The 113,928-nt window shown below is 62.4% G+C and carries 111 protein-coding genes, 1 tRNA gene and 2 pseudogenes (2 of these 114 only partly in view); 40 read left to right on the top strand and 74 right to left on the bottom strand.

All coding sequences use genetic code 11. The annotated features are described in order from the left end of the window. Positions 1-312: the end of an RsmB/NOP family class I SAM-dependent RNA methyltransferase gene (locus tag AACW18_RS04580; protein ID WP_042652574.1), read on the top strand. 900 nt of this gene lie to the left of the window's left edge; the window shows 312 of its 1,212 coding nt (coding positions 901-1,212); the start codon falls outside the window, past its left edge; it ends in the stop codon at positions 310-312. A gap of 66 nt (positions 313-378) precedes the next feature. On the opposite strand, the gene AACW18_RS04575 is transcribed toward AACW18_RS04580, so the two are convergent. After that, positions 379-723, bottom strand: coding sequence for a Grx4 family monothiol glutaredoxin (locus AACW18_RS04575; protein WP_042652575.1), 345 nt, complete (start codon positions 721-723; stop codon positions 379-381). A gap of 286 nt (positions 724-1,009) precedes the next feature. Between AACW18_RS04575 and sodB the strand changes: the two genes are divergently transcribed. Then, positions 1,010-1,594 (top strand): superoxide dismutase [Fe], encoded by a 585-nt coding sequence (sodB, locus tag AACW18_RS04570; RefSeq protein WP_218290701.1) that lies wholly within the window; start codon positions 1,010-1,012, stop codon positions 1,592-1,594. Positions 1,595-1,698: 104 nt separating this feature from the next. Here the strand turns inward: sodB and AACW18_RS04565 are convergent, their stop codons facing one another. The 48 genes and pseudogenes from AACW18_RS04565 to AACW18_RS04330 all read right to left on the bottom strand — a co-directional run bounded on the left by AACW18_RS04565 (position 1,699) and on the right by AACW18_RS04330 (position 44,290). Further along, entirely contained in the window at positions 1,699-2,508 is an 810-nt protein-coding gene (locus tag AACW18_RS04565; RefSeq protein ID WP_042652577.1) for an MlaA family lipoprotein, read from the bottom strand. A 79-nt stretch (positions 2,509-2,587) separates the two neighbouring features. Next, complete coding sequence (gene ccmI / locus AACW18_RS04560) at positions 2,588-3,868, bottom strand: c-type cytochrome biogenesis protein CcmI (protein WP_218387943.1); 1,281 nt, start codon at positions 3,866-3,868, stop codon at positions 2,588-2,590. Beyond that, positions 3,865-4,344: a cytochrome c-type biogenesis protein gene (locus tag AACW18_RS04555; RefSeq protein WP_218290698.1), complete on the bottom strand. Its 480-nt coding sequence runs from the start codon at positions 4,342-4,344 to the stop codon at positions 3,865-3,867. Before AACW18_RS04555 ends, ccmI begins: the two co-directional genes overlap by 4 nt. A gap of 11 nt (positions 4,345-4,355) precedes the next feature. Further along, positions 4,356-4,886 (bottom strand): DsbE family thiol:disulfide interchange protein, encoded by a 531-nt coding sequence (locus AACW18_RS04550; protein ID WP_218290697.1) that lies wholly within the window; start codon positions 4,884-4,886, stop codon positions 4,356-4,358. Then, positions 4,883-6,838 carry a heme lyase CcmF/NrfE family subunit gene (locus tag AACW18_RS04545; RefSeq protein WP_218387942.1) on the bottom strand — a complete coding sequence of 652 codons (1,956 nt, stop codon included), beginning with the start codon at positions 6,836-6,838 and terminating at the stop codon, positions 4,883-4,885. Before AACW18_RS04545 ends, AACW18_RS04550 begins: the two co-directional genes overlap by 4 nt. 162 nt (positions 6,839-7,000) lie before the next feature. Next, positions 7,001-7,492, bottom strand: coding sequence for a cytochrome c maturation protein CcmE (gene ccmE / locus AACW18_RS04540; RefSeq protein ID WP_042652582.1), 492 nt, complete (start codon positions 7,490-7,492; stop codon positions 7,001-7,003). Further along, positions 7,489-7,695, bottom strand: coding sequence for a heme exporter protein CcmD (gene ccmD / locus AACW18_RS04535; protein ID WP_042652583.1), 207 nt, complete (start codon positions 7,693-7,695; stop codon positions 7,489-7,491). The genes ccmE and ccmD overlap by 4 nt, the downstream gene beginning before the upstream one ends. Before the next feature lie 2 nt (positions 7,696-7,697). Then, on the bottom strand, positions 7,698-8,438 hold the full coding sequence (locus tag AACW18_RS04530; protein ID WP_042652584.1) for a heme ABC transporter permease: 741 nt from the start codon (positions 8,436-8,438) through the stop codon (positions 7,698-7,700). Positions 8,439-8,601: 163 nt separating this feature from the next. Beyond that, the gene (gene ccmB / locus AACW18_RS04525) at positions 8,602-9,270 is read right to left on the bottom strand and encodes a heme exporter protein CcmB (RefSeq protein ID WP_042652843.1); all 669 of its coding nucleotides are present in this window, start codon (positions 9,268-9,270) and stop codon (positions 8,602-8,604) included. Between the two features lie 69 nt (positions 9,271-9,339). Further along, complete coding sequence (ccmA, locus tag AACW18_RS04520) at positions 9,340-9,975, bottom strand: cytochrome c biogenesis heme-transporting ATPase CcmA (RefSeq protein ID WP_218290693.1); 636 nt, start codon at positions 9,973-9,975, stop codon at positions 9,340-9,342. A 174-nt stretch (positions 9,976-10,149) separates the two neighbouring features. After that, the gene (locus AACW18_RS04515) at positions 10,150-10,536 is read right to left on the bottom strand and encodes a DUF2802 domain-containing protein (RefSeq protein ID WP_042652586.1); all 387 of its coding nucleotides are present in this window, start codon (positions 10,534-10,536) and stop codon (positions 10,150-10,152) included. A 94-nt stretch (positions 10,537-10,630) separates the two neighbouring features. Beyond that, a complete protein-coding gene (locus AACW18_RS04510; RefSeq protein ID WP_005333026.1) occupies positions 10,631-11,119 on the bottom strand; it encodes a chemotaxis protein CheW in 489 nt (162 codons plus the stop codon). A 69-nt stretch (positions 11,120-11,188) separates the two neighbouring features. Continuing rightward, the gene (locus AACW18_RS04505; RefSeq protein WP_218387941.1) at positions 11,189-12,064 is read right to left on the bottom strand and encodes a chemotaxis protein CheW; all 876 of its coding nucleotides are present in this window, start codon (positions 12,062-12,064) and stop codon (positions 11,189-11,191) included. Then, positions 12,061-12,855, bottom strand: a complete 795-nt coding sequence (locus AACW18_RS04500; protein ID WP_042652588.1) for a ParA family protein — start codon at positions 12,853-12,855, stop codon at positions 12,061-12,063. The genes AACW18_RS04505 and AACW18_RS04500 overlap by 4 nt, the downstream gene beginning before the upstream one ends. Before the next feature lie 4 nt (positions 12,856-12,859). Continuing rightward, a complete protein-coding gene (locus tag AACW18_RS04495) occupies positions 12,860-13,777 on the bottom strand; it encodes a flagellar motor protein MotB (protein ID WP_218387940.1) in 918 nt (305 codons plus the stop codon). Positions 13,778-13,779: 2 nt separating this feature from the next. Beyond that, entirely contained in the window at positions 13,780-14,517 is a 738-nt protein-coding gene (locus tag AACW18_RS04490) for a flagellar motor protein (RefSeq protein ID WP_042652590.1), read from the bottom strand. Between the two features lie 2 nt (positions 14,518-14,519). Next, positions 14,520-15,632 carry a protein-glutamate methylesterase/protein-glutamine glutaminase gene (locus AACW18_RS04485; protein ID WP_218290689.1) on the bottom strand — a complete coding sequence of 371 codons (1,113 nt, stop codon included), beginning with the start codon at positions 15,630-15,632 and terminating at the stop codon, positions 14,520-14,522. A gap of 32 nt (positions 15,633-15,664) precedes the next feature. Further along, on the bottom strand, positions 15,665-17,776 hold the full coding sequence (locus tag AACW18_RS04480) for a chemotaxis protein CheA (RefSeq protein WP_218387939.1): 2,112 nt from the start codon (positions 17,774-17,776) through the stop codon (positions 15,665-15,667). Between the two features lie 11 nt (positions 17,777-17,787). Next, a complete protein-coding gene (locus AACW18_RS04475) occupies positions 17,788-18,528 on the bottom strand; it encodes a protein phosphatase CheZ (protein ID WP_042652593.1) in 741 nt (246 codons plus the stop codon). Between the two features lie 12 nt (positions 18,529-18,540). Further along, the gene (gene cheY, locus AACW18_RS04470; protein WP_425278782.1) at positions 18,541-18,912 is read right to left on the bottom strand and encodes a chemotaxis response regulator CheY; all 372 of its coding nucleotides are present in this window, start codon (positions 18,910-18,912) and stop codon (positions 18,541-18,543) included. Between the two features lie 123 nt (positions 18,913-19,035). Continuing rightward, entirely contained in the window at positions 19,036-19,755 is a 720-nt protein-coding gene (locus tag AACW18_RS04465; RefSeq protein WP_218290687.1) for an RNA polymerase sigma factor FliA, read from the bottom strand. Further along, entirely contained in the window at positions 19,748-20,632 is an 885-nt protein-coding gene (locus AACW18_RS04460) for a MinD/ParA family protein (protein WP_042652595.1), read from the bottom strand. The genes AACW18_RS04465 and AACW18_RS04460 overlap by 8 nt, the downstream gene beginning before the upstream one ends. Continuing rightward, positions 20,625-22,040, bottom strand: coding sequence for a flagellar biosynthesis protein FlhF (flhF, locus tag AACW18_RS04455; protein ID WP_218387938.1), 1,416 nt, complete (start codon positions 22,038-22,040; stop codon positions 20,625-20,627). The genes AACW18_RS04460 and flhF overlap by 8 nt, the downstream gene beginning before the upstream one ends. A 16-nt stretch (positions 22,041-22,056) precedes the next feature. Continuing rightward, on the bottom strand, positions 22,057-24,159 hold the full coding sequence (gene flhA, locus AACW18_RS04450) for a flagellar biosynthesis protein FlhA (protein ID WP_218290685.1): 2,103 nt from the start codon (positions 24,157-24,159) through the stop codon (positions 22,057-22,059). 276 nt (positions 24,160-24,435) lie between these two features. Next, positions 24,436-24,564, bottom strand: a pseudogene (locus AACW18_RS04445) (flagellar biosynthesis protein FlhB); the annotation flags it as partial. 60 nt (positions 24,565-24,624) lie between these two features. After that, positions 24,625-24,768: a hypothetical protein gene (locus tag AACW18_RS04440; RefSeq protein WP_256351757.1), complete on the bottom strand. Its 144-nt coding sequence runs from the start codon at positions 24,766-24,768 to the stop codon at positions 24,625-24,627. Positions 24,769-24,807: 39 nt separating this feature from the next. Beyond that, entirely contained in the window at positions 24,808-25,938 is a 1,131-nt protein-coding gene (gene flhB, locus AACW18_RS04435; RefSeq protein ID WP_042652598.1) for a flagellar biosynthesis protein FlhB, read from the bottom strand. Positions 25,939-26,036: 98 nt separating this feature from the next. After that, positions 26,037-26,834, bottom strand: a complete 798-nt coding sequence (gene fliR, locus AACW18_RS04430; protein ID WP_218290684.1) for a flagellar biosynthetic protein FliR — start codon at positions 26,832-26,834, stop codon at positions 26,037-26,039. A gap of 16 nt (positions 26,835-26,850) precedes the next feature. Then, positions 26,851-27,120, bottom strand: coding sequence for a flagellar biosynthesis protein FliQ (gene fliQ, locus AACW18_RS04425; RefSeq protein ID WP_042652600.1), 270 nt, complete (start codon positions 27,118-27,120; stop codon positions 26,851-26,853). Between the two features lie 18 nt (positions 27,121-27,138). After that, positions 27,139-27,894 (bottom strand): flagellar type III secretion system pore protein FliP, encoded by a 756-nt coding sequence (fliP, locus tag AACW18_RS04420; protein ID WP_042652601.1) that lies wholly within the window; start codon positions 27,892-27,894, stop codon positions 27,139-27,141. Continuing rightward, complete coding sequence (gene fliO, locus AACW18_RS04415) at positions 27,881-28,255, bottom strand: flagellar biosynthetic protein FliO (RefSeq protein ID WP_042652602.1); 375 nt, start codon at positions 28,253-28,255, stop codon at positions 27,881-27,883. Before fliO ends, fliP begins: the two co-directional genes overlap by 14 nt. A gap of 61 nt (positions 28,256-28,316) precedes the next feature. After that, positions 28,317-28,712, bottom strand: a complete 396-nt coding sequence (fliN, locus tag AACW18_RS04410) for a flagellar motor switch protein FliN (RefSeq protein WP_042650085.1) — start codon at positions 28,710-28,712, stop codon at positions 28,317-28,319. Between the two features lie 49 nt (positions 28,713-28,761). After that, on the bottom strand, positions 28,762-29,832 hold the full coding sequence (fliM, locus tag AACW18_RS04405) for a flagellar motor switch protein FliM (protein ID WP_218387937.1): 1,071 nt from the start codon (positions 29,830-29,832) through the stop codon (positions 28,762-28,764). A 10-nt stretch (positions 29,833-29,842) separates the two neighbouring features. Then, on the bottom strand, positions 29,843-30,352 hold the full coding sequence (gene fliL, locus AACW18_RS04400; protein WP_042652603.1) for a flagellar basal body-associated protein FliL: 510 nt from the start codon (positions 30,350-30,352) through the stop codon (positions 29,843-29,845). A gap of 57 nt (positions 30,353-30,409) precedes the next feature. Continuing rightward, positions 30,410-32,494 (bottom strand): flagellar hook-length control protein FliK, encoded by a 2,085-nt coding sequence (locus AACW18_RS04395; protein ID WP_218387936.1) that lies wholly within the window; start codon positions 32,492-32,494, stop codon positions 30,410-30,412. An 86-nt stretch (positions 32,495-32,580) separates the two neighbouring features. After that, complete coding sequence (gene fliJ / locus AACW18_RS04390; protein WP_218387935.1) at positions 32,581-33,021, bottom strand: flagellar export protein FliJ; 441 nt, start codon at positions 33,019-33,021, stop codon at positions 32,581-32,583. 23 nt (positions 33,022-33,044) lie between these two features. Continuing rightward, on the bottom strand, positions 33,045-34,376 hold the full coding sequence (fliI, locus tag AACW18_RS04385; protein WP_042652605.1) for a flagellar protein export ATPase FliI: 1,332 nt from the start codon (positions 34,374-34,376) through the stop codon (positions 33,045-33,047). Positions 34,377-34,493: 117 nt separating this feature from the next. After that, entirely contained in the window at positions 34,494-35,291 is a 798-nt protein-coding gene (gene fliH / locus AACW18_RS04380; protein ID WP_218387934.1) for a flagellar assembly protein FliH, read from the bottom strand. Positions 35,292-35,348: 57 nt separating this feature from the next. Continuing rightward, on the bottom strand, positions 35,349-36,410 hold the full coding sequence (gene fliG, locus AACW18_RS04375) for a flagellar motor switch protein FliG (RefSeq protein ID WP_042652607.1): 1,062 nt from the start codon (positions 36,408-36,410) through the stop codon (positions 35,349-35,351). Next, positions 36,403-38,112, bottom strand: coding sequence for a flagellar basal-body MS-ring/collar protein FliF (fliF, locus tag AACW18_RS04370; protein ID WP_218387933.1), 1,710 nt, complete (start codon positions 38,110-38,112; stop codon positions 36,403-36,405). The genes fliG and fliF overlap by 8 nt, the downstream gene beginning before the upstream one ends. Positions 38,113-38,165: 53 nt before the next feature. Then, positions 38,166-38,483, bottom strand: a complete 318-nt coding sequence (gene fliE, locus AACW18_RS04365) for a flagellar hook-basal body complex protein FliE (RefSeq protein WP_042652845.1) — start codon at positions 38,481-38,483, stop codon at positions 38,166-38,168. 275 nt (positions 38,484-38,758) lie between these two features. After that, positions 38,759-39,535 (bottom strand): lipid-binding SYLF domain-containing protein, encoded by a 777-nt coding sequence (locus tag AACW18_RS04360; RefSeq protein ID WP_218328450.1) that lies wholly within the window; start codon positions 39,533-39,535, stop codon positions 38,759-38,761. A gap of 102 nt (positions 39,536-39,637) precedes the next feature. Further along, on the bottom strand, positions 39,638-40,063 hold the full coding sequence (gene arsC / locus AACW18_RS04355; protein ID WP_218387932.1) for a glutaredoxin-dependent arsenate reductase: 426 nt from the start codon (positions 40,061-40,063) through the stop codon (positions 39,638-39,640). 49 nt (positions 40,064-40,112) lie between these two features. Further along, on the bottom strand, positions 40,113-41,177 hold the full coding sequence (gene arsB, locus AACW18_RS04350) for an ACR3 family arsenite efflux transporter (protein WP_218387931.1): 1,065 nt from the start codon (positions 41,175-41,177) through the stop codon (positions 40,113-40,115). A gap of 133 nt (positions 41,178-41,310) precedes the next feature. After that, positions 41,311-43,077 (bottom strand): arsenical pump-driving ATPase, encoded by a 1,767-nt coding sequence (arsA, locus tag AACW18_RS04345; protein WP_218387930.1) that lies wholly within the window; start codon positions 43,075-43,077, stop codon positions 41,311-41,313. 60 nt (positions 43,078-43,137) lie between these two features. After that, entirely contained in the window at positions 43,138-43,506 is a 369-nt protein-coding gene (arsD, locus tag AACW18_RS04340) for an arsenite efflux transporter metallochaperone ArsD (protein WP_103471264.1), read from the bottom strand. Between the two features lie 4 nt (positions 43,507-43,510). Beyond that, positions 43,511-43,879, bottom strand: coding sequence for an ArsR/SmtB family transcription factor (locus AACW18_RS04335; RefSeq protein WP_218388349.1), 369 nt, complete (start codon positions 43,877-43,879; stop codon positions 43,511-43,513). A gap of 99 nt (positions 43,880-43,978) precedes the next feature. Then, on the bottom strand, positions 43,979-44,290 hold the full coding sequence (locus AACW18_RS04330) for an ArsR/SmtB family transcription factor (RefSeq protein WP_218387929.1): 312 nt from the start codon (positions 44,288-44,290) through the stop codon (positions 43,979-43,981). A 113-nt stretch (positions 44,291-44,403) separates the two neighbouring features. On the opposite strand from AACW18_RS04330, the gene AACW18_RS04325 reads away from it, so the two are divergent. Both AACW18_RS04325 and rimO read left to right on the top strand, forming a co-directional pair. Next, on the top strand, positions 44,404-45,480 hold the full coding sequence (locus tag AACW18_RS04325; RefSeq protein WP_218387928.1) for a permease: 1,077 nt from the start codon (positions 44,404-44,406) through the stop codon (positions 45,478-45,480). 394 nt (positions 45,481-45,874) lie between these two features. Beyond that, entirely contained in the window at positions 45,875-47,203 is a 1,329-nt protein-coding gene (rimO, locus tag AACW18_RS04320; RefSeq protein WP_218328455.1) for a 30S ribosomal protein S12 methylthiotransferase RimO, read from the top strand. Here rimO and AACW18_RS04315 read toward each other — a convergent pair. Then, complete coding sequence (locus AACW18_RS04315) at positions 47,145-47,495, bottom strand: hypothetical protein (protein WP_218387927.1); 351 nt, start codon at positions 47,493-47,495, stop codon at positions 47,145-47,147. The genes rimO and AACW18_RS04315 overlap by 59 nt on opposite strands. Positions 47,496-47,790: 295 nt before the next feature. On the opposite strand from AACW18_RS04315, the gene AACW18_RS04310 reads away from it, so the two are divergent. The 10 genes from AACW18_RS04310 (at position 47,791) to AACW18_RS04265 (ending at position 60,398) form a co-directional block, all read left to right on the top strand. Continuing rightward, entirely contained in the window at positions 47,791-49,476 is a 1,686-nt protein-coding gene (locus AACW18_RS04310; RefSeq protein WP_042652617.1) for an ABC transporter substrate-binding protein, read from the top strand. A 117-nt stretch (positions 49,477-49,593) separates the two neighbouring features. Beyond that, positions 49,594-50,577, top strand: a complete 984-nt coding sequence (locus tag AACW18_RS04305; protein ID WP_042652618.1) for an ABC transporter permease — start codon at positions 49,594-49,596, stop codon at positions 50,575-50,577. A 1-nt stretch (position 50,578) separates the two neighbouring features. Further along, entirely contained in the window at positions 50,579-51,493 is a 915-nt protein-coding gene (locus tag AACW18_RS04300) for an ABC transporter permease (RefSeq protein WP_052445689.1), read from the top strand. Then, positions 51,490-52,512 carry an ABC transporter ATP-binding protein gene (locus tag AACW18_RS04295; protein WP_218387926.1) on the top strand — a complete coding sequence of 341 codons (1,023 nt, stop codon included), beginning with the start codon at positions 51,490-51,492 and terminating at the stop codon, positions 52,510-52,512. Before AACW18_RS04300 ends, AACW18_RS04295 begins: the two co-directional genes overlap by 4 nt. A gap of 11 nt (positions 52,513-52,523) precedes the next feature. Continuing rightward, on the top strand, positions 52,524-53,516 hold the full coding sequence (locus tag AACW18_RS04290; RefSeq protein WP_218328459.1) for an ABC transporter ATP-binding protein: 993 nt from the start codon (positions 52,524-52,526) through the stop codon (positions 53,514-53,516). 100 nt (positions 53,517-53,616) lie between these two features. Continuing rightward, positions 53,617-55,356, top strand: a complete 1,740-nt coding sequence (locus tag AACW18_RS04285) for a glycoside hydrolase family 9 protein (protein WP_218387925.1) — start codon at positions 53,617-53,619, stop codon at positions 55,354-55,356. A gap of 114 nt (positions 55,357-55,470) precedes the next feature. Continuing rightward, on the top strand, positions 55,471-56,343 hold the full coding sequence (locus AACW18_RS04280) for a BadF/BadG/BcrA/BcrD ATPase family protein (protein ID WP_218387924.1): 873 nt from the start codon (positions 55,471-55,473) through the stop codon (positions 56,341-56,343). Then, the gene (locus tag AACW18_RS04275) at positions 56,328-58,196 is read left to right on the top strand and encodes a beta-N-acetylhexosaminidase (RefSeq protein WP_218387923.1); all 1,869 of its coding nucleotides are present in this window, start codon (positions 56,328-56,330) and stop codon (positions 58,194-58,196) included. Before AACW18_RS04280 ends, AACW18_RS04275 begins: the two co-directional genes overlap by 16 nt. A 206-nt stretch (positions 58,197-58,402) precedes the next feature. Continuing rightward, on the top strand, positions 58,403-59,956 hold the full coding sequence (locus tag AACW18_RS04270; protein WP_218387922.1) for a methyl-accepting chemotaxis protein: 1,554 nt from the start codon (positions 58,403-58,405) through the stop codon (positions 59,954-59,956). A gap of 85 nt (positions 59,957-60,041) precedes the next feature. Further along, positions 60,042-60,398 (top strand): MGMT family protein, encoded by a 357-nt coding sequence (locus tag AACW18_RS04265; RefSeq protein ID WP_042652625.1) that lies wholly within the window; start codon positions 60,042-60,044, stop codon positions 60,396-60,398. Here AACW18_RS04265 and AACW18_RS04260 read toward each other — a convergent pair. Together AACW18_RS04260 and topA are read right to left on the bottom strand one after the other, a co-directional pair. Continuing rightward, positions 60,395-60,568 (bottom strand): hypothetical protein, encoded by a 174-nt coding sequence (locus AACW18_RS04260; protein ID WP_170175994.1) that lies wholly within the window; start codon positions 60,566-60,568, stop codon positions 60,395-60,397. The genes AACW18_RS04265 and AACW18_RS04260 overlap by 4 nt on opposite strands. 114 nt (positions 60,569-60,682) lie before the next feature. Then, the gene (gene topA / locus AACW18_RS04255; RefSeq protein ID WP_218290662.1) at positions 60,683-63,304 is read right to left on the bottom strand and encodes a type I DNA topoisomerase; all 2,622 of its coding nucleotides are present in this window, start codon (positions 63,302-63,304) and stop codon (positions 60,683-60,685) included. 361 nt (positions 63,305-63,665) lie between these two features. Here topA and astB point away from each other — a divergent pair, with 361 nt between their 5' ends. Then, the gene (gene astB, locus AACW18_RS04250; protein ID WP_218387921.1) at positions 63,666-65,003 is read left to right on the top strand and encodes an N-succinylarginine dihydrolase; all 1,338 of its coding nucleotides are present in this window, start codon (positions 63,666-63,668) and stop codon (positions 65,001-65,003) included. A 63-nt stretch (positions 65,004-65,066) separates the two neighbouring features. On the opposite strand, the gene sohB is transcribed toward astB, so the two are convergent. Beyond that, positions 65,067-66,074: a protease SohB gene (gene sohB, locus AACW18_RS04245; protein WP_218387920.1), complete on the bottom strand. Its 1,008-nt coding sequence runs from the start codon at positions 66,072-66,074 to the stop codon at positions 65,067-65,069. 222 nt (positions 66,075-66,296) lie between these two features. Here sohB and AACW18_RS04240 point away from each other — a divergent pair, with 222 nt between their 5' ends. Together AACW18_RS04240 and AACW18_RS04235 are read left to right on the top strand one after the other, a co-directional pair. Continuing rightward, positions 66,297-67,067: a YciK family oxidoreductase gene (locus AACW18_RS04240; RefSeq protein WP_218387919.1), complete on the top strand. Its 771-nt coding sequence runs from the start codon at positions 66,297-66,299 to the stop codon at positions 67,065-67,067. Positions 67,068-67,155: 88 nt separating this feature from the next. Then, positions 67,156-68,040: a LysR family transcriptional regulator gene (locus AACW18_RS04235; RefSeq protein WP_218290659.1), complete on the top strand. Its 885-nt coding sequence runs from the start codon at positions 67,156-67,158 to the stop codon at positions 68,038-68,040. A gap of 129 nt (positions 68,041-68,169) precedes the next feature. Here the strand turns inward: AACW18_RS04235 and AACW18_RS04230 are convergent, their stop codons facing one another. Next, positions 68,170-69,342, bottom strand: a complete 1,173-nt coding sequence (locus tag AACW18_RS04230) for an MFS transporter (protein ID WP_042652631.1) — start codon at positions 69,340-69,342, stop codon at positions 68,170-68,172. Positions 69,343-69,504: 162 nt separating this feature from the next. On the opposite strand from AACW18_RS04230, the gene AACW18_RS04225 reads away from it, so the two are divergent. Both AACW18_RS04225 and AACW18_RS04220 read left to right on the top strand, forming a co-directional pair. Further along, positions 69,505-70,647 (top strand): MalY/PatB family protein, encoded by a 1,143-nt coding sequence (locus AACW18_RS04225; protein WP_218387918.1) that lies wholly within the window; start codon positions 69,505-69,507, stop codon positions 70,645-70,647. Positions 70,648-70,804: 157 nt separating this feature from the next. Next, positions 70,805-72,103: a TAXI family TRAP transporter solute-binding subunit gene (locus tag AACW18_RS04220; RefSeq protein ID WP_218387917.1), complete on the top strand. Its 1,299-nt coding sequence runs from the start codon at positions 70,805-70,807 to the stop codon at positions 72,101-72,103. A 75-nt stretch (positions 72,104-72,178) separates the two neighbouring features. On the opposite strand, the gene AACW18_RS04215 is transcribed toward AACW18_RS04220, so the two are convergent. Then, positions 72,179-73,108 carry a LysR family transcriptional regulator gene (locus AACW18_RS04215; RefSeq protein ID WP_218328473.1) on the bottom strand — a complete coding sequence of 310 codons (930 nt, stop codon included), beginning with the start codon at positions 73,106-73,108 and terminating at the stop codon, positions 72,179-72,181. 170 nt (positions 73,109-73,278) lie between these two features. Here AACW18_RS04215 and AACW18_RS04210 point away from each other — a divergent pair, with 170 nt between their 5' ends. Both AACW18_RS04210 and ygjK read left to right on the top strand, forming a co-directional pair. Next, a complete protein-coding gene (locus AACW18_RS04210; protein ID WP_042652635.1) occupies positions 73,279-74,535 on the top strand; it encodes an adenylosuccinate synthetase in 1,257 nt (418 codons plus the stop codon). A gap of 476 nt (positions 74,536-75,011) precedes the next feature. Beyond that, entirely contained in the window at positions 75,012-77,492 is a 2,481-nt protein-coding gene (gene ygjK / locus AACW18_RS04205; protein WP_218387916.1) for an alpha-glucosidase, read from the top strand. A gap of 79 nt (positions 77,493-77,571) precedes the next feature. On the opposite strand, the gene tyrS is transcribed toward ygjK, so the two are convergent. After that, the gene (gene tyrS, locus AACW18_RS04200) at positions 77,572-78,771 is read right to left on the bottom strand and encodes a tyrosine--tRNA ligase (protein ID WP_218387915.1); all 1,200 of its coding nucleotides are present in this window, start codon (positions 78,769-78,771) and stop codon (positions 77,572-77,574) included. Positions 78,772-78,884: 113 nt separating this feature from the next. Between tyrS and AACW18_RS04195 the strand changes: the two genes are divergently transcribed. From AACW18_RS04195 to AACW18_RS04185, 3 genes are all read left to right on the top strand, one after another. Next, positions 78,885-80,192, top strand: coding sequence for a peptidoglycan DD-metalloendopeptidase family protein (locus AACW18_RS04195; RefSeq protein WP_218387914.1), 1,308 nt, complete (start codon positions 78,885-78,887; stop codon positions 80,190-80,192). A gap of 76 nt (positions 80,193-80,268) precedes the next feature. After that, positions 80,269-81,417: an anhydro-N-acetylmuramic acid kinase gene (locus tag AACW18_RS04190; protein WP_218387913.1), complete on the top strand. Its 1,149-nt coding sequence runs from the start codon at positions 80,269-80,271 to the stop codon at positions 81,415-81,417. An 864-nt stretch (positions 81,418-82,281) separates the two neighbouring features. After that, entirely contained in the window at positions 82,282-83,547 is a 1,266-nt protein-coding gene (locus AACW18_RS04185) for a RidA family protein (protein WP_218387912.1), read from the top strand. Between the two features lie 178 nt (positions 83,548-83,725). Here the strand turns inward: AACW18_RS04185 and AACW18_RS04180 are convergent, their stop codons facing one another. From AACW18_RS04180 to AACW18_RS04160, 5 genes are all read right to left on the bottom strand, one after another. Continuing rightward, entirely contained in the window at positions 83,726-84,091 is a 366-nt protein-coding gene (locus AACW18_RS04180; RefSeq protein ID WP_339381459.1) for a nuclear transport factor 2 family protein, read from the bottom strand. 67 nt (positions 84,092-84,158) lie between these two features. Then, complete coding sequence (locus AACW18_RS04175) at positions 84,159-84,515, bottom strand: hypothetical protein (protein WP_339381458.1); 357 nt, start codon at positions 84,513-84,515, stop codon at positions 84,159-84,161. 397 nt (positions 84,516-84,912) lie between these two features. Next, positions 84,913-85,659, bottom strand: a complete 747-nt coding sequence (locus AACW18_RS04170) for a hypothetical protein (protein ID WP_232018908.1) — start codon at positions 85,657-85,659, stop codon at positions 84,913-84,915. 360 nt (positions 85,660-86,019) lie between these two features. Then, positions 86,020-86,757 (bottom strand): cold-shock protein, encoded by a 738-nt coding sequence (locus tag AACW18_RS04165; RefSeq protein WP_170175993.1) that lies wholly within the window; start codon positions 86,755-86,757, stop codon positions 86,020-86,022. A 107-nt stretch (positions 86,758-86,864) separates the two neighbouring features. After that, positions 86,865-87,038, bottom strand: coding sequence for a hypothetical protein (locus AACW18_RS04160; RefSeq protein WP_170175985.1), 174 nt, complete (start codon positions 87,036-87,038; stop codon positions 86,865-86,867). Between AACW18_RS04160 and AACW18_RS04155 the strand changes: the two are divergent. Next, a pseudogene (locus tag AACW18_RS04155) lies at positions 86,979-87,239 on the top strand (RidA family protein); the annotation flags it as partial. The gene AACW18_RS04160 and the pseudogene AACW18_RS04155 sit on opposite strands and share 60 nt — an antisense overlap. A gap of 78 nt (positions 87,240-87,317) precedes the next feature. Here AACW18_RS04155 and AACW18_RS04150 read toward each other — a convergent pair. Continuing rightward, positions 87,318-87,608, bottom strand: a complete 291-nt coding sequence (locus AACW18_RS04150) for a hypothetical protein (protein WP_084228301.1) — start codon at positions 87,606-87,608, stop codon at positions 87,318-87,320. Between the two features lie 306 nt (positions 87,609-87,914). Continuing rightward, entirely contained in the window at positions 87,915-89,906 is a 1,992-nt protein-coding gene (gene tkt / locus AACW18_RS04145; RefSeq protein ID WP_218387909.1) for a transketolase, read from the bottom strand. 341 nt (positions 89,907-90,247) lie between these two features. On the opposite strand from tkt, the gene metK reads away from it, so the two are divergent. The 7 genes from metK (at position 90,248) to ruvX (ending at position 95,775) form a co-directional block, all read left to right on the top strand. Further along, a complete protein-coding gene (gene metK / locus AACW18_RS04140; RefSeq protein WP_042652646.1) occupies positions 90,248-91,399 on the top strand; it encodes a methionine adenosyltransferase in 1,152 nt (383 codons plus the stop codon). Positions 91,400-91,504: 105 nt separating this feature from the next. Continuing rightward, complete coding sequence (locus AACW18_RS04135; RefSeq protein WP_042652647.1) at positions 91,505-92,029, top strand: SprT family zinc-dependent metalloprotease; 525 nt, start codon at positions 91,505-91,507, stop codon at positions 92,027-92,029. Between the two features lie 72 nt (positions 92,030-92,101). Then, positions 92,102-92,800 (top strand): endonuclease, encoded by a 699-nt coding sequence (locus tag AACW18_RS04130; RefSeq protein ID WP_218290642.1) that lies wholly within the window; start codon positions 92,102-92,104, stop codon positions 92,798-92,800. A gap of 65 nt (positions 92,801-92,865) precedes the next feature. After that, positions 92,866-93,597, top strand: a complete 732-nt coding sequence (rsmE, locus tag AACW18_RS04125) for a 16S rRNA (uracil(1498)-N(3))-methyltransferase (protein ID WP_218387908.1) — start codon at positions 92,866-92,868, stop codon at positions 93,595-93,597. A 51-nt stretch (positions 93,598-93,648) separates the two neighbouring features. Continuing rightward, a complete protein-coding gene (gene gshB / locus AACW18_RS04120; RefSeq protein ID WP_218387907.1) occupies positions 93,649-94,599 on the top strand; it encodes a glutathione synthase in 951 nt (316 codons plus the stop codon). 143 nt (positions 94,600-94,742) lie between these two features. Further along, positions 94,743-95,297, top strand: coding sequence for a YqgE/AlgH family protein (locus AACW18_RS04115; RefSeq protein ID WP_042652651.1), 555 nt, complete (start codon positions 94,743-94,745; stop codon positions 95,295-95,297). A 58-nt stretch (positions 95,298-95,355) separates the two neighbouring features. Continuing rightward, positions 95,356-95,775, top strand: coding sequence for a Holliday junction resolvase RuvX (gene ruvX, locus AACW18_RS04110; protein ID WP_218290640.1), 420 nt, complete (start codon positions 95,356-95,358; stop codon positions 95,773-95,775). Positions 95,776-95,844: 69 nt separating this feature from the next. Here ruvX and ampC read toward each other — a convergent pair whose 3' ends face one another. Further along, positions 95,845-97,011 carry an FOX/MOX family class C beta-lactamase gene (gene ampC / locus AACW18_RS04105; RefSeq protein WP_218387906.1) on the bottom strand — a complete coding sequence of 389 codons (1,167 nt, stop codon included), beginning with the start codon at positions 97,009-97,011 and terminating at the stop codon, positions 95,845-95,847. 261 nt (positions 97,012-97,272) lie between these two features. Further along, positions 97,273-98,712 (bottom strand): alanine/glycine:cation symporter family protein, encoded by a 1,440-nt coding sequence (locus tag AACW18_RS04100; RefSeq protein WP_042652655.1) that lies wholly within the window; start codon positions 98,710-98,712, stop codon positions 97,273-97,275. 725 nt (positions 98,713-99,437) lie between these two features. Between AACW18_RS04100 and tal the strand changes: the two genes are divergently transcribed. Both tal and AACW18_RS04090 read left to right on the top strand, forming a co-directional pair. Beyond that, entirely contained in the window at positions 99,438-100,388 is a 951-nt protein-coding gene (tal, locus tag AACW18_RS04095) for a transaldolase (RefSeq protein ID WP_218290638.1), read from the top strand. A 156-nt stretch (positions 100,389-100,544) separates the two neighbouring features. Next, a complete protein-coding gene (locus tag AACW18_RS04090; protein ID WP_042652657.1) occupies positions 100,545-100,724 on the top strand; it encodes a DUF3545 family protein in 180 nt (59 codons plus the stop codon). 145 nt (positions 100,725-100,869) lie between these two features. On the opposite strand, the gene AACW18_RS04085 is transcribed toward AACW18_RS04090, so the two are convergent. Both AACW18_RS04085 and ung read right to left on the bottom strand, forming a co-directional pair. Beyond that, positions 100,870-101,418, bottom strand: coding sequence for a hemerythrin domain-containing protein (locus AACW18_RS04085; RefSeq protein ID WP_042652658.1), 549 nt, complete (start codon positions 101,416-101,418; stop codon positions 100,870-100,872). Positions 101,419-101,633: 215 nt separating this feature from the next. Further along, positions 101,634-102,302: a uracil-DNA glycosylase gene (ung, locus tag AACW18_RS04080; RefSeq protein WP_218387905.1), complete on the bottom strand. Its 669-nt coding sequence runs from the start codon at positions 102,300-102,302 to the stop codon at positions 101,634-101,636. Between the two features lie 699 nt (positions 102,303-103,001). Here ung and grcA point away from each other — a divergent pair. Then, positions 103,002-103,382, top strand: coding sequence for an autonomous glycyl radical cofactor GrcA (grcA, locus tag AACW18_RS04075; protein WP_042652660.1), 381 nt, complete (start codon positions 103,002-103,004; stop codon positions 103,380-103,382). Positions 103,383-103,533: 151 nt separating this feature from the next. On the opposite strand, the gene AACW18_RS04070 is transcribed toward grcA, so the two are convergent. The 7 genes from AACW18_RS04070 to hemA all read right to left on the bottom strand — a co-directional run bounded on the left by AACW18_RS04070 (position 103,534) and on the right by hemA (position 110,515). Continuing rightward, the gene (locus AACW18_RS04070) at positions 103,534-104,811 is read right to left on the bottom strand and encodes a dicarboxylate/amino acid:cation symporter (RefSeq protein ID WP_218387904.1); all 1,278 of its coding nucleotides are present in this window, start codon (positions 104,809-104,811) and stop codon (positions 103,534-103,536) included. A gap of 303 nt (positions 104,812-105,114) precedes the next feature. After that, positions 105,115-105,969 (bottom strand): 3-deoxy-8-phosphooctulonate synthase, encoded by an 855-nt coding sequence (kdsA, locus tag AACW18_RS04065; protein ID WP_042652662.1) that lies wholly within the window; start codon positions 105,967-105,969, stop codon positions 105,115-105,117. Between the two features lie 11 nt (positions 105,970-105,980). Further along, positions 105,981-106,781 (bottom strand): SirB1 family protein, encoded by an 801-nt coding sequence (locus tag AACW18_RS04060; RefSeq protein ID WP_218387903.1) that lies wholly within the window; start codon positions 106,779-106,781, stop codon positions 105,981-105,983. 11 nt (positions 106,782-106,792) lie between these two features. Continuing rightward, positions 106,793-107,179, bottom strand: a complete 387-nt coding sequence (locus AACW18_RS04055; RefSeq protein WP_218290636.1) for a SirB2 family protein — start codon at positions 107,177-107,179, stop codon at positions 106,793-106,795. Between the two features lie 44 nt (positions 107,180-107,223). Beyond that, positions 107,224-108,060 (bottom strand): peptide chain release factor N(5)-glutamine methyltransferase, encoded by an 837-nt coding sequence (prmC, locus tag AACW18_RS04050; RefSeq protein WP_218290635.1) that lies wholly within the window; start codon positions 108,058-108,060, stop codon positions 107,224-107,226. 55 nt (positions 108,061-108,115) lie between these two features. Then, positions 108,116-109,204, bottom strand: coding sequence for a peptide chain release factor 1 (gene prfA / locus AACW18_RS04045; RefSeq protein WP_218290634.1), 1,089 nt, complete (start codon positions 109,202-109,204; stop codon positions 108,116-108,118). A 51-nt stretch (positions 109,205-109,255) separates the two neighbouring features. Further along, entirely contained in the window at positions 109,256-110,515 is a 1,260-nt protein-coding gene (gene hemA / locus AACW18_RS04040) for a glutamyl-tRNA reductase (RefSeq protein WP_218387902.1), read from the bottom strand. Between the two features lie 125 nt (positions 110,516-110,640). On the opposite strand from hemA, the gene lolB reads away from it, so the two are divergent. The 5 genes from lolB to AACW18_RS04015 form a co-directional block, all read left to right on the top strand. After that, positions 110,641-111,219: a lipoprotein insertase outer membrane protein LolB gene (gene lolB / locus AACW18_RS04035; protein ID WP_218387901.1), complete on the top strand. Its 579-nt coding sequence runs from the start codon at positions 110,641-110,643 to the stop codon at positions 111,217-111,219. 26 nt (positions 111,220-111,245) lie between these two features. Then, entirely contained in the window at positions 111,246-112,133 is an 888-nt protein-coding gene (gene ispE, locus AACW18_RS04030) for a 4-(cytidine 5'-diphospho)-2-C-methyl-D-erythritol kinase (RefSeq protein ID WP_218388348.1), read from the top strand. Further along, positions 112,113-112,187: transfer RNA gene (locus AACW18_RS04025), tRNA-Gln, on the top strand. Before ispE ends, AACW18_RS04025 begins: the two co-directional genes overlap by 21 nt. A gap of 273 nt (positions 112,188-112,460) precedes the next feature. Next, on the top strand, positions 112,461-113,408 hold the full coding sequence (locus AACW18_RS04020) for a ribose-phosphate pyrophosphokinase (RefSeq protein WP_042652671.1): 948 nt from the start codon (positions 112,461-112,463) through the stop codon (positions 113,406-113,408). A 93-nt stretch (positions 113,409-113,501) separates the two neighbouring features. After that, on the top strand, positions 113,502-113,928 hold the 5' end (the start) of the coding sequence (locus AACW18_RS04015; RefSeq protein ID WP_218387900.1) for a bifunctional metallophosphatase/5'-nucleotidase. The gene runs 1,559 nt beyond the window's last position; only the first 427 of its 1,986 coding nucleotides appear in the window; it begins with the start codon at positions 113,502-113,504; the stop codon falls past the right edge of the window.

The raw sequence follows: 113,928 nt of genomic DNA, 5'->3' as shown, positions 1-113,928 counted from the left end.
CTGGACGTGCCCTGCTCCGGCCTCGGCGTGCTCAAGCGCAATCCGGATGCCAAGTGGCGTGACACCGCCGAGCGGCTGCCGGTGCTGGTCGCCCTGCAAGAGGAGATACTGCAGCGCTACAGCCAGATGGTGAAGGTCGGTGGCCTGCTGGTCTATGCAACCTGCTCCATCCTGCCCCAGGAGAACCGCCAGCAGGTGGACAAGTTCCTGGCCGCCAACGACAACTACCGGCTGCGTGACGATCACACCGTCAGCCCGTCCGAGACCGGCTTCGACGGTTTCTACATGGCGCGCATCGAGCGCATCGGCTGAGATCACAAGCCGGAATAAAAAAGGGGGAGCCATTGGCTCCCCCTTTTGCATGATGCTGCTGCGACCTTATTCGGCGACGGCGTCATCCTGCTTGTGCTTGGCGGCCACTTCCTTGATCAGGGTCTGCAGCTCGCCGGCCTGGAACATCTCGATCATGATGTCGCAGCCGCCGACCAGCTCCCCTTCCACCCACAGCTGCGGGAAGGTGGGCCAGTTGGCAAACTTCGGCAACTCGGCGCGGATGTCCGGGTTTTGCAGGATGTCGACGTAAGCAAACGGCTCGCCGCAGGACATCATGGCCTGGGAAGCCTGGGCAGAGAAACCGCAGCTGGGTAGCTTGGGGGAACCCTTCATGTAAAGGATGATGGGATTGTCAGCCAGCTGCTGTTTGATCTTTTCAATAGTTTCCATAGATGCCTCACTAGAGCGATTTCGGCGGCCATTCTACTGCAATCCAGGCAGACCACAAACTGGCAAACCATGGGAAGTGCAAGATAGGGCGGGTCAACAGGCGGCAGCTTGATCCAAGTCATGGCGAGAATCAAGAGTTGTTAGCCCATCTTTGATACTGCTACAATCGACGGGCTTTGGGCCACAGGCCTTATCATTTCAAGAACAATTCTTTTCAAAATAGAAAAGAGTACGCAATGTCTTGCAACCGTCGCTGTCGCACGGTCCAGCCAATGGAGAGTAGAAAATGGCATTCGAACTTCCCGCTCTGCCCTATGCAATCAATGCTCTGGAACCGCACATCTCCCAGGAAACCCTGGAATACCACCATGGCAAGCACCACAACACCTACGTGGTCAACCTGAACAACCTGGTGCCGGGTACCGAGTTTGAAGGCAAGTCTCTGGAAGAGATCATCAAGACCTCCACTGGTGGCATCTTCAACAACGCCGCCCAGATCTGGAACCACACCTTCTACTGGCACAGCCTCTCCCCGAACGGCGGTGGCGAGCCCACTGGCGCCCTGGCCGATGCCATCAACAAGGCGTTCGGCTCCTTCGCCGAGTTCAAGGATGCGTTCACCAAGTCTGCCATCGGCAACTTCGGTTCCAGCTGGACTTGGTTGGTGAAGAAAGCCGACGGCTCCCTGGCCATCGTCAACACCTCCAACGCCGGCTGCCCGCTGACCGAAGCCGGGACCACCCCGCTGCTGACCGTCGACCTGTGGGAGCACGCCTACTACATCGATTTCCGCAACCTGCGGCCGAAGTACATGGAAACCTTCTGGACCCTGGTCAACTGGGAATTCGTGGCCAAGAACCTGGCTGCCTAATCAGCCCCTTCTTGCCAAAACGCCCCGCATCGCGGGGCGTTTTTTATGGCCGCAACACCATAAAAAGGCGCCCGCAGGCGCCTTTTTATGTTCACAACGAGTGATTACTGGTCGATTTCATCCAGATACTCATCCAGGTTGCTGTCGTCTTCCTGCTTCTTCTGCTGCTTCAGCTCAGGCTGGCGACCTGTCACCTTGCCATCGTTGTACTGCAGGTAGAAGTCCTTGGTGAGCGCGTAAGGATCGAGCGCGTTGTCGATGATCCGCTCCTGATCGATCAGCTTGGCACGGGTACCCAGCCCATCCAGCGCCCAGTGCACCACCCGCAACGGGAAGGTCAGCAGGGCATAGGGGAAGTAGATGGTATCGATGGTGTCCCCCACCAGCTCCCGGGTGGTGGTCGGGCCGTAGATCGGCACCATGATGTAGGCCCCATCCCCGATATCGGCCTTGCCGAGCACGGTGTCCATCTCCAGCATGTTGCGCTCGAGGCCGGCGTGCTTGGCCACGTCGAAGATCCCGAGCAGGCCTATGGTGGTGTTGAGGGTGAAGCGGCCCAGGTTGGTCCCCGCCCCCTTGAGATCACCGGTGATCAGGTGGTTGACCATGCTGCTCGGCTCGTCGAAGTTCTCCACCAGGTTGTCGATGCCATCCTTCATCCCCTGCGGCACATAGCGGGCATAGCCATGCACCACTGGGCGCGCCACATAGGGCTCCAGCACGTCATAGTTGACCGCCCACATGGCCCGGTTGGCGCCCTGGAAAGGATCGCGAGGATCGCTGGCCGTGCTGGTCGCCTCGGGACGGTTCGGGGTTTCTTCGAGATCCAGGCTCTCTGGGCCCGGCTTGGGAGGGCCACCCGCACAGCCCCCCAATAGCAGTGCCACTGCCAATGCTCCTGAACGCAGATACATATGAAAGTCCTAAGCTTTTTATTTTGAATCAGTCTGAATTATAGGCGGCCCGCCCCTCCAGGGGCGGGCCAAGGGAGTATTAGAGGGCGTGATCGATGCGGATGTCAATCGGCGCCGCAGGAATTGAGGTGGTGGGGACGGTTACTGAGACCCCTTCGAAGGCGCCTTCCTTGTTCATGACGTTGCCGCCACGGGAGAGGCGGGCCTTGAACTGCAGCTCGGGATAGCTGGCCAGTTTGCTGCCTTCCAGCATGGCATCGCCGTCACCCAGCGACAGGGTCAGCGGGAAACCGGGGCCGGGAATACGCTTGACCGCGATGGGCATGGGCGGGCCGTTGGGGATCACCGCAAACACGAACAGATGGGCATCCTCCGGCAACTGAATGCCGGGAGCCAGGGTGATGTGCAGCGGGAATTCCCCCTCCTTCACCGCCAGGACCTGGGCCTGCGTCTGGGCATTGCCCTGCTCGCCCTGAGCGGCCGGCGCGGCCGTCACCGCGATGCCGCGCTGGCGCAGCTGCTGCTCGGCATACTCGATGGAGCGCTCCACCATGGTACGGCGGGTCGAGCCCTGCTCCAGCAGCGGCAACATCGCCTGCCAGCGGCTCAGCGCGGTCTGGAAGTCCTCTTTCTGCAGTGCCATAAAGGCATAGACGGAGCGCGCCTCTATGTTGGCGGGATCCTGGGCGATGGCCGCCTGCAGCAGCTGATCCGCCTGCGCCTCCTCCCCCGTCATCATCAGTGCCTGGGCATAGGGCACCGCCACCATGGCCTTCTGCGGCGCCAGCTCATAGGCCCGCTCCAGCGCCTCGCGCGCCATCTCGGGGTCGTTGCCATCCAGGGTCAGGCGACCCAGCAGCAGCCAGCCACGATAGTCGTCCGGCTCATCCTTGAGGCGGGTGCGCAGGCCTAAGGTGAAGTCCAGCAGATCCTGCTCGGTCACCTCGGCATCGCGCTCCACCAGGATGCGGTTGCTCAGCTCCCCCAGACGGCTGCTGGCATCCTGCCAGCGCTGCACCTCTCGCCAGGCACCGAGCTGGTAGTAGAGGCCGAGACTCACCACCACCAGCACCAGCACCCCCGGGATCCAGACCAGACTCTTGCCGCCGCGGGCACTCTGCTCCACGTCGGGGATGTCGTCGAGCAGGCTGCGCTGCAGCTCCACCACCGACTCGGACTCCTCGGCCAGTATGCCCTGCTCACGCTCCTCACCGAGCTCCAGCAGGCGCTGGCGATAGAGTTGCTTGTTGAGCGCCGAGCGGCTGATGCTCTGGCTGCCCTCGCCGCGCCACAGCGGCAGGATCAGGGCCAGGCTCACCAGCACCAGCAGGGCCGCGATCAGTATCCAAAATGCGGTCATTGTTTCTCTTCCTCTTTGAGCAGGGCGGCCAGCCGGGCCTGCTCCTGTGCGCTCAGGGCGCCCTCGGTCTGTTTGGCGGCAAGGGGACGGCGGCGACTGCGCACCACCACAGTGGTGGCGCCGATGACGATGACCAGCAGCGGGCCTAGCCAGAGGATCAGGGTCGAGGCCATCATGGGCGGGTCATACAGGATGAAGTTGCCGTAGCGGGCCACCATGTAATCCACCACCTCCTGCTTGTCCCTGCCCTCGCGCACCATCTGGTAGGTCTTGTCGCGCAGATCCTTGGCCAGCCCCGCATTGGAGTCGGCGATGTCCTGGTTCTGACACTTGGGGCAACGCAGCTCCTTGGTCAGCTCGCGGAAGGTCTGCTCCTGGGCATCGCTGTCGAAGCTATAGACGTCGATGGCGGCCCGGGCCTGACCGGCACCGAACAGGCCCGCCAGCAGCAACAGAGACGCAATAAGCGTTTTCATCAGGGGCGCCCTCACTTCATGGCATCAAAGATGGGTTTGAGGGTCGAGGCCCAGACATCGGGGTTGATATCCCCCACATGGCGATAGCGGATGATGCCCTGGCTGTCGATGAAGAAGGTCTCGGGTGCGCCGTAGACCCCCAGATCCAGCCCCAGCATGCCATCGGGATCATAGAGGTTGATCTGATAGGGGTTGCCGAGCTCCGCCAACCACTTGATGGCCTTGTCGCGCTCGTCCTTGTAATTCATGCCAACGATATAGATGCCCTGCCCCGCCAGCTGCTTGAGGTAGGTGTGCTCGCCATAGCAGGTCGGGCACCAGGTGGCCCAGACGTTGAGCAGCATGGGGCGCCCCTTGAGGATGCTCCTGTCATGCTGCTTGTTGAGGTCATAGATATCCTGCAGGGTGAACACCGGCACCTCCTTGTCCACCATCACGGATTCGAGCTTGGTGGGGTCGGAATAGAGCCCCTTGAACAGGAACACGGCCCCCAGCAGGAAGATGATGAAGGGCAGCAGAAACAACCAGGTCTTCTTGCTCATGGCTTGGCCTCCTCTTCACGACGGCCGAAACGGTAGCGCTTGTCCAGCATCGCCAGCACGCCACCGATGGCCATGAAGACGCCGCCGAACCAGATCCAGCGCACGAACGGCTTGTAGTAGATCCGCACCGCCCAGGCGCCGTTGTCGAGCTGCTCGCCGAGCGCCGCATAGAGATCCCGGGTAATGCCGGCGTCGATGGCCGCCTCGGTCATCGGCATGCGGCTCACCTTGTACATCCGCTTCTCGGGCTTGAGCAGGGCGACTTGCTTGCCATCCTTGTGCACCTCCAACACCCCCTTGAAGCCATCGTAGTTGGGGCCGTTCTTTTCGCTGATCCCGGTGAACACGAATTCGTAATCGGCGAATTGCACCCGATCACCGGCCTGCATGCGCAGGTCCTTCTCGATGCTGTAGTTCTGGGTGCAGGCGATGCCGATGATGCTGACCGCCAGTCCCACGTGGCCCAGGATCATGGCCCAGTGGCTGTTGCCGAGCCGGCGCACCCCGGTGCTGAAGCTGTGCTTGTGGGTGGCGCGCACCCAGGTCTCCTGCACGCTGGTGATGATGATCCAGCTGCCAAGACCTATTCCGAGCGCGGCCCAGGGCTTGAACTCCCCGGCAAACAGCTGCGGCAGCCCGAAGGCGGCGATCAGACTCAGCCCCAGCGCCAGCACCACCTTGCCCTTGAGCTCACCGAGCTCCTGACGGCGCCAGCGGAACAGCGGGCCTACCCCCAGCAGCAGGGCGAACGGGATGATCAGCCAGCTGTAGATGTGGTTGAAGAAGGGGGTGCCGATGGAGATGCTGCCGAGCCCCAGCTCCTTGTGCACCAGCGGCAGCAGGGTGCCGAGCAGCACAGTCAACAGTCCGGCCACCAGCAGTATGTTGTTGCCGAGCAGCAGGGTCTCGCGGCTCCACAGCTCATGCTTGCCATGGCTCTTCACTTGGGAACCCTTGAAGGCGAACAGCAGCAAGGAGCTGCCGATCACCGCCAGCAGGAAACCCAGGATGAACAGGCCGCGGGTCGGATCCGAGGCGAAGGCATGCACCGACACCAGCACGCCGGAGCGCACCAGGAAGGTGCCGAGCAGGCTCAGGGAGAAGGCGGACAGCGCCAGCAGCACTGTCCAGGCCTTGAAGGTGGCACGCTTCTCGCTCACCGCCAGCGAGTGCAGCAGGGCCGTGCCCGCCAGCCAGGGCATGAAGGAGGCGTTTTCCACCGGATCCCAGAACCACCAGCCGCCCCAGCCGAGCTCGTAATAGGCCCACCAGGAGCCCAGCACTATGCCCAGCGTCAGGAAGACCCAGGCCGCCATGGTCCAGGGGCGGGACCAGCGCGCCCAGGTGGCGTCCAGCCGTCCCGTCATCAGGGAGGCGATGGCGAAGGCGAAGGCCACCGAGAAGCCCACATAGCCCATGTAGAGCATGGGGGGATGGAAGATGAGCCCAGGATCCTGCAGCAGCGGGTTGAGATCGCGGCCATCCACCGGGAAGTACGGCAGGGTGCGGGTGAAGGGATCCGAGGTGAACAGCACGAAGGCGGTGAAGCCGACCGAGATCAGCCCCAGCACGCCGAGCACCCGCGCCACCGCATCGAGCGGCAGGCTACGGCTGAACAGGGCCACCGCCGCTGTCCAGCCTCCCAGGGTCAGCACCCACAGCAGCAGGGAGCCCTCGTGGGCGCCCCACACTGCCGAGATGCGATAGGCGAGCGGCAGCAGGCTGTTGGAGTTGGTGGCCACATACTGCACCGTGAAGTCGTTGTCGACGAAGGCCCAGGTCAGGCAGAGGAACGACAGCAGCAGCAGCAGGAACTGGGTATAGGCCAGCGGGCGGGCCGCCGACATCATGCCGAGGCGACCCAGCTTGGCGCCGAGCAGCGGGTAGCTCCCCAGCAGCAGGGCGGTGGCAAACGCCAGGATCAGTGCGAATTGCCCCAGTTCAGGGATCATGGCTGACTTCCTTTCAATTGCGCCGCGACCAGAACCGGTGCACAGGCATGAGACGGTGAAAATTGCGCCAATACAGCAGGGATCATGAACGATCTCCTTTCGATGGCGCTGGCCCAGCAAGGGCAGGCTGCGGGGAAGAAGATGGCGCGAGCACTATCGGGATCATTGCTGGGCTCCCTTCAACTGCGCCTCGGTATATTCAGGTTTGAAATGCATGCCATTGGTGGCGTCGGCCACTTCCGGCGGCATGTAGTTCTCATCGTGCTTGGCCAGCACCTCAAACGCGGCCACGGTAGTGGCGTCCTTGAGGGTGCCCTGGGCCACTATGCCCTGCCCCTCGCGGAACAGGTCAGGCAGTATGCCATCGAATTCCACCGTCACCAGATGACCACCGTTGTCTATCAGCTTGAAGGCCACCTTGAGGCTCTGGGGATCCCGTTGCACCGACCCCGGCACCACCAGCCCGCCGATGCGCAGCCGCTGCCCCTCTTCCGGCTTGATCTTGTCCGGCCCCTTGCCTTCCACCAGCTCGCTCGGGGTGTAGAAGAGGTCGATGTTCTGGCTGAGGGCATAGAGCACCAGGCCGATCACGGCGGCGAGGCCGAGGCTTATCGCCAATATGATGGTGAGGCGTTTCTTGCGTCTCGGGGTCATAGGGTGTTCTCCATCTGCTGGGCCGCCTTGCGACGGGCCTCGCGCACCTGCTTGTTACGCATCTCGTCGAGCAGGCTGCGGGTTTTCAACCGGGTGGAAATGACGATGCCGACCAGGCAGAACCCGGTCAGACCGAAGGAGAGCCAGACATAGAAGGCGTAACCGCCCATCGCCATGAAGTCACTGAATGAGGCAAAGTGCATGCTTACTTCTCCTGTCTGGCGATGTCGGCGACCCAGGGGCGCTGCCACTCCCGCATCAGCAGCTCATTGCGGAACCGCATCAGGGTCAGGGCACCGAGGAAGGTGGCAAACGCCAGTATCATGATGAGCAGCGGCCACAGCATCTCGGCCGAGATGGAGGGCTTGTCAAACTTGGTGATGGAGGCGCCCTGGTGCAGGGTGTTCCACCACTCCACCGAGTAGTGAATGATGGGCAGGTTGATCACCCCCACCAGCGCCAGTATGCCGGCGGCGCGTCCCGCCACCACCTTGTCGCTGAAGGCGTTGTAGAGCGCGATGACGCCGAGGTAGAGGAACAGCAGGATCAGTTCCGAGGTGAGACGGGCATCCCAGACCCACCAGGTGCCCCACATGGGCTTGCCCCAGGCGGCACCGGTAAAGAGGGCGATGAAGGTGAACACGGCGCCCACAGGGGCGACGGCGGCCACCGTCATGTCGGCCATGCGCAGTTGCCACACCAGGCCGATGAAGGCCGCGACCGCCATGGTGGAGTAGGCCCCCATGGAGAGAATGGCGGCGGGCACATGGATATAGATGATCCTGAAGGAGTCCCCCTGCTGGTAATCCGCGGGGGCGAACGCCAGCCCCCAGACGGTGCCTATGATAAAGGCGAGCAGGCTGATCACCGCGAACCAGGGCAGCAGGGATCCCGCTAGCCGATAGGCGCGCTCGGGTTTGGCATAAGGGTGCAACCATTTCCACATAGCTCACAGACCTTTCAGTTATTAATTTTATAGTGGCGAGGCCTACCATACCCACTGCCGGGAAACATCATATCCCCCCAAAGCAATAAGCGGCCATCCCCTTGATCTATCTCAATTATATTTTCCATAAAAAGCCTCAAAAGAGGCTCTTTATGATAATTAATCAGTTGACGCTGACCCGCAGTGCCGCCGAGATCGCCAGGGGAGTCAGGGTCAGCGCCCCCACCAGCATGGCCCCCAGGATCGCCAGCTGGCCGGCATAGGGCAACCCCATGCTGGCTGCCTCGATGGCGGAGGTGGCGAAGATCAGCACCGGGATATAGAGCGGCAGCAGCAGCAGGCTGAGCAATACCCCCCCCTTGCGCAGGCCCGCCGTCAGCGCGACCCCGACCGCCCCGAGCAGGCTCAACACAGGGGTGCCGAGCGCCAGGGTGGCCACCACCGCCAGATAGGTCTTCAGGTCCAGTGACAGCAGGATGGCGAGCAGGGGGGAGACCAGCAGCAGAGGCAGGCCGGTCAGCAGCCAGTGAGCGACCACTTTCGCCAGCGCCAGCAGCCCGAGCGGATGGGGCATCAGCATCATCTGCTCCAGGGCGCCGTCACTGAAGTCATCGCGAAACAGCCGCTCAAGGGAGAGCATGGCCGCCAGCAGGGCCGCCACCCAGATGATGCCGGGGGCGATGCGGGCCAGCAGCTGGGGCTCCGGGCCTATCCCAAGCGGGAACAGGGTGATGACGATGAGGAAGAACCAGAGCGGGTTGAAGATGTCGGCACGCTGGCGCAGCGCCATCAGCAGCTCGCGCTGGATCAGGGTCAGCACGGCGCTCAGCATGGGCCACCTACCGCCATCGGCTGGATCAGGGGGCGCGGCATCGGAGGCCATTCGGTGCTCGGCATCGGGTTACTCCTGGCGCAAGGGGGTGAGGGAGAGCGTCTTCAGGCGCCCCTGCATCAGGGTCAAGTCCTGATGGGTGGTGAGGATCACCATGCCACCCCGATCCGCGTGGGCCAGAAACAGGCGCTCCAGCACCTTGACCCCCTGCTTGTCGATGGCGGTGAAGGGCTCGTCCAGGATCCACAGGGCCGGCCTGTCCGACAGCCAGAGCCGGGCCAGCGCCACCCGGCGCTGCTGACCGGCCGAGAGCTGGCCGGCGGGATAGTCCTCGAAACCGGCGAGGCCGACCTGGGCCAGCACCTGCCACAGATCCACGGCCGCGGCGGCCGTACCGTGCAATTTCTGATAGAAGTCGAGGTTTTCGAGGGGGGTCAGGGTCGCCTTGACGCCGGGCTGATGGCCCAGATAGAGCAGCCTGGCATGATAGTCATCGCGACAACGCCGGATATCTTCCCCGTTCCAGCACACCTCGCCGGCGAAGGGCTGGGACAGCCCGGTCAGCAGGCGCAACAGGCTGGTCTTGCCGACCCCGTTGGGGCCCTCAATCTGCACCAGATCGCCAGGCGCCACCGCGAAGGAGAGGTGTTCAAACAGGGTGCGATCTTCACGCACGCAGCTCAGATTGTTGGCTTGAAGCAGCATGAGGATTTAATCAGTCGAATGAGGCGGCCTGCATATTAACACAGGATCCGGGACCGTCTTTTCAAAGATGCCAATAATCGGCAGGATTTGTGGGGAAGATCGCGCCCTGGCGGGGGAAGATATGGCAGGGAAAACAGGGGAGTAGACGCCTCCCCCTCCGTCATGAACCAGGTGTCAGGAGCGTCCCTTGCGCAGGGAGATCAGCAGCTCGGCCTCGGCCTGCGGCAACTCGCACTCGCTCATGAGCTCGTCGAGACCGGCGCCGAGCTCCACCATCTTGGCGGCGCGGCTGTAGAGGCGGCGCTCCGGATCCTGCAGGGTCAGCTCCTGCTGGCGATCGTGGATCTGCTGCATGGCCCCTTCCGCCGACTGCAGGCGCTGGCCCATGCCGATGGCCCCGGTGTGCAGCTCCATCATCTGCCTGCGCAGACTCTCGAGCTGCTCCTGCAGCGTCTCTACCCTGGCCTCGGACTCTCGTCGGCTCCGGCGGTTGCCCAACAGCCCGACCAGGGCCAGCACCAGCGCCAACAAGGACAACCCCAAGGCTGCGAATTCAATCATCAAACTGTCACCTTCCTCATCACAGGGTCCCGCTCGGCGTCATTGCGCCGCGGGCATATCCGGGACCGCTGTTGTATCACTTTTTGACGCGCCGTTACAGGGAACCTATGTCGTCCCACTCTTCGTCCGAGAGCAGCTTGTTGAGGTCAACCAGGATCAGCAGCTGGCCGTCGCGGTTGCTCACCCCCTGGATGAACTTGGCACTCTCTTCGGTGCCCACCGCCGGGGCGGCATCGATCTCGGAGGAGCGCAGATAGACCACCTCGGCCACGCTGTCGACCATGATGCCGATCACCTGCTTCTCCGCCTCTATGATGACGATGCGTGAATTCTCGCTCACGTCCCCCGCCGGCAGACCAAAACGGGAACGGGTGTCGATGACGGTGACCACGTTGCCGCGCAGGTTGATGATGCCCAGCACATAGTCGGGCGCGCCCGGGACCGGGGCTATCTCGGTGTAGCGCAACACCTCCTGCACCTGCATCACGTTGATGCCATAGGTCTCGTTTTCCAGCTGGAAGGTCACCCACTGCAGCACTTCGTCTTCGGCCAGATTCTGTGCGATATTGCGCTTTTCTGTCATCTTCTTAATCCTTTTATGAACCCGTCAACGGGTAAAATTAGCAATAAAATCACGGCAGTGCCGATGTAATCAGCGACCTTCTATGTTCACGCCACGCCCCAGCAGCACCAGCAGCTCCCTGACGTGCAGCAGGGCACACATCTTCTCCTTGACCATGCCCGCCAGCCAGGGGCGCTTGCCCTCCTGATGACGCCATTTCACCTGATCCCGGCGCAGCAGCTCGGTGCCCTTCAGCTGATGGCAGGCCAGCCCCCAGGGGGACTCTCCCAGCATGATCAGGTACTTGTAATCGGTGACGTCCAGCGTCTTGTCCGGCATCACCCAGAGCGCCGTGTCCACCACGTTCATCTTCTGCTCCCGGGAGGTCATGATGCCGCGATACCAGGCCGGCTGACCAAACAGGGAGGTGACCTCCCCCAGCTGGTGAATGCCACCCAGCTCGGTCAGGGGCACCGCGAAGGTTACCCCGGCCACGTCGAAGAAGAGCGCCTGAAACTCGTTGCCGGTGTCCAGGTTCTCCCAAGTTGAGGGCTCGGGCACCGCCTCGATGGCCAAAGCCAGCGCCGGCTCGGTGAGCAGCAGGGTCGCCGGTTCGGCGGGCTCGGGCACCATCTCTGGCACCACCCAGTCGTTCAGCTCGGGCTCGCTCGCCTCGACCTCGATCTGCAGGGGCTCGACCTGGACTTCCTCATGACTGAGGACATCCATCTCGTCCTGTACCTGGCTCACCTGGGCCAGCAGCTCGCTCAGCTGCTCGAGCCGCGGGTCGGCCTCGAGATAGGGCGCAGCTATCACCTCGGGCTGTACGATGGGCTGAGCCTGGCGCAGCAGGGGCAGGTCCGCCGCCGGCGCCTCCTCATCCAGGCTCTCCCGCAGCAGGACGTCGTCCAGCAGCAGGGAGTGGAAGTAATCATCCATGGCCCTAACCTGGGTGCTGTCTCTCATGGCTTCACCTCCTGGCGCCGTTGACGCTCCTGGGCATCGAGATGGTTGAGCAGGGTCTCGTAGGCATAGGTGCCACGGCTGCCCGGCGCATAGATGGAGGGCGGAACGTGCAGCAGGCTGGCATCCCTGAACTTGGTGTCGATGGGGATGACGGCATTCCAGACCGCCTCGCCATACTGCTCCTTGATGGACTGCAGGGTCATCAGGGAGGCACGGGTACGTTTGTCAAACATGGTCGGGATGACGGTATAACGGAACTTGTCCCGCTTGGATCGCTGCATGATCTCGAAGGTCTTCATCATCCGCTCCAGCCCCTTGAGGGCCAAAAACTCGGTCTGCACCGGCACCAGGATCCGATCGCAGGCCGCCAGGGCGTTGACCATCATCACCCCCAGCACCGGCGGGCAATCGATCAACACATAGTCGTACTGATCCTGCACCCGCAGCAGGGCACGCTTGAGCACCAGCCCCATGCCCTCCCTGTTGCCCATCACCCGATCCAGGGTCGCCAGGGTGATGGAGGCGGGCAGCAGATGAATATTCTCGAACCGGGTCTTGAGCGTCATCCGGTTGACCAGATCGCTGCTCGGCTTGGCCGCCTGGAACAGCTCGTACAGGGTGCCGTCCAGCCGGTCCGAATCGAAATCGAAATAGGAGGTCAGGGAGGCGTGAGGGTCGGTGTCGATCAGCAGCACGCGCTGGCCACGCTGGGCCAGGATGCCCGCGAGGGAGACCACTGTGGTGGTTTTACCGACTCCACCTTTCTGATTGGCAACCGTCCAAACAATCAATGTATCAATCCTGTCTTGTTGTTATTCGTATGCCACCACCGGGCAGCGTCACTACCCTGACGTCCTCCGCCTCTGCCGCCTGTTGCGCGGCCGGGACAGATGGTTCCGTCACGGGTCTGACGGGAGCCGGTGGCGGCACCCAGGCGAACCTTGAGATGGCGACCACGACCTTGCGATTCTGTAACCGCCCCTGTTCACTGCCGTTATCGGCGAAGGGGGAATATTCCCCATAGGCCTCGTAGGCGAGTCGCTGGGGCGCTATCCCCTTGGTGACCAGGGCGCCGAGCACGGCCTCGGCCCGCGCGGCGGACAGTGCCCAATTGGAGCGAAAAATTTCATTGTTTATCTGCTGGTTATCCGTATAACCCCGCACCCTGATGTAGTTATCGACCGGTTTCAGAATACCTGAAAGCGTATCGAGCACCGGGGCTGCATTGGCCCCCAGGAAGGCGCTGCCGCTGTTGAACAGCAGCCCAGAACTCAGCTCCACCGTCAGCCAGTTGTCATCCTGCGCCAGCTTGACCACCCCGGCCTCGACCAGCGCGCCCATGGACTGCTGCAGTTGCAGATCGATGGTGGCGAGGGCCGTGCCATCCTGCTGGATGGGCACGCCGGAGATGGGGGCAAGGGAAGGCGACGGGGACGCAGTGCTCTCCAGCAGCGAGGGGGCGGCCGACACCGGCTGATTCAGCAGGGACTTGCCCTGCCCGTCCAGCAAGCCGTCGCTGCGCGGCACCACCTGCTGGTTGAACGCCTGGGTCATGCCATCAATGACGGCGCGATACTTCTCCTTGTTGACGATGGCCACGGAGTAGAGCACCACGAAGAGCGCGAAGATGAGCGTCATGTAATCGGCATAGGAAACCAGCCAGCGGTCGAGATGCTCTCGCCCTTGCAGATGCAAACGGTAACGCTTGCGCATGGCTATTCCCCTTTCAGATAGGCCTTCAACCGCCGTTCAACCTGCAGGCCATTCTCGCCATGGGCGATGGCCAGCAGCCCCTCCAGGGTCATCTCCTGATAGAGACCGTACTGGTAATGGAACGCCCGCAGGCGGTTGGCCACCGGCAGATAGAGCAGGTTGGCGAAGCCCACCCCGTAGATAGTCGCGACGAAGGCGATGGCGATGCCGGCGCCGAGCGTGTTCGGCTCATCCAGGTGAAACATGGCCTGGATGAGGCCGATCACGGCGCCTATGATGCCGATGGTGGGGCTGTAGCCCCCCATGGCCTCGAACACCCTGGCGGCGTGCTCGTTGCGCTCCTGCTCGATGTCGATGTCCGCCTCCAGCAGCATGCGGATGTCTTCGATGGAGACCCCGTCCACTATCATGCTGAGGCCCTGACGGGTGAAGGGATCGGCCTCGGCGTCGGCCTGGTCTTCCAGCGCCAGCAAGCCTTGCTGGCGGGCGAAGACGGCCCAGGTCTGCAGCCGCTCCGCCTGCTGACGCAGATCCCAGTGCGGGGGGAACAGCATCCAGCCGGCTTGCCTGAGCGCCGCCAGCAGGTATTTGCGGGGCGTCTGCAGGATCACCGCGCCCCAGGTGCCGCCCACCACTATGACGAAGGCCGGGCCGTCCAGCAGGGTCAGCAGGGTGCCGCCGTGCCACCACTGGGCAACGGCCACGGCCCCCAACGCCAGCAACAGACCGAGGATGCCCACGGTTAGCGGCCCAACTCGACCAGGATGCGCTGCGCCACCCGATCCAGCGGCAGCGACTCGCTCGCGATGCCGGCCTTGGCAACCGCCTGCGGCATGCCGTAGACGACGCAGGAAGCTTCATCCTGCGCCCAGATGGTGGACCCCTGCTCCTTGAGCAGACGAGCGCCATCCCGGCCGTCGGCGCCCATGCCGGTCAGCACTATGGCAAGCACCTTGTCGCCATAGATCTTGGCCGCCGAGGCGAAGGTGATGTCGACGCAGGGCTTGTAGTTGACCTTGTCATTGCCCTCTATGATGCGGATGCGTGCCCCAGGCCCGCGCCCTTCCAGCAGCATCTGCTTGCCGCCCGGCGCCAGGTAGGCCTGACCCGGTTTCACCACGTCGCCGTCCTCCGCCTCCTTGACCCCGATCAGGCACAGGCCGTTGAGACGGGCGGCGAAGGCCGCGGTAAAGGTCGCCGGCATGTGCTGGATCAGCAAGATGGGGTGAGGGAAATCCCCCGGCAGCTTGGTCAGCACGTTTTGCAGCGCCACTGGTCCGCCGGTGGAGGTGCCGATGGCCACCAGCTGATAGCTCTTGCCGCTGCGCTTGAAGCTCGCGGGGGCGCTCGGCGCGCGCACCGGCTCGGGCGCTCGCTCGCCGGGGCGAGCCGTGGTGCTACCCAGGACGGGCCGTACCACGGGCTCCGCCACCCTGGGCTTGGCCGCCATCAGGAAGCGCTTGCGGGCGATCTCCCTGACCCGCTGCTGCAACAGCCTGACCGCCTCGTCCTTGTCACGGGCGATGTCTTCGAACTTCTTGGGGAGAAAGTCGAGGGCACCGGCATCCAGCGCATCCAGGGTCGCCTTGGCGCCGTCGTGGGTCAGCGAGGAGAACATCAGTATGGGGGTGGGACACTTGGCCATGATCTCGCGCACGGCGCTGATGCCGTCGAGTACCGGCATCTCTATGTCCATGGTGATGACGTCGGGCCGCAACTGCAGCGCCTTGTCCACCGCCTCCCGTCCATTCTGGGCCGTGTCGATCACCGTCATCAGGGGATCCTGATTGATGATTTCGCTGACCCTGCGGCGGAAGAAGCTCGAATCGTCGACCACTAATACCTTGACTGCCATTGTTATTCTTCTAACTCCTCGGGTCGGAACGATCAGTGCCGGCGCGCATAGGCCTTGAGCAGGCTGGGTACATCCAGAATGAGGGCGATGCCGCCGTCGCTGGTGATGGTGGCGCCGGCCATGCCGGGGGTGCCCTGCAGCAGGTTGTCCAGTGGCTTGATCACCACCTCTTCCTGACCGATGAGGTTGTCCACGACGAAGCCCACCTGCTGGGTACCAATTTGAACTATGACCACGTGGCCGGTGTCCTGGCGCGCCGTCTTGCCGGCGCCGCGTACCAGCCACTTGTGCAGGTAGAACAGCGGGATCGCCTTGTCACGCACTATGATGGTGAGCTGGCCATCCACCACGTTGGCCTTCTTCAGGTCCAGATGGAAAATTTCGTTCACGCAACCGAGCGGCAGGGCGAAGGTCTGTGCCCCCACTTCCACCATCAGGGTCGGCAGTATGGCCAGGGTGAGCGGGACCTTGATCTCGAGGCGAGTGCCCTTGCCCCAGGTCGAATCGATGTGCACCGAGCCATTGAGGCTGACGATGCTGGTCTTCACCACGTCCATGCCGACGCCACGGCCCGAGATGTCGGAGATCTCCGACTTGGTGGAGAAACCGGGGGCGAAGATCAGGTTGTAGGCATCGTTGTCGCTCATGCGCGCCGCGCTGTCGGCATCGAGCACGCCGCGGCTGATGGCGATGGATTTCAGCTTCTCCGGATCCATGCCGGCGCCGTCATCCTCGATGCAGAGCAGGATGTGATCCCCCTGCTGGGAGGCGCTCAGAGTGATGGTGCCCTGGCGGGGCTTGCCCGCCTTCTCGCGCACATCCGGCATCTCGACGCCGTGATCGCAGGAGTTGCGCACCAGGTGCACCAGGGGATCGGCCAGGGCCTCGACCAGGTTCTTGTCGAGATCCGTCTCCTCCCCGACCATGATCAATTCGATGTCTTTCTTGAGGGTCCTGGCCAGATCGCGCACCACCCGGGGGAAGCGACCGAACACCTTCTTGATGGGCTGCATGCGGGTCTTCATGACCGCCCCCTGCAGATCCGCCGTCACCACGTCCAGGTTGGCCACCGCCTTGGACATCTCTTCGTCGTTGCTGGCGATGCCGAGGCTCACCAGGCGGTTGCGCACCAGCACCAGCTCACCCACCATGTTCATGATGACGTCCAGGGTCTTGGTATCCACCCGCACCGTGGTGTCGTTCTGCATCGCATTGCCGCTCTCGGCGGGAGCCGCCTGCTTGGCAGGAGCGGGGGCCGGGGCCGGTTTGGCCGGTGTTGGGGCTGGCTTGGCGGGCGCGGGGCTAGCCGCGACCGGCGCGCTGGGCTGGACCGGGGTCGGTGCAGGCGCAGCCGGAGGCGCCATGCTGTGTTGGGGCGCCTGACCACGGCCGTGTAGCTCATCGAGCAGGCGTTCGAACTCGTCATCGTCGATGAGCGCGTCCACCTCTTGCTGGACCGACTGCAGTGGGGCGAGATCCGGCGCACCACCGTGCTGACCCTGGCCGTGCAGCTGGTCGAGCAGCGCCTCGAACTCGTCGTCCGTGATGTCGCCGGAGCCGCTCAACACCGGCGCGGCGGAGACCGTCGGCGCCTTGCCGGCACCGTGCAGTTCGTCCAGCAGGCGCTCGAATTCATCGGCGGAAATTTCATCGATGGAGCCACCACCATTCACGGCGGCGGGGACGCTCACCGGCTCGGGGGCAGGCGGCGGGACTATGGCCGCAGCGGCGACGGTGCGCAGCTGCTCCTGCCCTTCGGGTTTGCACAGCTCGTGCAGGTCGTGCAGGAGATCGGCAGAGGCCGGGCTGGTCGGCTCCCGGTTCTGTACCTGGGCAAACATGACGTTGATGGCATCCAGCGCCTGTAAAATGACATCCATCAGTTCGGCGCTCAGGGTCCGCTTGCCGTTGCGCAGCAGGTCGAACAGGTTCTCGGCGCCGTGGCAGACATCCACCAGCTCGGTCAGGGAGAGGAAACCGGCTCCGCCCTTGACGGTGTGGAAGCCGCGGAAGATGGCATTCAACAGATTCTTGTCATCGGGTCGCTTTTCCAAGTCGACCAGTTGTTCAGACAACTGTTCCAATATTTCTGATGCTTCGACCAAAAAGTCTTGCAGTATGTCTTCATCAACTTCGAAGGCCATGCGTCACTCCATTAGAATCCCAGACTAGACAGCAGATCGTCCACATCATCCTGGCCATTGACCACATCAGACCTTGTCTCAGGGTTCATGATGGGACCTTCAGCCTCGATGCCGCTTGCCGGCAAGCTGCGCACCGAATGCTCGATGGCGGCCTCACCAAACATGGTCAGCATCTCTATCAACTTCGTTTCAACTTCCTGCACCAGCTTGATGACCTTGCGGATCATCTGGCCGGTCAAATCCTGAAAGTCCTGTGCCATCAGGATTTCCGTCAGCAGTTGTCGTAACTTATCGGCATCCGTCTCCGAAGCCTTAATAAAATCATTCAGTTGATGGCAGAGTGCCTTGAACTGGCCCAGCTCAAGATCCCGGCTCATCAAGGCATTCCAATTGGGCATCACCAGCTGGATGTTGTCATTGAGCCGATCGGCGATGGGGAGACTGGCCTCGACCGCATCCATGGTGCGATTGGCGGCCTTGTCCGTCATGTCGATGACATAGCTCAGACGCTCCCGAGCATCGGGGATCTCGTGGGTGGCCAGGTCGGGGATCCTGGGATCCAGCCGAAAGTCCTGTAAAGAGTCGTGCAGTTGGCGGGTAAGCTGGCCGACCCTGTCAAACAGGGCGGCGGCATTGGGGGCACACACATCGGCGAGGATGGTATCGGCCTGTTCAAATTCACCTTGCTCGAGGTGGGCAACCAGCATCCTTGCCTGCTCGAGCGAGATCATGGCACTCGTTTTGGCCGTCATCCCTGCCACTCCTTAGCCGATGCGTTCAAAGATTTTGTCGAGCTTCTCTTTGAGAGTGGCGGCGGTGAACGGCTTGACGATGTAGCCATTGACCCCGGCCTGAGCGGCTTCGATGATCTGCTCGCGCTTGGCTTCGGCAGTCACCATCAACACCGGCAGGTGCTTGAGTTTGTCATCGAGACGGATCGCCTTGAGCAGGTCGATGCCCTGCATGCCAGGCATGTTCCAGTCGGTGACCACAAACTGGAAGTCGCCATTCTTCAACATCGGCAGCGCCGTGTTGCCATCGTCTGCTTCATGGGTATTGTTATATCCCAGGTCACGCAGCAAGTTCTTGATAATCCGGCGCATCGTTGAAAAATCATCCACGATGAGGATTTTCATGTTCTTGTCCAAAATTCCCTCCTAAATAGCCGCAAAAACGGCTCACTTACATGATGCAGAATGCAGGTTTTATGCTGCGAATTATGCCTTAGAGTTGCGTTCCAGTGTAGCCAGTACAACCACTTATAAATTCCAATCTCGCAGGCGGGCACGCAATCTGTGCATGGCCTGACTGTGTATCTGGCTCACCCGAGACTCACTCACGCTCAACACTTCACCGATCTCGCGCAGGTTCAGCTCCTCGTCGTAATAGAGGGAGAGCACCAGCGCCTCGCGCTCGGGCAGGCGGGAGATATGCTCGGCCAAGGCGCCCTGGAAACGCTCGGCCGCCAGATCGTCGAAGCCGCCATGACCGCTGGCGTCATCGGGATGCCCTATCACATCCTCGCTGACCCCGAGATCCTCGATGCCGATGATCTTGCCGCAGGAGACATCCTGCAGCATGGCGTGGTATTCACCGAGGGAGACGCCCATCTGGGTCGCCACCTCGGTGTCCCTGGCATCGCGACCGTGCACCTGCTCCACGTTCTCGATGGCCTCGGCGATGGCGCGGCTGTTGCGGTGGACCGAGCGCGGCACCCAGTCGCCACGGCGGATCTCGTCGAGCATGGCCCCGCGGATGCGGATGCCGGCATAGGTTTCAAAGCTGGCGCCCTTGCTGCCGTCAAAATTGCGGGAGGCTTCGAGCAGCCCAATCATACCTGCCTGGATCAGGTCATCCAGCAAGACACTGCTTGGCAGGCGAGCCAATAAATGCTGGGCGATCCGTTTAACCAGCGGAGCATGACGCTCGACCAGCACATAGGAATCCTGATGACGCAAGTATGCTTGGGTTTTATTCACGGGAGTCTTCCTGTGCTATGACCGGCTTTTGCAATAAATTTTCCAGGAAAAATTCGAGATGACCCCCTGGCTGATGCGGGATGGGCCAGCTCGCTGCCTTGTTGGCCAGGGCGCGAAACGCCAGGGCCGCAGGTGACTTGGGGAAGGCCTCGACGATCAGCTTCTGCTTGCGCACGGCGGCGCGCAGGTTGGTGTCGTACGGCACGCAGGCCACCAGCTCCAGCGAGGTGTCGAGGAAACGGTCGGTGACCCGGGTCAGCTTGGCGAAGAGCTCCTGCCCCTCGCGCAAGGAGCGCACCATGTTGGCCACCACCTTGAAACGGAACACACCGTGATCCTTGGAGAGGATCTTGATGAGGGCGTAGGCATCGGTGATGGAGGTGGGCTCATCGCACACCACCACCATGATGTCCTGGGCCGCACGGGTGAAGCTCAGCACCATGTCGGAGATCCCCGCCGCCGTGTCCACCAGCAGCACGTCGACCTGGGTCTTCATCTCGCTGAAGGCACGGATGAGCTCGGCATGCTGCACCGGCGAGAGCTCGACCATGGACTGGGTCCCCGAGGTGGCCGGCACTATCATCATGCCGTAGGGCCCCTCGACTATGATGTCGTCTATGGTGCACTCCCCGGCCAGCACATGGGACAGGTTGCGATGCACCCGCAGCCCCAGCATGACGTCGACGTTGGCCAGGCCAAGGTCGGCATCCAGCACCAACACCCGTTTGCCCTGGGCGGCCATGGCTCCCGCCACGTTCAGGGTGACGTTGGTCTTGCCCACGCCCCCCTTGCCTCCGGACACGGCGATCACTTTAACTCGATTGTTTTGACGCATTTTGCGCAGACCACTCGCCTGATCCATATAGATGTTACTCATAAAACTCCGAATCTTCGGCCTCGCCAAAACCTGAACCCCAGAAGTAGGGATCTTCTGTTTCCCGCTCCAGCGAACCCATGGCGGCACCGACCAGCAGCGCCGCGTTGGCAACTTGAATATCTTCCGGCACCCGCTGTCCATCGGTGATGTAGCTGATGGGCAGCGCGTTCTGGATGCATACGTTGATCACTTCACCCAGGTTCAGGCTCTCGTCCAGCTTGGTCAGGATGCAGCCGGAAAGCGGGATGCGCCGGAAGTGATCCACCGCCTCCTGCATCACCCGGCGCTGGGACGTCGCCGACATGACCAGATAACTGCGAATGCGCACCTTGGCATTCTTGACCAGGGTGTCGAGCTGCTCGGTCAGGCGGATGTCCCGCTGACCCACCCCGGCGGTATCGATGAGCACCAGCCGGCGGTTGCGGAACTGATAGAGCGCGTTGGCCAGCTCTTCGGCGTCCCTCACCTGGCGCACCGGGCAGCCCATGATGCGACCATAGGTCTGCAACTGCTCGTGGGCCCCGATCCGGTAGTTGTCGGTGGTGATGAGGGCCACCTGCTCGGCGCCGTATTTCATGGCGAAGCGGGCCGCCAGCTTGGCGATGGTGGTGGTCTTGCCCACCCCGGTCGGGCCGAGCAGCGCCACGGCACCGCCCTGGCGCAGGATGTCGTCTTCGCTGATCTTGAGCTGGGCCGTCAGTACCTCGGCCAGCTGGGCCATGGCCTGATGAATGGGCATCTCCTCCGGGATCAGCCCGGCGAGCTGGTCGGCGAAGGCATCATCGAAGCCCATTTTCTTGAGTTCCTTGATGAGCAGCGCCCGCATCGGCTCGCGGCGCTCCACCTCCTGCCACATCAAGCCGGAGATCTGGTGCTCGAGCAGCTTGCGAATGCTGGCCATCTCCTTGCGCATCCCTTCCATCTCCTGATCCCGCTGGGCGGGTTGGGTAGGACGTGGGCCGGGCGCAGGACGAGCCTTGGGCTTGACGGGCTCGGGGGCGGCGCCCCACTGGCCCTGTTCGGCCAGGGTTCTGGGCGCCGTATTGGCCGACACCAGACCCGCTGACTGATTGCCACTCGCCGCCGGATTGGCCGGGTTGAGTTTCTGCTGGCGCGCCAGCAGGGCCGCCAGGGTGTCGGCATAGTATTCGTTCTGCTCCTTGGGCGGCGCAGGGCGTGTCATCTGCTTGCCCGCAGACGAGATATTGACGCTCTCATCGTTCAACTGACGGCGAACCGGCGCATCTTTGGGTCCAGGTACCTGGGACTGATAATCGACAGCGGCGACTATCTCCACCCCACCGGTGACCTTCTTGTTGGACATGATGACAGCATCCGGCCCGAGTGTCTCCTTGACCTCGGCCAGGGCCGTGCGCATGTCTTTGGCAAAAAACCGCTTAATCTTCACCCGTCATCTCCGCTAACTAGCCCTGTCCTACCGCACTGACGATGCGGATTTGCTTGTCATCAGGCACTTCCTGATAAGACAGAACGCGTAATCCAGGAATGGCATTCTTGACAAATTTCGCCAGGGTATTGCGCAATATCCCCGATGTCAGAAGCACGGCCGGCTGGCCTTCCAGTTCTTGTCGTTGAGTGGCTTCCACCAGCGAGCGCTGCATCCGCTCCGCCAGTCCCGGTTCGATACCGGCGCCATCTCCCCCACCTGCTTGCAAGGATTGATGCAATATACGTTCCAATTCTGGCGCCAGGGTGATCACCGGCAGCTCGGGATCGGGACCCGCGATCTCCTGCACTATCAATCGGCGCAGGGCGATGCGACAGGCGGCCGTCAGCACTTCCGGATCCGGGCTGCGCGGCGCATATTCCACGAGGGTCTGCAGAATAGTGCGCATATCGCGAATTGGCACGCCCTCATTGAGCAGATTTTGCAATACCTTGACCAGGTTGCCCATGCTGATCACCTCGGGCACCAGCCCCTCCACCAGCTTGCTCTGATGCTTCCCTATCATGTCCAACAGTTGCTGCACCTCGTCATGACCGAGCAGCAGGGCGGCATGGTTGGAGAGGATCTGGCTCAGGTGGGTGGCCACCACGGTGGCGGCATCCACCACGGTGTAACCCAGGGTCTGGGCGTGGGAGACCTGATCCTTGGCGACCCACACCGCCTCCAGCCCGAATGCGGGATCCTGGGTCGCGATGCCCTGGACCTGGCCGAACACCTGGCCCGGATTGATGGCCATCTCCTTGTCGTGGTAGACGGTGGCCTCGCCGGTACTCACTCCCATCAGCGTGATGCGGTACTGGTTGGGCGCGAGATCCAGGTTGTCGCGAATGTGCACGGCCGGCACCAGGAAGCCGAGCTCCTGGGAGAGCTTCTTGCGCACCCCCTTGATCCGGTTGAGCAGCTCGCCGCCCTGGCTCTTGTCCACCAGCGGGATGAGCTGATAACCCACCTCCAGCCCTATGATGTCCACCGGCATCACATCGTCCCAGCTGAGATCTTTCTGTTCATGGGGCTGATCCGAGCTCTGGGGCATCAGCTCGCCCTTGGCCACCTTGGCGGCGCGCTGTTTCTCGCGGCGCAGCAGCCACCAGGCCCCGACCGCCGCTATGGCCCCCAGGCTCAGGAACGCCAGGTGCGGCATGCCGGGCACGCTGCCCATCATCAGCAGGATGCCGGCGGAGATCACCAGCGCCTTGGGATTCTCGAACAGCTGGCCGAGCACCGCCGTGCCCATGTCCTGATCGGTATTCTGGCGGGTCACTATGATGGCGGCGGCGATGGAGAGCAGCAGGGAGGGGATCTGGGCCACCAGGCCATCACCGATGGCGAGCAGGGTGTAGATCTGGGCCGCCTCGCCGAAGCTGAGCTGGTGCTGCATCATGCCGATGATGAAGCCACCAATGATGTTGATGAAGAGGATCATGATGCCGGCGATGGCATCCCCCTTCACGAATTTGGAGGCACCGTCCATGGAGCCGTAGAAGTCGGCTTCCTGAGTCACGTCCTGGCGCCGCTTCTTGGCCTCTTCCTGATTGATGAGACCGGCGTTCAGGTCCGCATCGATGGCCATCTGCTTGCCGGGCATGGCGTCCAGAGTGAAGCGGGCGCTCACCTCGGAGATCCGGCCCGCCCCCTTGGTGACCACCACGAAGTTGATGATCACCAGGATCATGAAGACGATGATACCGACCGCATAGTTGCCGCCTATGACCACGTTGCCGAAGGCCTCGATCACATGGCCGGCCGCCGCGCTGCCGTTATGGCCTTCCAGCAGCACGACCCGGGTCGAGGCGACGTTCAGCGCCAGCCGCAGCAGGGTGGCGATCAGCAGCACGGTCGGGAAGGCGGCAAACTCCAGCGGCCGGCGGGTATAGACGGCCACCAGCAGCACCACGATGGAGAGGGCGATGTTGAAGGAGAACAGGATATCCAGCATCAGCGGCGGGATGGGCAGCACCACCATGCCGAGGGAGGCGAGCACCAGCAGCGGGGTCCCGACCCCCTTGCTGAGCAACCACCTGTACTCTGTTAAACGGCCCAATGCTGCCTTGAATCCCATCGTTATGCTCAACTATCAACTGCCAGTGCCTAGCTAAAGCAAACATCAAGCCAACAATTCAATGCATTGATACATAAGGTTTTTATTTTTAAGCTGTCAGAAGTCCGGCGGAGGGTATTCAGACAACCCTGGTCGGGACTGAAGAGAGCGGGGTCAGCCGTGGCAACAGGTTCCGGGTCGATCGAGATGGACCCGCGCTTGAACCAGGGTGGCAAAGCCAGCTTGAAACAGGTTCAGCCACTATCGACAAGCCGATGCGCCCGAGGAGCCGGGGCGTTATTTGCGGTACTCAGGCGGGATGGGCAGATCCTTGGCGACCGGGGTCGGACGCCGGCCACGGCCACGGCCACGGCGGAACTTCTTGAGCCGATAGACATAGGCCAGTGTTTGAACCAGGGCGGCAAAGCCAGTTTGAAACAGGGTCAATCAATATCGACAAGCCGATGCGCCCAGTGAATCGAGGTGTTATTTGCGGTACTCAGGCGGGATGGGCAGATCCTTGGCGACCGGGGTTGGACGCCGACCACGGCCACGGGGGAACTTCTTGAGCCGATAGACATAGGCCAGTGTTTGAACCAGGGCGGCAAAGCCAGTTTGAAACAGGGTCAATCAATATCGACAAGCCGATGCGCCCAGTGAATCGAGGTGTTATTTGCGGTACTCAGGCGGGATGGGCAGATCCTTGGCGACCGGGGTCGGACGCCGGCCACGGCCACGGCGGAACTTCTTGAGCTGATAGACATAGGCCAGCACCTGGGCCACGGCGGCGAACAGCCCCTCCGGGATCTCGTGACCGATCTCGGTGGAGTGATAGATGGCACGGGTGAGCGCCGGGGACGGCATGATGGGGATCTCGTATTCCCGCGCTATCTCCCGGATCTTCATCGCCACCTCGTCGACCCCCTTGGCCAGCACCTTGGGGGCGGCCCCGGGTTTGCCCGTGTCGTATTTCAGCGCCACCGAGTAGTGGCTCGGGTTGGTGATGATCACATCCGCCTTGGGCACATCCCCCATCATGCGACGCATCGCCATCTCCATCTGCAGGCGGCGGATCCGCCCCTTGACCTCGGGCTTGCCCTCGCTGTCCTTGAACTCGTCCTTGATCTCCTGCTTGGTCATCTTGAGCTGACGATTGTGGTTCCAGGTCTGGAAGGGCACATCGATGGCGACGATGGGGATGAGGGAGCAGCAGAGGATGATCAGCATCCACAGCAGCAGGTCCAGCGCGTCTATGATGCCGCCGGGGAAGCCCTCGAGGGAGAGGTTGAGCAGGTGGTTGAACTGACTCGACAGCATCCACCAGGCGAACAGGCTGATGAACACCACCTTGGCGATGGACTTGATGAGCTCCACCAGCGACTGCACCCCGAACATCCTCTTCAAACCACTCAAGGGGCTCAGCTTGCTCCATTTGGGCAGCATGGCCTCGGAGGAAAAATTCATTCCTCCCAGCAGGGTGTTGCCGACGAAGGCGGCGATGGTCACCAGCAGGAACAGCAGGCCGAGGGGCTGGATCAGCTCGGCCAGCAGGGTGGGCACCATGGCCCCCATGGCGTTGGGGTCGAAGGCCTGATCCCGCTCCAGGGTAAAGCCCATGGTGAGCACCTTGACCATGGCACCGGCCAGGCTCTCCTTGAGCATCAGCAAGCCAAACACGGTCGCCAGCAGCACGCTGGCGGTTCCCAGCTCCTTGGAACGTGCAATCTGCCCTTTTTCCCGGGCCTGTTGCAGTCGTTTGCCCGTGGGTTGTTCGGTACGTTCCTGATCGGTATCAGCCATGCAGACCTCCGACTGGCCGGAGGCGGTCGATCATCGCACCGATAACCTGAAACGGTGCCAACCCGCCGGGTTGCTCGGTGCCATTTGCCTGATCGGTATCAGCCATTCTGGCCACCGAAACACTGGGTGTTGATCAGTTCGCAGCTGGTCTCCTGCACCCGCTCCCAGATGGCGTCGAAGTGGCCCATGAAGCCGCCAATGGTGAGCCAGAGGATAAACAGACCCGACATCATGCTGACCGCGAAGCCGATGCTGAAGATGTTGAGCTGGGGCGCGGCCCGGGTCATGACCCCGAACGCGAAGTTGATGAGCAGCAGGGCGATGATGGCCGACAACGCCATCACCAGCGAGGCCTGATACATGACGCCGAGGAAGCTGACCAGGCTGCGGATGGCGGGCAGGGTCAGGCCGCTGTCCGAGACCGGCAGGGTCTCGAAGCTCAGCACCACCATCCGCAGCATCAGCAGATGACCATCCACCGCCAGAAACACCAGGGTCGCCAGCATCAGGTAGAACTGCCCCACCACGGGGGCTGACTGGCCATTCATGGGATCCACCAGGGTGGCGAAGCCCAGGCTGGTCTGCATGGCGATGATCTGGCCCGCCATCACGAAGCTCTCCAGCAGGAACTGGGTCATGAGACCCAGTGCGATGCCGATGAGCATCTGCTGTCCCAGCACCAGAAAGCTGCCGACGGAGAACAGCTCTATCTTGGGCATGGGCGGCAACAGGGGGGCGATGATGAGGGTGATGGCCAGCGCCAGGCCGATGCGGATGTGCGCCGGCGCCAGCCGGCTGCCAAACACCGCCATCACCATCAGCAGGCTGCTCACCCGTGCCAGCGGCCAGAGGATGGACGCCAGCCACTCCATGATGAGCGTGGTGGTATAGGTCATGCCGCCACCTGCAGACTCAACCCACCACCTCGGGTATCTGGCTCACCATCAGCATGAAGAAGTCCATCAGGCTCTGCAGGCCCCAGTGGGCCCCGGCGCCCAGGGCGAACAGGGTCACGATGAGACGGGGCAGGAAGCTCAGGGTCTGCTCGTTGATGGAGGTCGCGGCCTGGAAGATGGCGACGATCAGCCCCACCATCAGGCTGGGCAGGATCACGGCGCACACCATGATGGTCACCAGCCAGAGTGCCTCACGAAACACGTCGACAAAGGTTTCCGGACTCATGTAATCGGCTCCTTGTGCTTAGCCGGCGCCCAGCCCGAAGCTGTTCGCGAGCGAGCCCAGGATCAGGTTCCAGCCGTCCACCATGACGAACAGCATCAGCTTGAAGGGCAGGGAGACCAGCATGGGCGACAGCATCATCATCCCCATGGCCATCAGTATGCTGGCCACCACCAGATCGATCACCAGGAACGGCAGAAACAGCATGAAGCCTATCTGGAACGCGGTCTTGAGCTCGCTGGTGACGAAGGCCGGGATCAACACCCGCAGCGGCACCTCGGTCGGCTTCTCCACCTGCACGTTGGCGATCTCCATGAAGGTGTTGAGATCCTTGACCCGGGTCTGGGCCAGCATGAACTGGTGGATGGGCTGTTCGGCTTTCTCCAGCGCCTCCTTGGGCCCTATGGTCTCCGCCAGATAGGGCTGCAGCGCCTCTTCGTTGATGCGATCCAGCACCGGCGACATGATGAAGAAGGACATGAACAGGGCGATGCCGATCAACACCTGGTTGGACGGACTCTGCTGCAGGCCTATGGCCTGTCTGAGGATCCCGAGCACTACTATGATCCGGGTGAAGGAGGTCATCATGATGACCATGGCTGGCAGGAAGGAGAGCGCGGTCATCAGCGCCAGCACCTGCAGGGTCAGGCTGTACTCCTGACTGCCATCCGCCATGGTCTTGACGGTCAGCGCCGACATGCCGTCCTGGGCCAGTGCCAGGGGCGAGAGCAGCAGCGACACCAGCGCCAGCAGCCCTATCCAGTTAGCTCTTTTCATGCTTGCCCATCAATTTGCCCAACTGCTGGGAGAACGCCTGGGGCTGGCTCTCGTCCAGCGGCTGCTCCAGGCGGTAGAGGAAGTTGACCTGCTGCGGCGTCACCCCGATGAGCAGCTGTTGCTCGCCCACCTTGACCACCATCAGCTTCTCCTTGTAGCCCACCGGCAGGCTGGCGATGACCTTCATCTGGCCGCCCCCCATGACCTGGGTGAGCTTGCTCTTCTTGAGCAAAAAGCCCAGCACCAGGATGAGGCCGATCACCATCAGGCTGGAGAGCAGCCAGGAGGTGATGCTGGGGGGATTGGCCCCCTCGGCCAGCGCGGGGGCGGCGAACAGCATTAAAGCAAGGACGCGGATCATTTGAGTTTTTTGATCCTTTCGGCCTGACTGATGATGACATCGGTCAGCGCAATGGTTCTGGTCATTTGAGCTTCTTGATCCGTTCTATCTGGCTGATGACATCGGTCAGGCGGATGCCGAACTTGTCGTTCACCACCACCACCTCGCCGTGGGCGATCAGGGTGCCGTTGACCAGCACGTCCAGCGGCTCGCCGGCGACCCTGTCCAGCTCGACTACCGAGCCCTGGTTCAGCTGCAACAGGTTGCGGATGCTGATCTGGCTGCGACCCACCTCCATGGCGATGGTCACCGGGATGTCCAGAATGGTGTCCAGCTTGCGGCGCTCCTCGGCGCTGATGGGGGCATCGTCCCTCAGCTCCTCCAGCGGGGCCGGCTTGGCCTCCGCCGTGACCTGCTCCTCCAGCGCGGCCGCCCAGGCATCCGCCATCAAATCCTGCTCGTCATCGGTTCCGCTCATCTTGCTTCCTCATGCTGCTTCGTGACCCGCGTCTGACACGACGGGTCTGTTAGGAGTGTTTGTCTTCGATGCTGCGCTCGAGCTCTTCCAGCTCGGCCTCACCATCGATGCGTACGCCGCCCCGGGTCACCAGATGCATCTCTGTCTTGACCCCGTCAGGGCGCTTGAGTTTGTCGACTATCTTGAGCGCCACATTCTCCTTGGTGCGCCCCATCTTGGCGTGGAAGGTCGGCAAGTCCTCCACGTAGACCAGCAGGTTCTCCGGCATCTCCACCGGGATGATGTCGCCGGGTTTCAGCTCCATCAGATCGCGCAGGGTCAGCTCGGTCTCCAGCAGCTTGGCCTTGAGCTCCACCTTGACGTCCATGATCTCGTCGCGCAGCGCCTTGCTCCAGCGCACGTCGGTGTCACCCTTGTCGCTCTGTACCCCAGCATCGAGCAGCTCGCGGATGGGCTCGAGCATGGAGTAGGGCATGGCCACGTGGAAGTCGCCGCCGCCGCCATCCAGTTCGATGTGGAAGGAGCTGACCACTATCACCTCGGTCGGGCTGACGATGTTCGCCATGGCCGGGTTGACCTCGGAGTCGAGGTACTCGAAGCCGACGTCCATCACCGGCGCCCAGGCATCCTTGTAATCCTCAAACACCAGCTTGAGCAGCATCTGGATGATGCGCCGCTCGGTCGGGGTAAACTCGCGCCCCTCGATCTTGGCGTGGTAGCGGCCGTCGCCACCGAAGAAGTTCTCCACCAGGATGAACACCAGGCGGGCCTCCATGGTGATCAGCGCCGTCCCCTTGAGCGGACGGAAGCGCACCATGTTCAGGCTGGTCGGCACGAACAGGGTGTGCACGTATTCGCCGAACTTCAGCATCTGCACGCCGTTGATGGAGACCTCGGCGGTGCGCCGCATCATGTTGAACAGGCTGATGCGCATGTGGCGGGCGAACCTTTCGTTCACCAGCTCCAGGGTCGGCATGCGGCCACGGACGATGCGGTCCTGGGAGGAGAAGTCAAACTGGGTGATGCCGGGATCCCCGGCCGCGCCTAGCTCTTCCTCTTCGACATCATCGACACCGTGCAACAGGGCATCAATTTCGTCCTGACTTAACAGATCGCTCACGCTTCACCTTTCATTGCATGACAAAGCCGGTAAACAGCACTTGTTCTATTACGGGGGAAGAGACCAGGTCATTGAGCACCCGGCGACACTCTTCCAGTGAATCCTGGCGCAGCTTCTCCTTGCCCTCGAAGGTCATCAGCTGCTCGGCGGTGGCCGCGCTGAAGACGCGCAGCAGTGTCCCTTCGATCAGGGGAATATTCTGTTTGGCCAGGGTCTCGTCGGCGGCACCCCGCACCATCAGCTGGATCTTGATCTGCACCAGCCTATCCCGCTGGCCGCCCGCCACATTGAACACGAAGGGGCGCGGCATGCCCACGTAGAGCGAAGGCTGCGGTGCGCTGGCCTCGGCCTTGGCGATCTCGGCCGCGTCGGCCGCCGGTTTGTCACCGCCGGCCAGCATGAACCAGGTGCCGGCCCCGCCAGCCCCCAGCACGATGACGGCCAGGGCGACTACCATGATCAGCTTCTTTTTCTTGGCTGCCGCCGGGTCCTTCAGCGTCAGTTCGTTATCGTCTGCCATCCCTTGTCCACCCTAGTCTCAAACTTGTTCGGTATCATAAACTTACTCAGGCAGGCATCAAGCATAGAAATCAATTCCGGCTTCGTTTGCCGATTCCACCAGCAGACTCATGGTTCTGGTGGTGACCTCCCCTTCGGCGGGCTCACGGCCGCCCAAGGTGCCGCCCCCGGATTGGCCCTGCTGGCCCTGACCGCTGAAGGGGGATTGCCCCTGGGACTGCTGTTGCTGCGGCTGTTGCTGCGGCTGTTGTTGAACCAGGGTCTGGCCGAGCTGGATCCCCTGCCCCGCCAGCATGTCGCGCAGCCTGGGCATGGCCTGCTCCAGCATCTCCCGGGTCTGGCCATGCTGCACCACGAAGTGGACGTTGGCCTGGTTGGAGGCGTCAATCTGGATCTGGATCTTCATCTTGCCGAGGCCGAGGGGATCGAGCTGGATCTCCGCCTGCTGCAGCTTGTCCGCCAGCATCAGGTTCACCTTCTGGTGCAACTGGGCCGGCGCCTCCGGGGTGGCCAGCCGCAGGTGCGGCAGGCTCTGGGCCTCCCGTCTGGCGGCCACCTCGGCCGCGGGCCTGTGCTCGGCGATCTGGCTGGCCTGCTGAGCTGATTGCGCGGACGGGCTCGCCTCGCTCTGCTCGGTCGCACCGACCTCCAGCCCGCCATGCTTGCCGAGTTCCCCCGGCTTTTGTTTCATATCGGGTTGCTTCAGCTCTGCGGCCACCTTGACCGCCACCGCGGGCTCGGCCTCCATCTGCTGGATGCCGGCCGACAGGGATGCCAGCGAGGCTTGCGGTCCCTGTGGCTCGTGGTTCGCCAGTATCTGTTGTGGCGCCGTCAGCACCGGCTCGGTGGCCGGGGTGGCGAGCTGGGGCGCGGCGTTGCTCGCCACGGCGGCGCCCGCATCGGCCTTGGCCGCCTGGGCCGGCTTCAGCTGCTGCGCCTCAGTCTCCGTATCAGGCTTGGCGCCATCCTCGGCGGAAGCTGTGGGCTCGGTCCCCGTGGCCATCTCCATTCTGATCTGCCCCTCACCGAAGGCCCTGGCCGCACTCCCTTGCGCCGATGGCCCGCTGTGGGTGGTTTGTGCTGTGTGAGCCACCTTCGCGGCCGGCTCAGGAGAGACCGGCTGCTCGGCCTTGCCCACCTGGGTCGGCTCGCCGCCCTCAGGCACCGGCTCGGTCGCCACCTGGGGCGCCTGCGGCAAGACCTTGGCCAGCAGTGCGGCCCGCTCCCTTGCGGACAGTGGCGGTTGCTCCGCCACCTCTTCCAGCGCCGGCTTGTCGCCCTTGTTCGTGTGCTGGGGGTCTGTGGCCGGCGTCGCTTCCTCTGGCAAACCGGCTACCCGGGCGGTGCCTGCGGTGGAGGTAACGTCGGAGATGGCATCGGCGCCCTCCCCGGCCTCAGCGTTCAGAGTTCCCCCTATCAGGGCCTCGCTCGGCTGCGCGGTCGCTGGCAGGGCATTCACCCCAGCGGGCTTGCCAACCTCGAGCCGGCTGGCTGGCTGCGACTCGGGCGGCAAACTGTTGCCGTCCGTGGGAGCTGGCACGGCAGGCGCCGAGGCGACGACGGGGAGCGAGGTCTGGGCCGAAGGGGCGACCGGGAGACTGCCTTGTGCCGACGCCTCGACCGAAGGGGCGACAGGGTGACTGCCTTGTGCCGAAGGCTCGACCGAAGGGGCGATAGGGAGACTGCCTTGTGCCGAAGGCTCGACCGAAGGATCGACCGGGAGGTTGCCTTGCGCCGAAGGCTCGACCGTGGGTTCGGTCTGCACAGAAGCCACGACGGGGGGTGTGGACAGGCCGGCATCCTGCCTGAGGGAGGCCTGCAACTGCTGCAAGAAATCGGCGGGGGGGAGCTCGGCCTCGACGGCCTCGCCCTTGACGGGCTTGTCATGGCCGGCCTGGGACTCGTCCAGCGAGCTCGCCAAAGATTTGGCATCCGCCTCCGGCAGCAGGCTCTCCCCGTCACCCCCTTGACTGGCAGAGGGGCTGATCTCGGTGCGCTGCGCCTTGGCCATGGCGTCGGCAAAGGCGGCCCTGGCCTCGTCCAGCGAGGGCAACCCTGCGCCTTCGCCCGTGCCGAGGGGCAGACGAGCGTCGGCTGGCGTGGTCTGAGTGGCGGTGGCCTTGATCAACTGGGTCTGTATCATGCTGGGTCCCGAGAATCCTGTGCTGTTACCCACCCCGAGCGGGAGGTATTCAGGCTATGCGGCGGCGTTCGCCAGAAGGAAGCAAATTACAGGCCAGAATGGTGATAGCGCCGCAAGATGGCGTACTCATCCAGCATCTTCTGCTCCTGACGCTGGGCCTTCTGGCGCGCGCGCCCCGCCTGTTTGTCGAGCAGCAGCTCGACGGCCTTGCGCCGCTGCTGGGCCTCCAGCCAGTCGGTGCGGCACTGGGCCAGTGCCTCGCGCACCTGCAGCACCCCTTGGTACTGCTGGGTCGCCGCATTCTCCAGCTTGTTGATGAAGGCGTGATACTGGCTGTTCTGCTGGGGGGTGATCCCCTGCAGGCCACGGTCGGTCCACTGCTGGTGATAGATCTGGCGGTACTGGTTGAGCGCGTTCTGCTGATCCATGAAGAGCTTCAGATCCTGCTGGGCCTTGGCCAGCGCCAGGGCGGCCTGCTGCTCGGCCTCCACCAGCCGTCCGGCCAGCAACTCCAATCCTTTACTCATAGTCGCACTCCAGATTCATGGCATCAGCGCATCAGTGGCATGGCCACCATGTGCAGGGATTGCAGGCCTTCGTCGTAGGGAACCACCTCGCGCATTTTCTGCTGCAAGAACTGATCCAGATAGGGTTTCTGGATGATGGCCCTGTCGATGCGGGGATCCGAGCCCTGGCTGTAGGCGCCTATGGTGATGAGATCCCGGTTCTGCTGATAGAGGGAGTAGAACTGCTTGAAGGTGCGCGCCAGCTCCATGTGCTCGGGGGAGGTCACCATGGGCATGACCCGGCTGATGGACTTCTCGATGTCGATGGCCGGATAGTGACCCGCATCCGCCAGCTCCCGCGCCAGCACTATGTGGCCGTCGAGGATGGCCCGCGCCGCGTCGGCGATGGGATCCTGCAGATCGTCCCCCTCCGTCAACACGGTGAAGAAGGCGGTGATGGAGCCCTGGCCGTCGCTGCCGTTGCCGGCCCGCTCCACCAGCGCCGGCAATTTGGCAAACACCGAGGGCGGGTAGCCCTTGGTCGCCGGTGGCTCCCCCACCGCCAGCGCGATCTCGCGCTGGGCCTGGGCGTAGCGGGTGAGCGAGTCCATCAGCAGCAGCACGTTGAGCCCCTGATCGCGGAAATACTCGGCGATGGCCAGCGCCGTCTCGCAGCCCTTGAGGCGCATCAGCGGCGAGGCATCGGCCGGGGCTGCCACCACCACGGCGCGCTCGCGCCCCTCGGCTCCCAGGATCTCCTCGATGAACTCCTTCACCTCCCGGCCCCGCTCGCCGATGAGGCCGACCACCACCACGTCCGCCACCGAGCCGCGAGTCATCATGCCGAGCAGCACTGACTTGCCCACGCCGGAGCCGGCGAACAGCCCCATGCGCTGGCCCTGGCCCACGGTGAGCACGGCGTTGATGGCGCGCACGCCGACGTCCATCGGCTTATGGATAGGGCGGCGGGAGAGCGGGTTGATGCGATGCTGGGCAAACTGCACCGTCTGGGAGGCGATGATGGGGCCGAGCCCGTCAAGGGGCTGGCCTATGCCGTCGATGACCCGGCCGAGCAGGTTCATGCCCACCGGGATGCCGTGATCCTCGGTGATGGGCACCACCCGGGCGCCGGGGATGACCCCCTTGAGCTGCTCGCTCGGCATCAGGAACAGCCGATCGCCGGAGAAGCCCACCACCTCGGCCTCCAGCACGCCATCCTGGGTGTCGATGCGACAGAGGGCGCCGATGGCGGCGCGGCAGCCGATGGCCTCCAGCGTCAGCCCCACCACCCGGGTCAGCTTGCCCGCCACCGGGGGTATGGGGGCCAGATCACGCACCCGGTAGCCTTGCAGCCGTTTGAGCAAGGACGCTGTCATCGCGCCTCCAAAGGTAAAGGGAAAAGAGGCAGGGACAGGGGGTCAGTCGGCATTGTCACGCCGCCGGGAGACAGTGCGCAGCAATGCGATGCCACCATGACGAGCCGAGACAAGGGACTAGTCGGCATTGTCGCGCAGGAAATTGCGCAGCAGCTGATCGATGCGTCCCGACAGGGCCAGATCGATGCTGGAGAGGCTGGTAGCCAGTTGCAGATCACCGGGGGAGAGGGTGGGGTCACTCTGCAACCGCCAGCCGCGTTTGGCGCACTCCTCCACCCCGAACGCCTGCTCGACCCTGGCCACATCGTCCGGGTGCAGCAGCAGGGTGACCCCCTGCTCGGCGGCGGGCAACAGGGCCAGCCCCTGCTTGAGCGCCTCCAGCAGCAGCCGGGAGGAGGTCTCGGCCTCGTGGCGGATGAGGGCGCGGGCCAGCTGCTGCACCAGGGCGATGAGCTGTTGCTCCACCGCCTGATCCTGTTCGCTGAGCGGGTTGGCGAGGCGATCGGCCAGCGTCTGCCAGTGGGCAATCTGTTGCTCCACCTGCTCGCGCCCCATGGCCAGCCCCTCCTCCCTGCCCTGCTCCAGACCCGCCTGATGGCCTTGCTGCAAGCCTTCCAGCTTGCCCTCCTCCAACCCCTTGGCAAAACCGGCGGCCTGGCCATCGGCCATGCCCTCTTCCCAGGCGGCCTGGCGGATCGCCTCCAGCTCTTCCGCCGTGATGCTGGGGGTCGGCTCCTCCTCCGGCGCGGGGGCGGGGGCCTCGGCCTCCTGCTCCTGTCGGTACCAATCCGGGCTGAGCCCCAGGGCATTGCGCTCGACCTCGGAGATCACCTCCATCTCGGGCCAGCCCCAGGTCTGCACCTGGCTCTCGTCTGTCTCGGGTCTGACGTAACCCCGTTGCTTGTTGTTATTCATGCTCTAGAGGCGCTCCTGGCCGAGGCTGACATCATCACGCTGTTGCTGATCCATGGCTTAGAGGAACTCCTCGCCACCGCCGGCACCCAGCATGATCTCGCCCGCATCCGCCAGACGGCGGGCGGTGGAGAGGATCTCCTTCTGGGCGGCTTCGACCTCGGAGACCCGGATTGGCCCCATGGCCTCCAGATCGTCCGCCAGCATCTCGGCGGCCCGCTTGGACATGTTCTTGAATACCTTCTCGCGCATCTGATCGTCCGAGCCCTTGAGGGCCCGTTGCAGCAGATCCCCCGGCACTTCCCGCAGCAGGGTCTGGATGCCGCGATCGTCCACATCGATGAGGTTCTCGAACACGAACATCAGATCCTGGATCTGCTGGCTCATCTCCTCGTCCGACTCGCGGATGGAGTCCATCAGCTGGCCTTCGATGTTGGTATCCAGGTAGTTCATGATGTTGGCGGCGGCCTTGAGGCCACCCATCTTGGCGGCCTGAGCCCCGGCCGCACCGGCGAACTGCTTCTCCATGATGTCGTTCAGTTCCTGCAGCGCCGCCGGTTGCACCTCTTCCAGGTTGGCGATGCGCATCACCAGATCCAGCCGCACCTGCTCCGGGAACTGGCTCAGGATCTCGGCGGACTGCTCCGGCTCCAGATAGGAGAGGACGATAGTCTGGATCTGCGGGTGTTCGTTCTGGATGATGCTGGCCACCTGGCGCGCATCCATCCACTTGAGGGAGTCGAGGCCGCGGGCCCCCGACCCCAGGATGATCTGATCCACCAGGTTGCTGGCCTTGTCTTCGCCGAGCGCCGCCACCAGGGCCTTGCGCACGAAGTCTTCGCTGCCGATGCCGATGTTGGTGTATTTCTGGATGTCGTCGATAAATTGACGATGCACCGCCGCCACCCGGTCGTGACTGAAGTCCGACATGGAGGCCATCGACATGCCGAGCCGCTGCACCTGCTTGGGCTCCAGATGGCGGAAGATCTGGGCGGCATCCTCTTCGTTGAGGCTCAGCATCAACACCGCCGCCATCTCCATCCCGGCCATCTGGTCCAGGATCTGGCGCTGCACGTCGGTAATGTCGTTACCGGTGACTTGATTCTTCTTGTCTTCAGGCATCTCTGTTCGTTACCCATTCTTTAATGACCTGAGCGGCCAGATCCGGTTCATTCGCCACCAGCGCACGCACCGCCTTGAGCAAGTCTTCATCCCGGTGCAGATCCGGCAGTTTCAGGTGACCGTCGCGCACCCCGAACACGGGTTCGGCCTCGGCTTGCGCCGCCAGCAGACTGAGTTCGTCATCCCCACCCAGCACGGTGTGGTTGTCGAAGTCCAGCTCCCCTTCCGGTCTCGCATCCGGGTAGAGCAGGCGCTTGAGCATGGGCCGCACCACGGTGACGATCAGCACTATGATGACCAGCACGGAGGCGGCGATGCGCACCGCGCGCCAGAACCAGGGCTGCTCGTAGAGCGGCATGTCGGCCACGGCTTCCAGCTCGGGGCGGTTGAACGGGATGGCGACCACCTCCAGGGTGTCCCCCCGAGTCACGTCGAAGCCGAGGCCACCGCTGAGCAGCCGGCGCAGGGTGTCGATCTCGGCCTGGCTGCGGGCCTCCCGGGTAACGGCACCGTCGGCGCCTGGGATGGCCTTGTAATCCACCGCCACCGACACCGTCATACGGCGAATGCCGCCCTGCTGGCGCCGGATGTGGCTGACGGTGGTGTCCAGTTCGAAGTTGCGGGTCGCCTCCTTGCGTGAGCGGCCACTCGCCGCGCTCGCGTCGGCATCGGCGCCGGTCGCCTGCTGGGGAATGCTGGAGGCGGCCGGTGGCTGGTTGGAGAGCGCGCCAGGCACACCGCCATTGCCGCCATTGGCGCTGTTCTCCTCGACAGTCATCTCGGAGCGCACGGCCGGCAAGTCCGGGTTGTAGGTCTTGCGGGTCTGCTCCTGCTGGGAGAAGTCGAGGGAGAGATCCACCTCCGCCGTATAGTTGTCGGCCCCCAATACCGGGATCAGGATGGCGTCAATTTTTTGTTTGTACTCCAGCTCCTGCTTCTGCTGCATCGCAAACTCTTTGCGAGTCTGGGCCGAGAGCGGATCCTGGGAGCCGGAGTTGAGCAGGCGCCCGTTCTGATCGGTGACGGTGACGCGGGTCGGCTCCAGACCGTGCACGGCGGAGGCCACCATGTCGACGATGGAGTCCACTTCCCCCTGACCGAGGGCGCTGCCTCTCAGGCTCAACACTACGGTGGCGCTGGGCTTGCGCTCGTTGCGGGCGAACACGTTGTCCTTGGGAATGGCCAGCAGCACCTGGGCCTTGGCCACGTTCTGGAACTGTTCGATGGCGCTGGCCAGCTGGCGCTCGCGGCTGAGCTTGAGACGCTCGTTCTCCATGCGCTGGCTGACGCCGAAGCTGGAGTCCTTGAGCAGGATGGACTCGCCATCGTTGCTGACATCATTGTTGCCGGTCAGACCGGCACGGGTCAGGCCCAGCCGGATGTCCGCATATTTCTCGGCGCTGACCAGCACGCTCTTGCCCTCGACCTGATAGGGGATCTTCTGCTGATCCAGATAATCGAGGGTGGAGACCAGCTCCTGGGTGCTGAAGGTGCCGAGCGGACGCATCTCCGGCTCCTTGCCCCACAACAGGATGAACACGGCGATGGCCAGACAGATGGTCAACCCCAGGATCAGGGTGATCTGCCGCAGCACGTCGGTGTTGGACAGGAAGCCCAGCGCCGAGCTCTTCTGCTCGTGCTCATCGAGGGCCGCCGCCCCGTCGTTGTTGATCAGCAGATCGCCGTTTTGATCAGTAGCCACGGTTTATGTCCTTATTGCTGACATCTTCATGATGCTCAGTCGCCATGGGTTTCTTATACCGGCATGTTCATGATGGTCTTGTAGGCATCGACCATCTTGTTACGCACCTGCACCGTCGCCTCGAAGGCGATGGAGGATTTCTGCCCGGCGATCATCACCTCGGACAGGTCCACCGACTTGTCACCCATGTCGAACCGGGTGCGCAGATCGTTGGCGCCACCCTGCAGCTCGTTGACGTTGTTGAGGGCCTGTTGCAGCATCTGGCCAAAATCCGAATTGACCTGACGACCGGGCTGGCTCAGCGGCGTGGCGCCGGCTTCGACCTTGAGCGCCTGCATCTCTTGCATCAGGCTGCTTGCACTTATTTCCATCTTCATCCCCAGACAAATCATTGACGCTGACAGGCTGTAAGCAATTAGGGTGCCAATGAAGACGGATCCTGCGGCCAGCGATGGCGACTGGTCATCATTCAGACGAAACCAGCCCGCTGAGGGGCCGGAGCTGGCGCGGTGAAAAAGGAAGGGAACGGTGCGCATCGGGTCGCCTTTTCGGGCCTAGCCCCCGGCAGCCGGTAACGATGGCACCCGGATGCAGCATAAAAAATGGCCCGCATCGAGCGGGCCACGATAACAACAGATCCTGACGCTTACTGGGTCAGATCCTCGTCGATCCAGTATTTGGATCCGGTGATGCTGACACCGTACATCAGACCCTGCTCGCCAAGCTGGTAGATGGCCATGCCGCCGTTATAGCCGCCATCGAGCGATGCGCTCTCCTTGCCTGCCACGACGCCCGCCTCCGAGGTCGCCTCCCAGCCCTTGTTCACGAAGTTGTCAAAGGTCTGCTTGGTCTCAAACAACATCACCTGCTGATAGAACTTGCCGCCGAAGCCGGCCGCCATGCCCGCCCCGAACATCTTCATGTAAGTGTGCTTGCCGCTCGAGCGGTTGACCGCCACCCCGGATCCCTGGTTGGTGTGTATCATCAGGGAGAACTTGCGCGAGTCGAACACCGCATAGCCATAGGCCTTGTCAAACAACAGCTTGGCCGAGGGTTGCTCGTTGAACAGCCGCACCAGCGCGGTATCGGCCATGGTATCCAGCGCGGTGCGCGCCTCGGTCGGCGTCTTGGGCTCCAGCATGGTATCGAGCTTCTTGTCGGCTGCGGTCAGCCACTCCTTGCCGGTGGCCGCGCTCTCTTTCGTCCAGGCCCCGGTCTTGTTGTAGGCATCGGCCCCCCAGGTGGAGACCGACTCCCAGGTCGCCTTGGAGAAGTCGGTAATGCCCGCCCACGCCTCCTTGCCGGTCTCGCTCACCGCGGTCCCCAGATCGGCGGCAGCTTCCTTCAGCTTCGCCCAGTCGGCATGGCTTGGGGTAGAGGCCAGCGCCAGGGTGGCGGCAACTATCCAGGATCGGGTCTTCATAATATGTTCCTTATCATCTCTCATCGGCTGAGGGCCACCTTAGCAGATAGTTCGCGCTCATACAGCTCCTCACCACCGAGGTGCAAGGGTAGTCCACCGCCATCAGCGCAGACGCTTGCCGCTCGCATCCACCACTTGCTCACCATCCTCCTTGGCGAAGGCCCCTTTTTGCTGATCGGGCAAAATATCGAGCACCAGTTCCGACGGGCGGCACAGTTTGGTGCCAAGCGGTGTCACGACGATGGGGCGGTTGATCAGGATAGGGTGAGCCAGCATGGCGTCGATCAGTTCATCATCGCTGAAGCGATCCTCCGCCAGTCCGAGCGCCTCGTAGGGGGGCACGTTCTTGCGCAGCAGCGCGCGCACCGGCATCCCCATGGCGGCGATCAGCGCCACCAGTTGGTCGCGGGAAGGCGGCGTCTCCAGATAGTGGATCACGGTGGGCTCGACGCCGCTGTTGCGAATAAGCTCCAGGGTGTTACGGGAAGTACCACATTCCGGGTTGTGATAGATGGTGATTGCACTCATTTTGCGTGTCTCTCATGGCTTAAGTGAATAAAAAAGTGGATAGCAAACCTTAGTGGCGCAGTCCCGCCTCGTACCAGGGTTTGCTGGCGTTGACCACGCGCACCACCAGCAGCATGACCGGCACCTCGATCAGCACCCCGACCACGGTGGCGAGCGCCGCACCTGAGTGAAAGCCGAACAGGCTGATGGCGGCGGCCACCGCCAGTTCGAAGAAATTCGATGCCCCGATCAGCGCGGAGGGACCGGCCACCGAGTGTTTCTCCCCCACCTTGCGGTTGAGCCAGTAGGCCAGCCCCGAGTTGAACAGTACCTGGATCAGGATAGGCACCGCCAACAGGGCAATCACCAGCGGCTGCTCGATGATGGCGTTGCCCTGAAAGGCAAACAGCAGCACCAGAGTGAGCAGGAGAGCGGCCACCGACCAGGGCTGGATGCGGGCCATGACACCATCGAAACTGGCCTGCCCCTTTTGCAGCAGCGCCTTGCGTAGCAGCTGGGCAATCACGACCGGGATGACGATATAGAGCACCACAGAGGTGAGCAGGGTATCCCAGGGCACCACTATGCTGGAGACCCCGAGCAGCAGCGCCACCAGCGGGGCGAAGGCAAACACCATGATGAGGTCGTTCACCGCCACCTGCGACAGGGTGAAGTAGGGATCGCCGTTGGTGAGGCGACTCCAGACAAACACCATGGCGGTGCAGGGGGCGGCTGCCAGCAGGATCAGCCCCGCCACATAGCTGTCCAGCTGATCCGCCGGCAGCCAGTCGGCAAACAGCACGCGGATAAACAGCCAGCCGAGGAAGGCCATGGAGAAGGGCTTGACCAGCCAGTTGATGAAGAGGGTGACCCCAATCCCCTTGAGGTGACCCTTCACCTGATGCAGGGCGCCAAAGTCGATCTTGAGCAGCATGGGGATGATCATCACCCAGATGAGCAGCCCCACCGGCAGGTTGACCTTGGCCACCTCCATGGCACCGATCGCCTTGAACAGATCCGGCAACCCCTGCCCCAGACCAATGCCCACCAGAATGCAGAGGGCGACCCAGGCGGTGAGATAACGTTCAAAAAAGCCGATGGCAGGGACTGCCTTGGCATCACAGGTTGCAGACATCACAGCTCCCGATGCGGCGTAATCCCGCATCTCCTATTTGTTCAACAAAAGGTTCAAAAAAAGGTTAAAAACAAGGGTTTATAACAAGTAACGGTATATTCAAGCCGCCCCGGCAGCGGGCCGGGGCGGCGACTCAATGGTGCTGGCAGAGGCGACGCAGGGCGTCCGGCCCCACCGGCTCTTCGGCCAGCAGCGGCACCACGGCATGGCGGCTGGCGTGCAGCTGTTCGACCGCCTCGATATGGGGCTGCTGGCGCTCGGCCCGCAGTCGCAGCAGCGGCGAGCTGACCGCGGCTTGCTGCAAACTGTGGTTGATGAGCCAGCCCCAGGGCTCGATGCCGGCACGGCGCAGATCGGCCTGCAGGTTGGCCGCCTCCTGCACCGGCGTGGGCTCGGGCAGGGTGACGATCAGCACCTTGGTCTGTTTGGGGTCCTGCAGTTGCATCATGGGGGTGGTGAAGTGCAGCCCCTTGTTTCCCATCTGGCGGGCAATCTCCCTGTGGTAGGCGCCGGTGGCGTCGAGCAGCAGCAGGGTGTGGCCTGTGGGGGCGGTATCCATCACCACGAAGCGCTTGCCCGCCTCGCGGATGATGCGCGAGAAGGCCTGAAACACGGCGATCTCCTCGGTACAGGGGGAGCGCAGATCCTCCTCCAGCAGCGCCCGCCCCTGCTCGTCCAGCGCCGCCCCCTTGGTGGCCAGTACCTGGGCGCGGTAACGCTCGGTCTCGGCGTGGGGGTCGATGCGGCTCACCTCAAGATGGGGCAGACTACCTGCCAGCGTCTCGCTCAGGTGAGCGGCGGGATCCGAGGTGGTGAGATGCACCGGCAGGCCGCGACTGGCCAGCTCCACCGCCACGGCGGCCGCCAAGGTGGTCTTGCCCACTCCGCCCTTGCCCATCAGCATGATGAGGCCGTGGCCATTGGCGGCCAGCTGGTCCACCAGCGTCCCCAGATCGGGTTGGGTCACACTGTCATGGGGCTGGGCAACGGATACTTCGCTCCCTGCGGATGCACAGGGTTGCAGCAACTGACGCAGGCTCTCAACGCCCACCAGATTGGTGGCAAGCAGCGGGATCTGATCCTGCGCCAGGGCCCTGAGGGCCAGCGGCATGGTAGAGAGGGCCTGCTGCTCGCGCTGCCAGAGGGCCTGGGCCAGCCCGTCACCGGCGATGGCAGACTCGGGGAAGAGGCCATTGATGACAAGCTGCTGATTCATGAGCCCGATGGCGGCCAGTTCATCATGGGTGCGGGCTACTTCGCGCAGGGTCGAGTGCTGCGCGCGGGCAACCAGCACCAGCCGGGTGTGGGCAGCATCGGCCAGCGCAGCGACCGCCTCGGCGTACTGGCTGCGCTGCTTCTCCAGCCCCGCCAGCGGTCCAAGGCAGGAGGCATCCCCCTTGCCCTGCTCCAGAAATTCGCTCCAGGCCCCCGGCAGTTGCAGCAGGCGGATGGTGTGACCGGTGGGGGCGGTATCGAACACTATATGGTCATACTCGGCCAGCAACGCCTGGTCGGTGAGCAGGGCGGTGAACTCGTCAAAGGCGGCGATCTCGGTGGTGCAGGCACCGGAGAGCTGCTCCTCTATGCTGCGCACCACGCTCTCCGGCAACTTGCCGCGCACCGGCCCGACGATCCGCTCCCGATAGGCCTTGGCCGCCGCGGGGGGATCTATCTCCAGTGCCGACAGCCGCGGCACCGCCGCGATGGCGGTGATGCGATTGCCGATGGTGGTGGCAAACACCTGCCCCACGTTGGAGGCGGGATCCGTGCTCACCAGCAGCACCCGCTTGCCGGCATCGCACAGTGCCACTGCGCTGGCGCAGGCCAGCGAGGTCTTGCCCACCCCGCCCTTGCCGGTGAAGAAGAGAAAGGGGGGCGGATCGGTCAGAAACTGAAACATGACGAACTCCTGTCGACAGAGTGGCGAGCCCGGCTGGGCAATCTGGGTTGACGCAGAGGATCAGCAGCAACCGCTGCCGGAGCAGCAATCACCCTTGACGATCCCCTTGATGGCCGCTTGCGGCGCGGGCAGACCCGCATAGCGGGCCAGCTCGCTGCGGCTCGGATAGCGGCCGGTCAGCACCACCTGCCCCTCCACCAGCACCAGCGGCAGCCCCTCCTCCCCCGCGTGGGTCAGAAAGGCGCTGACGGCCGGCGTCTCGGCAAACTGCATCGGCTGCTGCGCCAGATTGAAGCGCTCGATGGCAACCCCCTGCTCCTTGGCCCAAGCAAGGTCGGCGGCAAAGGTGACCAGCGCCTGCTCGACCTGGGTACCGCAGACACCGCTGGAGCAGCAGAGAGCGGGATCAAAAATCTGAATGGCTGACATGGCATTACTCCTTGTTGCAGCAGGGCGGCGTGGGCAGAACATGGGGAGAGCAGGCGGACTCGGCGCGCATCATGCCGCACGCCTCGGGGTGGCCGGCGCAGCACTCCTCGGTGAGATAACCGATCAGGTCCAGCATCAGGGGAATGTTGGCGCGGTAGCGCAGAAAACGCCCCTCCTGCGCCACCGACAGCAGGCCGGCATTGAGCATGGCCTTGAGGTGAAACGACAGGGTGTTGGGAGCGATGTCGAGCTCGCTTGACAGCTCCCCTGCCACCCGCCCCTCCAGCCCCGCCTTCACCAGCAGCCGCCACACATCCAGCCGAATGCCGGAAGAGAGCGATTCGAAGACCCTGGTGGCCGTCTCTTTGTTCATGCCGTTCATGTTCATCCCCTTGCAAGACTCATAATTTCAACTATACAAGAACTATTGAAATGATCAAGACCACTCCCCCGCAGGAGCCACAGTCCGCGGTCAGGACTGCGGCGTCGCCGGGTGAGCGCCATTGACGCAGCACTCTTCCTGCAGGAACTGGATGATCCCCTCCAGCACCCCGTATTGCGAGACGCAGTAGAGGGTACGGCTCTCCCGCATCTGCACCACCAACCCCACCGACACCAGCGCCGCGACATGGTGGCTCAGGGTCGAGGCCGGGATCCCGAGCTGCTTTTGCAACTCGCCCACCGGTAATCCCTGCTCACCCGCCTTGACCAGGTGCTTGAAGATAAACAGGCGGGTGGGATGACCCAGCTCCTTCAACGCCTTGGCAACCTCTTCCAACTGCATCACGCATCACTCCGGCTCGACAGATATTTCGACAATACCAGAAATATCTTGATCACTGCTATATTTCGAATATTTTAGAAATATAGATTTTATGACGAGAGAGGATAATTGCGATGAACGATTGGTTTGCCATGCTGACGCAGTCCGCCTGGATGTTTCTGTTGCTGGCCGTCGAGCTGTCCGTGCTGTTTCTGGTGATCAGTGCCGCTGTCAGCCTGATACGCCAGAGGCTCCCCGACGAGAAGATCCAGGCCATGCTGGGGGCACGAAGAGGCAGGGGCTATCTGATTTCGGCGGCGCTGGGGGCGCTGACCCCTTTCTGCAGTTGCTCGACCATCCCCATGTTGCGCGGGCTCTTGTCGGCCAGAGCCGGTTTTGGGCCAACCCTGACCTTCTTGTTTGTCTCGCCGCTGCTCAATCCGATCATCGTCGGTCTGATGTGGGCCACCTTCGGTTGGCAGGTGACGCTGCTGTATGTCGTCATCGCAGCCGGTGTCTCAGTGCTCGCGAGCATGCTGCTGGACAACCTGGGGTTCGAACGCCACGTCATAGACCCCAAATATGCCAAGCAAGACGGCTGTGCCACGAATGGCGGCGCCTCAACCCCTGAGTCAGCCGGTATGAAGGCCGCCGCTTGCAGTGCGAGCAGCCCCATCAAGTCACTCAAACCGGTCAACGCGGCACCATACTGCTGCGCCCCGCAACCAGAGGCAGTCGCGAGCATCTCCTGTTGTGCCGATGGCACTGCGGCCCTGACTCAGGCGCCGGTGATCCCCACGGCATTCGCCAAGGCACGATTCGATGCCTGGCAGCAATTCAAAGAGGTCCTTCCCTACTTGCTGCTGGGGGTGCTGATAGGGTCATTTATCTACGGCTTCATCCCTGCCGAGTGGATAGCCGCCCATGCCGGGGCCGACAATCCCCTGGCCATTCCGTTCAGTGCGGTCGTGGGTATTCCACTCTATATCCGGGCCGAGGCGGTGATCCCTCTTGCGTCGGTATTACTGGACAAAGGCATGGCCATGGGCGCCGTCATGTCCCTCATCATTGGCAGTGCGGGCGCCAGCCTGACCGAGGTGATCCTGCTCAAGTCGATATTCCGAACCCCCATGATCCTGGCATTTCTGACCGTGATCCTGAGCATGGCCATGCTGATGGGGTGCCTCACTCAGTGGTTACTCCCCTTCTGAGACGTGCCATTCCTGGGCAAGCGGGGCCTACGGCCCCGTTTTCTACCGGTGGATATTCCCAGCGCCCTGCTCTCCCGGGTTGGCTGATGCCAGTCTGGCGTCGCCATGGAACGCCTCATCGGATCGCAGTGCACCCCGTGGCCATGCCAGCCCCTGTGCCTGTCGCCGCCATCAGCCCTGAGGCCCTTGCCCGCCGTCCAGCGTGCACGGCAGGCAAAAGCGGCCCCTTCATATTCCCGCCCCCGATGAGTGGCCGGATCCTCTCACTCGAACGCCAGCACGCCGACCACCACAAAGATTGTTCCGCTCCGTTTCACTGGCTGTATAGTTTTTGGTTAGCCATTCCGGTAAAATCCGCGCCCTTATAAGAGAGCCACCTAAGAGTGATTGAGCGATGTCCAACATAAAACAGGCCCCCAAAGTAGGATTCGTCTCCTTGGGTTGCCCCAAAAACCTGGTCGATTCCGAGCGCATCCTGACCCAGCTGCGTACCGAAGGGTACGACGTGGTGCCCAGCTATGACGATGCGGAACTGGTGGTGGTCAACACCTGCGGTTTCATCGACAGCGCGGTACAGGAGTCTCTGGAAGCCATCGGCGAGGCCCTCGCCGAGAACGGCAAGGTGATAGTCACCGGTTGCCTCGGCGCCAAAGAGAACCAGATCCGCGAGATCCACCCCAAGGTGCTCGAGATCACCGGCCCCCACGCCTACGAAGAGGTGCTGGGTCACGTCCACAAGTACGTGGCCAAGCCGGATCACAACCCCTTCACCAGCCTGGTGCCGGCCCACGGCGTCAAGCTGACCCCCCGTCACTACGCCTATCTGAAGATCTCCGAGGGCTGCAACCACCGCTGCACCTTCTGCATCATCCCCTCCATGCGCGGGGATCTGGTGAGCCGTCCCATCGGCGAGGTGCTGGCCGAGGCCAAGCGCCTGAAAGAAGCCGGCGTGAAGGAGATCCTGGTGATCTCCCAGGACACCTCCGCCTACGGTGTGGACGTCAAGCACCGCACCGGTTTCTACGACGGCATGCCGGTCAAGACCAGCATGGTGGCCCTGTGCGAGGAGCTGGCCAAGCTCGACATCTGGGTACGCCTGCACTACGTCTATCCGTACCCGCACGTGGATGACGTCATCCCGCTGATGCGCGATGGCAAGGTGCTGCCCTACCTCGACATCCCGCTGCAGCATGCCAGCCCGCGCATCCTGAAGCTGATGAAGCGCCCCGGCACCGTCGAGCGCACCCTGGAGCGCATCCAGAAGTGGCGCGAGATCTGCCCCGAGATCACCCTGCGTTCCACCTTCATCGTCGGCTTCCCCGGCGAGACCGAAGAAGAGTTCCAGATGCTGCTGGACTTCATCGACAAGGCGGAGCTGGACCGGGTCGGCTGCTTCAAATACAGCCCGGTGGAAGGCGCCAAGGCCAACGAGCTGCCGGATCCGGTAGCGGAAGAGATCCAGGAAGAGCGTTTCCAGCGCTTCATGGAGCTGCAACAGCGGGTCTCCATCCGCAAGCTGGCCCGCAAGGTCGGCCAGGAGATGCTGGTGCTGATCGACGAGGTGGACGAAGAGGGTGCCACCGGCCGCTCCTTCGCCGATGCCCCCGAGATCGACGGCCTGGTCTATCTGAACGGCGAGACCGGCCTCAAGCCCGGCGACCTGGTCAAGGTCCGCATCGATGAAGCGGACGAATACGATCTGTGGGCCAGCCTGGTAGGCTAAGCCCTGCCACAGCCAGGATGCCGGCCATGCCGGTGCCCATGAGAAGCCAGTCGGCGCACGCCGACTGGCTTTTTTTATGCCTGTTATTTCTGGCGCCATAACCAAGAGAAAGAAGCATGGCGCCGGCAGGATCCGGGACCATGCCAGCGGCGGCTGCGCCCTTTTCCTCCCCTGCCGGCACAAGCTTCGCCTCAGTGAGCCAGATCACGTCCTCGACCGAATACCCGCCTCTTGTTTCAAGTACAAAAAAAAGCCAACCACCAGGATAAAAATCGAGCACGATCCAGTTCACAGTATCGTCTTCGAACTGTCATAAAGGGTGACTTGGTGTTTCCTGAGAATTAATGCAACTATATAATTTTAAAGGTTTAAAAATACAAATTGACGATAATGACGAGGCGGCTCGAGTTTTTACGATATCGACGAAATGAAGAGTTGTTGTTTTCCTGTTAATTCTGCTTTTCTAAGGGCGTTGGATGACACAACTACAAGGGTGCAAAACCTGACCAACATAGAGGGCCGATATCCAAGCATGCGATCTCGGCGCTCCATTCCAAACATGGAAGACCAATAAGAAAGGACAAAATATGCTTGCCAAAGTATCCAAAATCGCTACCTCAGTCATGCTGGGGACCCTGATGCTCGCCGGTGCCGCCGGCACCGCCATGGCCGCCGAGAACAAGACGGTGCTGACCCTGGTCGCGCAACAGGAAACCGCATGGGTTAAAAACTTCAACCCCTTCCTGCAGGCCGGTCTGCTGCACACCACCCGTCACTTCATCTATGAGCCGCTGGTGATCTTCAACGATATGCAGGGTGGCAAACCCGTCTATCGTCTGGCTACCAACTACGCCTTCAGCGATGACTTGAAGTCGGTCACCTTCGATCTGCGCGACGGAGTCAAATGGTCCGATGGTGAAGCCTTCACCGCCGACGACGTCATCTTCTCCTTCAACCTGGTCAAGGCCAACAAGGCGCTGGATGAGCGCTCCATCTGGACTCAGATCAAGAGCATCGAGAAGCTGGGTGAACACAAGATCAAGTTCGACCTGACCGAGGTCAACACCAACGTGGTGAACGACATAGTGCTGGTGCCCATCGTGCCCGAGCACCAGTGGAAGTCCGTCAAGGATCCGGTGGCCTTCACCAACGACAAGCCGGTCGGCACAGGTCCCTTCACCGAGGTGGACAACTTCTCCGCCCAGCTCTACACCCAGTGCCGCAACCCGCACTACTGGGACAACGCCAACCTCGCCATCGACTGCATCCGCATGCCGCAGATGGCCACCAACGACCAGGTACTGGCCGCGGTGATGAAGGGTGACGTGGACTGGTTCGGCTCCTTCGTGCCGGACATCGAGCGCCTCTACGTCGGCAACGATCCGAAGAACAACAAGTACTGGTTCCCCGCCTCCGGCACAGTGGCGTTCAACGTCAACTTCCAGAGCAAGAACCCGGGCAACCACGAAGCCTTCAACGACATCAACTTCCGCCGCGCCTTCTCCATGGCGATGGACCGCCAGTCCATGGTGGACATCGCGGGCTACGGCTACCCGACCGTCAACGAATACCCGTCGGGTCTGGGCAAGGCGTTCGCCTCCTGGGACAACCCGGATGTCGAGAAGAAATACGGCCAGTTCAACAAGTTCGACCTGGAAGGTGCCAAGGCACTGCTGAAACAGGCCGGCTACAAGGACTGTGACGGCGACAAGTTCCTCGACACCCCGAGCTGCAAGAAGATCGAGTTCAAGGTGCTGGTACCGAACGGCTGGACCGACTGGGTCAACACAGTCCAGATCGGGGTCGAAGGCCTGCAGGCGCTCGGCCTGAACGCCAAGACCTCCACCCCTGAGGCCACCGTCTGGACCGAGAACCTGATCACCGGTGACTTCGACGTCGCCCTGCAGGGTTACTTTGCCGGTGCCAACCCGCACAAGTACTTCGAGACCGCCTTCCACTCCCGCAACATGGGTGAGCGCGGCAACCGCTTCGCGGCGCCACGCTACAAGGATCCGGCCCTCGACAAGCTGATCGATGACTTCACCCAGACCGCCGATGCGGCCAAGCAGAAGGAGATCATGTTCGCCATCCAGGAGCGCGTCGGCGCCAACCAGACCATCATCCCGGTGTTCAACAACCCGACCTGGTACGAATACAGCACCAAGCGCTTCAATGGCTGGTTCAGTGCCGACAACCCGGTCGCCAAGCCGCAGCTCCACCCGGACACCCCGGAGCGTCTGCTGCACGTGTTGTCACTCAAGCCAAACAGCTAATCACCTCGGCCCCCTGCGGGGGGCCCTCTTCCCCGCCATGTCTTCCATCCCCCGTATCGCTCGGGGTTGGGGGAGCTTTGCCCGGCGCGGGGCAGGCTTGCAGTAAAAGGTATCACCATGGGATTTATACTGAGACGTTTCTCCTTCTATCTGGTCGCCTTCCTGGTGGCCGCCACCATCAACTTCCTGCTACCCAGAGCCATGCCAGGGGATCCCGTCTCCGTCATGTTCGCTCGGGCCGGCGCCATGATGGAACCCGCCGCCCTGGAAGCCCTCAAAGCCACCTTCGGGTTCGTTGACGGCCCTATCAGCACCCAGTTTCTCGCCTATGTGAAGAGTGTCTTCACCTGGGATCTCGGCACCTCGGTGCGTTATTACCCGCAACCGGTCGCCGACGTGCTCGGTCGCGCCATCGGCTGGACCCTGTTCCTGGTGGGCACCTCCACCATCATCAGCTTCTCCATCGGTTCCATCGTCGGCATCTTCGCCGCCTGGTATCGGGGGGGACGCATGGACAGCATCCTCTCGCCGCTCACCCTGGTGATGCAGGCCATACCGCCGGTGGTGGTCTCCCTGCTCGCCCTGTTCCTGTTCGGGGTCAGCCTCGGCTGGTTGCCCATCGGCTACGCCTACAGCCCGGAGATCAAGGCCGATTTCGGCTGGGAGCACATCAAGAGCATCATGCTGCACGCCATCATGCCGGTCGGCACCCTGGCCCTGGTGCAGATCGGTGGCTTCCTCATCACCATGCGCAACAACATGATCAACCTGCTGGGGGAGGACTACATCACCATGGCCAAGGCCAAGGGACTCTCCAACAACAGGGTCATCTTCAACTACGGCGCCCGCAACGCCGTGCTGCCCAGCGTCACCGCGCTCTCCATGGCGCTCGGCTTCGTCATCGGCGGCTCCCTCATCACCGAGGTCATCTTCAACTACCCGGGGCTGGGGCTGACGCTCTATCAGGGCATACTGGCGCGCGACTACCCGCTGATCCAGGGGCAGCTGCTCATCATGACCATCACCATGCTCAGTTTTAACTTCCTGGCCGACATGCTCTACGTCTTCCTGGATCCCCGTCTGCGTACAGGAGGTAAATAAGATGCGCATGCCGACCATCCTCAAGATCCTATTGGGCAACAAGAAAGCCGCCTTCGGTCTCGCCATCGTGGTCACCTTCGTGCTGATGGCGCTGTTTGCCCCGCTGCTCGCCAGCAACGAACCGACCAAGCGGGTCGCCCGCCCCCACCAGCCCCCCAGCATGGAACTGGTGATGGGATCCAACCGCATGGGCCACGATCTCTGGTCCCAGTTCACCCATGGCGCCCGCATCTCGCTGCTGGTGGGCTTCGGGGCCGGCCTGCTGGTCTGTGCCCTGGCCATCAGCATCGGCATCACCGCCGGTTACTTCGGCGGCGTGATCGACGAGTGCCTCACCTTCCTGATGAACGTCATGCTGGTGATCCCGGGGCTACCGCTACTGCTGGTACTGGCGAGCTTCATCGGGGAGGCCTCCCCCATGGTGATAGCCCTCATCATAGGGCTCACCTCCTGGGCCTATGGCGCCCGCGTCATCCGCGCCCAGACCCTGGCGCTGCGGGAAAAAGAGTTCGTCATCGCCGCCGAGGTGCTGGGGGAGCCGGCCTGGCGCATCATCCTGGTGGAGATACTGCCTAACCTCATCTCCATCATAGGGGTGAGCTTCATCGGCTCCATCATCTACGCCATCGTCACCGAGGCGACCCTGGAGTTCCTGGGGCTCGGCGATCCGACCGTGGTCAGCTGGGGCATCATGCTCTACAACGCCCAGACCTCGAGCGCCATCCTGGTGGGCGCCTGGTGGGAGATCCTGGCCCCCTGCTTCGCCATCGCCATCCTGGGCGCCGGCCTCGCCATGCTCAACTTCGCCATCGACGAGATAGCCAACCCGCAGCTGCGTTCCCACAAGGGCCTCCGTCGCTGGAAGAAACTGGCCGCCCCCGTTCCCGTCACCGCCGCTCAGGAGAAGACAGCATGAGCCCGCAACAACCCCTGCTGTCGGTACGCAAGCTCTGCGTCGACTACATCACCGAGAGCGGCGACGTGCGCGCCGTCAACTCGGTCAGCTTTGACATCATGCCGGGGGAGGTGTTCGGCCTAGCCGGCGAGTCCGGCTGTGGCAAGTCCACGGTCGCCTTCTCGGTGGCCCGGCTGCACAAGCCGCCCGCCTACATCAGCGGCGGCGAGATCCTGTTCAAGGGGGAGAACATCCTCGGCTTCGACGACGCGCGGCTGCGCAGCTACCGCTGGCGGCAGGCGAGCGTGGTGTTCCAGTCCGCCATGAACGCGCTCAACCCGGTGCTGCGCATGGAGGAGCAGTTCTGCGACGTGTTGATCGCCCACAATCCCGGGCTGACCCGCTACGAGGCCATCAAGCGCGCCCAGGAGCTGCTGGAGATAGTCGATATTCACCCGAGCCGGCTGCGGGACTACCCGCACCAGTTCTCCGGCGGCATGCGCCAGCGGCTGGTGATCGCCATCGCCATGGCGCTCAACCCCGAGCTGCTGATCATGGACGAGCCGACCACGGCGCTGGACGTGGTGGTGCAGCGGGAGATCCTGCAGAAGGTTTATGCCCTGAAGGCGAAGTACAACTTCTCCATCCTGTTCATCACCCACGATCTCTCGCTGATGGTCGAGTTCTGCGATCGCATCGGCATCATGTATGCCGGTGAGCTGGTGGAGGTGGCACCGGCCAAGGCGATCCTGACCGCGCCGCTGCACCCCTACACCAGGGGGCTCGGCAACTCCTTCCCGCCCCTGCACGGCCCGAAAACCGTGCTGGAGGGGATCCCCGGCACCCCGCTCAACCTGCTGGAGGTGCCGGTAGGTTGCCGCTTCCAGGCCCGCTGCGCCAAGGTCCATGAACGCTGCCGCCAGGAGTACACCGCCCTCGCCGAGATCCGGCCGGGACAACAGACCGCCTGCCACCTCTATGGCATGGCAGAGGAACAACAGGATCTTCCGATCTACCTGGACAAGGCCGCTGGCTGTTAAGGATGTCTGTCATGCAAATCGCCCCAACCGACGCGCCCATCATCGAGGTCCAGCATCTCTACAAGGACTTCTCCGTCAACTCCAACGCCATCAAGAGCGGCAAGATGCGGGCCCTCTCCGACATCACCTTCAACCTGCACCGGGGCCGCGCCCTGGCTGTGGTGGGGGAGTCGGGCTCCGGCAAGAGCACCATCGCCAAGATCATCGCCAAGATGTACAAGCTCTCCAGCGGCCGCATCCTCTACCGCGGCCGGGATCTGGAGGAGTTCAACAAGGGCACCGCCCTGCTCGACTATCGCCAGAGCGTGCAGATGGTGTGGCAGGATCCCTTCGGTTCGCTCAACCCGACCCACACCATCTACCACCACATCGCCCGCCCCCTGCTGCTGCACAGCAAGGTGATCGACAAGAAAGATTTGCCGGACATGGTCCATGCCCTGCTGGAGAAGGTGGGGCTGACCCCGGCCAAGGCCACCGCCGCCAAGTATCCGCACCAGCTCTCCGGCGGCCAGCGCCAGCGGGTCAATATCGCCCGCAACCTGGCGGTGGAGGCGGAAGTGGTGCTGGCGGACGAACCCACCTCCATGCTCGACGTTTCGATCCGCATCGGCATCCTCAACCTGATGGAGCAGATGAAGAACGAGCTCGGCGTCTCCATGCTCTACATCACCCACGACATCGCCACCGCCCGCTATGTGGCGGAGGATCTGGCGGTGATGTATGTGGGCCACATGGTGGAGTGGGGCGAGGTGGACGAGATCCTGCACCACCCGCAGCACCCCTACACCCAGCTGCTCATCTCGGCGGTGCCGGATCCGGAGAAGAGCATCCACGCCGAGCTGGAGGGGGGCCGCAAGGGGGAGATCCCGCTGTGGACACCCCAATCCTACGGCTGCCCCTTCGCCGGACGCTGCAACCAGGCCATGCCGCGCTGCAAGGAGAGCCTGCCCCCCGTGACCAGGCTCGCCGACAACCACTTCGTGCGCTGCTACCTGCACGAGTGAGCCGGGCGGCATCCGCCGCCCACGCACATCCATGCGGGCCTTAGCGCCAGGCCCGCCAACCGTCTCGCCCATGCCGGCAGACCGAGGGAGTAAGAGCTTGATGGAACTCTTGATCAATCAGGTGGGTTACGATTGTGACGGCCACAAGATTGCCCTGTTGCAGACCGCCGCCGATGCCGACCTCAGCGGTCGGGTGCGGCTGCTGCGCGAGGATGACGGCCAGATCCTGTTCGAGGCCCAGCTGCAGGCCGCCGGCCAGGTGCCGGGCTGGCAGGGCCGCGCCTTCTGGCGGGCCGACTTCAGCGCCTTCACCCGCGCGGGCCAGTACCGGCTGGAGGCCGTCACGACCGAGCGGGGCGACGCCAGCCCGCGCCTGACCCGCTCCCCCCGCTTCGCCATCGGCCCCCAGCTGCTGAGCCGCAGTTGCCTCTCCGATGTGGTCCACTACTTCAAGGGCCAGCGCGCCAGCGGCGCCTTCGAGCGGGCCGATCGCGCCGCCCGCCTGTTTGGCACCGACCTGCGCAAGGATGTGCACGGCGGCTGGTTCGATGCCAGCGGCGACATGAGCAAGTATCTGAGCCACCTCTCCTACGCCAACTACCTCAATCCCCAGCAGACCCCCATGGTGGTCTGGTCCCTGCTCAAGTGCCGGGATCTGCTGGCACCGCGCGGCGACATCGACGGCCTCAACCTGTGCAAGCGGCTCAACGACGAGGCGCTGCACGGCGCCGACTTCCTCTGCCGGATGCAGGATGAGAGCGGCTTCTTCTACATGACCCTGTTCGATCAGTGGAGCAAGGATCCCGAGCAGCGCGAGCTGTGCGCCTATGCCACCCAGCAGGGGCGCAAGTCCAGCGACTGGCAGGCGGGCTTTCGGCAAGGGGGCGGCCTGGCCATAGCCGCCCTGGCCCGCGCCGCCCGTGAATCCATGGCCGGCGACTTCGATGCCAGCCGCTACGCCAACGCGGCCAGCAGCGGCTACCTGCACCTGCGCGAGCACAACCTCGCCTATCTGGACGACGGCCGCGAGAACATCATCGACGACTACTGCGCCCTGCTCGCCGCCGTCGAGCTGACCAAGACGCTGGGAGCGGAGTGGCTAGCCGAGGTGAGAGACAGGGCCGGCCGGCTCTGCGCCCGCCAGCGCCCCCACCCCGAGCTCGGCCACTACTGGAGTGCCAACGACGACGGCTCACGCCCCTACTACCACGCCGCCGAGGCCGGGTTGCCGGTGCTGGCGCTGCTGGAGTACCTGGCCGTCGAGCCGGATCCGGAGCGCCAGGCCAGGGTGCGTACCGTGGTGCAGCAGGCCCTCGCCGCCGAGCTGGCCCTCGCCGCCCAGGCCGGCAACCCCTTCGCCTTGGCCCGCCAATATGTGAAAGGGGTGGACGAGGCGCCCAGGGTGAGTTTCTTCATGCCCCACCACAACGAGTCGGGTTACTGGTGGCAGGGGGAGAACGCCCGGCTGGCGTCCCTCGCCGCCATGGCCTTCGCCGCCGCCCGGTCCTTGCCTTCGCAGCTGCAGCATCAGCCCCTGCTCTCGTTCGGCCAGCGCCAGCTCGACTGGATCCTGGGGCAGAACCCCTTCAACGCCTGCATGCTGGCGGGGCACGGCATCAACAACCCGAGCTACACCGCCGGCTACCCCAATGCCCTCGGCGGGATCTGCAACGGCATCACCGCCGGCTTCGAGGATGAGGCGGATATCGCCTTCATCCCGGAGCAGTATAAGGATCGGCTGGATCAGAACTGGCGCTGGGGGGAGCAGTGGATCCCCCACGCAGCCTGGTTTGCGCTGGCCATCTGCTGGCAGAGCGCCCCCGGAGGCTCCCATGATTGAGACGTACAAGGATCGGCTCGATCATAACTGGCACTGGGGAGAGCAGTGGATCCTCCATGCAGTCCGCCTGGTTTGCGCTGGCCATCTGCTGGCAGAGCACCCTGGGAGGCAAGCATGATTGAGTACTGGGTCGGGGTGGACGGGGGCGGCACCCACACCCGCGCCCGCCTTCGGGATCGGGCAGGCAGGCTGCTGGGTGAGGGCCGGGCGGCGGGATCCAATCTGGAGCTCGGCATCGCACTGGCCCATGGCAACGTGCTGGCCGCCATCGATCTGGCCCGCACTGCGGCGGGCTTGCCCAAAGAGTGCGAGCAGCAGATGGGGGTCGGGCTGGCACTCGCCTCCGCCGAGCTCGCCGACTGCTACCAGGCCCTGCTGGCCATGCCCTTCCCCTTCGCCAGCGTCAGGCTCACCTCGGATGCCTTCGGTGCCTGTCTCGGCGCCTTCGGCGGCCATGAGGGCGCCATCCTCATCGCCGGCACCGGCTCCGCCGGCCTCATCTATCGACAGGGTCAACTGCGCAGCTGCTCCGGCCGCGGCTTCCCCATCTCGGATCTGGGCAGCGGCGCCTGGCTCGGGCTGCGCGCCCTCCAGCAGGCGCTGCTCTGCCACGACGGCATCCTGCCCCCCAGCCTGCTCGCCGGGCGGCTGCTCGATCACTTCAAGGGGGATCAGGCCGAGGTGGTGCGCTGGGCCAGCCGGGCCATTCCCGCCGACTACGGCCGCTTCGCCCCCTGGGTGTTTGACGCCGCCGGGGACGGGGATGCGCTCGCCTGCCAGCTGCTGGACGAGACCTGCGCCCAGCTGCAGACCCTGCTGGAGGGGATGCGGCGGCTGGGAGCCGACCAGATTGCCCTGCTGGGCGGGGTCGGCATGCGCCTCGCCCCTCGCCTGGCCCACCTCAACCTTGCCCACCCTAAGGCCGATGCGCTGGAGGGAGCGATATTATTTGCTCAATCAGAGGAATACCCATGTCTGCACCCCTGATCCATACCCAAGTCGACCGCCGTGACGGTGATGATGTCTGGTTCCGTTTCAGCCTGAGCCAACTGCCGGCCACCCCCTGGAAGCTGCACTTCTGCCTGGCCCGCCACATTGACCCGAGCTCGCTGGAAGGCGGAGAACTCCTGCGCCAGAGCGGCAGCTACAAAGTGCTGAGCCCCCAGGCTGGCGCCAGCGAGCTGCGTTTCTGCTGTCGCAACACCCCCATCAAGCGCGCCTCCGACCTGCCGCAGGGCTTCTTCCTGAGCCTGACCGAGGCCGGCAGCACGGGCCCCCGTCTGCTGCCGGTGACCCTGGCCGGCCAGGAGCTCGGCCTGCCGCCCCTGGCCCATCAGGCCCCCGAGCTGCCCGAGGTGGAGCCGGCCAACGGCATAGTGCCCCAACCGGCCCATCTGCTGCTGCCGGAGGGCAACTTCCGGCTGGCGGAGCGGGCCCATGTCAGCGGCCCGGGCTCGCTGGCCGGCCTGCTTGCCCACTTCAACGAGCTGACCGGCCTCGCGCTGGCGCAGGATCACGACGCCAGCATCCAGCTGGTCGAGACCCCCCTCCCCCCCGAGGCTTACCGGCTATCCATCACCCCGGAGGAGATCCGCATCCAGGCAGCCGGTGAAGCGGGCTGGCGCCACGGCCTGGTCAGCCTGGCCCAGTGGGCCCTGCAACATGGGGAGAGCCTGCCCTGCATCGAGCTGACGGATTCGCCGCGGTTCGGCTTTCGCGGCATCTTCCTCGACTGCGCCCGCCACTTCCAGCCCATCGCCACCATCAAGCGCCTGCTCAAGCAGATGAGCCTCTACAAGTTCAACCGCTTCCACTGGCACCTGACCGATGACGAGGGCTGGCGCCTGGAGATCAAGGCCTTCCCGCAGCTGACCGAGGTGGCCGCCTGGCGCGGTCATAGTCTGGCGGTCGGTCCCCAGCTCAGCGGTGGCGCCGATCCTTACGGCGGCTACTACACCCAGAGCGAGGTGCGCGAACTGGTGGCCTATGCCGCCGGGCTCGGCATCACCGTCATCCCGGAGATCGACATCCCTGGCCACTGCCATGCGGCCATCAAGGCGCTGCCGGCGCTGCTGCAGGAAGAGGCGGATCACTCCCGCTACCTGTCGGTGCAATATTTCGATGACAACGTGCTCAACCCGGCCCTGCCCGGCACCTACCAGTTCCTGGAGCAGGTGATCGACGAGGTGTGCCAGCTGTTCCCCGGTGAGCAGGTGCACATGGGCGGCGACGAGGTGCCCGTCGGCGTCTGGACCGACAGCCCCGCCTGCCGGCAGCTGATGCAGCAGGAAGGCTATCAGGATTGCCGCGAGCTGCAGGGCCACCTGCTGCGCCACTGCCAGCGCTACCTGGCCGCCAAGGGCAAGCAGATGCTGGGCTGGGAGGAGATACTGCACGGCGACAAGGTGAGCCGGGATGCCACCATCTTCGCCTGGACCCACTTCCAGGCCGGGCTGGATGCCGCCAGCCAGGGCTATCCCGTGGTGATGGCGCCGGCCCAGCAGCTCTATCTGGATCAGGCCTATAACCAGGATCCGCAGGAGCCAGGCCTCTACTGGGCCGGGCCCCTCAGCCTGGAGCAGGTCTACGCCTGCGATCCGGCGCCCGCCGATTTCCATGCCAACGATAACATCCTGGGGGTGCTCAGCCCCTTGTGGTCGGAACTGGTGACCTCTCGTGACCGTCTCGACTATATGTTGTTCCCGCGCATGCTGGCCACGGCCGAGGTGGCCTGGAGTGCGCCCGCTCGCAAGGATTGGGCGCACTTCGCCGCCCGTCTGCCGGGCCAGTTGCAGATCCTCGATCAGTTGCAAGTGTGTTACCGGGCACCACAGAGGTAGCGTTATCTTTCTCTTTTTGGCGACCTTTTGGTCGCCATTTTTTTACCACCAAACAACAAAAATCCAACCTAGCCCCTACTTTTAATCCGCCTTTATTGGCAAAATAAGGCCCCGATGAAGCTGCTCAAACCGCGTCAAGTGCGGCCCCGGCCCTCCATCCGCCGCCACCACAATAACAACCTATAAGAACATCGGAGCTTATCCCTATGACCCGCAGAGATGTCCAGACCCTGGACCGCGAAGTGGAGTTCCCTGCCGACGTACAGCTGGTCTCGACCACCGACCTGCGGGGCGTCATCACCTATGCCAACCCCGCCTTCTGCCAGATCGCCGGCTACCATGCCGATGAACTGGTCGGCCAGAATCACAACCTGGTACGCCACCCCGACATGCCCAAGGCCGCCTTCGCCGATCTCTGGGATCGCCTCAATGAGGGCAACCCCTGGCGCGGCATAGTGAAGAACCGCTGCAAGGATGGCCGCTACTACTGGGTCGATGCCTATGTGACCCCTATCTACGAGCAGGGCAAGATCAGCGGCTATCAGTCGGTGCGCTGCAAGCCCGAGCCCAAACTCAAGCAGGTGGCGAGCCAGGCTTATCAGGCCCTGCTCGGGGTCGAGCAAGGCGGCAAAAGCCGGCTGCCCTCCCTGCGCCGCGCCAAGCCGGCGCTGCTCGGCCTGCTGATGCTGGGGCTGTTCGGCTGGGCGCTGCTGGCCCACGGCGCCATGACGGTGCTGCTGATGCTGCTGCCCCTGCTGTTGGTCACCGGCGCCTGCTGGCGCGAGCTCATCTCCCTGCCCCGCTACCTCAAGCGGCTCGGCCAGGAATATGACAGCCTGACCCGGCTGGTCTACTCGGGGGATGCGCCTGGCGCCATCGCCGACTTTCATCTCAAGATGCTGCAGGCCCGCATCCGCACCGTGCTGGGCCGGGTCAACGACGCCACCCATCCCCTGCAGAGCCTGGCGACCGATCTGAAGGACTCCTCCCATCAGGCCTTCCTCGACATCAACGAACAGGATGCCCAGACCCAGCAGATGGCCGCCGCCATGACCCAGATGGCCAGCACGGCCCACGAGATAGCGCGCAACATCCAGGACACCAACGGCCAGGTGACGGAGGCGCGCAGCAGCTGCCAGCACACGGTGCAGCAGCTGGATAGAACCGAGCAGCAGATGGAGCAGCTGGCCAGACAGGCGGAGCAGGCCTTCCACTCCGCGGTGGAGCTGGCCAGCGAGTCGGAGCGGATCGGCAGCCTGATGGGCGAGATCCAGGGCATAGCGGCGCAGACCAACCTGCTGGCGCTCAACGCCGCCATCGAGGCGGCCCGGGCCGGGGAGCAGGGTCGTGGCTTCGCGGTGGTGGCGGACGAGGTGCGCACCCTGTCGACCCGCACCCACAAGGCGACCGAGCAGATCCAGGGCAGCATCCATCAGATCCAGCAGACCCTGGGGCGCTGGCAGGGGATGATGCAGGAGAACCTGGCCCAGACCCGCGAGTGCGCCCAGATGACCCGCCAGGGCTCCGGCAACCTGCACCTGGTGCTGGAGGAGATAGAGCAGGTCACCGAGTTCTCCACCCAGATCGCCGCCGCCGCCGAGCAGCAGCAGGCGGTGGTGGAGGAGATCAGCCGCAACATTCACCAGATCTCCCAGTACTCCCGCGCCAACAGCCAGAAGATGCAGGCGGTGGACGACTCCAGCCAGGAGCTGCTCAAGCGCACCCGCGAGCTCAGGGGACTGAGCCAGACCTTTGGCTGACGGGATGCTGCAGCAAGAGGCTGAGCCTTGCCGCCGAGACCACAGAAGCGCCACAATGGCGCTTCTGTCTTAAGGAGACGGCTTGATGATGATGGACCCCTCCCCGGCCACCCTGAGCAAGGCGGCGCGCATCGAGGCGATCCTGGCCCTGATCCCCGCCGGTCGCGTGGTGAGCTATGGTCAGGTCGCCGATCTGGCGGGCCTGCCCGGGCGGGCACGCTTGGTGGGTAAAGTGCTGCGAGAGACCGACAAAACGCTGCCCTGGCATCGCGTGCTGGGCGCCGGCGGCAAGATCTCCTTGCCCAAGGGCTCGGCAGGTTTCGATGAACAGACGGGAAGATTGCAGGAAGAGGGGGTGCCGGTGGTCGGCGGGCGGGTCAGGATGCGGGAGTGGCAGTGGCAGCCCGACCTGGCCGAGCTGCTGTTTCTGATCCCGTTCTAGTCATTGGTGAGAAGCGGACCCAGGATCTCGTCGCTGCGCACCTGCACCGGGATGGTTTCATCTTCCCGCTGCAGCAGTACCAGCAGACTCTGCTTGTCCACTTCCAGCACGTAGGCCGTTCCTTCTCTGGTCAGACAGGTCATGCCCGGCCGGATCTCGTTAATCTCCATCACAACCTCCGTGTCTTGCACTGCCATCCATGCAGCCTCTTCAGTATACCGCCATCTCCCAATAAAAAGGCCCCTGTACGGGGCCTCTTTCATCATTGTGTGAACAACGACCGATCAGGATTTCTTCGCCTTGGCCAGGCTCTCCTGCCATTTTCCGTTGTCGTAATGGGCTGTCCAGCCCGTCGCCTTGCCGTTGACCTCGGTCATCACGTACTGCTCCTTGGTCTTGCGGCTGAAGCGCACCACGGATGCGTTACCGTCAGGATCTGACGCCGGTGCATCGGCCAGGTACTGATGCTTGGGCGAGAGCCGGTCCCGGAAACGCTTGAGCTCTTCAACCAGAGGCGCACGAGTCTCACGGGATTTCGGGAAGTTGCTGGCGGCGAGGAACAGACCGGCCGCCCCGTCACGCAGCACGAAGTGGGCATCGGACTGGGTGCACTTGAGCTCGGGCAGCGGCACCGGATCTTCCTTCGGCGGCGCGATGTCGCCATTTTTCAGGATCTTGCGGGTGTTCTTGCAGGTCTCGTTGGTGCAACCCATGTACTTGCCGAAGCGGCCGTTCTTGAGCTGCATCTCGGATCCACAACGGTCGCAATCGATGCTAGGCCCTTCATAGCCCTTGAGCTTGAACTGGCCCTGCTCGATCTCGTAGCCGTCGCAGTCCGGGTTGCGACCACAGACGTGCAGCTTGCGGCTGTCATCGATGATGTAGGCATCCATGGCGGTGCCACAGACGGTGCAACGGTGCTTGGCACGCAGCGCCTCGGTCTCGGCCTCGTCACCGTCGGTGGCGGAGACGAACTCGTCGGCACTGACCAGGTTGATGGTCTTCTTGCAACGCTCCTTCGGCGGCAGGGCATAGCCGGAGCAGCCGAGGAAGACGCCGGTGGTGGCGGTGCGAATGCCCATCTTGCGGCCGCAATCCGGGCAGTCGATGTCGGTCAGCACCATCTGGTTGGCGCGCATGCCGCCCTCTTCCGCCGGCTTGTCGGCCTGCGCCAGCTCCTGGGTAAACTCGGCGTAGAAGGCGTCGAGCACCTTCTTCCACTCCAGGCTGCCTTCGGCGATGCCATCGAGCTTGTCTTCCATCTTGGCGGTGAACTCGTAGTTCATCAGCTCGACGAAGTTCTCCACCAGGCGATCGGTGACGATCTCACCCATCTTCTCGGCGAAGAAGCGGCGGCTCTCGACCCGTACATAACCACGATCGACGATGGTGGAGATGATGGAGGCGTAGGTGGACGGACGGCCGATGCCGCGCTTCTCCAGCTCGCGCACCAGCGCCGCTTCGGTGAAGCGGGCGGGCGGCTTGGTGAAGTGCTGACGGGGATCCAGCTTGACCAGCTTCAGGATCTCGCCCACGGTCACCGCCGGCAGCTGGTTGTCTTCGCCCTTGCGACCCATGGGGGGCAGGGCCTTGGTCCAACCGGCGAAGCGCAGGATACGGCCACGGGCCTTGAGCTCGAACTCACCGGCCTTGACGGTCAGGGTGGAGGAGTCGTACTGGGCCGGGGTCATCTGACAGGCGACGAACTGACGCCAGATGAGGTCATAGAGCCGCATCGCATCCGGCTCCATCCCTTCCAGCATCTCGGCGGTGACCAGCACGCTGGAGGGACGGATCGCCTCGTGCGCCTCCTGGGCACCGGCCTTGGAGCCGTAGAGATTCGGCTCGGCGGGCAGATAGGCCTGGCCATACTGCTCGCCGATGTACTCGCGCAGCGCCTCGACCGCCTCTTTGCTGAGGTTGGTGGAGTCGGTACGCATATAGGTGATGTAACCCGCCTCATACAGGCGCTGGGCCATCATCATGGTCTTCTTCACCCCGAAGCTCAGACGGGTCGATGCCGCCTGCTGCAGGGTGGAGGTGATGAAGGGGGCGGACGGCTTGGAGCCGGTCGGCTTGTCTTCCCGGTTCACCACCTTGTAGTCGACCCCTTCCAGGGCGGCGACGGCGGCGAAGGTCTCGGCCTGGGTGACCGGCTTGAAGTCGACGCCGTTGCGGCTGACCACTTCCATGCGCAGGGCGGACTGCTCGGCGGTCAGCAGATCGGCGTTGAGATCCCAGAACTCCACCGGCACGAACGCCTTGATCTCGCGCTCCTTGTCGACGATGAGCCGCACCGCGACGGACTGCACCCGACCGGCGGAGAGACCGCGGGCCAGCTTCTTCCACAGCAGCGGGGAGACCATGTAGCCCACCACCCGATCGAGGAAGCGACGAGCCTGCTGGGCGTTGACGCGATGGATGTTCAGCTCGGACGGCTGGGCAAACGCCTCCTGGATCGCGGTCTTGGTGATCTCGTTGAACACCACCCGCTTGTAGCGGCTGTCGTCACCGCCGATGATCTCGCGCAGATGCCAGGCGATCGCCTCTCCCTCTCTGTCCAAGTCGGTTGCGAGATAGATGGTGTCGGCCTTGGCGGCCAGACTCTGCAACTCGTTAACCACTTTTTCCTTGCCGGGCAAAATCTGGTAGTTGGCCTGCCAGCCTGCGGTCGGATTGATCCCCATCCTGGAGAACAGGGCATTGCGATCCTTGGCAGCCTTCTCTGATTCGCTCAGCTTGATGCCGCGAATGACAGGTTTTTTGGGCTCATTGCTGGCGCTGCCGCTGGTCGGCAGATCGCGCACATGACCGACGCTGGATTTAACCACGTAGTCCTTGCCCAAATATTTGTTGATGGTCTTGGCCTTGGCCGGAGACTCCACTATGACCAGTGATTTGCCCATGCTGTAACTATTATCCTCATTGCACCCGTCGGGGTTGGTGTGCGGTTTTGTGGGGCTGTATAAGAGATTTGACGCGAAAAAGCAATCTTGGAGACAAATTTGCTTGACCAGCCCACACCGCCTTGTCTCTTTATTTATTAATGCGAAGCCTGCGCGCGGGAAGCAACCGCTTTTTTGTTTTTATGCTATATCTCCCCCCTTTTTATATTTGAAACGACATATCCAACCGCTCCTGAAACATAAAAAACCACCTTGGTTATCAGCTTGTTACAAAAGACAAAATCTCTTTATAATGGCCATACGCCGCAGCTTTGTGCGCGGAAGGAACCGCTCCCCATATAAAAATCGAAAGGATGTAGTCATGAAGCACTTCGAGGTCAACTTCGACGGTCTGGTCGGCCCCACTCACAACTACGCCGGCTTGTCCTATGGCAACGTGGCTTCCCAGAGCAACGCCAAGGAGGCTTCCAACCCGAAGGAGGCGGCCAAGCAGGGGCTGCGCAAGATGAAGGCGCTGACCGAGCTCGGCATGACCCAGGGGGTGCTGGCGCCCCAGGAGCGACCCGATCTCGCCACCCTGCGCCGCCTCGGCTTCAGCGGTTCGGATGCCAGCGTGCTGGCCCAGGCCGCGAAACAGGCCCCCGCCGTGCTGGCCGCCTGTTATTCGGCCTCCAGCATGTGGACCGCCAACGCCGCTACCGTCTCGCCAAGCGCCGACACCCAGGATGGCCGCATTCACTTCACCCCCGCCAACCTGACCAACAAGTTCCACCGCTCCCTCGAGCCGGAGGTGACCGGCCGCATCCTGCGCGCCGTGTTCAACAACGATCGCCACTTCAGCCACCACCAGCATCTGCCGGAAAACGATCACTTCGGTGACGAGGGCGCCGCCAACCACACCCGGCTGTGCCGCGCCTACGGCGAGGCCGGGGTCGAACTGTTCGTCTATGGCCGCAGCGCCTTCGACGTCTCCCAGCCCGCCCCCAAACGCTACCCGGCCCGCCAGACTCTGGAGGCCAGCCAGGCCATCGCCCGCCTGCACGGCCTGGGGGAAGAGAGCGCGGTGTTCATTCAGCAGAACCCGGAGGTGATCGATCAGGGGGTGTTCCACAACGACGTGATCGCGGTGGGCAACCAGAATGTGCTGTTCTTCCACCAGCAGGCGTTTCTCAATACCGCCGGGGCCCTGGCCGAGGTGCGCGCCAAGTTCGGTGACGGCGAGCTGCACTTCATCGAGGTGCCGACCGCCGAGGTGTCGGTGCAGGATGCGGTGAAGTCCTACCTGTTCAACACCCAGATCCTGACCCTGCCGTCCGGCAAGATGGCGATCATCGCCCCCACCGAGTGCCAGGGCAACCCGGCGGTGTCCGCCTATCTGAACAAGCTGCTCACCCTGGGCACGCCGATCACGGGCGTGCACTTCATGGATGTGAAGCAGAGCATGCGCAACGGCGGTGGCCCCGCCTGTCTGCGGCTGCGGGTCGCCATGAACGATGCGGAGCTGGCCGCGGTCAACCCGGCCTGCCTCATCAACGACGGCCAGTTTGCCCGCCTGGATCAGTGGGTGGATCGCCACTACCGCGACAGCCTGGCACTAGATGACCTGCGCGACCCATCCCTGGTGCTGGAGACCCGCACCGCCCTGGACGAGCTGACCCAGATCCTCAAGCTCGGCTCCGTCTATCCCTTCCAGCGCTGAGCACTGGATAGAAAAAGCCGGGCAAATGCCCGGCTTTTTCATGCCTGTGGTGCAAGCAAGGCGTCAGCGCCAGGGGCTCTGCTGCCACAACCGGCCCAGACCCGCCTCCAGCGCCTGGGCGCCCTGCTGGCCCAGCCTCTGGGTCAGGCTCCTGGGCTTGCGGTAGCTGATGCCCACCACCTTGTGCTGGCTGGACTGTGCCAGCAGGTAGTCATCGCTGGTACAGAGGGTGTCCACCAGCCCCAGGCCCTTGGCCTGGCTCGCCAGCCAGTGTTCACCCGTGGTGACCCGGTCGATGTCGAGGTTCGGCCTGTGCTCGGCCACGAACGCCTTGAAGCGATCGTGGATGGCACCCAGCTCCTCGCGGAACTTCTCCCGCCCCAGATCGTCGTTCTCACCGAACATGGTGATGGTGCGCTTGTACTGGCCTGCGGTGTGCATCTCGAATTCGATGTCGTGTTTTTTCAACAGCTTGTTGAAGTTTGGCAACTGGGCTATCACCCCGATGGAGCCGACGATGGCGAAGGGGGCCGCCAGGATCTGATCCCCTACGCAGGCCATCATGTAGCCGCCGCTGGCCGCCACCTTGTCGATGGCCACGGTGAGCTTGATGTCTCTGTCGCGCAGGCGCTGCAGCTGGGAGGCCGCGAGGCCATAGCCGTGCACCACGCCACCGCCGGATTCGAGGCGCAGCAGCACCTCGTCGCCGGGTTGGGCCACCCCGATCACCGCGCTCACCTCTTCCCGCAGGGAGGCAACTTCCTTGGCATCCATGCTGCCGTGAAAGTCGATGACGAACAGGTGGCTGCGCTCATCGGTCGCCTTGGCACGCTGCTTGTGCAGCTCCTTGTGCTGCTTCTCCAGTTGCTTGCGCTGCGCCTTGCCGGCCAGGGCCAGCTGCAGCTTATGCTGCCCCTGCTCCAGCTCGCTGGAGAGATCGGTCACCACCAGCTCCCCCTTGCGCGCCTTGGGCTGACGGCTGCTGACCAGCATCAGTATGATGGCGCCTATGGCCAGCAGTAAGGTGAGGGTCTTGGCCAAAAACAGGCCGTATTCGGTCAAAAATGCCACTTGATGCTCCAAGATGAGTCGGTTTTTTCACATAGTAAGGAGTTTGGTGAGATGGTGCAAAAACTCTGCCACTGACCCCCGCATAACGCCGGCGGCCAGCCCTACCCCGCTGTTTTCTTCACATTTTTGCCGTCTCATACTGGTCAAGGGCAGTCCCGGATCAGTACACTTGCCCCTCATTGCCGCGCCCATCTGCCACGAACTGGTTATACAGGAGTCAACATGCTCGACTATCAGGCCCCCCGGGATCTGCTCAAGGACAAGGTCATTCTGGTGACGGGCGCCGGTGACGGCATAGGTCGCGAGGCGGCGCTCAACTACGCCGCCCACGGCGCCACCGTGATACTGCTCGGTCGCACCAGCAGCAAGCTCGAGGCGGTCTACGACCAGATCGAGGCCGCCGGCCACCCCCTGCCCGCCATAGTGCCGGTGGATCTGAAAGGCGCCACCGCCAGCCACTATCGCGGCATGGCCGAGACCTTCGCCCAGCAGTTCGGCCGCCTCGACGGCGTGCTGTTCAACGCCGGCCTGCTCGGCACCCTGTCGCCGTTCGAGCACATCCAGGAGCAGGAGTGGGACGAGGTGATGCAGGTCAACGTCAAATCCGAGTTCCTGCTGACCCAGGCGCTGCTGCCGCTCATTCGCCAGACCGCCAAGGCGCACGGCGATGCCTCCATCGTTTACACCTCCTCCAGCGTCGGTCGCAAGGGGCGCGCCTACTGGGGCACCTATGCCATCTCCAAGTTCGCCATCGAGGGGATGATGGAGGTGCTGGCCGACGAGCTGGAAAACACCGCGGTGCGGGTCAACACCCTCAACCCGGGCGGCACTCGCACCAAGATGCGGGCCAGCGCCTTCCCGGCGGAAGATCCGCAGCTGCTGAAGACCCCGGCCGACCTGGTGCCGCTCTACCTCTATCTGATGGGGGCCGACAGCCGTGGCAAGACCGGCCAGACCTTTGTTGCCCAACCGAAAGCGGCCCAACCCAAATAAGTCAACAAAATAACCAGATAGGGTTAAATTGAAGAGGGGGTGCCAGTGGCGCCCTGTTGAATCCCATCCGCCCCTGACAGGTTGAGCTATGTTTCGTCCCAAGAGCACGTTTGAGCAATGGAGGATCTTTCAGGCCGTGGTCGACTGTGGTGGTTACGCCCAGGCGGCCGAGGCGCTGAACAAGAGCCAGTCGTCCCTCAATCATGCGGTGGCCAAGCTGCAACAGAGTCTGGGGCTGGCCCTGCTGGAGGTGCGGGGACGCAAGGCGGTGCTGACGCCGGCGGGGGAGATCTTCCTCAAGCGGGCCCGCCAGCTCAGCCAGCAGGTGGAGGAGCTGGAGAACCTGGCCAACAACCTGGAGCGGCAGTGGGAGCCGCAGATCAACCTGTATGTCTCGGTGCTGCAGCCAAGGGAGCGGCTCTATCGGGCGCTGGCCCACTTCTATCCCCGCAGCCGGGGCTGCCGCATCAACCTGCACGAGCGGATCCACTGCCACTTCAATGCGCTGCAGGTGGGGGATCTGATGCTCTCCGAGCACCTGCCACACGATCGCACCGGCCTGCCGCTGGATGAGGTCTGCCTGCTGCCGCTGTGCGCGGCCGAGCATCCCCTCGCCAGCCTGACCGATCCCGTCAAGGCCGAGCATCTCGGCGCCCATAACCAGATAAGCCTGCACCCGCCCATCCATCGCTCGGTGGACTGGAACGATGCGGACGACACCGGCTGGAAGGCGACCCATTATCACGAGGTGCTCGCCATGTTGCGGCTCGGCCTCGGCTACGCCTGGTTGCCGCGCCACCTGGTGCAGGAGGAGCTCGCCAGTGGCAGCCTAGTACAGCTCAACCTGGAAGGGGGCAGCGAGCGCTACCTCTACACCTACCTGCTCACCCCCTCGACCGATGCGCTGGGGCCGGCGGCCGAGCTGCTGCTGCGCTGCCTGCGCAACGAATACCAGGCCGAGAGCGTCAAGTAAGCCCGGCTGTCAGCCCCTGCGCACGCCTTTAGGCGGGGCACAGAGGCAGCCGAGCCATCAGCCAGATTACTCCCTGTTTGCTCCCTGCTTACCCCTGCCTATCGGATCTCGGCGCCAGCCCTTCCAGCCTCACACATTGGGTACCCGCCAGCAGGCCGCCAGCGCCGCCAGCGCCAATCCGGTGGCCACCATGAAGACCCCGTGGAAACTCCAGATCTCGGCCACAGTCCCCGCGATCGCGCCCGCCATGATGGAGCCGGTGCGGATGCTGTTGGCAAACAGAGTGGTCGCCACCCCGGCCCGGCCCGGCATCAGATCCTGGAAGTAGGACATGCCGATCCCGGCCACTATGCCGATGAAGATGGCGTTGAGCAGTTGCAAGCCAATCAGCGCCGTCTGGCTCGACAGGGTCACCAGCCCCACGTAGAAACCGAAGCCGGCCAGCACCGCCAGCAGCATCATGGGTCGCTTGCCGAAGCGCCGGGTGTAGTAGCCCGCCAGCAGCATGAAGGGGATCTCGAGCGCCGCCGCCGTGCCCATCAGGATCCCGGCGAGCTTCTCCTCCAGCCCCAGCTCACGGGTGATGTAGAGCGGCATGTTGATGAGGTACATGCTGTTGCAGGTCCACATCAGGGTGGAGGCGATGAACAGCGCCCGCACCGAAGGGTCCCGCCAGCTGCTGACCCGCTCCGTCTCGCCATTGGACTTGGGCAGCGGCAGGGAGGGCAGCCAGCGCCAGACCACGAAGGCGCAGATGAGGTAGGCGAAGGCCGAGGCCAGGTACATCACCTCGAAGCCGTAGCCGATGGCGAGCGCGAAGGCGGCCGGCGGCCCTATCACCCAGGCCAGGGAGAACTGGGCCCGCAGCACAGAGCTGAACATGTCGGCGCGCTTGTTGCGGCTGTCGGCATATTCCCGCGCCAGAGCGAACAGCTGAGGGCTGGCTGTGGCGGTCAGGCTCGCCAGCACCACCCCCAGGCTCACCAGCAACCAGTACTGCCGGTTCCAGGCAAACAGCAGGGAGAGCACTATGCCGGCGAAGCAGCAGCGCAGGATCAGCTGTTTGCGATCCCCCTTGCTGTCGGAGCGGTGGCCGAGCCACTGGCTGATGAGGATGCCTATCACCGCATTGACGGTGTAGAACAGGCCCACCAGGAAGGGGCGCACCTGCACCTCCTCGGCCAGGAACAGGCTCAGGGTCGGCACCTGCAGCGCCACCGCCACCCCGGTCATGAAGGTCACGGCCAGGAAAGAGAGGGAAACGGGATCCGGCCTCTTGCGGGCTGCGGTCAATAAACTCATAGAGATACCATCGATAAGGGAGAGAAAAAGGAGCCAGGAACCGGCAGCTGTATAAAATGACGGCGCTCATTTTATGTCACTATCAAGAGCCACCTCAAGGCTTGCGAGGCCAGGTCCAAGTCCGTACATTGGTAAACCCTCTGGCCAGCACAAGGATTTCACATGTTTGATTTTGATCGGGAGATAGATCGCCGCCATACCATGAGCCTGAAATGGGACAAGTACAAGACTCAGGACATGCTGCCCATGTGGGTGGCCGACACCGATTTTCGCTCCCCCCCTGCGGTGATCGAGGCGCTCACCCAGAGGGTTGCACACGGCATCTTCGGCTACTCCCGCCCCTCGCCCCGCCTGATCGAACTCATAGTGACCCGCATGCAACAGCGCTATGACTGGGCCATCCAGCCGGAGTGGCTGGTCTTCCTGCCCGGCGTGGTGCCCGGCCTGAACCTGGCCTGCAAGGCCTGGAGCCAGCATGGCCGTGGCATCATCACCCCCAAGCCGGTCTATTACCCCTTCCTGCTGGCGCCGGGCTTCAACGATCGCCCCTTGCTCACAGTCCCCATGATCGAGGAGGCCGGGCGCTGGGTGCTGGATCTGATCGAGCTCGAGCGCCAGGCCCCCTCCGCCGACCTGCTGCTGCTGTGCAACCCGCACAACCCGGGCGGCACCGTCTTCACTCGCGAGGAGCTGGAGGCCATCGACGCCATCGCCGAGCGCCACAATCTGGTTGTCTGCTCGGACGAGATCCACTGCGATCTGCTGCTGGATAAAGATGCCCGCCACATTCCCTATGGCGCCCTGAGCCCGGCCGCGGCCGAGCGCTGCGCCGTGATGATGGCCCCGAGCAAGACCTTCAACATCGCCGGCCTGTGCTGCTCCTTCGCCGTGGTGCCCAACGCGCGTCTGCGACTCAAGTTGCAACAGGCGATGCGCGGCATCAGCGCCGACGTCAACCTGCTGGGCTTCGTGGCGGCGGAGGCGGCCTACGAGGGCGGCGAGCAGTGGCTCACCGAGCAGCTCGACTATCTGTCAGCCAATCTGGCGTTGATCGAGCAGGCGGTCGCCCGCTGGCCCGGCGTCAAGCTGGCCAATAACCAGGCCACCTACCTCGCCTGGATCGATGTCAGCGCGCTCGGGCTGGACGATCCCGTCGCCTTCTTCGAGCAGGCCGGGGTGGGGCTCTCCCCCGGCGCCCAATTCGGCGATGGCCAGTTCGTGCGGCTCAACTTCGGCTGCACCAGGGCGCGTCTCGTCGAGGCGCTGGCGCGCATGGAGAAGGCCATCCTCCAGATCCGCCGCTGATGACGCGGGCACCGGAGGCGGCGACAGGCCGGCCGCCTCCACTGATTGACGCGAATGGCGAAAGCCATTCTGGTTTGCATCTGGTATAGATAAGATGTGACCCATGCCGGGATGGGCTTGCCCCATCCCTTTTTATCCGCCATTGATCCGGTTCACTATGCACCCACGAGTCCTGCGCCACCGCTCGCCCCTGTTCCGCTTCGCCCTGCCCTGGCTGGCGGCGCTGCTGGCGCTGCCCCTCTCTGCCGCCCCTGCCTACATCACCATAGGCACGGGGGCGCTCAACGGCGTCTACTACCCGACCGGCGGCGCCATCTGCCGTCTGCTCAACGAAGAGAGCAGCCAACATGGGTTGCACTGCACGGTGCAGAACACCTCGGGCTCCCTCGCCAATCTGGTCGCCCTGGCCAAGGGCGACATCCAGCTCGCGTTGGTGCAGTCGGATGTCCTGTACCATGCGGCCCATGGCAGCGGCCCCTTCACGGGCGAGGCGCCAAACGACAAGCTGCGCAGCCTGTTTAGGCTCCATCAGGAGTCGCTGACCCTGCTCGCCAGCGCCACCAGCAACATCACCACCCTGGCCGATATCGAGGGCAAGCGGGTGGATCTCGGTAACTCCGATTCGGGGGATCGCGTCACCAGCCAGGCGCTGCTCGATGCCATGGGCTGGCAGGCGAGCAGCTTCGCGGCGGCACCCGCCGCCTCGGCCAGCAATCCGCTGGAGGGCCTCTGCAACGGCAGCCTGGACGCCGCCTTCGTGGTGGCTGGCCATCCCAATCAGGGGATCGGCGATCTGACCGGCCGCTGCAAGGCCCGCCTCATCCCCATCGAGGGAGAGCAGATCGATCGCCTGCTCAAGAACCACCCCTACTACCAGCGCAGCCGCATCGGGGCCAACCTCTATCCGGGCCAGACCAGCGGCATCAGCACCTTTGCCGTGACCGCCGAGCTGGTGGCGCTGGACAGCCTGCCTCAGGAGGAGGTGCGCACCGTTCGTGACGTGCTGAGCAGCCGCCTCAAGCAGTTCACCCGCCTGCACCCGGCGCTGACCACCCTCACCCCGGAATCCATGCAGAGCGACAACATAGTCCCGCCCCATCCGGGCATGCAGGATGCTCCGGCCCAGGCGCCGCTCCTCGCCCCCGAGTCGCTCAGCCCCTCGGCCGCGGAGGGCACGGCGGCAGCCCCCTCGCCGGAAGGTTCCCCCGCCCGGCCCGAACAAGGCACGAGTGCCGTACTGCCGGCCGACTCTGGCGCCGTGGCGACCGATGCCGCGACCCCGGCACTCGAAGGACAGGTGGTGCCCCAGGGCGGCACCGCGATGCCAGGGGCCCCCTCAGCCGCGCCCGAGCAGGAGCTCCTGCTCCCGGCCACACCGGCGGCAGAGCCCGATCGGGTGCCGGCCCAGCCGAGCGGCGCCGCCCCCACGGCGCAACCCCAGCCAGCCGCCCAGTGAGCGCCGGCGACGATCAGTAACGAGAGAGGCCACCCCGGGGTGGCCTCTCTCGTTGTCAGCGCCGCTGTGTTCGCGTCACTCTCGCGACTTGGCGGCCGAGGTCAGGGATCCCGACGACATCCCGGGGCCCTGGATCTCCTCCTCCACCCAGTGCAGCAACTGCTTGATGGCCCGCGACAGCACCTGATTCTGGCGCACCACATACCCTAAGCTGGTGGCGGGGAAATCGGTCAGCCGGGTCACGGGAGCGCTGAGCTTGAGCCGGGGATGGAGGGAGAAGTCCGGCACTATGGCCACCCCGAACCCCGCCTCGGCCCAGTCGAGCTGGGCGTCCACGCTGCCCACCTCCATGATGCGGCAGGGCGGCAGCCCCAGCAGCGGCAGGGAGGGGTCGATCAGCGCCCGGGTGCGGGTGTCATGGCCCAGCAAGATGAGCGTCGGCTCATCCAGGGGATCACTCTCCCCCGCCTTATGACGTGCCTGCCAGCGCGCCAGCCCGTGCCCCAGGGTGCACCAGGTCACCTGCTGCAGCTCGGTGTAGGAGAGCGGCTCGCTGCGCTTCTGCGCCATCACGAAGCCCAGATCCGCCCGCCCCGTCTTGACCAGCTCGGCCGCCTGATCCGAGGTGGTGTTGAACAGGGTGAGATCGATGCCCGGGAAGGCCTGCTTGAAGCGCTGGAACGGCTGGATCAGCAGCAGCCGCGAGAGGATATCGCTGGCGGCGATGGCCAGGGTGCCCTGGCTCAGCTGGTTGAGGGCATTGAGATCGGACTGGCACAGCTGCAGCTCGGCGATGGCGCGCTCGGCGCTTTGCAGCAGCCGCTCACCGGCCTGGGTGAGGCGAAACGGGCTGCGCTCTATCAGCTTGACTCGGGTGGCCTGCTCCAGGTTCTTGAGGTGCAGGCTGACATTGGGCTGGGTCATGTGCAGTTCGGTGGCGGTCTGGCCGAAGTGCTGCAGGCGGGCCAGGGTGACGAAGGTGTTTAACCAGTGAATATCCAACATGAGGTAACTCTCGCCCACGGCTGGCGCGGGATGGCGCGTCATGGCGGGGGCTTTGCCGATAAATTGGCCACAATTATATGACTTCCTTATCGGAATTATAAAGATAATTAATTTTTCTAATCCACCCCAGGCTCCTAGGATGAACGCCTAACGTCTTAGGAGAAAGAGTCATGTCGTCTATCGTAGTCGTAGGTGCTAACTGGGGTGATGAAGGCAAGGGCCGCATCGTCGATTATCTGGCAGGTGAGTCCGCCGCCAGCATCCGCTTCCAGGGCGGCAACAACGCCGGCCACACCGTGGTCAACGATCTCGGCACCTTCAAGCTGCACCAGCTGCCGAGCGGTGTCTTCAACCCGGATTGCCTGGTTGTCCTCGGCCCTGGCATGGTGATCAGCCCCGAGCCCCTGACCAAAGAGCTGGCCGAAGTGAAGGCCGCCGGCGTGACTCCGAAGCTCGCCATCTCCGATCGCGCCACCTTCTGCCTGCCGATCCACGCGCTGGAAGACACCCTGGAAGAAGTGCGTCTGGGTGACGGCGCCTACGGCTCCACCCGTCAGGGCATTGCCCCGGCTTACGGTGATCGGGTCATGAAAAAAGCGATCCTGGTGGGCTGGCTGAAACAGCCGGAAGTGCTGGTCGAGCGCATCCAATTCTTCCTCGACTGGAAACTGCCGCAGCTCAAGGCGCTCTACCCGAGCTTCGAGTTCAGCCAGACCGCCCAGGAAATGGCCGACTGGCTGCTGGAAGTGTCCGCGCCCTGGATCGACGCCGTCTGCAACGTCAGCGAGCCGCTCAAAGCCATCCAGGCCCAGAACGGGACCCTGCTGTTCGAAGCCCAGCTGGGCGCCGGCCGTGACCTGATCTACGGTGAGTACCCCTGGGTGACCTCTTCCCACGTCTCCGGCGCCTACGCCGGTATCGGTGGCGGCCTGCCGGCCCTGCGCCCCGAGCGCGTGATTGCCGTGGCCAAGGCGTTCAGTACCTCTGTGGGTACCGGCACCCTGATCACCGCCATGGAGAACCAGGAAGAGTTCCGCAAGTTCGCCAACGAGTTCGGTGCCACCACAGGCCGTCCCCGTGACATCGGCTACTTCGATGCGGTCGCCACCAAGCAGGGTCTGGAGATCCAGGCCGCCAACGAGATCGCCCTGACCAAGCTGGACTGCCTCTCCGGCATGCCGGATCTGAAGATCTGCGTGGCCTACGAAGGTGCCAACACCGAGAACCCGATCTGGCCGCAGACCGCCGGTCTGAAGCCGGTGTACGAGTCCATGGAAGCCTGGAGCGAAGACATCTCTCACATCCGCAAGTTCGAAGACCTGCCCAAGGCTGCCCAGCACTATGTGCTGCGCATCGAAGCCCTGCTGGGGGTGCCGGTGCCCATGGTCTCCGTCGGCCCGGGCCGTGAGCAGATGATCCTGCGCTAAGTCGCTCGCATCGCTGCTGCTAAGGCAGATAAAAACCGGTCTCCATGAGGCCGGTTTTTTTATGGCTGTCTCTCGACGAGCTGACACCCAACCCCGCTGTGCATGGCGCCCCTGTCCACCTGCGCCATCTGCCCTCACCCAGTCGCCACAGTCGCTCACCCCGTTCCCCTCACCTGCGGCGACGACTCCCCTCCCGCTCAACCCCCGTTTCAGGCAGGAGTTCGGCTGCGCCTCATCCCCCTCTACACACCCGCGCGCCGGTTGCGGCCACACGATAAGTAAATAGTTACTAAAACATCCATCTGTGTAACCTCTTGTAACCCGGTGATCCCGCTCACACTCCCTCGCCTGACCCTGTGATGAAGCGCCAAAAAGTGCCGACAAATTGCTCTACAATGACAATCGCAAACGCTTTCACTAAAAAACAGATAAAAAAACACCTACCTCAACCTACAAATCAGTAATTGGAGCGAGACATGTTTCGTAAAAATTTACTTTCCATCGCCCTGGGCGTCGCCCTGTTCGGACTGGCCGCCTGCAACGGCAATGACTCCAGCGCCCCGACCCCGCCCAGCCCGACCCTGGCGAGCCAGTACAAGAATGTGATCGATCGCAGCGGCACCCCGCTCCAGTTCCGAGACTTCGACAGCTACTCCAACCTCAAGTACAACCCGCTGCTCGATCTGGGGGCCTGGCACGGCTTCCTGCTGCCCGCCAGTGAAAACGAATGGGGCGGCTTCACCGGCCCCATGGTGATCGCCGAGGAGTACAGCCTGTTCTTCGCAAGCGAATTGGACAAGCTGACCCTGAGCGACGAGAGCGGCCGCCAGTACCCGCTCACATCCGCCAGCAAGCACGAGCTCTACGCCATCCCCGGGGCGCTGATCCAGCGCTACGAGTTCGATACTTTCAGCCTGGAGCTGGAGCTGCGCTACGGCGACGCCCGTACCGCGCTGATCCGCACGCGGCTGAGCAACCACACCGATGCGCCCCTCACCCTGAGCCTCGACTGGCAGGGCGAGCTGCTCAACCAGTGGGATGCCAAGAAGACCATCGCCGAGCAATACCCGAACTGGACCCGCACCATCAGCCAGAGCGAACAGGGGGTCGAGTTCCAGTTCGGCGAACTGCGCAGCACCTGGAACATCATGCAGAGCGGCAGCGCCAGCTATCGCATCGATCGCACCCTGGCCAGCCGCACCACCCTGGACGAGAAGACCCTCGGCTACCGCAGCGAGGCCAGCCTCACCCTGGCCGCCAAGGGCAGCGAGGACGTCTACACCCTGCAGAGCTATGTCCACTCCAGCGATGAGGCGAGCCACTACCAGCAGAGCCGCCAGGCCCTGCTGGCCAATCCGGCCGACTACTTCGATGCCTCCATCCGCCGCTGGGAGGGCTACCTCGAGCGCGGCCTCTCCAACCAGGGCATCGCCGAGTCGGAGCGTCGCATCGCGGTCAAGGCGATGGAGACTCTCAACGGCAACTGGCGCTCCCCTGCCGGCGCCATACTGCACGACGGGGTGACCCCCTCCAACACCGCCCGCTGGTTCGACGGTGTCTGGGCCTGGGACAGCTGGAAGCACGCCTACGCCATGGCTCACTTCAACCCAGAAGTGGCCAAGAACAACGTGCGCGCCATGTATGACTATCAGGTCCAGCCGAACGATCCGGTGCGGCCGCAAGACGCGGGCATGGTGATCGACGCAGTCTTCTACAACAAGCTCTCCGATCGGGGCGGCGACGGCGGCAACTGGAACGAGCGCGACACCAAGCCGCCGCTCTCCGCCTGGGCCATCTGGGAGATCTACAGCGCGACCCAGGACAAGGCCTTCATCGCCGAGATGTATCCCAAGCTACAGGCCTATCACGACTGGTGGTACCGCGCGCGGGACAACAACCACAACGGCATCATCGAATACGGCGCCACCAAGCACGTCGAGCACAACGACGAGTTCGGCAACATCACCTTCAAGGTGCAGTACGCCAACGGCGTGCCCGCCGGGCTGGATCTCGCGAGCTGCACCAGCGAGGGAGATGGCTGGTACGCCTGCGCCGGCATGCCGCTCTATCAGCAGGTGCTGAGCGTCGGCGGTTACAGCGAGATGGACATAGGTGCCCAGCATGGCGCCGGCTGGGAGTCCGGCATGGACAACGCCGCCCGCTTCGGCTTCATCGAGCAAGACCAACTGCAGCGCTATGCCGACAAAACCTATGGCGGCGACCTCGCCAAGGCCCGCCAGGACTGGAACGTCGCCTTCTTCGAGAACCACGAAGACGACGGCAGCCTCATCGGCTTCTCCATCGATCAGGAGTCGGTGGAGCTCAACGCCTTCCTCGCCAAGGAGAAGCGCATCCTGGCGGACATGGCCGAGCTGCTCGGCAAGGCGGACGAGGCGAGCCGCTACCGCGAGGGGGCAAGCCAGCTCGCCGGCTACATCAACGGCTGTCTGTTCGATGAGGCCTCCGGCTTCTATTACGATCGCCAGATCGCCCAAGGCGATGTGGCGGACGCCAACGGCTGCGTCGGCAAGCTGCTGACCGCCCGTGGCCGTGGGCCGGAAGGCTGGAGCCCGCTCTGGGCCGAGGTCGCCGACAAGGAGAAGGCCGCCCGGGTGCGCGAGGTGATGCTCAACGCCCAAGAGTTCAACACCAAGGTGCCGCTCGGCACGGCGGCGCTGACCAACCCGGCCTATGACCCCAACATCTACTGGCGCGGCCGGGTCTGGCTGGATCAGTTCTACTTCGGGGTGAAGGGGCTGGAGAACTACGGCTATCGCGACGATGCCCAGATGCTGGTCAACAAGCTGTTCAGCAACGCCGAAGGGCTGGCGGGCAGCGGCCCCATCCGCGAGAACTACAACCCGGAGACCGGCGCCATGCAGGGGGCCAGCAACTTCAGCTGGAGCTCGGCCCACCTCTATATGCTCTATCGCAACTTCCTGAAAAAAGAGGGCTGATCCCCGGTTCGGGACCAGCGCCAACAAAAAGGCCTCCATCATGGAGGCCTTTTTTTATCGGGACGCGGGGGGTCACCGCTTACTTGACAGTCACCCGGGCAAACTTGCGCTTGCCGACCTGATAGACGGCGGTGCCGGCACCGACCAGTGTCTTGCCATCGTCCAGCTTCTCGCCATCACGCTTGACCGCGCCCTGCTTGATCATGCGCAGCGCCTCCGAGGTGGTGGCCACCAGATCGGCGTCTTTGAGCAGGTTGGCGATGGCCAGGCCGTCCCCTTCCAGCGCCAGTTCGACTTCCGGCATCTCGTCCGGGATGGCGTTCTTGGAGAAACGCTGGGTGAAGTCTTCGTGGGCCGCCTCGGCCGACGCCTCGTCGTGGTAGCGGGTGATGATCTCCTTGGCCAGCCAGATCTTCACGTCGCGCGGGTTCAGGGTGCCGGCGGCGATGCCGGCCTTGAAGCCTTCGATGTCAGCCAGCGGGCGGGAGGAGAGCAGCTCGTAGTAGTTCCACATCAGATCGTCGGTGATGGACATGATCTTGCCGAACATCTCCCCCGGGGCATCGTGCACGCCTATGTAGTTGGCGGCGGACTTGGACATCTTCTTGACGCCGTCAAGACCCACCAGCAGCGGCATCATCAGCACGCACTGGGCGGCCATGCCGGCATCTTTTTGCAGCTCGCGGCCCATCAGCAGGTTGAACTTCTGATCGGTACCGCCGAGCTCCACATCCGCCTTCAGCGCGACCGAGTCATAGCCTTGCAGCAGCGGGTAGAGGAATTCGTGAATGGCGATGGACTGGCCGCCGGTGTAGCGCTTCTTGAAGTCGTCGCGCTCCATCATGCGGGCCACGGTCTGCTTGGCCGCCAGCTTGATCATGCCGGTCGCGCCCAGCTCACCCAGCCAGCTGGAGTTGTACTCGATGCGGGTCTTGGCGGGATCCAAAATCTTGAACGCCTGCTCGGCATAGGTGAGGGCGTTGTGCTTGATCGCGTCTTCGGAGAGCGGCGGACGGGTGCTGTTCTTGCCGGACGGATCACCCACCATGGCGGTGAAGTCGCCGATCAGCAGGATGATCTCGTGGCCCAGGTCCTGGAAGGTCTTCAGCTTGTTGAGGATCACGGTGTGACCGAGGTGAATGTCGGGAGCCGTCGGGTCCATGCCCAGCTTGATACGCAGCGGGCGTCCTTCCTTCAACTTGGCGACAAGTTCTTCTTCCACCAGAATTTCTTCCGCTCCGCGCTTGATCTCGGCTAGCGCCACCTCGAGCTGGGACATTTTTTGACTCTCCAATCACGATTCCACAGGGCCAAACATCTTACTGGAATGGCGGGCCAATTGGAAAGGCTGTAAAATCCGACCTTCTTTTCTGCTCAACTTCGTCCGCCTCAATGATTATTTGGAACGCCTTCAACTCTCTTCCCACCTGGCACCGCAAGATGGTGCTGATCCTGAGCATCATGGTGATGATGCTGGCGGCCTGGCCGAGCGAACAGGCGGTGGCCACCCGGGTCAACGGTGACGAGCAACTCGCCGATGCCTCACCCCTCGATGAAGGTGAGGCACAGCCGCAGGCGCTGGCCGAGCGGCGTGCCAAGCCGAGCTACATCACCAAGCAGGTGAAGGTGCGCGCCGGCGACAACATGCAGGTCATCTTCCAGCGCCTCGGCCTCAGCGCCGGCGATCTCTACCTCATCGCCCAGCTCGATGCGACCAACCCCTTGCGCGCCCTGCAACCCGGTCAGGAGCTCACCTTCAAACTCACCAGGAACGGCGATCTGCACAGCCTCTACTATCCCCACAGCCTGGAGCAGGCGCTCAAGGTCAGCCGCAAGGCCGAAGGTTTCGTCGCCAGAGCGGTCAAGCTGGAGCTCGACACCCGCGAGCAGGTCGCCAGGGGCGAGATCCGCTCCAGCTTCTGGGGCGCCGCCGTCGAGGCGGGCATGAACGAGGATCAGATCATGGACTTGGCCGCCATCTTCGGCTGGGACATCGACTTCGCCCAGGATCTGCAGCCGGGGGACAGCTTCCGGGTGGTCTATCAGGAGAAGTACCAGGACGACGAGCGGGTCGCCTCCGGCGATATCCTGGCCGCCGAGTTCATCAACCAGGGCGCCGCCTATCGCGCCGTGCTGAACGAGGATGGCAACTACTACACGCCGGAAGGCAAGGCGATGCGCAAGAGCTTCCTGCGCGCGCCGGTCAACTTCAAATACATCAGCTCCAACTTCAACCCGCGCCGCCTGCACCCGGTCACCGGCAAGATCCGCCCCCACAACGGCATCGACTATGTGGCGCCGGTGGGCACCCCCATCATGGCGGCGGGCTCCGGCAGCGTGGTGGCGGCCGGTTACAACCAGTTCAACGGCAACTATGTGTTCATCAAGCATGCCGGCAACTATGTGACCAAGTACCTGCACCTCTCAAAACGCACCGTCAACAAGGGGCAGCGGGTGAAGCAGGGGCAGACCATCGGCAATCTGGGGGGCACAGGCCGGGTCACAGGCCCGCACCTGCACTATGAATTCGTGGTGGGCGGCGTGCACAAGAACCCGCGCACCCTCAGCCTGCCCCAGGCCGAGACGCTCACCGGGCGGGAGCTGGCCAGCTTCAAGGCCCAGGCCATGCCCCAGCTGGCGAAACTCGGCAGCCCCGAGCTGCAGCTGGCCCAGAACAAGCGGGATAATGGCGGCAGTTGACGCGTTGGCAACCCATCCACCGCACGGGCTCGCACCCGGTGACGGCTTGAATGCAGAGAGATCATAAGGAGAGGCCATGAGTGAGCGCTATATCGGATTGATGTCAGGCACCAGCATGGATGGCATAGATGCTGTGCTGATCGCGCTCGACGGCGAGACGCTGCGGGTCGAGGCGGCGCTCTGCCACCCCTGGCCGGCTGAGACCGCCCGCGAGCTGCATGCCCTCTGCACCCCGGGCGACAACGAGATAGACCGCATGGGGGTGGCCGACAATCGGGTGGCGCGGGAATTTGCCGCCGCGACCCACGCCTTGCTGGCCAAGGCGGGGCTTGAGCCCAGGGAGATCCGCGCCATCGGTTCCCACGGCCAGACCATACGCCACCGCCCCCAGCTCGGCTTTACCCTGCAGATCGGCAACGCCGCCCTGCTGGCCGCCCTGACCGGCATCGACGTCATCGCCGACTTTCGCACCCTGGACATGGCCCTCGGCGGCCAGGGGGCGCCCCTGGTGCCCGCCTTCCATCAGGCCATCTTCGCCAGCCCCGGCGCCCTGCGGGTGGTGCTGAACCTCGGCGGCATCGCCAATATCTCGGTGCTGCCGGGTCATGCCGATGGCGCTGAGGGCGCTGGTTTAAACGGCTCTGGTTTAAACGTCTATGGCTTCGATACCGGCCCCGCCAACACCCTGCTCGACGGCTGGTATCGCCGCCATCACCCGCAAGGCGGCGACTACGATGCGAATGGCCGCTGGGCCGCCAGCGGCCGGTTGCTCCCGGCGCTGCTGGCAAGGCTGCTGGCCCACCCCTACTTCGCCGCCCCCTGGCCCAAGAGCACGGGGCGGGAGATGTTTACCCTAGACTGGCTCGACGGCGAGCTGGCTGGCGCGGCCTACGCCCCTGTGGATGTGCAGCGCACCCTGCAAGCGCTGAGCTGCCACAGCATCGCCCGCCAGCTGCCCGTGCTGGACGAGGCTCAGGGCCAGGCCGAGCTGTTTGTCTGCGGCGGCGGTGCCCATAACGGCCCGCTGCTGGCGGAACTCGCCGCCCTGCTACCCCGCTGGCGCCTGGCCAGCACCGCCGAGCTGGGGCTGGCCCCCGACTGGGTGGAGGGAGCCGCCTTCGCCTGGCTCGCGATGCGCTTCATCCAGCGTCAACCGGGCAACCTGCCTGCCGTCACCGGCGCCAGCCGCCCGGCGGTCCTGGGCGCCCTCTATCCCGCCGGATAAGGGCGCTTGCCGGCCGGGAATCAGCCTCAGGTGCTAACGCTTGAGGCTGATTCAGAGCACGTATTCAAACCTCCCGCCTCTCGTGCACCTGCCTGCGTCTGACGATGGTCAGGCGGGCACAGGACCATCTCGCGGCCCTTCACGCCACTCTTCAAATCACTCTTCAAATCACTCTTCACAGTACGGCTGCAATTTCATGGCATATATTTCTGGTGCTTTGGCAAGCAAGAACTGACCAGGATCCGTGCACAAGGCGCCATTCACAGGGTGCCGTAATGAATCACCCATGCAGATATATTGAATTATATTCCCGCCACATCTTTATTAACTCATCCATTAGCTTCGGCTAGCATATTTTAAAGCGCCGAGATAGATCCCTTAAAATCCTAAAAGCGCATATCCATGCACAATAAATTTAATTAACTGCAAGATGGTGCATGTTATTAACGCTTTATTCACAGTATTGGCCAGCCCTCACGAAGGGAAGAACCCTTGGCCCGCGGGCTTGCCCACGGCAAAAGAGCAGAGCCTGTCACGCTAAGAGCCTATGCAGCATGAATTGAATAGCAAAATAGCGATATTTCAGTCCATTGAGCCATCTCATATAAATGAGATCCCGGTTTGCATCCCACCGGAAGCCACTCATAGAATCGCTGCGTCTGAAATAATCAACCCAATCTCTGCCTCCCTTATCCAACCCCTCTTGCGAGTGGCTTGAAAATAATAATCGGGAAGCTGGATCCCGTTCCCTGCGGCATACCCAATGCCCAGAACCCGAAGCGACGACTTTGTCGCTACCAGGGTCAGCGAGGAGCGCGATCAGAGAGGGGCAAACTGTACTTTGCATTAACGAGGAGTATCGATATGAGTGGCACTATCATCAAGGCTGCAAGAAATACTGAACAGGCCCCCCAGCATTTAGGCCCATATACTCAAACTGTGGCGTTCTCCCATTACAATAATATTTCCGCCCAACTACCTGTCGATCCCAAAACAGGCAAAATGATCGCGGGCAATGTCAAGGTGCAGGCCCAGCAGTGCCTGAATAACATCAAGGCCATCGTCGAAAGCATCGGCCATGTGATGGACGATGTGGTGAAAGTCACCATCTTCCTGCAAGACATGGCGGATCTGGAGGCGGTCAACGCAGTTTATCGCGAATTCTTCCCGCACTATGTGCCGACCCGCACCACCCTGGCGGTGGCCGCCCTGCCGATGGATGCCCAGGTCCAAATCGAAGCCATCATCTCCAATGGCGAAGGCACCTTCCCGCAGGCACCCTGCGCCCTCATCAAGCTGGCCCGCAATAGCGACAAGGCGCCGCAAGACCCGCTCTCGACCCATACCGTCGCCTTCTCTCACTACAACAATATCGGCGCGCAACTGCCGATCGAGGCGGCATCGGGCAAGTTGGTCGCCGGTGGCATCCAGGAGCAGGCGGCTCAGTGCCTGAAAAATATCAAAGCCATCCTGGAAAGCATCGATGTGCCGTTTGACGACATCGTCAAGGTGAATGTCTACCTGAAAAACCTCGCCGATATGGACGCCGTCAACACCGTCTATACCACCTTCTTCCCGGACTCGGCCATCGCCCGCGCCGTCGCCTATGTGCCGGCCCGCTCCGTGATTTGCGCCTCTGCCCTGCCCATGGATGCCCTGGTGCAGATGGATGCGGTGATCTCCCACGGTGACGGCACGCCGCCGCAACTGGTGGAAGACAGACACAATCTGGTGATCCGGGCCAGCAACACGGACAAGGCACCTAAGAGTCCGCTGCATTCACAGACCGTTGCCTTCTCCCACTACAACCATATTGCAGGCCAACTGCCGCTGGATGTTGCCACTGGCAAGATCCTGGCCGGTTGTGTCAAGGAGCAGACCGCCCAGTGCCTCAGCAATATCAAGGCGATTGTGGAGAGCATCAGCCATGTGATGGACGATATCGTCAAGATCAATATCCAGCTGAAACACATCGAGGATATGGAAGCGGTCAACGCCATCTATACCCAATACTTCCCAGACTATCTGCCAGCCCGCACCGTCATTGGCGTTAGCGAACTGCCCGCCGGTGCCCTGGTGCAGATCGATGCCGTAGTCTCCAATGCGGAAAGCACCCCGCCGCAGGCATAAGGTATTGTTCTAACGAAAAAAGACACCGGCTGAGGCCGGTGTCTTTTTATGCCTGAAGTATCAGAGGGGCCACCCCGAGCATGGGAGCCCACTCAGACCAGTGCCGCCCCTGGGCGCACTGGTTCACTGCTTGCTGGCGGGCCTGGCCACATGGGCCAGCTCGCCCGGTGCGCTTACCCTATGACGACCTGGTCAGCCGCTGGTTGAGCAGCTTGAAGGTGGCTCTGGCGATCAGATCATGCTCGATGAGGTAAATGCACAGCATCTCTATGGCGCCGGCCCCCTCCGGGAAGTTGCGCCTGACTCGCTCGTGGTCGATGACGACATTATCGTCGCTGTGGCGAGACAGCAGCTCGGCATGAAGATCCGGCTCCATGAAGCGCGAGGCGATATTGACCCGCATATGGGCTTTATCCCGTGCTATGAGTTCCCCCTCGATGGAATACTGGGCCGCCCCCTCTGAATAGGTCGCCAGCCAGGCTGCCATATCCTTCCTGTTATAGGCATCCAGCTGCCTCTGAACTATCGCTTCGCAAGCATTCATCTTTCCAATCCATTAGAAATCCGTGAGCGGGATACTATACAGCCCGCTGTCTCGCGGGCCCCCTTCGTCAGCTTATAGTGCGTTTAAGCTCAATTTCCTGCTCTTTAAACATCGCATAATCGCTGGACGATCGACTCTTGGCGGCGGTAATCCATTGCACCCCGGTTTCATCCCCATGCTTGAACTCCAGTCTGAACTCATATTTGGCACTCGCAGCCAGTGCCATGATGGCGCCCACCACAAACCCCATCGCGGGGAGCAGCAGGGTAACGCCCTTCCCCTGCTCTTCCGTCGGTATAAAGACAAACAAGATGCTCGATGTGAGCACCCCAAGCAGAACCATATTCAGCAAGTGATTTTTCCAGCTGAGCACTCTTACTTGCACATCAGCAATTTTATCCAGCTCATAGCTGTCGGCATTCACCTGCAATTTTCCAGTCGATGGTTGAATGGAGATAGAACAAGGCATTGGCACCCTCCGTTGTATTAATAATCTTATTTATCAGCTGATATTTTTATAATTAGCATGCCCTGCATCGACACCGGCCGGCACAGGGAGGCACCATCGCCGAATGACCGCCAGGCAGGCCGCTACTATCCAGACGAGTCGCAGACTGGGTATGGTACCGGATGGCGCCAAATAGCAAAGCCGATTGAAGAGAAAAAGCGAGGCGGCGCAACTTATTATCCTGGGGAGCCCGGACTCGAGGCTCGCTCGTCGGTTCCCCCTTGCCAACCAATCAACGCCGCCCATCAAAAAGCGCCTCCCGGGGGAGGCGCCTTGCAATGCAGGATCATCAGGAGTGGCCGGGCTCTGCCGCCTAGAACGCACTCCTGAACAGCCGGATGGCCTGGCGCCGCACCGGGGCACAGAGCGGGGGCTTGGGCGGCACCAGGTTGATCTGGCCACGGCCGGTGCGGGTCTCGCCGCGCAACAGGATCTGGATGTAGTGAGGATCCTGTCGATGGATGAACCGGGACGCCTGATAAGCCCAAGGCTTGGGGATCCCCCAGAGGGTGCTGGCGAGGGCCCCGACGATGCAGAAGAAGGCGGGCTCCCGCAGCCCCATCCTCACCCCGTTTTCCAGCGCCTCCTTGAACGAGTGGGAGTGGGCGATGCAGGTCATGACATTGACCATGAAGGCCACATAGTCATCATGACCTCCGGCTCCGACTCTGGCCCTCAACTCGGCCTCTGGCCGATAGCCAAACTGGTGGCCGATGTTTTCCAGCACCGCATTGCGCTGGCGAATGACCCTGGCATAGAACATCAGCATCGCGGTGCAGTCGAGCACCTGGCAGAGCACATCATGGTGAGGGTGTGTCTTGCTGGGGCGAGGCGCCGTCAACAGCGCCATCTCCTCCGAGATGGCGAGCAGGCCGATCGGCACCGCCGTGCTTATAAACGAGAGATCCACCGACAGCTCAAGATCCTGGTCGCTCTCCAGTTGGGCGATGACGACATGCTCGGCAAACAGACGGCGCTGCCGGTCGATGAGCGCGCCATAGACCAGGTCTCTGAACTTCTTCTGCGGATAGGGGGTATCGAGCAGGGTCTCCATCGTCATGATGGCGGCCGAGACCCGGCCACGCAGCTGGTAATCGGGAGGGAGCGGGAAATGCTTCCCCAGCCGGGGAGGAGGCCGGAGTGAACCGGATCGACAATACATATCACCCAATACAAAACCCAACATAGTTCCTCCGCTTTCAGATAGTGATGATCACCCTGCGATCGCCGATCGTTACCTCCAGAAGAACATCAAACGGTATGCACTTATTGTCCTCATGACATCAAACCGCCGGTCTCCCTGGCAACACCACCATCATAGAAGGAATCATTTATTTTAACCGCACGCCACCTCCCACTTACGACATTAAAAACATATTTAATAGTAATGATTACCATCGAAACAAACTGAATATTCAGACTATTTTAATATTGGCTCAAGCCACGTATCACTGTGTTTTTTTCGGTTATACAAAAAGCCTGTTCCCACCAACATAATAATGAACAAGGGATGAATAAATAAGGCAATCAGAGAACAGAGCAATACCACCTTCCAAGTGACCTTTCGCTTTTTCTGGGCAAGGAGTTGCTGCGTTTGCTCTGCGGCCCTGGCGCGCTGATTCAAACCAGTCAACTCATCCCACTCATGGTCCCCGTTGGCATGACGTTTTGCCAAGGTTGCAACCCTGCCCCGAAAGTGGTGAATGGTGAAGCGATGTGTGCCCCGGCCAGTGCCAGCCTCGGCACCTGTCGTCTTGTAATACTCCAGCTTGAGCAACGCATTGGCACCCAATCCCCGAGCATGTTCAATAGCCTGTCGCCTGGCCTCATTCGGTGACTCTCTGGAGGCACCATGTACGATCCAGTCACCCAGCTCGACAATGTCCCAACCCCTCACGCTCTCCGAGCCCGAGGTCATAAATTCATCCGGGGTGATATAACCCGGGGCCTCAGTAGGATGAAGCAATGAGCAGTGGGTCGCCTTATATCCCTTGGGCGTCGCCTGCTGTTCGAATGTGACCATGGCCTCTTCCGCCAGCAGGGCTATTTGTGCGTCATTCTTGAAGCTGCTGTCATGAAAGAAATAATCTTTGCCATCCTTGCCCTTGATAAAGCCATAGCGCTTTTCTGGCAAATAACTGGTTATTGTTCCCTGCATTAATGTGTGACCACCGCTGCAATTAAATAAGAGAATAACGTTCCAGACCGCACATCCTGGGCAACTGCTCGGCAGCCACGTCAATGACGAGATCGGAACACAGGACCTCATAGTGCATGAAAGAACCGGGTATAGTCAGCCGTGGCAAAGGTGTCACTGGCCACAAAGTCCAGAAAGGGCGAGCAGAGGATCGTTTCCCAAATCTGCCATTCGGCCATCACAAGGAACAGACTGCCCAGTGCCTCGGTCATATCAAGGCGATTGTGGAGAGCATCAGCCATATGATGGACGATATCGTCAAGGTCAATATCCAGGTCGCCAATATCGCGGATCTGGCGGAGGTGGATGCCATCTATACCCGCTATTTCCCGAGCTATCTGCCCGCCCGCACCGTATTTGGGGTGAGCGAACTGCCCGCCGGTGCCCTGATGCAGATGGATGCGGTACTCTCCAATGCGGAAAGCACCCCACCTCTGGTTTAAGGCATTTCTCTAGCAATAAAAAGACACCGGCTTAGGCCGGTGTCTTTTTACATTACTTACCCATGCATACAGATAATGTTATAACTCAGCGTATATTTTCTTCATATGCTTATCTCCTTTCTTGTAGCCAGGAGGATCAATATGGAAAGTATTATTTGTAATTACCAAGTTAGATATGTCATCAACCAGACATAAATCCCACTCATGTCCAGGTGTTACATGCATCCCCTTAGTTTGGTAGCAACGCAATACGGTGTTTCCTTTACTGGACTCGCCAATAGCTACAGGTTGAGCTACACGAGCATAACCGCTATATGTAAACTCTATTTCTGAACGGCTTTTTATTGCAGACATCAATTTATTAATCATACCTACCCCTCATTGATAAACCCAACAAGTAGAGTACCCAACAAAAAGAGAGCCAAAGGTGACCACCATCACACAATTAAAACACACGTCATCCTAAATAAATCCAATTCGAACCACTAATTAATAGTAAAAAATATAATATATTTACTTAATGATGATGCACTCAGCTTAGAAGCCCAGCGAAAGCACGACATAAAAAGATAAAATGGATATAGATATAAACAACGCCCCCCATCTTGCGATGGGGGGCGTTTATCGACTCAGCACTTGGGCCCGGTGCTACTCAGCCCAAGGTGCCGACAGGCATTACAGGGACTCTGCGGTCGCAACCACGTTTTCCACGGTAAAGCCGAATTCCTTGAAAAGCAGCTCGGCCGGCGCGGACTCACCGAAGGTGGTCATGCCGATGATCTTGCCGCCGAAGCCCACGTACTTGTACCAGTAGTCGGCGATACCCGCTTCGATGGCGACACGCTTGGTGACGGACATCGGCAGGACGGACTCCTTGTACTCGGCAGACTGGGCATCGAACACGTCGGTGGCCGGCAGGGAGACCACGCGCACGGCACGGCCCTTGGCGGTCAGCTGCTCATAGGCGGCCACGGCCAGCTCCACTTCGGAACCGGTGGCGATCAGGAGAAGCTCCGGGGTACCGGCACAATCCTTCAGCACATAACCACCCTTGGCCACATCGGCCAGCTGCTGGGCGCTGCGGTCCATCTGGGGCAGGTTCTGACGAGAGAAGATCAGCGCAGTCGGGCCGTCCATACGCTCGATGGCGTGCTTCCAGGCGATGGCGGATTCCACCTGGTCACAGGGGCGCCAGGTGCTCATGTTCGGGGTCAGACGCAGGGAGGCGATCTGCTCCACCGGCTGGTGAGTCGGGCCATCTTCACCCAGACCGATGGAGTCGTGGGTGTAAACGAAGATGGCGCGCTGCTTCATCAGGGCGGCCATGCGCAGGGCGTTGCGGGCGTACTCCATGAACATCAGGAAGGTGGCGCCGTAGGGGATGAAACCCCCGTGCAGGGCGATGCCGTTCATGATGGCGGACATGGCGAACTCACGCACACCGTAGTGGATGTAGTTGCCCGCCGCGCTCTCAGGGGTAAGCGATTTGGAGCCGGACCACATGGTCAGGTTGGACGGCGCCAGATCCGCAGAGCCACCCATGAACTCGGGCAGCAGCTTGCCGAAGGCTTCCAGGGAATTCTGGGAGGCTTTACGGGTCGCGATCTTGGCCGGGTTAGCCTGCAGGGTCTCGATGATCTTGGCAGATTCGGCGGCCCAGTTGGCCGGCAGCTCGCCGACGGTGCGACGCTTGAATTCGCTTGCCAGGGTCGGGTGCGCGGCTTCATAGGCGGCAAACTTGGCAACCCAGTCGGATTCGAGCTTGGTGCCCTTCTCCTGGGCATTCCACTCGGCAGCGATCTCGGACGGAATGACGAACGGCGCGTGATCCCATTTCAGGAAGGCACGGGCGGCGGCGATCTCGTCGTTGCCCAGCGGTGAGCCGTGGCAATCGTGGGAGCCGGACTTGTTCGGTGAACCGTAGCCGATGATGGTACGGCAGCAGATCAGGGTCGGCTTGCCGGTCTCGGCCTTGGCGGCTTCGATGGCGGCGTTGATGGCTTCCGGGCTGTGACCGTCGACGGCCGGGATGACGTGCCAGCCGTAGGCTTCGAAACGCTTGGGGGTGTCGTCGGTGAACCAGCCTTCCACGTGACCGTCGATGGAGATGCCGTTGTCATCCCAGAACGCAATCAATTTACCCAGTTGCAGGGTACCGGCCAGGGAGCACGCCTCGTGGGAGATGCCTTCCATCAGGCAGCCGTCGCCCATGAAGGCGTAGGTGTAATGGTCAACGATGTCGTGACCCGGCTGGTTGAACTGCTCGGCCATGGCCTTCTCGGCGATCGCCATGCCCACGGCATTGGTGATGCCCTGACCCAGCGGGCCAGTGGTGGTCTCGATGCCGGGGGCATAACCGTACTCCGGGTGACCCGGGGTGCGAGAGTGCAGCTGGCGGAAGTTTTTCAGGTCATCGATGGAGAGGTCGTAACCGGAGAGGTGCAGCAGGGAGTAGAGCAGCATGGAGCCGTGGCCGTTGGACAGCACGAAACGGTCGCGGTCGGCCCACTTGGGGTTGTTCGGGTTGTGCTTGAGGTGGCCACGCCACAGCACTTCGGCGATATCTGCCATTCCCATGGGGGCGCCCGGGTGACCGGAGTTGGCTTTTTGAACGGCATCCATACTCAATGCGCGAATGGCATTGGCAAGCTCTTTACGAGAAGGCATCTGTATCTCCTGCGATTGCTTCATTTGATGGCCAAGATTAAGGCGCGTTATTGTCCCAGCAGGGCGGGCGCGGTGCAAATATTATCTGGGCGAATAAAGCGGCTTTGGGAGCACAATCGCTTTTCTTGCCCCGGCAAACGATTGACTCAGGCCCCCCTTCTACCCCAAACGGGGTGATTCAGCCGCCGGCCTTGGCCCGGGCGGGTCCAAACCAAAATAGTGCTGGCAATCACCCATTGGCCTAATTAAAATAGACGTCCAGATGTAGATACCTCTACAGTCATCCTGTCATTTTCCGGTTATGGCCAAGGCGATAACCCCATACGAATTGAGAACCAATCATGGCAAAGCTGTTTACTTCCGAGTCGGTCTCCGAAGGCCATCCCGATAAAATCGCCGACCAGATCTCCGATGCGGTGCTGGACGCCATCCTGGTGCAAGACACCAAGGCTCGCGTCGCCTGCGAGACCCTGGTCAAGACCGGCATGGTGATGGTAGCCGGCGAAGTGACCACCTCTGCCTGGGTCGACATCGAGCAGATCGTGCGCGACACCGTGCGCGAGATCGGTTACACCCACTCCGACATGGGCTTCGATGCCGACTCCTGCGCCGTGCTGAACGCCATCGGCAAGCAGTCCCCCGACATCAACCAGGGCGTCGACCGTACCGACCCGTACGAGCAGGGCGCCGGTGACCAGGGCCTGATGTTCGGCTACGCCACCAACGAGACCGAGGTGCTGATGCCGGCACCCATCACCTACTCCCACCTGCTGGTAAAACGCCAGGCCGAAGTGCGCAAGAACGGCACCCTGCCGTGGCTGCGTCCGGATGCCAAGAGCCAGCTGACCTTCGCCTACGACAACGAAGGCAAGATCCTGGGTGTGGATGCCGTGGTGCTCTCCACCCAGCATTGCGACTCCATCAGTCACAAGGATCTGGTGGAAGCGGTGCGTGAGGAGATCATCAAGCCGGTGCTGCCGACCGAGTGGATCACCAAGGACACCAAGTACTTCATCAACCCGACCGGCCGTTTCGTCATCGGCGGCCCCATGGGTGACTGCGGTCTGACCGGTCGCAAGATCATCGTCGACACCTACGGCGGCATGGCCCGTCACGGTGGTGGCGCCTTCTCCGGCAAGGATCCGTCCAAGGTGGATCGCTCCGCCGCCTACGCCGCCCGCTACGTGGCCAAGAACATCGTTGCCGCCGGTCTGGCGGATCGCTGTGAAATTCAGATCTCCTACGCCATCGGCGTGGCCGAGCCGACCTCCATCAGCGTCGAGACCTTCGGCACCGGCAAGGTCGCCGAGGAGCTGCTGGTCAAGCTGGTGCGCGAGCACTTCGAGCTGCGCCCCTACGGCCTCATCGAGATGCTGGATCTCAAGCGTCCCATCTACCAGGCGACCGCCGCCTACGGCCACTTCGGTCGCGACGAGTTCCCCTGGGAGAAGACCGACAAGGCTGCCCTGCTGCGCGACGTCGCCGGTCTGTAAGATCTCTGTTCTCAACAGCGCGGTGATATGCACCTTGTGACAAGAGGGGAGCCTGGCTCCCCTCTTGCTTGTCTGCCATTTGTTCGGCCATCAACAGGACTGCCCATGTCTTCCCTCCTCCACCCGGACGCCCAGCTCAGCGCGCGAGTCGAAGCCTGCTTCGTGCAGGCGGAGGCCCGCCTGGGTCGCAGCTTCCCACGCCCACGCATCCATCTGAACATGCGCGGCCGGGCGGCGGGCTCGGCACGGCTGCAGACCTGGGAGCTGCGCTTCAACCCCGCGCTCTATCAGGCCAATACAGCCGCCTTCCTGACCGAGGTGGTGCCCCACGAGGTGTCCCATCTGCTGGTTCATGCGCTCTGGGGCGAGGGCCGCGGCAAGTCGCGAGTGCTGCCCCACGGCAGGCAGTGGCAGTCGGTGATGCGTGAGGTGTTCAACCTCGAACCCAGAACCACCCACAGCTTCGATCTCGCCGTGCTGGGCCAGCGCACCCATGCCTACGCCTGCGACTGCCAGCAGCATCGGCTCTCCGTCCGCCGCCACAACAAGGTGCTGCGCGGCGAGGCGAGCTATCACTGCCGCCGCTGTCGCCAGCCATTGGTTCCCCTGAGGGAGCCGGTGACGGACTGAGCCAGCCTGTGTCGCGCCCCTGTGTTAGGGTGCGCACTTCTTCAACCAACTGTTTCATTGCCAAGGATCTTCATGTTTCGCCCTCTGCTCTCTCTCAGCCTCGGCCTGCTCATCAGTCTGCCGTTTTTCAGCTCGCCACTGCAGGCCCAGACCTTTCGCGCCGCCAAGCAGGATCTGAACACCCTCTATCAGAGCCACCCCACCACCTTCTACTGCGGCTGCAATATCAAATTCAGCGGCAAGAAGATGGCGCCCGACTGGGAGAGCTGCGGCTACCTGCCGCGCAAGCAGGCCTCTCGCGCCGCCCGCATCGAGTGGGAGCACGTGGTGCCCGCCTGGGAGTTCGGCCACCAGTTGCAGTGCTGGCAAGAGGGGGGACGCAAGAATTGCGGCAAGAGCGATGAGTTCAACCAGATGGAGGGGGACATGCACAACCTCTTCCCCGCCATCGGCGAGGTGAACGGCGATCGCGCCAACTACCGCTTCTCCGACTGGAACGGCAAGCCGGATCAGTACGGCAAATGCCAGATGCTGGTGGATTTCAAGACCCGCCAGGTGCAGCCCCCCAAGGGGCCGGTGCGTGGCCAGATCGCCCGCGCCTACCTCTACATGGGACAGCAGTATGGGCTGCGCCTCGCCGCGCAACAGCGTAAGCTGTTCGAAGCCTGGGACAGGCAGTACCCGGCGGATCGTTGGGAGTGCGAACGCAACCGTCGCATCGGCAAGCTGCAGGGCAATACCAACCCCTTCATTGAAAAGCAGTGCCAGTAACCCAATCTACCGGAGAGAGGGAAAACCTCCCTCTCCTTGAGCAAGCCAAGAGACTGTGATCAGCCATGCGCATTCCACGTATCTATGAACCGGCCGCCCTGCAGGTAGGCCAGATCCTCGCCCTGTCGGAAGACGGTGCCAACCATATAGGCCGGGTGCTGCGCATGCAGCCGGGCCAGCCGCTCGAGCTGTTCAACGGCGACGGCAATCAGTATGCCGCCACCATAGCCCAGGTCGGCAAGAAGTCGGTGGAGGTCAGCATCGATGGCTGCGAGGCGCAATCGGTGGAATCCCCCTTCGCCATCCATCTGGGCCAGGTGATCAGCCGGGGCGACAAGATGGACTTCACCATCCAAAAATCCGTGGAGCTCGGCGTCACCTGCATCACCCCGCTGTTTTCCGAACGCTGTGGCGTCAAGCTGCCGGCCGATCGGCTGGAGAAGAAGCGTGAACAGTGGCAGAAGGTGGTGATCAGCGCCTGCGAACAGTGTGGCCGCAATGTGGTGCCAGAGGTGCGTATGCCGATGGAGCTGGATGCCTGGCTGGCGGAAGAGACCCGGGAGCTCAAGCTCAACCTGCACCCGCGCGCCTCCTACAGCATCAGCACCCTGCCGGTGCCCGAGCATGGCGTGCGCCTGCTGATAGGCCCGGAAGGCGGCTTGTCCAGCGACGAGATCGCCCGTACTGTGCAGGAAGATTTCAAAGAGATGCTGCTGGGACCGCGGGTGCTGCGCACCGAAACCGCCGCCCTGACCGCCATTACCGCGCTGCAGTGCCGGTTTGGCGATCTGGCCTGAAACGGGTTCTGACAATCTCAAACGCAATCGAGCTACCAGAAGGATATTCGGATGACCATTAAACTCGGCATAGTGATGGACCCCATCTCGGCCATCAATATCAAGAAAGACTCCAGTTTCGCCATGCTGCTGGAAGCCCAGCGCCGTGGCTACGAGCTGTTCTATCTGGAGATGGCGGATCTCTACATGGAGGCGGGCCGCGCCTTTGGCACCATGCGTCCCCTCACGGTGGAGCAGAACCCGGCCAAGTGGTACGAGCTGGGTGAGGTGGTCGATCAACCCCTCTCCAGCCTGGACGTGATCCTGATGCGCAAGGATCCTCCCTTCGACACCGAATTCATCTATGCCACCTACATGCTGGAGCGGGCCGAGGATGAGGGCACCCTCATCGTCAACAAGCCCCAGAGCCTGCGCGACGCCAACGAGAAGCTCTACACCGCCTGGTTTGCCGAGCACACCCCGACCACCCTCGTCACCCGTCGGGCCGACAAGCTGCGGGCCTTCCACGCCGAGCACAAGGACGTGATCCTCAAGCCCCTTGACGGCATGGGTGGCGCCTCCATCTTCCGCATGAAGGAAGACGACGCCAACGTCGGGGTGATCATTGAGACTCTTACAGAACATGGGAGTCAGTACTGCATGGCGCAGACCTATCTGCCCGCCATCAAGCAGGGTGACAAGCGGGTGCTGGTGGTGGACGGCGAGCCGGTGCCTTACTGCCTGGCCCGCATCCCGGCCCAGGGCGAGACCCGTGGCAACCTGGCGGCCGGTGGCCGCGGTGAGGCGCGCCCCTTGAGCGAGGCGGACTGGGCCATCGCCCGTGCGGTCGGCCCCACCCTCAAGGCCAAGGGCCTCATCTTCGTCGGGCTCGACATCATCGGCGATCGGCTGACCGAGATTAACGTCACCAGCCCGACCTGCATCCGCGAGATCGAGGCCGCCTTCGACGTCTCCATCACCGGCATGCTGATGGACGCCATCGAACGCCGTCTGGCCGAGTGATGCCACTCAGGGGCCCTCGCGGCCCCTGTTCAATCTTTTGCGCGCCGGCGCCCAACTTCAGGCCCCTGGCGCGAAAAAGCGGTTTTGCCGGACGCCCCCAACTGCCATAATCATCCCAAACACCTTTGCACTATTTGGCCACTATGCAAACACTGCAAAACCATTTTCTGCTCGCCATGCCGAGCCTCTCTGACGCCTACTTCGAACGCTCCCTGGTCTATCTGTGCGAGCACAGCAGCGAGGGGGCCATGGGGCTGGTGGTCAACATTCCGGTCGACATGGCGCTGGATACCATGCTGACCAAGCTCAAGCTGACCCCGCCCGCCAGCCCGGAGATGAAGCAGCCCGTGCTGCAAGGCGGCCCGGTCCATGCGGATCGCGGCTTCGTGCTGCACAGCTTCCGGCCGGGCTTCAGCTCCACCCTGCAGGTGAGCGACGAGATGATGGTCACCACCTCCAAGGACATCCTCGAGACCCTCGGCACCGAGCAGGCCCCGGATCACTGGCTGGTCGCCCTCGGCTACGCCGGCTGGAGTGCGGGACAGCTCGAGCAGGAGCTGGTGGACGGCTCCTGGCTGGTGATCCCCCCCAACCCCAAGCTGGTGTTCGACACCCCCATTCACCAACGCTGGCAACAGGCCGCCGCCAGCATTGGAGTCAATCCCCTGCATCTGTCCAGTCAGGTGGGGCATAGCTAATTTCTTGCCAAGCGGGCCCCAGAGGCCCCTTTTCATTTACCCAGTATTGAGGAACTCCATGTCATCACGCAGCATCATGGGCTTTGACTACGGCACCAAGAGTATCGGCGTCGCCATCGGCCAGGAGCTCACGGGCACGGCCCAACCCCTTCGTTCCCTCAAGGCCAACGACGGTATTCCCAACTGGGACGAGATCGAGAAAGTGATCAAGGAGTGGCAACCGGACCTGCTGGTCGTCGGCCTGCCGTTGAACATGGACGGCACCGATCAGGAGATCACGGTGCGGGCCCGCAAGTTCGGCAACCGCCTGCATGGCCGCTTCGGCAAACCGGTGGAGTTCAAGGATGAGCGGCTCACCACCACAGACGCCCGTGCCCGGCTGTTCGAACGCGGCGGCTACAAGGCCCTCGACAAGGGCAGCGTGGATGGCGTCTCCGCCCAGCTGATCGTCGAAGCCTGGATGGAAGAGCAGTACTGAGGGGGGCTGCCCCCCTCTCTGTCGGATAGGAATCAAAAGCGCCGGGGCCCATCCCCGGCGCTTTTTTTATTACAGATCCAGCTGCTGCAAGATGGTATAGGCCGCCTCGACCCGCGCCGCATTGGGGTAGTTCCGATTGGCCAGCATGACGATGCCTATCCCCCTGGCGGGCACGAAGGCCACATAGGCACCGAAGCCATTGGTCGAGCCGGTCTTGTTATAGAGCCGCTGTTCGCCCATCACCCTTGGCGTCGCAAACCCCGTGACCGGATTGGTCTCGAGGCTGATCGCCGGTGAGTTGCCCGTCAACAGCGCCTGCCCGGTGACGGGATAGGCATAGCTCTCCCACCCCAGCCCCTGAGTCATCTCACCCACCGCATAGAAGCCGGTGTGGGTCATGGCTATCGCCTTTTGCAGCGCCTCATCACCATCAAATGCCAGGTTGGCGCCGACAAACTTCAGCAGATCCGCCGAGCTGGTCTTGATGCCATAGGCCTCGTCCGCCAGCACCCCGGGATTGACCCTGATGGGCTTGTCTTCCTTGGCGTAGCCATAGGCATAGTCCGCCATGGCGGTGTCGGGCACCCTGAGATAGCTGTGGTGCAGGCCGAGCCCGGGCAGCAAGGTCCCCGTCATCAGCTGCTCGAAGGGCTGCCCCAGGCTGCTCGCCGCGAGATGGCCGAACAGCCCTATGCTGGGGTTGGAGTACTGACGATGGGTGCCCGCCGGGTAGGCTGGCGTCCACTGGCGGTAGTAAGCCTGCATCTTGTCGGCCGAATCCACCTCGTCGGGGAATTGCAGCGGCAGGCCACCCGCGCTGTAGGTGGCCAGCTCGGCCATGGTGATGCCGTCGAAGGCAGAGCCCTTGAGCCAGGGGGCGTGCTGGCTCACCTTGTCATTCAGCTGGAAGCCCCCCTTTACCACGGCATAAGCCCCAAGCGTGGCCGTCAGGGTCTTGCTGACCGAGCCAATCTCGAACAGGGTCTGCTCGCTGACCCTGTCTCCCGTCGCCCTATTGGCCAGACCGTAGTTGAAGTAGTGGGCCTTGCCATCCTTGAGCAGGGCCACCGCCATGCCCGGGATCCGGTACTCCTTCAGCAGGGGTTGGATGGTGGCATCGACCATCTGACGCAGGGGGTCGGCCTGGGTCGGGTTTGATGCCGTGGCGGCCAGCGTCTGGCCAGCCCACAGCAGCGTGCTCGCCGTCAGCAATGTCATCCGCAAGTGTTGTTGCATGGTCATTTTATCCTCTCATCTGTCGGGCCCGCCGCACGCGCGACGAGCGGTGAGGCCAGCATAGCCGGCCAAGGTGTGCTGGATGTGAAGTCGCGTGAAGTGGCGGTGCCGATACCGAATGGAGGCCGCCCGCCTCCTCGGCCGACACCAGGCAGGCCCAGGCTCACCGCTTCCCACGCTCCGGGCAGGGCCCATGAAGCCATATGAAGAGGGGAGCCCATGGCTCCCCTCTTTCATTACCCAACCGGATCAACCCAGGACTCAGGCCTGCTTGCTCTTGGGCGGGTTGTCCCAGATCCCAGCTTCCAGTTGGCTGCGGATCTCCGGGTACTTGTTGGCATCGAAGGTGGGGACGCGACCCAGCTTGAGCTGATCGTTGTAATCCTTGGCCAGCTTGATGGCGACGCCGGAGAGCAGCAGTATGGCCACCAGGTTGACGATGGCCATCATCCCCATGGAGACATCCGCCAGGGCCCACACGGTCGGCAGCTCGCCCACCGAGCCGAACATCACCATGCCCAGCACGAACATCCGGAACAGCATCAGGCCGCCCTTGTGGTTGTGCTCGAGGAACACCAGGTTGGTCTCGGCGTAGGAGTAATTCGCGACTATGGAGGTGAAGGCGAAGAAGAAGATCGCCGCCGCGATGAAGATGTTGCCACCGCCACCGATCTGGGAGGAGAGCGCACGCTGGGTCAGCTCGACCCCGGTCACCCCTGAGCCCGGCTCAAACTGACCGGACATCAGTATGATGGCGGCGGTACAGGTACAGATGACGATGGTGTCCAGGAACACCCCCAGCATCTGCACATAGCCTTGTGAGGCCGGGTGCGGCGGATAGGGGGTCGCGGTCGCGGCGGCGTTGGGGGCAGAGCCCATGCCCGCCTCGTTGGAGAACAGGCCGCGCTTGATGCCGTTGATCATCGCCTGGGAGATGGCATAACCCATGGCGCCGGAACCCGCCTGCTCGATGCCGAAGGCAGACTTGATGATCAGCACAAACACCCCTGGCAATTCGCTGATGTTCATCGCCACCACGAACAGCGCCATCAGGATGTAGGCCAGTGCCATGAAGGGTACCACCAGCTCGGCGAAACGGGCGATGCCACGGATGCCGCCGAAGATGATGAGGCCGGAGAGCATCACCAGCGCCAGACCGGTGGCCCAGTCAGGGATACCGAAGGCCACGTTCATGGCCAGGCTGATGGAGTTGGCCTGCACCGCGTTGAACACCAGGCCGAATGCCAGCAGCAGACAGAGGGAGAACACCACCCCCATCCAGCGCATGCCGAGGCCGCGCTCCATGTAATAGGCCGGGCCGCCACGGTAGTTGCCGTCCTCGTCCTTGACCTTGTAGAGCTGGGCCAGGGTGCTTTCCACGAAGGCGGTGGCCATACCGATGAAGGCGATCAGCCACATCCAGAAGATGGCGCCCGGGCCACCCAGATAGATGGCGACGGCCACACCGGCCAGGTTGCCGGTACCCACGCGGGCGGCAAGGCTGGTACAGAGTGCCTGGAAGGAGGAGATGCCAGCCTTGTCGGATTTGCGGCTATTGCGCAATACCGAGAACATGTGGCCGAAGTGACGGACCTGGATAAACCCCAGGCGGAAGGTGAAAAAGATACCGACCCCAATCAGCAGGTAGATGAGCACAGCTCCCCACATCAGGTCGTTAATCATTGCGATCAAGGTGTCCATAATTCTCTCGTTGTTATCACATCCATGGCCAGTCTGCGCTGGCCGCTCTCTGTCAGTTTCCGAATTAGCGCTGCGCTAAAGGGGCGGAATCTAGCATAGGGAGGGAGTTCAGAATAGTGATTCAGCTCACTGACAAAGCAAAAAACGAGCGCTTAGATGCAAAAATGCTTCATTTATCACGCAAATATTCAACAATTTTTAGCGCCATATCAATCGCGCGACAAATTAGCCTCAAAAGAGAACCAATCACCCACGGGATGCCATGGCAGCAAATGAGGATTAAACCCAGACGAGAGAGAGGCAAGCGTTTGCCCCGGGATCCCGCGCCTGAGGCCGTGGCGGCGCCAAACGTTTTACACGTAATTAAATTTCAAGTAGCTGATAACACTATTTATGTGACCCTATTCACAGAATGGATAATCAACTAAAAAAGTTGCTTTTATTCGGCCCCGGGCCACGTCCAGGGGAATCAATAAAAGTTGTTTTTTATCAAACACTTTTGCCTACCCTTCCCCACCATTGCCGGCGCCTGGACGATTCGCATACAAGGCCCCCTATTGCAGGATGCGCCACATCCGTATTAATTAGGCAGGCAATGGCGATGGGTCGCCCCCATCGTGCTTTTCTGAGCCTGAGTCGCCGGGGTTTTGTAATTTTATTTCAGAACAGTCGTCTCACGCCCGCAACCCCTGGGATTGCTCCCTCATATAGAGATGATATTTGCTATGGCCGATAAATTAACCCAGCTGAAAGCCCTGACCACTGTTGTTGCCGATACCGGCGATATCGAAGCCATCAAGCGCTACCAGCCCATCGATGCCACCACCAACCCCTCCCTGGTGTTGAAGGCATCCGAGATCCCCGAATACGCGGCACTGATCGAAGACGCCATCCACTGGGCCAAGGCCCAGAGCCAGGACAAGGCACAGCAAATCATCGACGCGGGCGACAAGCTGGCGGTCAACATCGGTCTGGAAGTGCTGAAAATCGTCCCGGGCCGCATCTCCACCGAGGTGGATGCCCGTCTCTCCTTCGATACCGACGCCAGCATCGCCAAGGCGCGCAAGCTGATCCGCCTCTACAACGAAGCCGGCATCACCAACGATCGCATCCTGATCAAGCTGGCCTCCACCTGGGAAGGGATCCGTGCCGCCGAGGTGCTGGAGAAAGAGGGTATCCAGTGCAACCTGACCCTGCTGTTCTCCTTCGCCCAGGCCCGTGCCTGTGCCGAGGCCGGCGCCTTCCTGATCTCCCCCTTCGTGGGCCGCATCCTCGACTGGTACAAGGCCAAGCACAACCGTGACTACAGCGCGAGCGAAGATCCGGGCGTGGTCTCCGTCACCGCCATCTACGACTACTACAAGCAGCACGACTACCAGACCGTGGTCATGGGTGCCAGCTTCCGCAACACCGGCGAGATCCTGGAACTGGCCGGCTGTGACCGCCTGACCATAGGCCCTGCCCTGCTGGAAGAGCTGAGCAAGAGCGAAGGCGCCGTGGTGCGCAAGCTGAACTACACCGGCGAGCGCAAGGCTAAACCGGCTCCGCTGAGCGAAGCCGAATTCCGCTGGGAGCTGAACCAGGACGCCATGGCCGTCGAGAAGCTGGCCGAAGGCATCCGCATGTTCGCCGTCGACCAGGGCAAGCTGGAAACCATGCTGGCCGGTCGCCTCTGATAGGGGGCTCACCCCGATAAAAACCGGGCTCCCGCGAGGGGGCCCGGTTTTTTTATGCGCGCCCTCCGATTGTCACGAGAGCGTCACGAAAACGTTTTATTTTTAATGGCGTTATGTTATACGAGTGGTGAAAACGATAAAACCAAGGAGGGCGCCATGGAAATGTTCAGCTTCGATTTTGACGAGGTAGTTGAACTGGGTTCGCGTAGCCGCGGGACAACGGGAAAGAAACGTAAATGGCGTGAGATCGAGGCGTTGAAAGACAAGCACCGCCTGCAGAAGGAGCTGCAATCCATCGATATCGCCTACGAAGGCTCGGAAGAGCTGGAGCTGTAAAAAACAGCGTCCCGGGCTAAGCACGAGGCGTTGAAATGCAGAAGATGTTGTATCCCACCGGCATCGCCGACCAAGGCTCGGACGAGCTGGAACTGTAAAAACAACGCCCCGGCCAAGCCGGGGCGTTGTTTTTGACCCCTGGCGATCAGGGCGAGAGCGGCAAGGACAGCTGTTTGGACAGCGCCTGGAAGTGCTGGCTCACCTCGGCCCCGAACAGGGGATCATTGATGGCCCGGTTCTGCCAGACCTGCTCGAGCTGACGCCAGTCATCTTCGGTCAGGGAATCGCGCAGATGGGGGAAGATCACCCCCTCCTCGTAGTGCATGTGCGCCTCCTGCTGGTCGATGAACTGCTCCAGCCGGGTCGTGAACTGATCCAGCGGGATGACGGCATCCATCAGGATCATCTCCACCATCTCCTTGAGCTCGGTACCGGCCTCCAGCAGGCGGGCGTGCTCCTCCTGCAGCCGGTTCGCCACCTCCCCTTCCACTACCCGGTATTTCAGGTAGTAGTCATAGATCAGATCCTCCTTGGGATGGTGATAGGTGTCGGACACCTCCCGCAAATAATCCACCACGTCCCGGATCAGGAAGTAGCTGATCTGCTGTTCGCTGCGTATCGCGGCAAGCTTGTATTTCAGCAGTTGCAGCAGCTTGGCGATGTTGAGGTGATCCTTATGCAGACTGGATAACATGGGCACTCCTTGGCACTGAAATGAAAAAATCCTGCTTCGAGTATACGGTCATTTATTGCGCCAACTTTGCACTCAATCAAATCTGACGCAGACAATCCCTTCTCGTATACCCTAGTGCTTTGACCACATCCATCGCCACTTTACGCCCAGAGCATCCCTGTTTACACACCGGGGTAGGCGTACAAACAGGGACAGTTTCGCAGGGAAGGCTTCGGTTATTCGCAGACCGAGAGCCAGTTGATGGGGCTCATGCCCTGCTGGGTCAGCAGGCGGTTGGTTTCGGAGAAGTGACCGCAGCCGATGAAGCCGCGATGGGCGGAGAGCGGGCTGGGATGGGGCGCGCTCAGCACATGGTGGCGCGTGCGATCTATGATGCGGCCCTTCTTCTGGGCGTGGGCCCCCCACAGCAGGAAGACCACGCCCTGGCGGCTGGCGTTGACCTGCTCGATGACCCTATCGGTGAAGGTCTCCCAGCCCAGGTGGGCGTGGGAGTGGGCCATGCCTGCCTGCACCGTCAGCACGGTGTTGAGCAGCAGCACCCCCTGGCTGGCCCAGGACTCCAGGAAACCGTGGCTGGGGGTGACAAAGCCCGGCAGATCCCGCTGCATCTCCTTGTAGATGTTGACCAGCGAGGGGGGCGTGCGCACGCCGGGCAGCACGGAGAAGCAGAGGCCATGGGCCTGATCCGGCCCGTGATAGGGATCTTGTCCCAGGATCACCACCTTGACCTCGTCCAGCTCGGTCAGCTTGAAGGCATTGAACACTTCGGTGGCGGGGGGATAGATCACCTTACCCGTCTCCCGCTCGCTCCTGACGGTCGCCAGCGTCGTCTTGAAATAGTCCTGCTCTTTCTCAGAACCAATCACATCTTTCCAGGTCAGCACCCCGGTCTCCTCAATGAAACGGCAAGGGGCTCAGGATAGGGGCCAAGGCCACAAGACGCAACCGCGACTCGGCCTGCCGATGGGTCGGGGACGGTCGGACACCCTCCCTGCTCTGGGTTGAGGCGCCTTGGCGCGAACGGCTCCTCTCTATGCTTTCTAGGCCTCGCGCGCACCACAGACGCCCCCTCAAGCCGAGCCGTGGGCGGCGGCTGCCAGTGACGCAGCCCTCCCCGTCGCTATGGAGCGCTATCCGCGCTTCGTGCACACCACCGCCGGAACTCCCCCTTCTGCTTATGTTGCTGTTGCTGTTGCTGTTGCTGTTGCCCCCTGATTGCACTAACAGGTGAAGAGGCTCAACTGCGACTAACCTACCCCGGTTTTAGCGGTCGGTGACACCATAAGATGTAGTTAAATTACTAGATTTGATAAATAAAAAATGCATAATCAATGCATCTTAATAAATCATAAAAATGATTCAATTTTGATTAAGCTCAATGATTTAACTCTATGCATCCGGCGTTATCTGCGTATTTTTTGATTTGGATCAATTTTCGTATTATTACCATCGTGGTATATATGACCCCAACGAAGTAAAGGTGTAAGGCAAGGCCCATTAAATCATCCTGTCATCAAGGTGGTTTAAAAACATCAGGGTAATGTTCTTACCGTTGAATCCGCTTTCCTATGAGGAGTCATACCATGATCAAGGGCATCCAAATCACCCAGTCCGCCAACGCCGCACTGCTGAACTCTTTCTGGCTGTTGGACGAAGAGAAGCAACAGGCTCGTTGCATCTGCGCCAAGGGCGACAGCTTCGCCGCCGATCAGGAAGTCGCACTGTCCGACCTGGGCCAGTTCGAATATCGCGAGCTGCCGGTACAGACCGAGCCGATGGTCGAGGGTGGCCAACACCTGAACGTCAACGTGCTGAGCCGTGAGACCCTGGAAGAGGCCATCGCCAATCCGGAGAAGTATCCGCAGCTCACCATCCGTGTCTCCGGCTACGCCGTGCGTTTCAACGCCCTGACCCCGGAACAGCAGCGTGACGTGATCACCCGCACCTTCACCAAGAGCCTGTAATTCGCCCGGCGATAACAGCTTCCACGAAAAACGGCCCTCTCGGGCCGTTTTTTTATGCATGACTATTCCTAGCAGACCCAGGCTCGATGGCAGAGGGGTCAAAGGCAAGTCTTGACGGCTTGGCGATGGCCGCCCCGCTCCCCCTGCCCCCTCAATGCTGCTCGACCTTCACGGCAGGCCCATTGGCGAGCACCTCGTGCATCTGCTGCTCATCGAGTTGATCGCAGTAACGGGCCACCACCAGGGTGGCGACGCCGTTGCCGATGAGGTTGGTCAGGGCGCGCGCCTCCGACATGAAGCGATCTATTCCCAGGATCAGCGCCAACCCGGCGAGCGGCAGGTGCCCCACCGCCGAGATGGTGGCCGCCAGCACGATGAAGCCACTGCCGGTGACCCCGGCCGCCCCCTTAGAGGAGATGAGCAGCACCACCAGCAGGGTGATCTGCTGGAACAGGTCCAGCGGCGTGTTGGTCGCCTGGGCGATGAAGATGGCCGCCATGGTCAGATAGATGGAGGTACCGTCCAGGTTGAAGGAGTAGCCGGTCGGGATCACCAGACCCACCACCGACTTCTTGCAGCCGAGCGCCTCCATCTTGACCAGCATGCGGGGCAATACGGATTCGGAAGAGGAGGTCCCCAGCACGATCAGCAGCTCTTCCTTGATATAGGCAATAAAGCGCAGGATGCTGAAACCATTGGCCCTGGCAATACTGCCCAGCACCATGAAGATAAACAGCAGGCAGGTCACATAGAAGCAGGCAATTAACTGGCCGAGCTGAACCAGTGAGCCGATACCGTATTTCCCTATGGTAAACGCCATGGCACCAAAGGCCCCAACCGGTGCCAATTTCATGATCATGTTGATGATGCCGAAAATAACCTGGGAGAAGCTGTCGATGACATTGAAGATTAATTTACCCTTCTCGCCGATATGGTGCAGGGAAAAGCCGAACAACACCGCAAATAACAGCACCTGCAATATATTGCCACTGGCAAAGGCGCCGATCACGCTGCCCGGGATCACGTCCAGCAGGAAGGCGATGATGCCCTGCGACTTGGCTTGCTCGGCATAGGCCGAGATGGAGCTGGCATCCAGAGTGGCGGGATCCACGTTCATGCCGACCCCGGGCTGCAGCAGGTTGACCACACACAGGCCGATGACCAGGGCGATGGTGCTCACCACTTCAAAGTAGAGCAGCGCGATGGCACCGGTTTTCCCCACCGCCTTCATGCTCTCCATGCCGGCGATGCCGGTCACCACGGTACAGAAGATGACGGGGGCAATGATCATCTTGATTAATTTCACGAAGCCATCGCCCAGTGGCTTCATATCCGCGCCGAGATCGGGATAGATATGCCCCAGACACACCCCCAGGGTGATCGCGAGCAACACCTGAAAATAAAGGCTGCTGAATATTTTCTTGTGCATGATTAACGTCCTGTTAATTAATTGACAGCGATATGGCAGAAATAAGCATGCAGGAGCCCGTAACGAGATATCACCATTCTCTCGCCTGCTTCATGCTATTTCGTCATCGTAACGGCGCCACTTTCACACGTTATAAAAAGCAATTAAGAGACATTAATCACACAACATATTTAACATCATTAACACCACGGCAACCATGATATATTTGGTCGGTGATTTATTTTGGACCTTAATGAAAACATTCTGGATATAAAAATGCCCCGCATGGCGGGGCATTTTTCATCACGGAAGCTGAACCGTGGATCAGATGGAGGTATCGAGGGGCTCGAAGCCCTTGATGAGGTCGTCGATCGCCTTCATCTGCTTCAAGAAACCTTCCAGCTTGTCCAGCGGCAGAGCGCTCGGGCCATCGCAGCGGGCCACTTTCGGATCGGGATGAGATTCGATAAACAGGCCGGCCAGGCCAACCGCCATGCCGGCGCGGGCCAGCTCGGCCACCTGCTCGCGGCGGCCACCGGAGGCGGCCCCCAGCGGATCGCGGCACTGCAGGGAGTGGGTCACGTCGAAGATCACCGGATAGCCGCCGGTGCTCTTCTTCATCACGCCCAGGCCCAGCATGTCCACCACCAGGTTGTCATAACCGAAGTTGGCGCCGCGTTCGCACAGGATCAGGCGATCGTTGCCGCACTCCTCGAACTTGTCGGTGATGTTCTTCATCTGGCTCGGGCTGAGGAACTGCGGCTTCTTGATGTTGATGACGTTGCCGGTGCGGGCCATGGCCTCCACCAGATCGGTCTGGCGCGCCAGGAAGGCGGGCAGCTGGATCACGTCCACCACCTCGGCGACCGGCTTGGCCTGATGCACCTCATGCAGATCCGAGATGACCGGCATGCCGAAGGTCGCCTTGAGCTCCTGGAAGATCTTCATCCCCTCTTCCAGACCCGGTCCCCGGTAGGAGTGGATGGAGGAGCGGTTGGCCTTGTCCCAGCTCGCCTTGAACACGAACGGGATGCCAAGCTTGCTGGTCACTTCCACGTACTTCTCGCACACCGCCATCGCCATGTCGCGGGATTCCAGCACGTTCATGCCGCCAAACAGCACGAACGGCTTGTCGTTGGCCACATCGATGTCGTTGATCTTGATATTTTTCTGTTCCATCTCAGGCATCCTTAATGGAGGGGCTTGGGGCTAAGATCCAGCGAGGCCAGCTGAGTCTTCAGCACATCGGCCACCGGATCGTCCGGGCATTGTTCAATGAAGTATTCAAAGTCGTCGGCGGCGAAGCGGGGGCAGTCGAGCTGCTCGTAGATGAAGCCCCGATCCCGCGTCTCCAGCGGATCGCCTGGCTTCATGCGCAGCAGCAGCTCGCTGCAGCGCAGCGCCTCTGTCATGCGATCCTCCCGCAGCAGGGCGCCCTTGCTGACGTTGAGCAGCCGCTCGATGATCTCCCACTGCCCGCAGGGCTGCAGATGGTCATCGCTCAGGGTCGCCAGATTGCCGAGGGCGCCGCGCAGCAGCAGCTCGATGTGGTGCCGGCTCAGCTCATCGCCGTTGAAGGGGTCCACATAGACCTCCCCCTCGCTGCCGGCGAAGCTCACCAGGAAGTGGCCGGGGAAGCAGATCCCCTCCACATCCAGGCCTATCTTGCGGCCCAGCTGGATGATGAGGATGCCGAGGCTCACCGGAATGCCCTGCCTGCGCGCCAGCACCTGGGCCAGATCGCAGTTGATGGCCGAGAAGTAATCCTGCCAGTCGCCCCGAAAGCCCAGGGACTGGTAGAAGCCCTGCAGCAGCTGGCGGCGCACCTCGTCACAGTTGCCCTCGGTAATCGTCTCGTCCAGCCAGCTATCGAGGTGGGCCAGCTCGGCCTCGCCAGAGCCGGTTCGACCCAGGATCTCGTCGCTGACGGAAAGCGCCAGCTCGGCCAGATCATGGGCCTCGAAGTCGGTCCATTCGTCCACACGTATCATCGTCATCATTCCTAACCGAACAGACTGGCCTGCTTCAGCACCGCGAGCTTGGCAATAAAGAACAGCCACCCCAGGGCTCCCAGGAAGGCAAACCAGCGGATGGTATTGCTGCGGGCCAGGCGCAGCGCCATCATGCCTAAGAATGCCACCACCAGGATGGCGGTCAGCTTCTCGCTGAGCCAGGGGGTGCCGTTGTTGAGCGGGTTGAGATCCAGCACCATGCACAGCAGCACGCCGGAGAGCACCACCAGCCCGTTGAGCCAGCCGCTCAGCTGCATGACCCCGCGGCTGTAAGCGCGGCCGGTGCCGCTGGTCTGAACCCAGTAAAAGCGCAGTATAAACATCAGCACCGCCGATGCTATCAGCATCAGATGCAGATGCTTGAGAACAACATACATAACCTGTCCTTGCACAAATAGGGCAGGCCCGGGCCTGCCCTCACTCAGGATTGAGCCAGGCACCCCAGGGTCACCCGCTCGTTATCGCCATAATCGCGCACGGTTGCCACCTGCTGGTAGCCATGCTGCAGCAGAAGTTGACGCACCGCTTCCCCTTGATCCCAGCCGTGCTCCAGCAGCAGCCAGCCGCCGGGCACCAGATGGGCCGGCGCCTGCGCCACTATGAGGCGGATATCCGCCAGCCCCTGCTCGTCCGCCACCAGGGCGGAGCGGGGCTCGAAGCGCACGTCACCCTCATCCAGATGGGGATCCGCCCCGTCGATATAGGGCGGATTGGAGACGATCAGATCAAAGCGCGGGGCCTGCGCCAGTGGCTCGAACCAGCTGCCGTCCCGCACCTCTATGGGCAGCGCCAGCGCCGCGCTGTTGTGGCGGGCCAGGGCGGCCGCCTCGGGCATTCTGTCCACCGCCCACACAGTCGCATCGGGCCGTTCGGATTTGAGCGCGAGCGCGATGGCGCCGGTGCCGGTGCCGAGATCCAGCAGGCTGCAGGGGCCGGCTGGGAGTCGGGCCAGCGCCTGCTCCACCAGCACCTCGGTGTCGGGGCGCGGGATCAGGGTGGCCGGGCTCACCTTGAGGGGCAGCGACCAGAACTCACGCTCCCCCACCAGATGGGCGATGGGCTCGCCGGCCAGCCGGCGGACGAGCCAGCCGGCCAGGGTCGCCTGCTGGGCGCCATCGAGCTCGCGCTCCGGCCAGGTCATCAGATAGCTGCGCCGGCAGCCCAGCAGATGGCAGAGCAGCGCATCGGCGTCGGCACGGGGGGATTCCCCGGAGGCCAGGGTCGCCATGATGTGCGCGCGGGCCTGCTGGATCTGCATCAGTGGTTCTCCGCCAGGGTGATCGCGCCAGGAGCGCGCGGCCGTCGGTTCAGCACTAGCTGTTTTCCGCCAGGGAGGCGAGCTGATCGGCCTGGTATTCCTGCACCAGCGGGGTGATCACGCAGTCGAGATCCCCTTCCAGGATCTCCCCCAGCCGGTAGAGGGTGAGGTTGATGCGGTGCTCGGACAGGCGCCCCTGGGGGTAGTTGTAGGTGCGGATGCGCTCGGAGCGATCGCCAGAGCCCACCAGGTTGCGGCGGGTGCTCTGCTCGGCGGCGCGGTGGCGCTCGTCCTCGGCCGCCTGCAGGCGGGCGGAGAGCACCGACATCGCCTTGGCGCGGTTCTTGTGCTGGGAGCGCTCATCCTGGCACTCCACCACCAGCCCGGTCGGCAGGTGGGTGATGCGGATGGCGGAATCCGTCTTGTTGACGTGCTGACCACCGGCCCCGGAGGCGCGGAAGGTGTCTATCTTCAGGTCGTTTGTATTGATCTCGATCTGCTCGGCTTCCGGCACTTCCGGCAGCACGGCCACGGTACAGGCGGAGGTGTGCACCCGGCCCTGGGATTCGGTCTCCGGCACCCGCTGCACGCGATGGCCGCCGGACTCGAACTTGAGTCGACCGTAGACGCGCTCGCCGTCTACCTTGGCGATCACCTCCTTGTAGCCACCGTGCTCGCCGTCGTTGCAGCTGACGATGGAGACGCGCCAGCCCTGGCGCTCGGCGTAACGGGAATACATGCGGAACAGATCGCCGGCGAAGATCGCCGCCTCGTCACCGCCGGCCCCGGCGCGGATCTCCAGGTAGCAGTTGTTGTCATCCTTGGGGTCGCGCGGCAGCAGCATCACCTGCAGCGCCTGCTCCTGCTCCTCCAGCGCGGCCTTGACCAGCGGCAGCTCCTCCTGCGCCATCTCGCGCAAGTCGCTGTCGGCGTCCTCCAGCATCAGCTTGGTGGTCTCCAGATCGTCTTCGGCCTGGCGGAAGCGCTGGAAGGCGTGAACGATATCTTCCAGCTGGGCATATTCCCGGGTCAGGGCGCGGTAGCGATCCTGATCCGAGGCCACGCCGGGCTCGCCGAGCAGGGCCTGAACTTCTTCGTGGCGCTCGATGAGGCCTTCCAGCTTTCTGATCAGTGACGGATTCATAAATCTTGTGTTCTCGATGGAGGTAGGGACGGCCGGCTGGCCACCCCGGCACTATGACTCTTGTGACAACCCCAGCACCTGCCGCAGCTGGGACAGCTTGTGGGCATCGCCCTGGGCTGCCGCCTGGCGCAAGGCCTGGGTCGGTGCGTGGATCAACTTGTTGGTGATGCGATGGGCCATGGCCTTGAGCGCCTGCTCGGCGCTCTCGCCCTGCTGCAAGGCCAGCAAGGCGCGCTGCAGCTCCTCGTCGGCGACCTGCTGGGATTGGTGCCGGTAATCGCGAATGAGATCCACCGAGTGCTGGCTGCGATACCAGCCCATGAAGTCGTCGCGCTCTTCCTGCACTATGAGCTCCGCCTCGGCCGCGGCCTTCTTGCGGGTCTCGAGGTTCTGCTCGATGATGCCCTGCAGATCGTCCACCGTGTAGAGATAGGCATCGGACAGCTCATCCACCTCGGCCTCGATGTCCCGCGGCACGGCGATGTCCACCAGGAACATGGGTCGGCTGCGGCGGGCCTTGAGCGCGCGCTCCACCATGCCCTTGCCGAGGATGGGCAGGGGGCTGGCGGTCGAGCTGATGACGATGTCCGCCTCGTGCAGGTAGTCCGGGATCTCTTCCAGGGTCATCACCTGGGCACCGAACTCCTCGGCCAGCAGCTGGGCCCGCTGCAGGGTGCGGTTGGCCACCATCATCCGGGTGACGTTCTGCTCGCGCAGGTGACGGGCCACCAGCTCTATGGTCTCGCCGGCGCCGATCAGCAGCACCTTGGTCTGGGAGAGATCGGAGAAAATGCGGCGGGCCAGGCTCACGGCGGCGAAGGCCACCGACACGGCACTGGCGCCGATCTCGGTATCGGTACGCACCCGTTTCGCCACCGAGAAGGATTTCTGGAACAGCCGCTCAAGGGATCCCTTCAGCGCCTCGGATTGCTGGGCATGGGCGTAGGACTGCTTGATCTGCCCCAGGATCTGCGGCTCCCCCAACACCAGGGAGTCGAGGCCGCAGGCGACCCGCATCAGGTGGCGCACCGCCTCTTCGTCCCGATGCTGGTAGATGGCGGAGACCACCTCGGCCGCATCCAGCTTGTGGAAGGCCTGCAGCCAGTGCAGCACCTGCTCCCCCTCGCCACGCTCCAGGCTGCAATACAGCTCGGTGCGGTTGCAGGTGGAGACGATCACCGCCTCGCTGACACCGGGCTGCTCCACCAGCTCACGCAAGGCGCGATCGATACAGTCCGGGCCAAACGCGACCCGTTCCCGCAAGGCGACACTGGCGGTGTTGTGGTTGATTCCGAGGGCAAGCAGACTCATGAGTGGGTGGTGATCATTTCGTGCACAGGGTGTAAAGGCCGTCAATTGTACGAGAAAGGGTAAGTCTTTAAAAGCGATACGGCCGCCCCTTATACTGTGGCAAACCTCTTATCCGGAGCACGACCTTGTTCTTGCGTATTTTCTCCCTCATCTGCCTGCTGTTGCTGGCCGGCTGTACTACCACCTCGCCCCAGCGGGATCAGGTCAACTGGCAGCAGGAACGCGCCCGTCTCGAGCAGCTGACTCACTGGCAGCTGTCGGGCAAGATGGCCATCATCACCGCCCAACAGAAGGGCAGCGCCCGCCTCAACTGGCAACAGGATGGCGACGACTATCGCCTCAATCTGAGCAGCATCGTCGGCACCCACATCCTGGAGCTCTCCCGCAGCAAGGGCGAGGTGACCCTGATAGACAACGACGGCAAGCAGCACCAGAGCCAGGACGCCGAGGCGCTCATCTATCAGCTCACCGGCTGGAACATCCCGGTGCAGGGGCTGCCCGAATGGATCAAGGGGCTGCCGGGCAAGGCCGAGTTCGAGCTCAATCCCGACGCCAGCCTGGCCTCGGTGCGGGATGGCCAGTGGCAGATCGTCTATGGCGACTACCGGGATCAGGCCGGCTATCGCCTGCCCCATCTGCTGACCATGACGGGCCAGGGCAGTCGCCTCAAGTTGCAGATCAACCAATGGACCCTGACTCCCTGATGGCCGCCGCTGACAAGCGCCCGTCGATGACGGCGATCCGCTGGCCCGCGCCGGCCAAGCTCAACCTGTTCCTGCACATCAATGGCCGTCGCCCGGACGGCTATCACGAGCTGCAGACCCTGTTCATCTTCCTCAGTCACGGCGACTGGCTGGAGTTCGATCCCCTGCCGGACACCGACTTGCTCACCCTGAGCCCGGCCATCCCCGGCGTGCCCGATGAACAGAACCTCATCATCCGGGCAGCGCGGCTATTACAAAACAAATTGGCCAGCCCGCAGGGGGCCCATATCCGGCTGGAAAAAAACCTGCCCATGGGCGGCGGCATCGGCGGCGGCTCCTCGGATGCGGCCACTACCCTGGTGGCGCTCAATCACCTCTGGCAGGCGGGTCTGAGTGAAGACGAACTGGCGGATCTCGGGGTGCAGCTCGGGGCCGACGTGCCGGTGTTCGTGCGCGGGCGGGCCGCCTTCGCCGAGGGGGTGGGTGAGCGACTGCAACCGGTCGAGCTGCCGAGCACCTGGTATCTGGTGCTCAAGCCCGATTGTCACGTGGCGACGGCCGCCGTGTTCCAGGATCCGGACCTGCCCAGAGCCACACCCAAGATGGCATTGCCCGATTCGCTGGATAAAAAGTGGCTGCTGGAGGGGGAGTGGAAAAACGATTGCGAATTGCTGGTGAAAAAGCGCCACCCCGAGGTTGCCAATGCGCTCGGCTGGTTGCTAGAATACGCGCCGTCAAGAATGACGGGCACTGGAGCCTGCGTCTTTGCTCAATTTGAAGACGAAGTGGCTGCTCGGAAGGTGTTGGCAAGGGTGCCGGAAGGCTGGGATGGGTTTATCGCCAAGGGCGAGAACATATCACCACTCTTCGTCACATTGCAACAAGTCAGTGATTGGGGTATCGCCAAGCGGTAAGGCAGCGGGTTTTGATCTCGCCATTCCTAGGTTCGAATCCTAGTACCCCAGCCATTCTCTTGGTGATTGAGATGGGCATATCGATGACGATCCGGGGAGCAGTGAAGAGGCTATCTCATTCCTGTGTCCGGGTTCATCCCTCGATACCTCAGCAAGACACCACAGACAGGAAACTGCAAATGCAGCAGACTGTCGACTTGTGACATCACCTCGCCGGTGGCAACCTAGGGTGGCCCGACCCGTCAACGCGATAATCGTTTGCCCAAAGACGATACGGGTCTAAATCAGACCCTCCACATACTGGATGCAACCCCGAGGTTTCAAACCGTGCCTGACATGAAGCTGTTTGCTGGTAACGCAACGCCGGAACTAGCCCAGAAGATCGCAGATCGCCTGTTTATCAAACTCGGCAATGCTGCCGTAGGTCGCTTTAGCGACGGCGAGATCAGCGTACAGATCAATGAGAATGTACGTGGTGGCGATATCTTCATCATTCAATCCACCTGTGCCCCGACCAACGACAATTTGATGGAATTGATCGTCATGGTGGATGCACTGCGTCGTGCTTCAGCTGGCCGTATTACTGCCGTTATCCCCTACTTTGGTTATGCCCGTCAGGACCGCCGCGTCCGCTCCGCCCGTGTGCCCATCACCGCCAAGGTCGTCGCCGACTTCCTCTCCAGCGTGGGTGTGGACCGTGTGCTGACCGTTGACCTGCATGCCGAGCAGATCCAGGGCTTCTTCGACGTCCCGGTGGATAACGTGTTCGGCAGCCCTGTGCTGCTGGAAGACATGCTGTCCAAGAACCTCGAATCCCCCGTGGTTGTATCGCCGGACATCGGCGGCGTGGTGCGTGCCCGTGCCATCGCAAAGCTGCTGGACGACACCGACATCGCCATCATCGACAAGCGTCGTCCCCGCCCGAACGTCTCCCAGGTCATGCACCTGATCGGCGACGTGGCTGGCCGTGACTGCGTCATCGTCGACGACATGATCGATACCGGCGGCACCCTGTGCAAGGCGGCCGAAGCGCTGAAAGAGCGTGGCGCCAAGCGTGTGTTCGCCTATGCGACTCACCCTGTCTTCTCCGGCACCGCCGTGGAAAACATCAAGAACTCGGTCATCGACGAGCTGATCATCACCGACTCCATCCCGCTCACCGCGGAGATGAAGGCGATCGGCAAGGTCAAGCAGCTGACCCTGTCCACCGTGCTGGCCGAAGCCATCCGCCGGATCAGCAACGAAGAGTCCATCTCTGCCATGTTCGAGCATTGATAGACCCTGTTGTAACAAAAACCGCCGACTGGCGGTTTTTGTTTTTCTAGCCCAGTACGGTATTGCCCTGCCCCGACAGGTTAAGGATTCCCCATGAAGTGCTCGCGTCTCCTGCTACTCCTCCCCCTCTGCACTCTGCTCGCCGCCTGCCTGCCCGGCAAGGAGAGCGCCCCCTTCACGCTGACCCTGGCGCACATGAACGACACCCACTCCCAGTTCGACCCGGTCAACGCCGAGCTGAAGGGAGCCATCTTTGGCAAGGAGAGTACGGATACCCTCTACAGCCGCTTCGGCGGCTACCCCCGGTTGCTGACCATGGCGAAGGCCTACCAGGCGGAGGCGCTCACCAAGAATCAGCCGCTGTTGCTGCTGCACGGGGGCGACGCCTGGCAGGGCAGCGGTTACTTCAAGCTCAACGAGGGGATGGCCAACGCCGAGCTGCTGAGCCAGTTCGGCTTCGATGCCATGGCGCTCGGCAATCACGAGTTCGATCTCGACAGCCAGAAGCTGGCCCGCTTCA

This window comes from Aeromonas sp. sia0103, assembly GCF_963895295.1.
Lineage (GTDB): Bacteria > Pseudomonadota > Gammaproteobacteria > Enterobacterales > Aeromonadaceae > Aeromonas > Aeromonas encheleia.
The sequence above is the reverse complement of the archived record's forward strand: the minus strand, read 5'-3'. Positions and strand labels throughout refer to the sequence as shown.

Coding starts and splice junctions, on each gene's coding strand:
- AACW18_RS04190 (WP_218387913.1), top strand. CDS start 80,269: ATGAGTGAGCGCTATATCGGATTGATGTCAGGCACCAGCATGGATGGC.
- AACW18_RS04290 (WP_218328459.1), top strand. CDS start 52,524: ATGCAAATCGCCCCAACCGACGCGCCCATCATCGAGGTCCAGCATCTC.
- AACW18_RS04510 (WP_005333026.1), bottom strand. CDS start 11,119: ATGACAGAAAAGCGCAATATCGCACAGAATCTGGCCGAAGACGAAGTG.
- AACW18_RS04270 (WP_218387922.1), top strand. CDS start 58,403: ATGACCCGCAGAGATGTCCAGACCCTGGACCGCGAAGTGGAGTTCCCT.
- AACW18_RS04575 (WP_042652575.1), bottom strand. CDS start 723: ATGGAAACTATTGAAAAGATCAAACAGCAGCTGGCTGACAATCCCATC.
- AACW18_RS04475 (WP_042652593.1), bottom strand. CDS start 18,528: ATGACGGCCAAAACGAGTGCCATGATCTCGCTCGAGCAGGCAAGGATG.
- AACW18_RS04180 (WP_339381459.1), bottom strand. CDS start 84,091: ATGAATGCTTGCGAAGCGATAGTTCAGAGGCAGCTGGATGCCTATAAC.
- AACW18_RS04240 (WP_218387919.1), top strand. CDS start 66,297: ATGCTCGACTATCAGGCCCCCCGGGATCTGCTCAAGGACAAGGTCATT.
- ygjK (WP_218387916.1), top strand. CDS start 75,012: ATGTTTCGTAAAAATTTACTTTCCATCGCCCTGGGCGTCGCCCTGTTC.
- AACW18_RS04295 (WP_218387926.1), top strand. CDS start 51,490: ATGAGCCCGCAACAACCCCTGCTGTCGGTACGCAAGCTCTGCGTCGAC.
- flhA (WP_218290685.1), bottom strand. CDS start 24,159: ATGGGATTCAAGGCAGCATTGGGCCGTTTAACAGAGTACAGGTGGTTG.
- AACW18_RS04060 (WP_218387903.1), bottom strand. CDS start 106,781: ATGATACGTGTGGACGAATGGACCGACTTCGAGGCCCATGATCTGGCC.
- AACW18_RS04555 (WP_218290698.1), bottom strand. CDS start 4,344: ATGAAAACGCTTATTGCGTCTCTGTTGCTGCTGGCGGGCCTGTTCGGT.
- AACW18_RS04330 (WP_218387929.1), bottom strand. CDS start 44,290: ATGCAGTTGGAAGAGGTTGCCAAGGCGTTGAAGGAGCTGGGTCATCCC.
- prfA (WP_218290634.1), bottom strand. CDS start 109,204: ATGAATCCGTCACTGATCAGAAAGCTGGAAGGCCTCATCGAGCGCCAC.
- flhB (WP_042652598.1), bottom strand. CDS start 25,938: ATGGCTGATACCGATCAGGAACGTACCGAACAACCCACGGGCAAACGA.
- ruvX (WP_218290640.1), top strand. CDS start 95,356: ATGTCATCACGCAGCATCATGGGCTTTGACTACGGCACCAAGAGTATC.
- AACW18_RS04055 (WP_218290636.1), bottom strand. CDS start 107,179: ATGTATGTTGTTCTCAAGCATCTGCATCTGATGCTGATAGCATCGGCG.
- AACW18_RS04565 (WP_042652577.1), bottom strand. CDS start 2,508: ATGTATCTGCGTTCAGGAGCATTGGCAGTGGCACTGCTATTGGGGGGC.
- gshB (WP_218387907.1), top strand. CDS start 93,649: ATGACCATTAAACTCGGCATAGTGATGGACCCCATCTCGGCCATCAAT.
- fliN (WP_042650085.1), bottom strand. CDS start 28,712: ATGAGCGGAACCGATGACGAGCAGGATTTGATGGCGGATGCCTGGGCG.
- AACW18_RS04135 (WP_042652647.1), top strand. CDS start 91,505: ATGTCTTCCCTCCTCCACCCGGACGCCCAGCTCAGCGCGCGAGTCGAA.
- AACW18_RS04165 (WP_170175993.1), bottom strand. CDS start 86,757: ATGCAGGGAACAATAACCAGTTATTTGCCAGAAAAGCGCTATGGCTTT.
- metK (WP_042652646.1), top strand. CDS start 90,248: ATGGCAAAGCTGTTTACTTCCGAGTCGGTCTCCGAAGGCCATCCCGAT.
- fliJ (WP_218387935.1), bottom strand. CDS start 33,021: ATGAGTAAAGGATTGGAGTTGCTGGCCGGACGGCTGGTGGAGGCCGAG.
- ccmE (WP_042652582.1), bottom strand. CDS start 7,492: ATGACCCCGAGACGCAAGAAACGCCTCACCATCATATTGGCGATAAGC.
- AACW18_RS04210 (WP_042652635.1), top strand. CDS start 73,279: ATGTCGTCTATCGTAGTCGTAGGTGCTAACTGGGGTGATGAAGGCAAG.
- AACW18_RS04100 (WP_042652655.1), bottom strand. CDS start 98,712: ATGGACACCTTGATCGCAATGATTAACGACCTGATGTGGGGAGCTGTG.
- astB (WP_218387921.1), top strand. CDS start 63,666: ATGAAGCACTTCGAGGTCAACTTCGACGGTCTGGTCGGCCCCACTCAC.
- fliE (WP_042652845.1), bottom strand. CDS start 38,483: ATGGAAATAAGTGCAAGCAGCCTGATGCAAGAGATGCAGGCGCTCAAG.
- rsmE (WP_218387908.1), top strand. CDS start 92,866: ATGCGCATTCCACGTATCTATGAACCGGCCGCCCTGCAGGTAGGCCAG.
- arsC (WP_218387932.1), bottom strand. CDS start 40,063: ATGAGTGCAATCACCATCTATCACAACCCGGAATGTGGTACTTCCCGT.
- arsA (WP_218387930.1), bottom strand. CDS start 43,077: ATGTTTCAGTTTCTGACCGATCCGCCCCCCTTTCTCTTCTTCACCGGC.
- AACW18_RS04310 (WP_042652617.1), top strand. CDS start 47,791: ATGCTTGCCAAAGTATCCAAAATCGCTACCTCAGTCATGCTGGGGACC.
- AACW18_RS04395 (WP_218387936.1), bottom strand. CDS start 32,494: ATGATACAGACCCAGTTGATCAAGGCCACCGCCACTCAGACCACGCCA.
- fliL (WP_042652603.1), bottom strand. CDS start 30,352: ATGGCAGACGATAACGAACTGACGCTGAAGGACCCGGCGGCAGCCAAG.
- fliR (WP_218290684.1), bottom strand. CDS start 26,834: ATGACCTATACCACCACGCTCATCATGGAGTGGCTGGCGTCCATCCTC.
- AACW18_RS04265 (WP_042652625.1), top strand. CDS start 60,042: ATGATGATGGACCCCTCCCCGGCCACCCTGAGCAAGGCGGCGCGCATC.
- AACW18_RS04230 (WP_042652631.1), bottom strand. CDS start 69,342: ATGAGTTTATTGACCGCAGCCCGCAAGAGGCCGGATCCCGTTTCCCTC.
- arsD (WP_103471264.1), bottom strand. CDS start 43,506: ATGTCAGCCATTCAGATTTTTGATCCCGCTCTCTGCTGCTCCAGCGGT.
- AACW18_RS04480 (WP_218387939.1), bottom strand. CDS start 17,776: ATGGCCTTCGAAGTTGATGAAGACATACTGCAAGACTTTTTGGTCGAA.
- AACW18_RS04130 (WP_218290642.1), top strand. CDS start 92,102: ATGTTTCGCCCTCTGCTCTCTCTCAGCCTCGGCCTGCTCATCAGTCTG.
- AACW18_RS04235 (WP_218290659.1), top strand. CDS start 67,156: ATGTTTCGTCCCAAGAGCACGTTTGAGCAATGGAGGATCTTTCAGGCC.
- AACW18_RS04515 (WP_042652586.1), bottom strand. CDS start 10,536: ATGATTGAATTCGCAGCCTTGGGGTTGTCCTTGTTGGCGCTGGTGCTG.
- AACW18_RS04360 (WP_218328450.1), bottom strand. CDS start 39,535: ATGAAGACCCGATCCTGGATAGTTGCCGCCACCCTGGCGCTGGCCTCT.
- fliP (WP_042652601.1), bottom strand. CDS start 27,894: ATGAAAAGAGCTAACTGGATAGGGCTGCTGGCGCTGGTGTCGCTGCTG.
- ccmD (WP_042652583.1), bottom strand. CDS start 7,695: ATGCACTTTGCCTCATTCAGTGACTTCATGGCGATGGGCGGTTACGCC.
- ccmB (WP_042652843.1), bottom strand. CDS start 9,270: ATGCTGAGCGCCGTGCTGACCCTGATCCAGCGCGAGCTGCTGATGGCG.
- tkt (WP_218387909.1), bottom strand. CDS start 89,906: ATGCCTTCTCGTAAAGAGCTTGCCAATGCCATTCGCGCATTGAGTATG.
- AACW18_RS04505 (WP_218387941.1), bottom strand. CDS start 12,064: ATGAGAGACAGCACCCAGGTTAGGGCCATGGATGATTACTTCCACTCC.
- AACW18_RS04090 (WP_042652657.1), top strand. CDS start 100,545: ATGGAAATGTTCAGCTTCGATTTTGACGAGGTAGTTGAACTGGGTTCG.
- cheY (WP_425278782.1), bottom strand. CDS start 18,912: ATGAAAATCCTCATCGTGGATGATTTTTCAACGATGCGCCGGATTATC.
- fliI (WP_042652605.1), bottom strand. CDS start 34,376: ATGACAGCGTCCTTGCTCAAACGGCTGCAAGGCTACCGGGTGCGTGAT.
- ampC (WP_218387906.1), bottom strand. CDS start 97,011: ATGCAACAACACTTGCGGATGACATTGCTGACGGCGAGCACGCTGCTG.
- AACW18_RS04300 (WP_052445689.1), top strand. CDS start 50,579: ATGCGCATGCCGACCATCCTCAAGATCCTATTGGGCAACAAGAAAGCC.
- AACW18_RS04325 (WP_218387928.1), top strand. CDS start 44,404: ATGAACGATTGGTTTGCCATGCTGACGCAGTCCGCCTGGATGTTTCTG.
- AACW18_RS04305 (WP_042652618.1), top strand. CDS start 49,594: ATGGGATTTATACTGAGACGTTTCTCCTTCTATCTGGTCGCCTTCCTG.
- AACW18_RS04280 (WP_218387924.1), top strand. CDS start 55,471: ATGATTGAGTACTGGGTCGGGGTGGACGGGGGCGGCACCCACACCCGC.
- ccmI (WP_218387943.1), bottom strand. CDS start 3,868: ATGACCGCATTTTGGATACTGATCGCGGCCCTGCTGGTGCTGGTGAGC.
- fliG (WP_042652607.1), bottom strand. CDS start 36,410: ATGCCTGAAGACAAGAAGAATCAAGTCACCGGTAACGACATTACCGAC.
- tyrS (WP_218387915.1), bottom strand. CDS start 78,771: ATGTCCCAGCTCGAGGTGGCGCTAGCCGAGATCAAGCGCGGAGCGGAA.
- AACW18_RS04225 (WP_218387918.1), top strand. CDS start 69,505: ATGTTTGATTTTGATCGGGAGATAGATCGCCGCCATACCATGAGCCTG.
- grcA (WP_042652660.1), top strand. CDS start 103,002: ATGATCAAGGGCATCCAAATCACCCAGTCCGCCAACGCCGCACTGCTG.
- sodB (WP_218290701.1), top strand. CDS start 1,010: ATGGCATTCGAACTTCCCGCTCTGCCCTATGCAATCAATGCTCTGGAA.
- arsB (WP_218387931.1), bottom strand. CDS start 41,177: ATGTCTGCAACCTGTGATGCCAAGGCAGTCCCTGCCATCGGCTTTTTT.
- AACW18_RS04275 (WP_218387923.1), top strand. CDS start 56,328: ATGTCTGCACCCCTGATCCATACCCAAGTCGACCGCCGTGACGGTGAT.
- AACW18_RS04220 (WP_218387917.1), top strand. CDS start 70,805: ATGCACCCACGAGTCCTGCGCCACCGCTCGCCCCTGTTCCGCTTCGCC.
- AACW18_RS04460 (WP_042652595.1), bottom strand. CDS start 20,632: ATGAGTAACATCTATATGGATCAGGCGAGTGGTCTGCGCAAAATGCGT.
- AACW18_RS04115 (WP_042652651.1), top strand. CDS start 94,743: ATGCAAACACTGCAAAACCATTTTCTGCTCGCCATGCCGAGCCTCTCT.
- fliQ (WP_042652600.1), bottom strand. CDS start 27,120: ATGAGTCCGGAAACCTTTGTCGACGTGTTTCGTGAGGCACTCTGGCTG.
- AACW18_RS04170 (WP_232018908.1), bottom strand. CDS start 85,659: ATGACGATGGAGACCCTGCTCGATACCCCCTATCCGCAGAAGAAGTTC.
- AACW18_RS04150 (WP_084228301.1), bottom strand. CDS start 87,608: ATGATTAATAAATTGATGTCTGCAATAAAAAGCCGTTCAGAAATAGAG.
- AACW18_RS04495 (WP_218387940.1), bottom strand. CDS start 13,777: ATGCGCAAGCGTTACCGTTTGCATCTGCAAGGGCGAGAGCATCTCGAC.
- hemA (WP_218387902.1), bottom strand. CDS start 110,515: ATGAGTCTGCTTGCCCTCGGAATCAACCACAACACCGCCAGTGTCGCC.
- fliH (WP_218387934.1), bottom strand. CDS start 35,291: ATGAATAACAACAAGCAACGGGGTTACGTCAGACCCGAGACAGACGAG.
- AACW18_RS04545 (WP_218387942.1), bottom strand. CDS start 6,838: ATGATCCCTGAACTGGGGCAATTCGCACTGATCCTGGCGTTTGCCACC.
- AACW18_RS04530 (WP_042652584.1), bottom strand. CDS start 8,438: ATGTGGAAATGGTTGCACCCTTATGCCAAACCCGAGCGCGCCTATCGG.
- kdsA (WP_042652662.1), bottom strand. CDS start 105,969: ATGGAACAGAAAAATATCAAGATCAACGACATCGATGTGGCCAACGAC.
- AACW18_RS04195 (WP_218387914.1), top strand. CDS start 78,885: ATGATTATTTGGAACGCCTTCAACTCTCTTCCCACCTGGCACCGCAAG.
- AACW18_RS04085 (WP_042652658.1), bottom strand. CDS start 101,418: ATGTTATCCAGTCTGCATAAGGATCACCTCAACATCGCCAAGCTGCTG.
- prmC (WP_218290635.1), bottom strand. CDS start 108,060: ATGCAGATCCAGCAGGCCCGCGCGCACATCATGGCGACCCTGGCCTCC.
- AACW18_RS04550 (WP_218290697.1), bottom strand. CDS start 4,886: ATGAGCAAGAAGACCTGGTTGTTTCTGCTGCCCTTCATCATCTTCCTG.
- ispE (WP_218388348.1), top strand. CDS start 111,246: ATGACGGCGATCCGCTGGCCCGCGCCGGCCAAGCTCAACCTGTTCCTG.
- AACW18_RS04185 (WP_218387912.1), top strand. CDS start 82,282: ATGAGTGGCACTATCATCAAGGCTGCAAGAAATACTGAACAGGCCCCC.
- fliO (WP_042652602.1), bottom strand. CDS start 28,255: ATGATCCGCGTCCTTGCTTTAATGCTGTTCGCCGCCCCCGCGCTGGCC.
- AACW18_RS04335 (WP_218388349.1), bottom strand. CDS start 43,879: ATGAACAAAGAGACGGCCACCAGGGTCTTCGAATCGCTCTCTTCCGGC.
- AACW18_RS04160 (WP_170175985.1), bottom strand. CDS start 87,038: ATGGCTGATGCTCTCCACAATCGCCTTGATATGACCGAGGCACTGGGC.
- AACW18_RS04485 (WP_218290689.1), bottom strand. CDS start 15,632: ATGGCAGTCAAGGTATTAGTGGTCGACGATTCGAGCTTCTTCCGCCGC.
- AACW18_RS04070 (WP_218387904.1), bottom strand. CDS start 104,811: ATGCACAAGAAAATATTCAGCAGCCTTTATTTTCAGGTGTTGCTCGCG.
- ccmA (WP_218290693.1), bottom strand. CDS start 9,975: ATGCTGCTTCAAGCCAACAATCTGAGCTGCGTGCGTGAAGATCGCACC.
- tal (WP_218290638.1), top strand. CDS start 99,438: ATGGCCGATAAATTAACCCAGCTGAAAGCCCTGACCACTGTTGTTGCC.
- rimO (WP_218328455.1), top strand. CDS start 45,875: ATGTCCAACATAAAACAGGCCCCCAAAGTAGGATTCGTCTCCTTGGGT.
- topA (WP_218290662.1), bottom strand. CDS start 63,304: ATGGGCAAATCACTGGTCATAGTGGAGTCTCCGGCCAAGGCCAAGACC.
- AACW18_RS04260 (WP_170175994.1), bottom strand. CDS start 60,568: ATGGAGATTAACGAGATCCGGCCGGGCATGACCTGTCTGACCAGAGAA.
- AACW18_RS04215 (WP_218328473.1), bottom strand. CDS start 73,108: ATGTTGGATATTCACTGGTTAAACACCTTCGTCACCCTGGCCCGCCTG.
- AACW18_RS04285 (WP_218387925.1), top strand. CDS start 53,617: ATGGAACTCTTGATCAATCAGGTGGGTTACGATTGTGACGGCCACAAG.